We start from the raw sequence: 115343 nt of genomic DNA, 5'->3' as shown, positions 1-115343 counted from the left end.
GTGATTTTTGTCGATAACGTCGCTGAACATGTTGCGGCCATCAACCAGCTCGGCTTACGTATTACCGGCCCCCTCGGCGACAAGGTTGTGCAGGCGCAGGCATTTCTTCCTGAGCAGCTCGCAGGCCACTTCCGCTGTGTACTGCTGGCGGTTAAATCACATCACACTGCGGCTGCCATCCGGCAGATTGCGCCGCATTTAGCACCCGACGGCTTTGTAGTCTCGATGCAAAATGGTCTCAACGAACGCGTTATCGCCGACGAGATTGGCATTGAACGCACCGTGGGGGCTTTCCTTAACTTTGGTGCAGACTTCCTTGAACCCGGTGTTATTCATCACGGTGGACGCGGCGCGGTCGTCATTGGTGAGTTAGACGGCGTGACGCGACCGCGTACCGCAACGCTTTATCAACTGTTACAGCACTTTGATGCCGCAGCGATCCTGACCCCCAATATCTGGGGATTCCTGTGGGCGAAAATGATTTACGGTGCGTTGCTGTTTGCCACGGCGCTGTCCAACGACAGCATCGCCGATGTGCTGGCAATGTCGCGCTTTCGTCCGGTGCTGACGGCGCTGGCGCGGGAAATTGGCAGCGTGGCGCACGCGCAGAATATCGTACTGGAAGGGTTTGATGGTTTTGATCCTTCGGCGTTTTTACCCGATGCCAGCCCTGAACACACCCGTCAATCCTTTGAGGATATGGTGGCGCATAACCGGCGCTCGGCCAAATCCCACTCTGGTATCTGGCGCGATTTAGCGGTACGCAAACGTCAGACCGAAATTGACGCGCAGATTGCCCCGGCTATCGACATTGGTCGCGAATATGGTCTGGCGATGCCGCTGACTACGCAGCTGGTGCAGCTGATCCATCGGATTGAGCGTGGCGAGTTGCCGCAGAGTATTGCTACGCTGGCATTGCTGGAAATCAACGCAACGGGAGCCTGCTGATGCAAAACCCTTTTGATTTTTCTCACCGCCAGGTGTTGGTGACCGGTGCAGCGCATGGATTTGGCCGGGCCATTTGTCTGGCCTTTGCCGCACGCGGCGCACGGGTGATTGCCTGTGATATCCAAAAAGAGCAGGTCGAAGAGACGGCGGTGTTGTGTGGTAACGACGCACTGGCCTGCGTGGTGGATCTGAGTTCGCCCGAGGCAATTGGCGCGCTGTTCAGCTCGCTCGCATCGCAGCAGATAAGTGTGGATACGCTGGTCAACAACGCAGGCGGCGTCGGCGGCCAGGTGGGGCAGCCGCTGGAAACGGTGACCTTTGCCCAGTGGCAGGCGATTGTGGCCGTCAATCTGAATGCGGCCTTTTTGATGTCACAGGCGGCGGTTACCGCTATGAAAGCCCGCCGTTTTGGCCGCATCATTAATATTTCCAGCCGCGCCGGACTGGATGTCAGCCTGACCGGTATTCAGGCTTATGCCAGCGCCAAAGCGGGGCAAATTGGCCTGACTCGACAGCTGGCCCACGAATTGGGCGCGTGGAACATCACCGTCAACAACGTTGCGCCGGGTTTCATTCGCAGCAACCCGACGACGGAAAAGCAATGGGATGCACTGGGCAGTGAAGGTCAGCAGCAGCTGATCGACAATATCGCCCTCAAAAGGCTGGGTGCGGCAGAGGATATTGCTCACGCGGTGCTTTATTTCGCCTCGGACTGGGCGAACTGGGTCACCGGTCAAATCCTCAGCGTTGATGGCGGCAGATAATCCTCCTTTCTATTCCTTTTTCTGACTGGCTCTGACAAAGTACCGCACAAAATTATTAGATCGGTATCGATTACCCTGCGGAGCCAATATGACCATCGGATCGGCAAAGTGGCTGGGACTCAGCTACTTCACCTATTTTTTCTGTTACGGCATCTACCTGCCATTCTGGAGCGTGTGGCTCAAAGGCATCGGACTGGATGCAGAGAAAATCGGTCTGATGATCGGTTGCGGCATGGTGGCGCGTTTTGTCGGCAGCCTGCTCATTGCCTCGCAGGTGAAAACACCGTCCCATTTGATTCGTGCACTGCGCCTGCTGGCGCTGATGACCTGCCTGTTTGCGCTGGGTTTCTGGCTCGGCGGCCAGTGGCTGTGGTTGCTGCTGGTGATGATCGGTTTTAACCTGTTCTTTTCTCCGCTGGTGCCGTTAAGTGATGCGCTGGCCGCCACCTGGACGCAACAAATTGGCCTGGCCTACGGCCCGGTACGCCTATGGGGGTCACTGGCGTTTGTCATCAGCTCCGCGCTGACGGGCATGCTGGTCAGTGCTTTCTCGTCACAGGCAATTTTGCTGCTGCTGTCTGTCGGTGTGCTGTCGATGCTGGCTGGCATGATGCTGCCGCCACAGACCCGTCCGCAGGGGGATGCCCGCCACGGTGCAGGCGGTGGCTGGTCTGCCTGGCGTGATTTACTGCGGGAAAATGCCGTCTGGCGTTTTATGTTATGTGTCACGCTGATGCAGGGAGCGCACGCGGCGTATTACAGCTTCAGCGCCATCTGGTGGCAGGAGGCAGGTTATTCCGCCGCCATCGTGGGCTATCTGTGGTCACTGGGGGTGGTGGCAGAAATTGTGGTGTTCGCGCTCAGCAATCGCCTGTTCCGCCGCTGGACCGCGCGCGACCTGCTGCTGCTCTCCTGCGTTTGCGCGCTGGTGCGCTGGACGCTACTCGGTTCCAGTACCGCACTGCCGCTGTTGATCGTGGCGCAGATTCTGCATTGCGGCAGTTTTACTGTCTGTCATCTGGCGGCGATGCGTTTTATCGCCGCACGTAAAGGGGCGGAAGTCATCCGTCTGCAATCGCTGTATTCGGCGCTGGCGATGGGCGGCGGTATCGCGGTGATGACCATGATTTGTGGTGTGCTGTTTACTCACCTGCAGGGCCATCTGTTCTGGGTGATGGCGCTGGTGGCTCTGCCGGCTTTGTTTTTGCGCCCGCGCGCGGTTCAAGACTCCAGCAATTGACGAATGCGGCGCTGCTGATACTCGCTGAGCGGCAGCTCCGCATGGATCAATGTCGGTGAAAACAACGGTAACGAGGTCGCATACGGCGAAATCACCAGCGCGATATCTCGCGGTGCGCCTTGTTGCTGAAACTGCTGCATGTCCTGATAAGTAATGTTGATCGGCAGCAGCGTCAGTTCCCGTATCTGTTGCTCCAGTAATTGCTCCAGGCTGGCATCTTCACCAGTCAGCATCAGCACCTGCTTCTCCTGCAATGCATTCTCCTGCATCAGCCAGGCGCCAAACAGCACTGCCACCAGGCTCACTTCTTCTGCGCTGAAGCGGGTGGCAAATTGTGCCGCAAAATCATCCAGCGCCGCTCGCGTGGTACGCAGCAGGCGTGGATAGAGCCGCGCCACATCCAGCGCCACGCTGTTATCAATACCAATAGCGAAATGGCTGCGATCAAGCGCCTGCGCCAGATGGGTATAGAGTTGTTGCTTCAGTTCTTCCTGATTACTGATACGCGTCAGCGCCAGCTTCTCAAAGCGGATGATTAAATCTTCCACCGCCTGCATCAGGATTTGCGCCTGCGGATGCTGCAACTGGCTGCCGTCCGGTGCGTGGATCAGGCTAAACAACAATGTCCAGAAATCAGTCTCACTGACATCCGGCACCAGGTGACAACGTTTTTGCCAGTGATGAACCACATCATCGGCGGCTTCCCGCTCTGCCTTCTCCGCCAGCCAGCTGCGCTGCGCATGGCTAAACAACGCGTTCTGGCGCTGGCACAGGGCATATTTCATAAAGATTTGCAGAAACAGCCGATCGCGCTGGCTGAAGTTACGGTTCAGCCGCAGGCTGCAATGCTGGATCAGCGCCTGTAAATTGGTCTCATCCCACAAGGCTTTTTCAATCTTCAGCACTTTCAGGCGCTGACGCAGCACCGGTGCAAAGTGCTCGCAAACAAAATCCTGCGACAGGCGCAAGGCGCGTCGCAGCCAATGAAGCAGGCATAAGCGCCTGTCCAGTTCCGTTCCATGTACGCGAAAGCTGCCATCAACCATCTGGTGTAGCTCCAGTTGATGATAACGCTGTATCTCGTCACTGACATCCGCGATATCCTGTCGGGCGACAACAGGGTCCACGCCATTTAACTGGCAGAGCTTTTCAAGCGTCAGCGCGGGAGCGGGCAGAAATAGCAGCAGTAGCAGATGGCAACGACGTTGGGAACGGCTGAAGAGTGGTGCCGAGGAGGACGCAGAACTCATCAATGGTCATTCCAGCAGGTCATTTTTGAGCTAAGAATAGCCAACTCCTTGCGGTAACCCTGCACTTTGTCGTGACTTTTATTCAGAGCTTTAAAGCGGGTCACAGTTTTTCTGGACCACTGGAATCTGCACCTTTTAATTGTTACTTTATAACGTTATGAAAATTGCGCTTTTTACCCTGATGCTGCTGTTTAGTGGCGTAGCCTGGTCACATCCACATAGTTTTATCGATATGAAAACTGAACTGGTCACCGACAACGACCATCTGACCGGATTAAAAATGGTCTGGACGATGGACGAAATCACCTCCGCCGATCTGCTTTACGATGCCGGAAAGGCCGAACCGGGTAGCGTGGTATGGAAAAAACTTGCGGCGCAGGTGATGGCTAACGTGCTGGGTCAGCACTATTTCACTGAAGTATGGCAGGGGAAAAACCGGGTGAAATTCCACAATTTGCCGAAGGAATATCAGCTATCGCGCAACGGTAACAAAGCGGTGCTGGAATTCATCCTCCCGCTGGGTGAACCGCAATCCCTGAACGCGAGCCAGTATCGCATCCTCACCTTCGACCCGAGTTATTTTGTTGATATGTACTACGACAACGCGCAGGCGCTGACCATGCCGGATGCGCTTAAATCGCGCTGCCAGCTGGATCTGCATACGCCAAAACCTGACGACTCGCTGAAACAGTATGCGCTGTCGCTCGATAAAGCCGATGCACCGCCTGAGGATATGGATCTCGGGCAGCAGTTCGCACAGACGGTGACGCTGACATGTCATTGATTTCACTACCTTCCCGCTCCCGTCATTTATGGCCATTGTGGCTGCTGGCGCTGGTTTTGCTGCTGGCAGGGGGATTGCTGTGGCAATTCTGGCCGCAGATTTTGCTGCAAAGTGTTATCTGGCAAAAAGTGCTGAACCGCGAAATGACGCAACTGTTGCAGCAGGTGGCTGAACAGCCACATCAGGCCGGCTTTACCCTGATGTTATTCAGCCTGGCCTACGGTGTGCTGCACGCGCTGGGTCCGGGGCACGGTAAAGTGGTCATCAGCACCTTTCTCGCCACCCATCCGGCGCGTTTAAAAACCAGCATGAAACTGACGTTACTGGCGGCGCTGTTGCAGGGGGGCGTGGCGATCGGGCTGGTGACGGTCATGCTGGTGGTGCTCCAGACATCCTCGCGTGAGCTGCATCTCGGCAGCTACTGGCTGGAGAAGGGCAGTTACCTGCTGGTAATGGCACTGGGCATATGGGTTGGCTGGCGGGCGCTACGGGCGTTGTGGTCGGTGTTAAAACCAGCGCGCGGCATGCAGATTCATGCTATCCGGCCACATCATCAGCATGATGAACATTGCGGTTGCGGCCATGCGCATCTGCCTTCTCCCGCGCAGATGGAGAAGGCGGTGAGTGGTAAAACTCAGGCGCTGGTGGTGTTCTCAATGGGGTTACGGCCCTGTTCCGGCGCCATCATGATGCTGTTGTTTGCCAAAGTGATTAACGTGTATGCCTGGGGTGTGGCATCGGCGATCGCCATGGCGATGGGTACCGCAGTGACGGTTTCGGCGATGGGGTTACTGGTGCAGCGTTCGCGTAAACTGGCGGAAAAACTGGGCAGTGTCAGCCCGGCAGCGCAGCGGGCGAAGGTATTGATGCCGATGCTGGCGTTGTTTGGCAGTGTGATTTTGCTGATGGCGGGTGTGGTGCTGTGGCAAAGCGCACAGCCGATGATGAGCAGCGGCCTGCGGCCATTTTAGGATGAACTTTGTCGCGGCGCGATACATCGCGCCGCGACAACAGTATTTAGCGCTTCAGCGCTTCGCTCAGTTCTTCACGCATATTGGAAAGCAGTGCTTTCACTACGCGCGGGTTACCGGCCACGATATTACCGGACATCAGGTAGCCATGGCCGCCGGTGAAGTCAGTCACCAGACCGCCTGCTTCACGTACCAGCAATTCACCGGCAGCGAAATCCCACGGCTTCAGGCCAATTTCGAAGTAGCCATCAACACGGCCCGCAGCGACATAAGCCAGATCCAGTGCCGCAGAACCGGTACGACGGAAGTCAGCGCATTGGGTGAACAGTTTACCGATGACATTGATGTAAGTCTGGGCATGCTGCTTCAGTTTGAACGGGAAGCCGGTCGCCAGAATGGTGCCATCCAGATCGCGAGCGGTGCTGCCGCGCAGGCGGTAACCGTTCAGCTGCGCGCCCTGACCACGGACGGCGGTGAACAGCTCGTTACGCATTGGATCGTAAACCACAGCGACTTCGGTGCGGCCTTTAATGCGCACAGCGATAGAAACTGAGAAGTGGGGGAGGCGTTTGATAAAGTTGGTGGTGCCATCCAGCGGATCGATTACCCATTGAATGTCCTGATCGTCACCCGCCAGTTCACCGCTTTCTTCGGTGATGATGGTGTGTTGCGGGTATGACTTGCGAATCACTTCGACAATCAGACGTTCTGCGTCGCGGTCAACATTGGTGACGAAATCGTTGCTGCCTTTCTGGCTGGCTTCGACAGCGTCCGGGGTTTCATAATTTTTTGCAATTAAATTTCCGGCCTTGCGCGCAGCGCGCACGGCGATGTTGAGCATCGGATGCATCGGTATCTCTCGCTGGATGTTAAAGAACAGGGAAAACGGCGCGGAGTATAGCAGCGCATTCGGTAAATGTCCTGTTTTATGTTAGGATCGCGCCATCATTTTCTTACCTGCTCCTATTATGCTGCAAAATATCCGAATTGTACTGGTTGAAACCTCCCACACCGGCAACATGGGCTCGGTCGCCCGCGCCATGAAAACCATGGGCCTGAGTAACCTTTACCTGGTCAACCCGCTGGTGAAGCCTGATTCTCAGGCGATCTCACTGGCTGCGGGTGCCAGCGACGTGATTGGTAATGCGCAAATTGTCGATACGCTGGATGAAGCCATCGCAGGTTGTAGCCTGGTGGTCGGCACCAGCGCACGTTCACGTTCGCTGCCGTGGCCGATGCTGGATTCACGTGAATGCGGGATCAAAAGCGTCGAAGAAGGCCAGCAGGCACCGGTTGCGCTGGTATTTGGGCGTGAGCGCGTTGGGCTGACCAATGAAGAACTGCAAAAGTGTCATTATCATGTGGCGATTCAGGCTAACCCGGAATACAGCTCGCTGAATCTGGCGATGGCGGTGCAGATCATTGCCTATGAAGTGCGCATGGCCTGGCTGGAAGCACAGGAGAAGGCGACACCGAAGCCGCAGTTTGAAGAATCCCCTTATCCGCTGGTGGATGATCTGGAACGTTTCTACCAGCACATGGAACAGATGATGCTGAACAGCGGTTTTATCCGCGAAGGCAATCCTGGTCAGGTGATGAGCAAGTTGCGTCGTCTCTATACCCGTGCGCGTCCGGAGCGCGATGAACTGAACATTCTGCGCGGCATGCTGGCGTCGTTCGAAAAGCGTAAAGGTAGTGAGGGTAATAGTTGAGTAAAACGCTTGGTTAAATAGTTGAGCAAATTACTCGGTTAAATAGTTGACCAATTTACTCAGGAATGTCAGACTAGCGGCCATTCATCAGATACCCGCCGATAACCGACGGACGCTTACGAGGTTGTATGCTATGAGACTGACATCCAAAGGACGTTATGCCGTTACCGCTATGCTGGACGTTGCCCTGCACTCGCACGAGGGGCCGGTGCCGCTGGCTGACATTTCTGAGCGTCAGGGCATTTCGCTCTCCTATCTGGAGCAGTTATTCTCGCGTCTGCGTAAGCATGGTCTGGTTGCCAGCGTACGTGGTCCGGGCGGCGGTTATCTGTTAGGCAAAGATGCTGGCGCGATTGCCGTTGGCGCGGTGATCACCGCTGTTGACGAATCCGTTGATGCCACCAAATGCCAGGGCAAAGAAGGCTGTCAGGCGGGTGAACGTTGTCTGACTCATGTCCTGTGGCGTGACCTGAGCGAGCGCATCAGTGAATTCCTCAATAACATCACCCTGGCGGAACTGGTCAATAATCAGGAAATTCTGGATGTTGCAGACCGTCAAAACGCCAACGACAATCGTCGCTTCCAGAATCACCGCATGCAGGAAACCATCAACGTTAATCTGCGTGCCTGATCCTGCCCCCTTCGGCCTTTCCTGCTAACACAGGGAAGGCTGAATCGTGCTATAAAGTCGTATGATTTTTTATACGGAGCTTTAGCGCAATGAAATTACCGATCTACCTGGATTACGCGGCCACCACGCCAGCGGATCCGCGTGTTGCCACCAGAATGATGCAGTTCCTCACCCTGGATGGCACGTTCGGTAACCCCGCTTCCCGTTCTCACCGTTTTGGCTGGCAGGCTGAAGAAGCTGTCGATGTGGCTCGCAACCAGGTTGCCGAGCTGGTCAATGCCGATCCGCGTGAAATCGTTTTTACCTCCGGTGCTACCGAAGCTGACAACCTTGCCATTAAAGGCGCAGCCCAGTTTCATCAGGCGCGCGGCAAACATATCATCACCAGCCAGACCGAACACAAAGCGGTGCTTGATAGCTGTCATCAGCTGGAGCGCGAAGGCTTTGAGGTTACGTATCTGCAACCCGGCCACGATGGCATCGTCACGCCTGAGATGCTGGCTGCTGCATTACGTGCTGACACCGTGCTGGTTTCGCTGATGCACGTTAACAACGAAACCGGTGTCATTCAGGATATTGCCGCGCTCGGTGCATTGTGCCATGAGCACGACATTCTGTTTCACGTCGATGCGACGCAAAGTGTCGGCAAATTGCCGATTGATGTCAGCACGCTGCCGGTGGATTTGATGTCCTTCTCCGCGCACAAAATTTACGGTCCGAAAGGCATCGGCGCACTCTGGGTTCGCCGTAAGCCGCGTCTGCAAATTGATGCGCAAATGCATGGTGGTGGTCATGAGCGCGGCATGCGCTCTGGCACCTTGCCGGTACATCAGATTGTCGGCATGGGCGAGGCTTACCGTATCGCGCGTGAAGAGATGAGTACGGAAGTTGCGCGCCTTGCGGCGTTACGCCAGCGTTTGTGGCAGGGCATCAGTGCACTGAGCGATGTGACGCTGAACGGTTCCCTGAGCCAGGGCGCACCCAATATCCTCAATATCAGTTTTGCCCACGTTGAAGGTGAATCGCTGATTATGGCGCTGAAAGATCTGGCGCTATCATCCGGTTCAGCCTGTACCTCGGCCAGTCTCGAACCCTCTTATGTGCTGCGTGCCATGGGCGTTGAGCAGGAGCTGGCACACAGCTCACTGCGTTTTTCGCTCGGACGCTTTACCACTGAAGAGGAAATTGATTACGCCATAGAGCTGGTCAGCAAAGCGGTAACTCGTCTGCGGGCGCTGATGCCTGCGGCTAATACTCGCTAACTTTCTGTTAAACAGCATCATTCCGCTGGACTGGCGGAAGGTGATAACTCACGCATACGGAGCCACGCGATGACAACACAACCGATGACAATTACGCTCAGCTCCCAGGCCGCCGATGCGCGCTGGGGTGAAAAAGCGTTGCTGAGCAGCAATGACAGTGGCATGACTCTTCACCTCACCGGCGCAGATGCGTTGCTGAGTATCCAGCGCGCGGCGCGCAAACTTGATGGCCAGGGCATTCGCCACGTCGCCTTAAGCGGCGAAGACTGGGATCTGGAAAAATGCTGGGCATTCTGGCAGGGCTACCGTGGTCCGAAAGGCTCCCGTCAGGTGGAATGGCCCACGCTGAGTGAGCATGATCAGAGCGAATTTGATCGTCGCCTGAAGATTGTTGACTGGGTGCGCAACATCATCAACTTACCGGCGGAAGACCTCAGCCCGGAACAGCTGGCACACGGCGCGATTGACCTGATCTCTGACGTGGGTGGTAATGCCGTGAGCTACCGCATCACGAAAGGCGAAGATCTGCGCGAGCAGGGCTACCTGGGGATCCATACGGTAGGCCGTGGTTCGACCCGCCCGCCGGTTCTGCTGGCACTGGATTACAATCCAGGCGGCGATGAAAATACCCCGGTATATGCCTGTCTGGTGGGCAAAGGGATCACCTTTGATACCGGCGGTTACAGCCTGAAGCAGAGCAGCTTTATGGATTCCATGAAATCGGACATGGGCGGTGCGGCCACCGTGACTGGTGCACTGGCGCTGGCCATTTCCCGTGGGCTGAACAAACGTGTGAAGTTGTATCTGTGCTGCGCCGACAACATGGTCAGCGGCAATGCGTTCCGTCTGGGCGATATTATTCGTTATCGCAATGGCAAAACGGTTGAAGTGATGAACACCGATGCGGAAGGTCGTCTGGTGCTGGCTGATGGCCTGATCGACGCCAGCGCACAAAATCCTGAGTTGCTGATCGATGCAGCGACACTGACCGGAGCAGCGAAAACCGCCCTCGGCAATGATTACCATGCGCTGTTCACCTTTGATGACGTGCTGGCTCAGTCGCTGCTGGGCAGTGCTGCCGGTGAAAACGAAGCGTTCTGGCGTCTGCCGCTGGCGGAGTTCCACCGCAGCCATCTGCCGTCAAACTTTGCTGATCTGAATAACATCGCCAGCCCGGCTCATTCTGCCGGTGCCAGCAGTGCAGCGGCGTTCCTGTCGCATTTCGTCAGCAAATATCAGCAGGGCTGGCTGCATATCGACTGCTCAGCGACTTATCGCAAAAGCGCTGTGGAACAGTGGTCAGCAGGCGCAACCGGCCTCGGTGTGCGTACCATCGCCAACTTGTTACTGAAATAACGTTCGCGTAGCGGCGCGATAAATTGCGCCGCTACGGATCATTGCAGATACGCTTTTTGGAAAAAAACATGAGTAACCGTCTTGAAGAGGTGCTGAAGCTGGCGGCCACTGAGCCTGCGCACCGTCCGGAGTTTTTTCAGCTGTTGCTGGAGGCGGATATCTGGGTGCCGGGTGAAAGCAGCGCGCAACAGTTCGATGCCACCACGCCGATTGATCTGCAGCACTGGGAAAAAGAAGAGGGCGGTAGCGTCATTCCGTTTTTCACGTCTGAACAGGCGATGAGTGCAGCGATCAAGGATGAACAGGCTTACCTGCGCTTGCCGGCGCGGACCTTGTTCGAAATGACGCTGGGTGAAACCCTGTTCCTCAACCCGAAGCTACCGGTAGGGAAAGAGTTTTCACCCGGTGAGATTGCGCATCTGCTGGGAGAGGAGGGCAGTGCGCTCAGCCAGCAAACGGTGCTGGAAGGTGGGCATGCTTTGCTGCTTTCTGAAGTCGCCGAGCCGCCTGCTCAGATGATCGACTCACTGACGCAGTTGTTTGCCAAATATAAACAGGTGCGCCGCGCGTATATTGCCAGCATCCGTGAACAGGCGGGCGACGCACCGAACCTGCTGATTGGCATCGAGGCGGATAGCGATATTGAACAGATTATTCAGGCGGCAGGCAGTGTGGCGACCGATACGCTCACTGATGATGCGCCGATTGATCTTTGTGAAGTGGTGAGCGGCGAGCATGGCGTGAGCCATTTCTTTACCGCCCATATCACGCCATTTTATGAACGTCGCTGGGGCAGTTTCCTGCGCGATTTCAAAGGCAGTCAGCGGATTATCTGAAAAAACGCGGTCGTCTGACCGCGTTTTATATTATTTTTCGATCGGCAAATCGTCGCGGCTGCCCCATTCGCCCCAGGAGCCGTCGTACAGGGTGACATCACGCACGCCGAGCGACGTCAGCGCCAGAATCACCACCACTGCCGTCACACCTGAACCGCAGCTGGCAATCACCGGTTGATCCAGTTTCACACCCGCTTTATCAAACTCGCTGCGCAATTCAGCCGCAGGCTTGAGCGCGCCATTGACCACCAGATTATTCCACGGCACGTTAAGGCTGTTAGGGATATGCCCACGTAACAGGCCGGGGCGGGGTTCATCAACTTCAGCGTTAAAGCGGTTCGCAGCACGGGCATCGACAATCTGCGATCCCCCTTCATGGCTTACCAGAAGTACATCGGTCAGACGTTTCACCTGGCTGGCGTCGTATTTCGCCTCAAACTCGCCTTCTGCCAGAGAAACCGGACCGCTGGCAACGGCGTAACCCGCTGCTTTCCAGCCCGCCAGGCCTCCCGCCAGAATCGACACGTTAAGGCAGCCAAAGGCGCGCAGCATCCACCACGCCCGGGGCGCGGAAAACAGGTTACCTTCATCATATACCACCAGATGTTTATCCTGGCTGACGCCCAGCTCGCGCATCGCCACCGCAAAGGCTTCGGCTCGCGGCATCATATGCGGATAGGGACTGGTGTGATCGGACAGGGCTTCGATATCAAAGAAGGGGGCGTTGGGCAGATGGCCTGCCAGATACTCGGCCTGGATATTACGCACGGCTTCCTGGCCGGGTGGCAGCATACGGGCATCCAGCACCTGCAGGGTTTCCTCGGTGCAATGTTCATTTAACCAATCAGCGGACACAAACAGGGGAGCTGTCATAGCAACCTCTTCTCATCAATCGGGAAAGCCCCCAGTGTCCGGGAATGTCGAGGCTATCTCAAGGGCTGGTAAGGATAAAGTTGAAGATGGTCATTCGGGTATGGCACATTTTTAATCTGTCTGCCCCGACTAAAATCAATTATTTTCAATAATTCCTGCGATTGGCAATAGGCAACGCGCGATGATGTCCCTATAATCGCCCCGTTTTCTTACCGGGCAGGTTCCCGGTTTCTTCAGAATGGCTATGCCGTAAAAAACAGGGGTCAACATGGCAATCGAACGTACTTTCTCAATCGTTAAACCGAACGCCGTCGCTAAGAACGTGATTGGTGCTATCTACAACCGTTTTGAAAGCGCGGGCTTCAAAATCGTTGGCGCAAAAATGCTGCACCTGACCAAAGAGCAGGCTGAAGGCTTCTACGCTGAGCACAAAGGCCGTCCGTTCTTTGATGGTCTGGTTGAATTCATGACCTCTGGTCCGGTTGTGGTTTCTGTTCTGGAAGGCGAAAACGCCGTTCAGCGTCACCGTGATCTGATGGGTGCAACCAACCCGGACAACGCGCTGGCCGGTACTCTGCGTGCTGACTATGCTGACAGCTTCACCGAGAACGCGACCCACGGTTCAGATTCTGCAGAATCAGCTGCCCGTGAAATCGCTTACTTCTTCGCTGAGAACGAAGTCTGCCCGCGCACTCGCTAAGGTGACGAAAGGTTTACACCTTTTAACCTGGCGTAAACCGTTCCCCCTGGCATCATGCCGCAGATGTAGTACAATTATGCGCCCTTGTTGAGCCTGCTCAGCAAGGGCGCAGTTTTTTTCCTATTCTTAACCAGAGCCATAACGTGTAACAACGAGGCCAGAGAACATTATGTCCGAACAGATTGTGACGCCGTCGTCCGCTTCCCCCGTGGTTGTCTCCCCGAAAAACGAAAAAATTAACCTGCTGGATCTTAACCGTCAGCAGATGCGCGAATTCTTTGTTTCGCTGGGTGAAAAGCCCTTCCGCGCCGATCAGGTGATGAAGTGGATGTATCATTACTGCTGCGATGATTTCGAGCAGATGACCGACATCAATAAAGTGCTGCGCGCCAAGCTGATGCAGCTCACCGAGATTCGCGCGCCGGAAGTGGCGGAAGAGAAACGTTCCAGCGATGGCACCATCAAATGGGCAATTCGCGTCGGCGACCAATTAGTCGAAACCGTGTATATCCCGGAAGATGACCGCGCCACGCTGTGCGTCTCTTCGCAGGTGGGATGTGCGCTGGAGTGCAAATTCTGTTCGACGGCGCAGCAGGGCTTTAACCGTAACCTGCGCGTTTCAGAAATTATCGGCCAGGTCTGGCGCGCGGCGAAAATTATCGGTGCGGCTAAGGTCACCGGTCAGCGTCCGATCACCAACGTGGTGATGATGGGCATGGGTGAGCCGCTGCTCAACCTCAACAACGTGGTTCCGGCCATGGAAATTATGCTGGATGACTTCGGTTTTGGCCTGTCTAAACGTCGCGTCACGCTGTCAACGTCGGGCGTGGTACCGGCACTCGACAAACTGGGCGACATGATTGACGTCGCACTGGCTATCTCGCTGCATGCGCCAAACGACACACTGCGCGATGATATCGTGCCAATCAACAAGAAATACAACATCGAAACCTTCCTCGGTGCGGTGAAACGTTACCTGGCGAAATCCAATGCGAACCAGGGACGCGTCACCATTGAGTACGTGCTGCTGGATCACGTCAATGACAGCACGGATGATGCCCATCAGCTGGCTGAGTTGCTGAAAGATACGCCGTGCAAAATCAACCTGATTCCGTGGAACCCCTTCCCGGGCGCACCTTATGGCCGTAGCTCCAATAGCCGTGTCGACCGCTTCTCTAAGGTGTTGATGGAATATGGTTTCACCACCATCGTGCGTAAAACGCGTGGTGATGATATCGACGCCGCCTGTGGTCAGCTGGCCGGTGATGTGATCGACCGCACCAAGCGCACGATGCGTAAAAAGATGGCGGGTGAAGCCATCTCTGTGAAGGCGGTCTGAAAGTCAGCGCCTGGTGATGTTCACCGGGCACAACTCGTGTCAGTCTCTCCCGCCTGAATGATTCAGGGAGAACGGACGATGAGTAAGGGATTACCCGCAGTTGTGTTGGCTGGCTTTGTTGTAACCGGGTGTGTCAGTGAACCCACGCGTCAGGGTGCAGCAGATATTCGCCTGCAGCTTGGATTGCACTATCTGGCAGTGAAAGATTTTTCGGCAGCGCAGCGTAATTTGCTGCGAGCACAACAGGCTGCGCCGCAGGATTATCGCGTACCACTGGCGCTTGCACGCGTGGCTCAGGCGCAGCAGAATATCGCGCAAACACGTTGGTACTACCAGCGTGCGCAACAACTGGCCCCGGCCAATGGTTATGTGGCTAACAATTACGGTGCGTTTCTCTGCGGTTTGAGGCAGTATGACGAATCGCATCAACAGTTTAAGCTGGCGGCTGATGCGCAGGAACCCGATGCCCATCAGGATGCATTGCTGTTTTCGGGCTATTGTTACCTGCAAGCTGGCGATTATGCCGCAGCACGGAAGCAATTAACCGACGCACTGGATGCAGCACCGCAGCTGGGCAATCAACTGCTGACGGAAGCGGAAAGGCAATCTGAACAGCAGGCGTGGGACAAGGTTTCACTGCTCTTAGAGATTTACCACCTTAAGCTGCCTGCCAGTGCCGACAGCTTGGGTTTACAGATACGTTTCGCCGCGCAACAGGGAAACGCTGCTGACGTTACACGTTATGGCGACCGGTTGGCGCGAAGTTTTCCACAATCGATACAGTACCAGCGTTATTTAGCTAATGAATACTGAAGCCACTCAAGAGAAATCTGCAGTACATTCCACAGGTGAACGCCTGCGTCTGGCCCGTGAGCAGATGGGGCTGACCCAGCAAAACGTCGCTGAACGCCTGTGCCTGAAACTTTCAACCGTGCGCGACATTGAAGAGGATAAATCGCCTGCTGATTTAGCGTCGACGTTCCTGCGCGGTTATATTCGCTCCTATGCCCGTCTGGTTCATGTACCGGAAGATGACCTGCTGCCGATGATGGCAAAACAGGCACCGGTTCGTGCGGCCAAAATCGAGCCTATGCAGAGCTTCTCGTTGGGTAAACGACGCAAGAAACGTGATGGCTGGCTGATGATTTTCACCTGGCTGGTGATCTTCGTCGTGATCGGCCTGACCGGTGCCTGGTGGTGGCAGAATCATAAAGCTTCACAGGAAGATTTGGTGTCGATGGCCGATCAAAACGGCAGCAGCAGCGACAACAGCCAGTCGATTGCGCTGGGTGATAACAGCGGCAGCGACACGCCAGCTGACGCCGACACCAACGCCGCAGGCACGCCGGTTGATAACGGTGCCGGTGCGGTTACTACCCCGAACAACAATACCAGCGCGCCTGCTGCGACCAGCAACGCGTCTGCTCCCGCGGCGACCAGCAGTGCCCCAGCTGCCGCGGGCAGCGACAACGCCGTGGTCGCACCCAGCCAGGCTCCGGTCGATACCACACCGCCTCCGGCCACTTCTCCGGCCCCGGCTAATAGCGTTGCGGGTCAGTTGCCGACCGGCAGCGCGGGTGTCAGCCAGACGTCAGCCGATCCCAATGCGCTGGTGATGAACTTCAATGCGGATTGCTGGCTGGAAGTCACCGACGCCACCGGTAAAAAGCTGTTCAGCGGATTGCAACGTAGCGGCGGTAAACTGAGCCTGTCTGGTCAGGCTCCGTATCGTCTGAAAATTGGTGCGCCAGCCGCTGTCCAGGTGCAATATCAGAATCAGCCCGTTGATTTAAGCCGTTTTATCCGTAATAACCAGGTTGCCCGTCTGACAGTCGGTGCGCAATAACGCGCATCGCGCTTGCCGGGCAATTGTGGAGAGAGAATATGCATAACGAAGCACCCATTATCCGTCGCAAATCAACGCGGATTTACGTCGGCAAGGTGCCAGTCGGCGACGGTGCGCCTATTGCCGTTCAGTCGATGACCAACACCCGCACCACGGATGTTGCTGCCACAGTCAATCAGATCAAAGCGCTGGAGCGCGTGGGCGTTGATATCGTCCGTGTTTCAGTGCCGACTATGGACGCGGCTGAAGCTTTCAAACTGATTAAGCAACAGGTTAATGTGCCGCTGGTAGCGGATATTCACTTTGACTATCGCATCGCACTGAAAGTCGCTGAATATGGCGTGGATTGTCTGCGTATTAATCCAGGCAATATCGGCAATAACGAGCGTATCCGCCAGGTGGTGGATTGCGCGCGTCACTACAATATTCCGATCCGTATCGGTGTGAATGCCGGTTCGCTGGAAAAAGATTTGCAGGAAAAGTACGGTGAGCCCACGCCGCAGGCGCTGCTCGAATCTGCAATGCGCCATGTGGATCACCTCGATCGTCTCAACTTTGATCAATTCAAAGTCAGCGTCAAAGCCTCCGATGTCTTCCTTGCGGTTGAATCCTATCGTCTGCTGGCGAAAGCTATCGATCAACCTCTGCATCTCGGCATCACCGAGGCGGGTGGCGCGCGTGCGGGTGCAGTGAAATCCGCCATTGGTTTAGGCTTGCTGCTGTCGGAAGGTATCGGTGATACGCTGCGTATCTCGCTGGCTGCCGATCCGGTGGAGGAGGTCAAAGTCGGTTATGACATCCTCAAGTCTCTGCGTATCCGTTCCCGCGGCATCAACTTTATCGCCTGTCCGACCTGTTCACGTCAGGAGTTCGACGTGATTGGCACGGTAAACGCACTGGAAGAGCGCCTCGAAGATATCATCACGCCGATGGATGTCTCGATCATTGGTTGCGTAGTGAATGGACCCGGCGAAGCCACGGTCTCCACGCTGGGCGTCACCGGTGGCAACAAAAAGAGTGGTTTCTACGAAGATGGTGTACGTCAGCGTGACCGTCTGGATAACCAGGACATGATCGACCAGCTGGAAGCGCGTATCCGCGCTAAGGCGTCAATGCTGGACGAAAGCCGTCGCATCAACGTGCAGCAGCTGGAAAAATAAGGGAAGGTGCGCGCCTGTCGCGTGCCAGTTTGTGATTGAACCTGTGCGGTTTCATCCTCATAAGGTATGATGCCGGACAGGTTTTTTTGTCTTAAGAGATTTTAACGTGGCGAAGAATATTCAAGCGATTCGCGGGATGAACGATTACCTGCCTGCGGATACCGCGATCTGGCAACGTATCGAAGGCACGCTCAAGCAGGTGCTGGCCAGCTATGGTTACAGTGAAATCCGCCTGCCGATCGTTGAGCAGACCCCGTTGTTCAGCCGCGCGATTGGTGAAGTCACCGACGTGGTTGAAAAAGAGATGTACACCTTTGAGGATCGCAATGGCGAAAGCCTGACACTGCGTCCGGAAGGGACAGCAGGTTGCGTGCGCGCCGGTATTGAACACGGTTTACTGTATAACCAGGAGCAGCGCCTGTGGTACATGGGGCCGATGTTCCGCTACGAACGTCCGCAGAAAGGCCGTTATCGTCAGTTCCACCAGATGGGCGCAGAAGTTTTTGGCCTGCAGGGACCGGATGTTGACGCCGAGCTGATCATGATGACCGCACGCTGGTGGAAAGCGCTGGGTATTGCCGGGCACGTCCAGCTGGAGCTGAACTCCATCGGTTCGCTCGACGCGCGTGCCAACTACCGCGATGCGCTGGTTGCCTTCCTCGAACAGCATAAAGACGTGCTGGACGAAGACTGCAAACGCCGCATGTATACCAATCCGCTTCGCGTACTCGATAGCAAAAACCCGGATATTCAAAAGTTGCTGAATGATGCGCCGACGCTGGGTGACTTCCTTGATGAAGACTCCCGCGCGCACTTCAGCGGCTTGTGTGCGTTGCTGGATGATGCTGGCATCAGCTACACCATTAACCAACGCCTGGTGCGTGGTCTCGACTATTACAACCGTACCGTGTTTGAGTGGGTGACCAGTGCGCTGGGTTCCCAGGGCACCGTGTGCGGCGGCGGCCGTTACGATGGTCTGGTTGAACAGCTGGGAGGACGTGCGACACCGGCTGTCGGTTTTGCCATGGGTATGGAACGTCTGGTGCTGCTGGTGCAGGCAGTTAATCCGGAATTTGAACCGACGCGCATTGTTGATGTCTATGTTATCGCTTCGGGGCAGGGCGTACAGTCCGCTGCGATGCAACTGGCGGAAAAATTGCGTGATGCAGACCCACAGCTGAAGCTGATGACTAACTTCGGTGGTGGTAACTTCAAGAAGCAGTTTGCCCGTGCAGACAAGTGGGGCGCGCGCATTGCGCTGGTGCTGGGCGAAGATGAAGTGAAAACCGGCCAGGTGGTGATTAAAGACCTGCGTACCGGCGATCAGCAGACGCTGGCCCAGAGTGAAGCCAGTGCTACGTTGCGCACGTTGTTGCCGTAAGCGTAGCATCGCAACAGCCATTTTTAAGAGAGGGATTGCGTGGAAGTTTACAGCAACGAAAACGAACAGGTTGATGTACTGCGCCGCTTTTTTGCCAACAATGGCAAAGCACTGGCGGTAGGCGTTGTCATCGGTATCGCAGCACTTGGCGGCTGGCGTTTTTGGGCCAGCCATCAGGCCGGTAACGACAGAGCAGCCTCAGCGCAGTATCAGCAACTGACCAGCGCCATGCAGGCTGACAAGCCGCAAACGCTGGAAGCCGTTGCCAGTTTTGCCAGTGAAAACAACAACACCTATGGTGCGCTGGCCTCGCTGGATCTGGCTAAGCAGTATGTTGAAACCGATCAGCTGGACAAAGCTATCGCTCTGCTGCAGAGCGGGCTGAAAGATACCAAAGATGCCAACCTGCAGGCGGTGATTAACCTGCGTCTGGCACGCATTCAACTGCAACAAAATCAGGCCGATGCCGCACTTTCTACCCTCAACAATGTTAAGGGTGATGGCTGGACAGCTATCGTAGCGGACATTCGTGGTGAAGCACTGCTGAGCAAAGGCGATAAGCAGGGCGCGCGTGATGCCTGGAGCAAAGGTGCGGAGTCACAAGCTTCTCCGGCACTGAAGCAAATGCTGCAGATGAAGATGAATAACTTAAGTTAAGCCAGTCAAGAGAGCGCACATGGAATTACGTAAATACCTGCTGCCAGGGCTGATTTCAGTCACTCTGCTCAGCGGTTGCTCGCTGTTCAGCGGCGAAGAAGATGTAGTGAAAATGGCCCCGCTGCCGAAAGTAGAAAATCAGTTTACGCCGCAGACTGCGTGGAGCACATCCGTAGGTGATGGTGTGGGTGATTTCTACTCCAACCTGCATCCGGCCTGGCAGGATGGCACTGTCTACGCTGCTGACCGTTTTGGCGTGGTGAAAGCCCTCGATGCCAGCAACGGCAAAGAAAAATGGAAAGTGAACCTCTCTGAGAAGACCGGCTTCTTCTCGAAAAATATCTCAGCACTGCTGTCAGGTGGCGTCACCGTAAACGGCGATCGTGTCTACATCGGCAGTGAGCGTGGTCAGGTTTTTGCACTGAACACCAGCGATGGCAGCATCGCCTGGCAGACTAAAGTTGCCGGTGAAGCGTTATCTCGCCCGGTCGTCAGTGATGGTCTGGTACTGATTCATACCAGCAACGGTCAGTTGCAGGGGCTGGATCAGGCAAGTGGTGCCATCAAGTGGAGCGTTAACCTCGATATGCCAGCGCTGTCACTGCGTGGTGAATCGGCTCCGGCGGTTGCCTTTGGTGGTGCCATTGTTGGCGGCGACAACGGTCGCGTCAGCGCGGTGATCATGAACCAGGGGCAGCTGATTTGGCAGCAGCGTATTTCGCAGCCGAGCGGTGCCACTGAAATCGACCGTTTGAATGACGTCGATACGACGCCAGTCATCGTTAATGGCGTGGTTTACGCGCTGGCTTACAACGGCGATCTGACGGCGCTGGATCTGCGCTCTGGCCAGATCCTGTGGAAACGCGAAATTGGTGGTGTGAAAGATCTGATCGTTGATGCCGGTCGTATCTACCTGGTCGATCAGAATGACCGTGTTGATGCGCTGAACGCCGACGGTGGCGTGGCTATCTGGCGTCAGAGCGAGCTGCTGCACCGCAACCTGACTTCACCGGTGCTGTTCAATGGCTACCTGGTGGTCGGTGACAGCGAAGGTTATGTGCACTGGATCAACACGCTGGACGGCCGCTTTGTGGCGCAGCAGAAACTCGACAGTTCCGGCTTCCAGACCGAACCGGTCGTCGCGGGCGATAAGTTGCTGATCCAGTCGAAAGACGGTGAGGTTTACGCGATTACCCGTTAACGCAGCTGCAGCTTGAAGTATGAAGGGTAAACGGCTCCTGATTATTCAGGAGCCGTTTCGTTTTATGCTATTCTTAGCGCCTTCAGCCTGAAGCTGACGGAAAAACCGTTATAATCACGCCATTCGGGCGATTCTTTTTTAAACTGAGGCAAGTGTTATGGTACCTGTGGTCGCGCTGGTTGGGCGTCCCAATGTGGGGAAATCCACGCTGTTTAACCGCTTAACGCGCACTCGTGATGCGCTGGTGGCGGATTTTCCTGGACTGACTCGCGATCGCAAATATGGTCGCGCCGAAGTGGAAGGGCGCGAATTTATTGTTATCGATACCGGTGGTATTGATGGCACCGAAGAAGGTGTAGAAAACCGCATGGCGGAGCAGTCGCTGCTGGCGATTGAAGAGGCCGATGTGGTGCTGTTCCTGGTGGATGCTCGTGCGGGTGTGATGCCAGCTGACCAGCAGATCGCCAATCACCTGCGTTCACGTCAAAAAGCAACCTTCCTGGTGGCGAACAAGACCGACGGTCTCGATCCGGAAGCGGCGGTGCTGGATTTCTACGCTCTGGGTCTGGGTGAAATCCACGCGATTGCCGCGTCCCATGGCCGTGGCGTGACCTCGCTGCTGGAAACCGCGCTGTTGCCGTGGATGGATGTCGTTGCGCCGCAGGAAGTCAGCGAAGAAGACGAAAACGAAGCCTACTGGGCGGCGTTAGCGGCAGAAGAGAACGGCGAGGAGCTGCCAGAAGAGGAAGAGGAGGATTTCGATCCGACCACTCTACCGATCAAACTGGCGATTGTCGGACGTCCGAACGTAGGTAAGTCAACGCTTACTAACCGTATTCTCGGTGAAGACCGTGTCGTGGTTTACGACATGCCAGGCACCACGCGTGACAGTATCTACATCCCGATGGAGCGTGACGATCGTGAATATATTCTGATCGACACCGCCGGTGTGCGTAAGCGCGGCAAAATCACCGATACCGTTGAGAAGTTCTCGGTGATCAAAACGTTGCAGGCGATTGAAGATGCCAACGTGGTGATGCTGGTGATCGATGCACGTGAAGGCATTTCCGATCAGGATCTGTCGCTGCTGGGCTTTATCCTGAATAGTGGGCGCTCACTGGTGATTGTGGTGAACAAGTGGGATGGCCTGTCGCAGGAAGTGAGAGATGAAGTGAAGGAGACGCTGGATTTCCGTCTCGGCTTTATCGACTTCGCACGCGTACACTTTATTTCGGCACTGCATGGCAGTGGCGTAGGTAACCTGTTTGAATCGGTTACCGAAGCCTACGATTGTTCCACCAAACGTGTGAACACCTCGATGCTGACGCGCATCATGAATATGGCTGCCGATGACCATCAGCCACCGCTGGTGCGTGGCCGTCGCGTGAAGCTGAAGTATGCGCATGCCGGTGGTTACAACCCGCCGATTGTGGTGATTCACGGTAACCAGGTGAAAGACCTGCCGGATTCCTACAAGCGTTATCTGATGAACTACTTCCGTCGTTCGCTGAACGTGATGGGTACGCCGATTCGTATTCAGTTCAAAGAAGGCGATAACCCGTTTGCGGGTAAACGTAACCTGCTGACGCCAACTCAGCAGCGCAAACGTAAGCGTCTGATGTCGCACCTGAAAAAGAACAAGAAATAAGATGATGAGGGCCACAATGGCCCTCATTTTTTTTGTGTGCCTGGAGAAGAAGATGAACGCTCATTGTCCTGACTGCCAGCAAGCGCTGACTCATGTGGCCGAAGGTTTTGATTGCCCCCATTGCGGCAGACATTTTGATCAGATCGCCATCTGCCCGGATTGCCATCAACCTTTGCAGGTGCTGAAAGCCTGTGGTGCGGTGGATTATTTTTGCCAGCACGGCGATGGGTTGATCTCAAAAAAACGAGTGGAATTTATACCGGATATTACCAACGGTTCCGTATCGTAGCGGCGCGATTTATCGCGCGGGGTTGATGTTTTCGTGCCATCAATGCGCGAAACATCGGGCTGCTACAAAAATCTCACCCTCCCTGCGTCATAAGTTTTAATAACTTACGACTGGATTTGTAGCAAAAATGCTATTGCGCAGTAACTCCTGCGTTATGGATGTTCACTTCTTAATGTACCAGGTGGTACAATCCTGCCGCCTTGTGGTGATCTCAATAGCGTTTCGCTGTGTCCTTCCTCACAAGCACTGCATCACGGGCATCGCACCCGTACCAATGGTTCTAAAATAAAGACGTTAACGAAACGATTCCTGCCACAGGCGCGGCAGGGGATCTGCGACCGGGCAATATGCTATGTCCGGCGCCAGCGCTTTATTTTTTCAGGAGAGTTTGTGTTATGGCAGAAAATTCCGCTCGCCCCTGTAAAGGGTTGAGCATCTGGTCTGTGTTATTAGGGCTGGTCCTGTTGGCCGTCGGCCTGTTCTTCGCCATCGGTGGTGGCAAGCTGGTCTCCCTTGGCGGCAGCTGGTACTTCCTGATTGCCGGTATCGTTATGTTACTGTCGGCGATTCAATTCTTCCGTCGTAAGTCTTCAGCTGTCACGCTGTTCATTCTGGTCTTCGCCGGTACGCTGATTTGGGCGCTGGTGGATGCGGGCTGGGTGTTCTGGCCGCTGGTTTCACGTCTGATGGTGCCTGCGGGCTTGATGCTGCTGGCGTTCCTGACCTGGCCTGCACTGCGTAAGGCTGAGGGCAAAAGCTCCCTGGCGAAAGTCTCGTATACGCTGTCTGCGGTGATTGTCGTCGGTATGGTGGCAACCTTTGTTCAGATGTTCCAGCCGCACCCGACTGTTGCCTTTGAAGGCACGCAGCTGCCGCTGATTCCGGTGGATAAAGCGAAACAGCAGAAAAACTGGGAAAACTACGGCAACACCCCTGGCGGTGACCGCTTCGTGGCGCTGGATCAGATCACCCGTGACAACGTGAAAGACCTGCAAGTGGCCTGGACGTTCCACACCGGTGATACCCCAATCAGCCCTGGCGGAAACGGTGCTGAAGATCAGGAAACGCCGTTGCAGGTTGGCAACACCCTGTTCCTGTGTACCCCGCACAACAACGTGATCGCTGTTGCGGCCGACACCGGTAAGCAGATCTGGAAACGTGAAATTAACGCCCAGTCTCAGGTGTGGAACCGTTGCCGTGGCCTGGCGTACTTTGATGCGACCAAGCCGCTGACTCAGCCGACTCAGCCTGGCTCCACGCCGGTGACTCCTGTCACTCTGGCGGCCGGTGATACCTGTCAGCGTCGTATTCTGATGAACACCATCGATGCGCGTCTGATCGCTATCAACGCCGACAACGGTGAGTTCTGTGAAGATTTCGGTGACCACGGTGTGGTGGATCTGAAAGAAGGCCTTGGCAAAGCGCCAGACCCGCAATACCAGCTGACTTCGGCACCTGCAATGGCAGGCACCACGGTGGTAGTGGGCGGTCGTGTAGCGGATAACGTACAGACCGACATGCCTGGCGGCGTGCTGCGTGGCTTCGACGTCATCACCGGTAAAATGCGTTGGGCGTTTGACCCAGGCAACGTGGACCCGAATGCGGTGCTGATGCCGGGCAAAGACTACACCCGTAGTACCCCGAACTCCTGGGCACCGATGTCCTACGATCCGGCGATGAACACCGTGTTCCTGCCGATGGGTAGCCCGTCTGTTGACCTGTGGGGTGCGAACCGTACCCGTCTGGATCACAAATACGGCGCGGCTGTCCTGGCGCTGGATGCCACCACCGGTAAAGAGAAGTGGGTTTACCAGACCGTGCATAACGATCTGTGGGACTTCGACTTGCCAATGCAGCCGAGCCTGGTTGACTTCCCGATGAAGGATGGCACCACCAAACCTGCGGTCGTTATCGGTGCGAAAACCGGCATGATTTGGGTGCTGGATCGCCTGACTGGCAAGCCTTTGACCAAGGTTGAAGAGCTGCCGATGCCACAGGGTCATATCCCGAACGAGCAGTACACCAAAACCCAGCCGCATTCGGTAGAAATGCCGAACATTGGCAACCAGACCCTGAAAGAGTCTGACATGTGGGGGGCAACGCCGTTCGACCAGTTGATCTGCCGTATCAGCTTCAAATCCATGCGTTACAACGGTCTGTTCACCGTGCCGGATACCGACGTCTCACTCAGCTTCCCGGGTTCTCTGGGTGGTATGAACTGGGGCAGCATCTCGTTTGACCCGAACAACCAGTACATGTTCGTCAACGATATGCGTCTGGGCCTGTGGGTGCAGATGATTCCGCAGGATACCACCAAAGCGGCAGCCAGCAACGGCGGTGAATCAGTCAACACCGGTATGGGTGCGGTACCGCTGAAAGGCACGCCTTACGCTGTTAACAAAAACCGCTTCATGTCTCCGCTGGGTATTCCGTGCCAGGCTCCGCCGTTCGGTACCATGTCCGCGATTGATATGAAGACCCGTAAAATTGTCTGGCAGGTACCGGTAGGTACGGTGCAGGATACCGGTCCGTTCGGTATTAAAATGCACGCACAGATGCCAATTGGTATGCCGACACTGGGTGGTTCGCTGGCAACGCAGGGTGGCCTGGTATTCTTCGCCGGTACTCAGGATTACTACCTGCGTGCGTTCGACAGCTCAACCGGTAAAGAAGTGTGGAAAGCCCGTCTGCCAGTGGGTAGCCAGGGTGGCCCAATCAGCTACGTGTCGCCGAAGACGGGCAAACAGTACATCCTGATCTCTGCAGGTGGTGCTCGTCAGTCTCCGGACCGTGGTGATTACGTTATCGCCTACGCCTTGCCGTAACGATGATGTTCCCGGCCAGTCTCTGCTGGCCGGATGCGAAGAAAAAGGACCGGCATCGCCGGTCCTTTTTTTATGTCTGCTCGCCTTCACGCCACAGCGCTTCCAGCTCGGGTGGGGCAACCTGTTCCGGAATCAAAATCACCACTGTCCCGCTTTGCTGGTGGGTGGCGTAGCTGACCTGGATGCGAAAATAGCGTTGATCGCCACGGCCCATGTTGGCAGCCTGATCTTCCGGCTCGCCCAGCGGCATGGCCTGTTCCAGCACCGCACATATCCGTTGTTTTTGCGGTGTGGGCAATTGCGCCAGCGCAAAACGTCGTTCGGTGTGCAAACGCGGGATAAAGGCCAGTCCACCTTCACGCGCCAGCTCGATAATCGCATCATCGGTGAGTTCGGGGATATTCACGTCACACCTACCTGTTGCCACGCGCTCTGGATCGCATCCGCTACCGAACGGTTAAAACGTTTGGCGCCGTGCTGCACGGTAAAGCGGGCAAAGGTGCTGAAATCCGCATTCTGAGGCAGGGTTTTATCGCATAAGCTGTCATACCATGCCTGACCCGCCAGCTCCCAGGCGAAGCCGCCCAGCGACGTTGCCGCGAGATAAAATGCGCGGTTAGGAATGCCGGAATTGAGGTGCACGCCACCGTTGTCGTCACGGGTGTCGATGTAGTGCGCCATATCGGCGGGTTGCGGATCTTTGCCCAACATCGGATCGTCGTATGCGGTGCCAGGGGCCGACATAGAACGCAAGCCACGCCCGTTGATGCCTTTAGCCAGCAACCCTTCACCAATGATCCAGTCCGCCTGATCGGCGGTTTGCTGCTGATGAAATTGCTTCACCAGCGAACCAAACACATCCGACATCGACTCATTAAGTGCGCCAGACTGGGCAAAATAAACCAGCCCGGCTTCGCTTTCTGTCACCCCGTGGGTCAGTTCATGCGCGACCACATCAATGGCGATGGTGAAACGATTGAAAATCTCCCCATCACCGTCGCCGAACACCATTTGCTGGCCGTTCCAGAAGGCATTCTGATACTCCTTGCCGTAATGAACGGAGCCCTCCAGCTTCAATCCTTTGTTATCCAGCGAGTTGCGTTTATAGGCCTGCCAGTAGAAATCGTAGGTGACGCCGAGATAGTCCCAGGCTTCCTCTGCGGCGACATCGCCATTGCCGGGTTGGCCTTCCTGGCGAATCAGCGTACCGGGTAGATTCTGAGTATGTTCGGCATCGTAAATGGCGCGTACCACCTGGCCAGGGGGCGCGCTGCTGGAGGGGGCGGCGCTGCGTGCATGCTCAGTCATCAGATGCTGAACATGGGTGAGGGTGCGGCGTGCGTAATCCTGCTGTGGGCCGGAGCCGTGAGCAATAATATTGCGCAGGATATAGGGTGGAATCACACTATAGGGCATATCAGGCTTCCTGGCAGATGTATGTGCCAGAAAGTATAGATCGAATGTCGCGGCGCGATTCAGGTACGGGATTTACGTCCGGTGGATTTTTGCGGGGTCAGTGCGGTCACTTCACTCTCCACCCAGCCATCATCCAGCCGGGTACGTAATAAGTCGCCTTTGCTCAGCTGCTGCATTTTCTTCACCACATGACCCTGGGTATCGGTGGTCACGCTAAAACCGCGTGCCAGCGTTGCCAGTGGGCTTACGGCTTCCAGTTGTGCTGCCAGGGTGCCAAAGCGCTGGCGATTGTGGTTGAGCTGTCGCTCCATCCCCTGCTGCAAACGGTAATGCCACTGCTGAAGCTGTTGCTGGGCGCGCAGGATGCGGGGCTGCGGTTGCTGCGTGTTCAGTCGCTGCACCAGGCGATCCTGCTGGCGGCTGGCACTACGCAGGTGCAGGTCCATTGCCTCAGTCAATCGCTGTTTCAGTTGCAGCAGAGCGGTGCTCTGGCGCGCCAGGCGTAGCTGGGGATGTTGTTGCTGCAAACGGTGCTGCATACGGGTAAAGCGACGCTGCTGCTGCGCCAGATAGTAATCCATCGCCATTTCCAGCCGCTGCTGCTGCGATTGCAGACGGCGAACTAACTCCAGCTGATTACGGCTGACCAGTTCGGCGGCAGCGGACGGGGTCGGTGCGCGCAGGTCGGCGACAAAATCGGCGATGGTGACATCGGTTTCATGCCCGACAGCGCTGACAATCGGCAGGCGGCTGGCGAAAATCGCCCGTGCTACGCGTTCGTCGTTAAAACTCCACAAATCTTCCAGTGAACCGCCGCCACGGCCCACAATCAGCACATCACACTCATCACGCAGGTTCGCCAGCTCGATAGCACGCACAATCGCCGCTGGGGCATCCACACCCTGTACCGCAGTGGGATAAATCACCACCGGCAGCGAAGGATCGCGACGATGCAGAACGCGCAGCACATCATGCAGCGCTGCGCCGGTGGCGGAGGTGATCACCCCGACCTGGCGCGCCGGATCCGGCAGCGGTTGCTTGAATTGCTGATCAAATAAACCTTCCGCCGCCAGCCGGGTTTTCAGCTGCTCAAACTGCTGCTGCAGCAAGCCTTCACCCGCTGGGTGCATGCTTTCGATAATCAGCTGATAGTCGCCGCGTGGTTCATACAACGTGATGCTGGCACGTACCAGCACCTGTTGGCCATGCTGCGGGCGAAACGCCACCCGGCGATTGCTGTTACGGAACATGGCGCAGCGTACCTGAGCACCATCATCCTTCAGGGTGAAGTACCAGTGGCCGGAAGCGGGTTGGGTAAAATTGGAGATTTCCGCGCTGAGCCACACCAGACCCATTTCATTTTCCAGCAGTTGACGCACCGTGGTATTCAGGCGGCTAACGGTAAAAATATTGGCGGTTGGCGGTAGCGACATGTGATGGAGATCAAATAGTAAATCAGAGGGTTAATTAACCGATACTACATGGCTGGTACAGAGGATCAAGACTTTTTCTGAAAAAACACTGGAGGCAACCGATTTCGGCCTGTATAATGCCGCGGCAATATTTTATCTGTTCTCATTCACCCCCAGGTTGAGATATTGCCATGCTACGAATCGCTAAAGAAGCACTCACATTTGACGACGTTCTGCTCGTTCCTGCTCATTCTACCGTTCTGCCTAACACGGCCGATCTCAGCACCCAACTGACGAAAAACATTCGTCTGAACATCCCCATGCTCTCCGCTGCCATGGACACCGTGACCGAAGCGGGTCTGGCCATCGCGCTGGCACAGGAAGGTGGTCTGGGCTTTATTCACAAAAACATGTCAATTGAGCGCCAGGCGGATGAAGTTCGCAAGGTGAAAAAACATGAAAGCGGCGTGGTCACCGAACCGCAGACCGTGCTGCCAACCACTGCCCTGGCGGAAGTGAAAGAGCTGACCGAGCGTAACGGCTTTGCCGGTTACCCGGTGGTGAATGCCGACAACGAACTGGTCGGTATCATTACCGGCCGTGACGTGCGTTTCGTTACCGACCTGACCCTGCCGGTTTCTGCGGTGATGACCCCGAAAGAGCGTCTGGTGACGGTGAAAGAGGGTGAAGCCCGTGACGTCGTGCTGCAAAAAATGCACGAAAAACGCGTTGAGAAAGCGCTGGTGGTGGACGACAGCTTCCATCTGCTGGGCATGATCACCGTAAAAGATTTCCAGAAAGCCGAACGTAAACCGAATGCCTGTAAAGATGCGCAGGGTCGCCTGCGTGTAGGTGCTGCGGTGGGTGCGGGCGCAGGCAACGAAGAGCGCGTAGATGCGCTGGTTGCAGCGGGCGTTGACGTTCTGCTGATCGACTCCTCACACGGCCACTCTGAAGGCGTGTTGCAGCGTATTCGTGAAACCCGTGCGAAATACCCGGACCTCGAAATCATCGGCGGCAACGTAGCGACCGGTGCAGGTGCTCTGGCGCTGGCGCAAGCCGGTGTGAGCGCGGTGAAAGTGGGTATCGGCCCTGGCTCCATCTGTACCACCCGTATCGTGACTGGCGTCGGTGTTCCGCAGATCACTGCCGTTTCTGACGCGGTAGAAGCGCTGGAAGGCACGGGTATTCCGGTCATCGCCGATGGCGGTATCCGCTTCTCTGGCGACATCGCCAAAGCCATCGCCGCCGGTGCGGCAGCGGTCATGGTCGGTTCTATGCTGGCCGGTACCGAAGAATCTCCGGGTGAAATCGAGCTGTATCAGGGCCGTTCATTCAAATCATACCGTGGTATGGGTTCCCTGGGCGCGATGTCCAAAGGTTCTTCCGACCGTTACTTCCAGAGCGATAACGCGGCTGACAAACTGGTGCCGGAAGGTATCGAAGGTCGCGTTGCCTACAAAGGCCGCCTGAAAGAGATCGTGCACCAGCAGATGGGCGGCCTGCGCTCCTGTATGGGTCTGACCGGTTGCCCGACCATTGATGATCTGCGCACCAAAGCAGAGTTTGTTCGCATCAGCGGCGCGGGCATCTCGGAAAGCCACGTGCACGATGTGACCATCACTAAAGAGTCGCCGAACTACCGCATGGGTTCATAATCCCGTAAGATTTACCGCCCGGCTCCAGCCGGGCGAATTTATTATTAAGTCCATCCCATGGAAACGCCGCAATGACGACTGAAAATATTCATAAACATCGCATTTTGATCCTCGATTTTGGTTCTCAGTATACGCAACTGGTCGCGCGCCGCGTGCGTGAGCTGGGCGTTTACTGCGAACTCTGGGCGTGGGATGTCACCGAAGAGCAAATTCGTCAGTTCAACCCGAACGGCATCATTCTTTCTGGTGGCCCGGAAAGCACCACTGAGCTGAACAGCCCACGTGCGCCGGAATATGTCTTCAACGCGGGTGTACCGGTACTGGGCGTGTGCTATGGCATGCAGACCATGGCGATGCAGCTGGGTGGCAAAGTTGAAGGCTCCACTGAGCGCGAGTTTGGTTATGCACAGGTTGAAGTGACGACCTCAAGCGCGCTGGTTCGTGATATCGAAGATGCCATCAGCGACGCAGGTAAACCGCTGCTGGATGTCTGGATGAGCCACGGCGATAAAGTGACGGCGATCCCGGCAGATTTCGTTACCGTTGCCAGTACCGAGACCTGTCCGTTTGCCATCATGGCGAACGAAGAGAAGCGTTTCTACGGCGTGCAGTTCCACCCGGAAGTGACCCATACCCGTCAGGGGCTGCGCATGCTGGAGCGCTTTGTGCGCGATATCTGCGGCTGTGAAGCGCTGTGGACCGCAGCCAAAATCATCGAAGACGCGGTTGAGCGTATTCGTGAGCAGGTAGGTCAGGACAAAGTTATCCTGGGTCTGTCTGGTGGTGTCGATTCTTCCGTCACTGCGATGCTGCTGCATCGCGCGATTGGTGACCGTCTGACCTGCGTATTCGTCGATAACGGCCTGCTGCGCCTGAACGAAGCGGACCAGGTGCTGGAGATGTTTGGTGACCACTTCGGCCTGAACATTGTCCACGTTGCGGCGGAAGCGCGTTTCCTCGAAGCGCTGGCGGGTGAGAACGATCCGGAAGCCAAACGTAAGATCATCGGTCGCGTGTTTGTGGAAGTCTTCGACGAAGAAGCCAGCAAACTGACCGACGTGAAATGGCTGGCACAGGGCACCATCTATCCGGACGTGATCGAATCAGCCGCTTCTGCCACCGGTAAAGCGCATGTCATCAAATCGCACCACAACGTGGGCGGTCTGCCGAAAGAGATGAAGCTGGGCCTGGTTGAGCCGCTGAAAGAGTTGTTCAAAGACGAAGTGCGCAAAATCGGTCTGGAACTCGGCCTGCCGTACGCCATGCTGTACCGTCACCCGTTCCCGGGTCCGGGTCTCGGCGTGCGTGTGCTGGGCGAAGTGAAAAAAGAGTATTGCGACCTGCTGCGTCGTGCTGATGCCATCTTTATCGAAGAACTGCACAAAGCTGACCTCTACAACAAAGTCAGCCAGGCGTTCACCGTGTTCCTGCCGGTGCGTTCTGTTGGTGTGATGGGCGATGGTCGTAAATATGATTGGGTGGTGTCACTGCGCGCAGTGGAAACCATCGACTTTATGACCGCGCACTGGGCGCATCTGCCGTATGACTTCCTTGGCCGCGTCTCCAACCGCATCATCAATGAAGTGAACGGCATCTCCCGCGTGGTTTACGATATTTCTGGCAAGCCGCCAGCGACGATTGAGTGGGAATGATTTCCCCTCAGCAATAGCAAAAATGAAGCCCGCATCGATTGCGGGCTTTTTTTTAATATAACGTCTTCAGCGCTTCAGTATTAAACCCCGCCAGCTGATCCAACTGCCCCTGGCGAATCTTTTCCAGCCATTGTGGATCCTGTAGCAACGGGCGGCCCACCATCATCAAATCGAACTCGCCATTTTCCAGCCTTTCCAGCAGTGGATCGAGCGGTGCGGTGGCGAAGCATTTACCCGCCAGCGAGGAAAAAACATCACCACTCAGCCCGGCAGCCCCCACGGCTATGCTGGTGACGCCGGTGAGTTTTTTCACCCACCCAGCCATATTCAGCGTCTTATCAACTTCAGGGAACGCGGCATCCCAGTAGTGGCGCTGAGAACAGTCAAAGGCATCCACTCCGGCATTCACCAGCGCATTCAGCCAGTCCGCCAAAATAGCGGGTGTTTCGGCGATGCGGGAATCAAACGCCTGGGCTTTCCACTGGGAAAAACGAAACAGTACAGGAAAGTCAGTACTGACCCGCTGACGGATCGCTTTAAGAACCTCAATCGCGAAGCGTGACCGCGCCAGCAGCGACTCTCCGCCCCAGCGATCCTGGCGCAGGTTAAGGTGGCCGAAGAAAAACTGGTTGATGAGATAGCTATGGCCGCCATGCAGTTCTATGCCATCAAAACCTAATCGTTCTGCGTCCACAGCGGCGTCGGTGAAGGCATCAATGGTGTCAGCAATATCCGCATCACTCATCGGCGAACTGATGCGTTCCCCGGTGATCGACAAACCGGAAGGGCCTTCAAAGCGGGCACCCGCTTGCCAGTCTGCATGGAAGATTGAACGTTTGGTACCAACATGCCACAGCTGCGGCATGATTTTCCCGCCTGCCGCATGCACCTCATCAACCACGTTTTTCCAGCCTGCCAGAGCGGCATCACCGTGGAAAACCGGCACATCAGGTTCATTAACGGACGCCGGACGATTGATCCCCGTGGCTTCGGTAATGATTAATCCGACACCAGCGGCGGCACGGCGTCGGTAATAAGCCGCCATTTCCGCGGTGGGGATACCCCCTGGAGAAAAAGAACGGGTCATGGGTGCCATCACTACCCGGTTGGGCAGACGCAGGTTTTTCAGCTGATAAGGGGAAAACATAAGGCTGGTGGAATGCATGATCTTCTCCGTGAGATATAAAAGCAATTTTGTTGCTTTTATAGATCTCCTCTCGCATAAAAGCAACTTTTTTGCTTTTATAGTGGCAGCAGCAACAATGATGACAGGAAGCATGATGAGTGAGAAACAGGTCAATACACGTTCGGCACCGCGTCCGGGTGGGCGTGCAGCGCGTATTCAGGCGGCAGTTTATGCTGCGGTAGCGCGGCTGCGGGCAGAGAAGGGGGAGGAAAGTTTGAGTGTGCATGCCATTGCGCAGGAGGCTGACGTCAATCCCACCACCATTTATCGGCGCTGGGGATCGCTGAGCCAGTTGCTCTCCGATATTGCGCTGCAAAAGCTGTTACCGGATTCGGAACCCGAGGATACCGGCAATATGCACGAAGATTTCAGCCGCTGGCTGGAAGAGTATGTTGATGAGCTGGCGACAGAAACCGGGCGGAAATTGCTCAGTGAAATTGCCGCTGCGGAGAGTGATGAATACCGTGTGCGTTGCCAGCAACGTCACTATGAACAAATTGAGGCTATCCGCCAGCGTGCCATACAACGTGGCGAAAGGCCCCCTGAGACGATGCAGGTAATGGATGAGCTGATAGCGCCTATTGTTTACCGCATTCTTTTTTCGCAGACGCTACCTGATTTCGCCTGGGCTTCCGCGCTGCTGGTTAAGTTACTGAGGATTTAGGGGCGTATCCTTTTAGCGACGTCAGCAGCCACCTTTCCTGGCGTCACAATCATCCACACTGCCAGACACACAATCACTGCGCCGATAACAAACCCACCGGAAAGCGTCTCACCCAGCACCAGATAGCCCCATAGCACGCCAAAGGGCGGGATCAGGAAAGTGACGGTGAGGGAGCGCAACGGGCCGATATCGGCGATTAACCGGAAATAAAGGATGTAAGCGAAGGCAGTGCAAATCAGCCCGACCGCAATGACGCTGGCCCAGACGGCGGGCTGATGCCAGTTAACCTCTGGCCCGCTGGCAACGGAGAAAGCAAAGAACGGTAGCAGAAACAGGCTGGCCCCAATCTGGCTGCCAAATGCCACGATTTTCGGATCGAGGCCGCCGCGATCGGAGATCCAGCGACGCGTCAGGAATCCGGCGACGCCGTAGCAGCCGGTTGCCACCAGGCAGGCAACAACACCTGCCAGCATGCTGCTGGTTGAATGGGCTTCTCCCATGGTGGTGATGACGACAATGCCTGCCAGTCCCAGCACCACGCCGCCCCATTTACGTGGCGTCAGTTTTTCGCTGAAGAAGACAAAGCCGATGATGGCGCCCATCAGCGGGGTGGTGGCATTGAGGATGGCGGAATAGCCAGCCGGTAACCCTTTCGCCGCCAGACAATACATAAAAAACGGCAGGCCGGAGTTAATCACGCCGAGTGCCAGCGATGCGCGAAATTTCCCGGCGAATTGCCATGATGAACCTGTCACGAAAAGTATCGCCACCAGCCCGGCAAAGCCGAAGAAGACGCGCAGGAAAGCGGTGTTGATGGCACCGAACTGCGGGGCAGCGATGCGGATAAACAGGAAGCTGGCTCCCCAAATTGCCGCGAGCAGCATCAGCCTGACATAATCTGCGAGGCGCATATCAACATTCCCTCTGGTTAGCTAAACTTAATCGTCAGATTAACTGTGAGCCTGATTGACTCATCATTCAAACCAGGATTTCTTCCCGAATTAAGTTTTTCTAACTTATGGTCATAAGGTATCGATGAAACTTCCGCCGCTCCATGCGCTGATGTGTTTTGAGTCTGCCGCAAGGCATCTCAGCATGAAAAAAGCTGCCGGGGAGTTATGTGTCACACCCAGCGCTGTCAGCCAGCAGATTACCAAACTTGAGGAGACGGTTAATGTCCGGCTTTTTATCCGCAGCCCGCGTCATCTCGAATTGACCACCGAAGGGCGTATCTATCTGCGCGCCATACGGCCTGCTTTCAGTCAGATTGCGGAAGCGACTCAGCGGCTAATGGATGAAGGCAAACCCAATAAAATTACCGTCAGCTGCACCAGTGGCTTTGCTATCCAGTGGCTGCTGCCGCGATTACCGGCGTTTGAAAAGGATAATCCAGGTGTTGAAGTTCAGATCAGCACCACCAACCGCAAGGTCGATTTACTTGCCGAAGGGGTCGATTTTGCGGTGCGGCATGGTGCGGGTGACTATCCGGGGCTGGAATCGCACTGTTTGCTCAATGACCGGCTGCGTCCGGTATGCAGCCCGCGCCTGCTTTCTGCACAAGAAACCTTGCTGACGCCGCTGGATATCACCCGTTTTACCCTGTTGCATGATGAGCACCGCCTGGACTGGGGGCTGTGGTTTCGTGCTGTGGGCATCAACGATGCGGAAACCCATAAAGGGCCGGTATTTGTCGATTCGAATGGCGTGATTGAAGCGGCACTGGCAGGGAAAGGAATGGCACTTGTCCGACGTTCATTGGTCAGGGACGAACTTGAGCACGGCACGCTGGTTAATCCACTGCGGGTCGAAGTCGAATCTCCCATCGCTTATTACCTGGTCTACGATGAATCTGCGGTGTTGCAACGCCTGAGCCGACGCTTCCGTGATTGGCTGATCGCCGCGGCAGCGGCAGACAAGAACGAATATCCGGCCTGAACCTCTCGCCCCCAATCCGCAGAATTATCCGCAAAACAGCTGGCTATTTACCCCACGGTGCATCAGAGCGAAACGTTAAGATAACGAAAATGTGTTTCTGTTCCCGTGCCTGTCAGCTGTGGTTCAGAACAAAACGATGGGTAAGGTCTGAGGAGAAGGGTGTGAACAGTTCAGTGATTGATTTTTTGTCCGGCTATGGTAATGGAATCAATGAAGTAAAGTTAAAAGACCTTCTCACTCTGAAAAATATCTGCTCAGACGATGAGCAAATTTCCACGCTGTTCCCACCGGTGGAGATTGGCAGCATTACGCTGGTTGATCAGATTGTCCTGCTTAGCCTGCTGAAAATCACCCAGCCTGAAAAGGTACTGGAAGTCGGCACTTATCTGGGCTATTCCACCACGCTGTTGGCGCTGAATAGCGATGCCACAATCTTCTCTCTCGATTTGCCTACAGACGCCTGCCTGGAAACGCAGTTTGATAGCGATAAAATTCTCACCGATGGTGATGTGAATGATGATTTCCTACGCCACACCCAATCGATTGAAGGGGCGGTGTATCTGAAGAACTTAACCGCAGAACAGCGGGGGCGCGTCAATCTGATTAAAAAGGACTCGACTCAGGTTAATTTTCAGCAGGCATTTGGTGAGCTGGATTATGTCTTTGTCGATGGCGGACATGCCTACGACATTATTAAAAGCGATACCGAAAACGCTTTGCAGGCGGTGCGCAAAGGCGTGGTGATTTGGCATGATTATGCTTCAGGTATTCACAGTGATGTGACGCAATATCTGAATTCCCGTGATGACCTGAAAATATTTCACGTGAAAAACTCGTTGTGTGCCTTTGCCTTTACTGGCTGTTGAGCGGGGATCAGATGCGCATTACCGAGGTTATCGACAAACATGTGTTAAGAGAGTTATCCGCAATCAATAACCGGGTTGCCTCGCTGCATCTTGCCCTGCGTCTGGGGATCGAGTTATTGCTGATTTATATGTTGTACAAAACACAGCATCATATTTTGTTGCTGGTGTTAACCATTTTGCTGCTCGGTTTTGTGCACAGCTTCTGGGGCTATGCGGGTTACGCCCATGAACTGTTTCATAAGCGAGTATTTTCGGTGAAGTGGGCTAATCAGCTGCTGTTTCGCTTTTCAGCTGCCGTGACATTTAATAATCGGGCATTTTTTGAAGCGAGCCATATGCGTCATCACAGTAAAACCTTCAGCGATGACGATGATGAAGGGCACAGCTTCCAGAACTGGAGTGTCGCGAATATTATTCGTTACGCCCTGTTCGATTATACCTTTATGTGGCGCAAGGTGACTTACACCATTAAAAATGCCTGCGGTATTATCCCCGCCTCGTTTGCGACCATTAAAGTTAATATCCAGCGAGCCGCTATTGAAGTTCTGGTTATTAATGGGCTGGTCTATCTGGCGGTGTATTTCGCCACTCACAGTGGATGGGTGGTACTGGCTTATTTTGTTGCACAGTTTTCCTGCCAGTTGCCCAATCGTATGCTGGCTCAGGCACAGCATCTGGGGCTTGAGGAGCAGAAGGAGAGCGGGCCGTTAGGTCACTCCCGCACGATAACGTTGCCGGTATGGCTGGCATTTCTCTATGCCAATATGAATTACCATTGTGAACATCACATTATGCCGTCAATTCCTTATTATCATTTGCCTGAGCTGAATCAGCGCCTAAAAGCGGCCGGTGTGACGTTTGAAGAGGTTGGCGTAGGTTATTTCTTTACCACCTTCTGGCAGGAAGTTGGACGCAAACAGCAGAAGCTCGCGCTGTAGACAGCTTATCTGGAGAGTGACATGAATATTGAAGAACTCATCGATGCGGAAAAAGACTATTTTGCGCCGATGATTGCCAGGGCGGAAAAAGCCACCGCCGAACAACGTGCGCTATGGCAAAAAGAGACGGTGCGCGAAAGACAGGAAAGGATCTCCCTGGAGATTTTTGATGCTGTTGAGGGTAGGGTTAAATACGGGCCGTTTAAAGGTCTGCAATTAAATCGTGAGACCTGGTGGGGGAAGCTCGATTTAGGTTCTCAGTGTCTTGGTTTGTATGAAAAAGAGTTGCTTGATTTTATTGCGACCTTACCTGACGATCACTTCTCTCATTTTATTGATATTGGTGCTGCCGACGGTTATTACGCGATTGGGATGCTGGTCTCGAAAAAAATCAGCCATTGCATTTGTTTTGAACAGTCGGAAAAAGGCCAGCAAACGATTCTGGCGAACTGGCAGCGTAATAACTCACCGGGCCATCTGAAAATTATCGGTGAGGCCAATGAACAGAGTATGGCATCATTATTACCGCAAGAATTGCAGCGGTCACTGGTGTTGATTGATATCGAAGGTTTTGAGTTTGATCTGTTGACCCCGGCCTTTTTAGCGAAGCTGCAATCCTGCACCGTTATCATCGAAGTGCATAACTGGGTTGACGATTTCCTCGCCAAATATACTCAGCTGCTGCGTCATGCCCATCTCTTTTTTGATATTAAGATGGTTGAACGTATCGACCGTGTAACCAGCCATCTGCCGGAATTAAGGGATATGACTGATGACAATCGTCTGCTGTTCACCTCTGAACGCCGGCCCTGCATGATGCGCTTTTTACAACTGACGCCGAAAAAATAATCTGACACGCCGCGTTAAGCGGGTAAATATCAGACAGGCTATGCTGCCTTGCCGATTTCCCGCTGGATGCCGCTATGCTGACCTTCAAAGCGTTTTCACTTTGCGTTGTTATGATCATCCTGTTGTCGCTTTTTGCCAGCCTGGCGCGAGCTACGCACGGCGGTGGACACACCAGTGAGAATGAAGGCTGGTGGTCGGCACGGCGTGATTCAGCAGGTATCGCCCCCGATCCTCGCAGCCATGCATCTGAAGCGATTGTGCAGGTTTATGCCGCACCTACCTATGGCTGGAAGGGGGCGGTTGCGGTGCATCCGTGGATTATCTTTAAGCGTGCCGGTGAAACCCAGTACAACCGCTATGAGGTCATTAGCTGGGGCAGCGATGACAAAGTGCGACACAACGCCAATGTCCCGGATGGTTACTGGTATGGCGCACGGCCAAGGCTGCTGGTGGAGCATCGCGGTGCCGCAGCGCAGGCGATGATTCCGCAGATTGAAGCCGCCATCAAATCCTATCCATGGCCCCGGACTTATCACGCCTGGCCAGGCCCGAACAGCAATACCTTTCTTGCCCATATTGGCCGTGAAGTCCCGGCGCTGGCGCTGGATTTACCGGCAAACGCGGTAGGTAAGGATTACCGGCCACTGTGGAATCCGGTGGGATTGCCGCCATCGGGGCGTGGCATTCAGGTGTCCGTGCTGGGGCTTGCTGGCGTCACTGTCGGCGCTGAAGAGGGATTTGAGCTGAATGTGCTGGGCCTGAATATGGGGCTGGATTTCAGCCCGTTCCGTTTGCGCCTGCCGTTTATTGGTGGCATCGGCAGTGACAATGTTCAGCAGGATAACCCGCCGGGTTAATGGTGCAGCAGAAATAGCGTGGCGAGCCCGAGAAAAATAAAGAAGCCCCCGGTATCGGTGATGGCGGTGATCAGTACGCTGGAGCCGACTGCCGGGTCGCGTTTCAGTTTGGTCATAATAAGGGGGATCAGCACCCCCATCAGCGCCGCCAGCAGCAGGTTAAGCACCATTGCCAGCATCATCACCCCGCCCAGCGCCAGGTTGTCGTACATCAGCCAGGTGACCCCACCCATAATGCCGCCCCAGAACACGCCATTCAGCAATGCGACACCAAGCTCACGCAGGATCAGAAACGAAAAGTTGCCTGGCTCCACCTGATGCAACGCCAGCGCACGCACAATCATGGTGATGGTTTGATTGCCGGTATTGCCGCCAATCCCGGCAACAATCGGCATCAGGGTTGCCAGCGCCACCAGTTGTGAAATGGTCGCTTCAAACAGGCCGATCACCCGCGAAGCAACGAACGCGGTACAAAGGTTAATCGCCAGCCACGCCCAGCGTTTACTGACCGCCTTACGGACCGGCGCGAAGACATCCTCTTCCTGGCTGAGGCCGCCCATTTTACGGATGTTGCTTTCGTTCTCTTCGTTGACGAGGTCAATGACGTCTTCAACGATGACGCGGCCAATCAGCTTGCCCCTGGCATCGGTGACGGCGGCAGAAATCAGGTTATAACGCTCAAATGCCCCCGCAGCGTCTTCCGCTTTATCGTTCAGCTGAAAGGTGGTGGGTTTCGCGTTCATGACGCTTTGAACCTGCGTGCCGGGCGGATTAAGCAGGATGGTGGTGAGCGGCAGTTCGCCGAGTAATTGGTTGCTTTTATCGGTGATAAACAGCTTATCGGTGCCATCTGGCATGGTTTTACGGCGGCGCAAAAAACGCTGCACGGTGGCAAGCCGGACATCAGCACGCACCGTCAGGATGTTGAAATCCATGATACGCGCTACCCGGTCACGGTCGAACTCCTCCACGCTGAGCACATGCGCGCGCTGGCTGGGATCGAGCGTGGTCAGCAGACGTCCGGTCAGATCGCGCGGCAGATAGCGAGCCAGATAAGCCTGGTCATCAAGGTCCAGCGGCTCGATAGCGCGCAGGATCTCGCGATCGGTCATGCTTTCGGTCAGGCTGGCCCAGACGGTATCGGAGGCTTCAACCAATACCCGGCCGCGTTGTTCGCAGGGAATTAAGCGCCACAGTGCCTGACGTTCGACATGCGGCAGCGCTTCGAGAATATCGGCTAAATCCGCGGCGTGCATCATCTGCAAATCGCTTTCCAGCTGCTGACGCCAGCCGTTAATCTCTTTCAGTTCACTGGCCGACAAATCCACCGATTTATCCAGCAGGACATCGACTAAATCGTGTTGAGTGAGCAGCAGGTTGAGAATGCGATGGCGGGTTTCAGTCAGTTGTTGCGCGTGCGAAGCAGACATAACGCGTCCTTTGTGTCTGTAATTGTCAGGTCGAAGTGTAGTGCGTTACGGGTAAACAGGACATAACAAGTTGCATTGTCGCACAGGGACAATGTGATGGTGCCGTGACGCGCAAATTCCTTTAACGCGTGTCGGTGCTGCTTTGCGTCACCGGGTCGGGCGTGGCTTTCTTCTGCTGATGATGCTCAATGGCACCAGGAATGGTGAAAATCAGACGGCCAACCAAAATAAAAAAACTGATCAGCAAAACAATGCGTGTCATCGAACCGGTTTTGGGACGTCTTCGTGCGGGGAAAGCGTTGTTCACGCGGGGTGATTCCTGTAGATACCCATTTGGGCGATAGCAACATTTAGTCATACTCAGATCGGTAAAGCAATCGCTGTGTGAAAAATGAGCAGAAAAGGTTAAAAATGGCGGCGCATCTGCGCCGCGTCCAATCAGTAACTGGCTTTTTGCGCCAGCAGGGTGGCGAACCGACAGCGGATACGCTGGCCGTTTTCATCACGCCGATGCAACTCACCAACGTGCTCGTTATATTTCACGATATGCCAGTTGCGGTAGTAGTCACTGAGTTCACCGGACTTAAAGGTGAACGGGAAGTCGAGCGGATTGGGATAGTCGTCAGTGCTCATGGCGGCGACAATCAGGTTATAGCCATATTTCAGCGTGCTGGCCTGCATATCGGCAATCAACTGGGGAATGGTTTCCGGTTGCAGAAACATCATCACCACCGTGGAGAGCACCAGCTGGTAATCGCCGTTGAAGCGTACCTGGTTCAGATCACAGGCTTCAGCCCGGATATTTTGCAGCTGTTCATCGTGGATAATCTGTTGCAGCCGCGCCAGGCTCTGCGGGTTGCTGTCCCAGCCTGTGACATCAAACCCCTGTTGATTGAGAAACAGGCTGTTGCGGCCCTGGCCGCAGCCCAAATCCAGCACCTTACCGGGCGTCAATTTGGGCAGCGCTTCCAGCACTTCCGAATGCGGCGGCGTCAGGCCATATTTTTCCGCGAAATAGTTGTCAGGACGAATAGTCATAGTAACCCGCGTTTACTCCTCTTGCAGAATCAGGTTCCAGCCGGTCACTTCATTCCAGTAGCTTTGCTCTCGCTCCAGATCCAGCTGCACCAGCGTGTTCTGGCTGAAGTAGCCTGCCGGGAAGGTGAGCGTCCAGTGTCCGTCATCGGTACTCAGCTTCAACGTATCCGGGCGGGTGGTGGCCTGGCGCTGATTATTCAGCAGGGTGCCGAGACGCAGCAGGAAAACCAGCGGCAGAATCTGCTTCTTCTTAAACAAAGTGAGGCGTGGCATTTCATCCACCTTCACCGCTTTACGGTGGAAGCGTACCAGCATCGCCAGCAGCATCTGTTGATCCTGATTAAAACCTGGCATGTTGGTGTATTGCAGGATGTAAGCCGAATGACGCTGCATGCCACTGTGGTTAATGGTCAGCCCGACTTCATGCAAGGTCGCTGCCCATTTCAGCAGGGCCGCCAGTTGAGGATTCGCCAGCTTCGGGTTCTGGTCGCGCCATTGCAGATACAACTGCTCGGTGGTTTCCAGCACGCGACGCGCCTGGTCGTTATCGATGGCGTAATGATTTGCCAGACTTTGAGCGGTACGGCTACGGATATCCTGATGACGGAAGCGGCCTTCCATTTCGTACAGCACACCTTCGCGCAGCGCACCATCAGACAGGCGCAGCTCGCGAATTGCCAGTGCATCAAAGACGCCACACAGAATCGCCAGCCCAGGCACAAACACCGCCTTACGCTCCTCAGACAGACCCGGCAGGCTGAGGGCAGCAAAAGACTTGTGCTTGATCACCTCGTTATACAGCTGGTCCAGCCGCTCCGGGGTAATGAGCTTCTCTTTCTCGCCCATGGCCAGCAGCACTTCACAGGCGGCTTTGATGGTGCCAGACGCGCCCAGCGCATACTGCCAGCCATGCAGACGATATTGCCAGGCCAGTGTTTCCAGCTTTTGCGCCGCCGCCAGACGGGCGCGACGGAAGTTTTCCGGCGAGATTTCCCCTTTCGGGAAATAAAGCTGGGCAAAGCTGACGCAACCCATACGGCGGCTTTCCACCAGTTGCGGTTCGAAATCTTCGCCAATGACCAGTTCGGTCGAGCCACCGCCGATATCGATAACCAGCTTGCGGCCTTTCTCCGGCTGCGTATGTTCCACGCCCATAAAGATCAGACGCGCTTCTTCGTTGCCGGAAATCACTTCAATCGGGTAGGGGATGACGTCTGCTGCCCGTTGCAGGAACTCCTCAGCGTTAATCGCCTGACGCAGCGTATGCGTCCCCACGATGGTGACGTTAGCCGGGCTGAACCCCTGCAGGCGTTCGGCAAACAACGCGAGGCAGCTCAGCCCACGCTGGATCGCCTCTTCGCTCAGGCGATTCTGTGCATCCAGCCCATCGGCCAGGTGCACACGTTGCTTGAGTCGTCCCAGAACCTGCATGGCACCATCCACCACACGGGCAATCACCATATGAAAACTGTTGGAGCCGAGGTCAATGGCCGCAAACTCCTGTGGCTTCGGCGTACTCTTATGGGAAATTGGCATAGGAATTATTCAGGTTGTTCCAGTTTCTTGATGTAATCGTAAATCGCCGGCTGCGAGCGCACCTTCCGGCGGTTGCCGCGCGGCACATAACGGTTACTCAGTTCTTTGTCGACGATACGTGCTTTTACTGTATCGCTAAACAGGATGGCAATGATATCCAGTACGCGCTCTTTCAGACGAGGGTCCAGGATCGACACCGCCACTTCAATACGATAATCGATATTGCGTGTCATCCAGTCCGCAGAGGAGAGATACACTTTTTTATCGCCACCGTTTTCGAAAATATAGACGCGGTCGTGCTCCAGGTAGCGGTCAACGATGCTAATCACGCGAATATTTTCGCTAATGCCCGGTAAATCCGGGATCAGCGAGCACATACCGCGCACCAGCAGGTTAACTTTTACCCCCGCAGATGAAGCAGCATACAACCGATCCACCAGACCGTTATCCACCAGGTTATTAATTTTCAGCGTAATGCCCGCTGGAATTCCCTGCTGCACGTTGGCAATTTCGTTATCAATCAATTGATAAAGCATATTGCGTGAATTTTGCGGCGATACCATCAGGTGGTCGAAACTCACCGGACGATACGGGTTTTCGATAAAGTTAAACACCCGACGCACTTCATTGGTGATGCGTGCATCTGCCGTCAGCAACGAATAGTCAGTATATATGCGCGCGGTTTTTTCGTTGAAGTTGCCCGTGCCGATATGTGCATAGCGCACAATCTCGTTGCCTTCACGACGTGAGATCAGGAACAGTTTGGCGTGAATTTTCAGCCCCGGTGCTGAGAAAATTACATGGACGCCCGCTTCGGTCAGACGCTTCGCCCAGCGGATGTTGGCCTCCTCATCAAAGCGCGCCTGCAACTCCACCACCACCGTCACTTTTTTGCCGTTGTAGGCGGCGTGGATCATGGCATCCATGATGCGCGAGTTTTTCGCCACGCGGTAGATATTGATTTTAATCGCCAGCACGCTGGGATCGAAGGAGGCCTGGCGCAACAGTTCCAGCACATGCTCGAAAGTATGGTACGGGTAATAGAGCAGCACATCGCGGTTACGAATCGCGTCAAAGCCGTTACGGAAGCCATCAAAGCCAATATGGCGAATCTGCGGTAACGGGCGATTCTCCAGATTACTTTTACCTTCATTCGGGAAGCTGATGAAGTCTTTGAAGTTATGGTAACGGCCGCCTGGCACCACCGAGTCATAGTTGGAGATGGAGAGTTTATGGCGCAGCATCTCCACCATTTCATCCGGCATATCACGCTGATAAACGAAGCGCACCGGTTCGGCGTTGAGGCGCTGTTTCAGGCTGGAGGACATCAATTCCAGCAGGCTGGATTCCATCTCGGTGACCAGATCGTACTCGGCATCGCGCGTCATCTTCATGGAATAGGCATTCAGCGTATCGTAATCGAAGAAGCCTTTAAAAATTTCATCAAGGCAGTAGCGCAGAATGTTATCCAGCAGGATCATCGGCTTACGACGACGTGGCGACTCAGCTGGCAGGTTAACGAAACGCGGCACTTTATCGGACGGAATCTCCAGCAGGGCATAGCGTTTGTCTTCACCACGAATGATTTCCACCGCCAGATAGGTGTAATCGTCCTTGAGGAATTCGATTAAATCGGTGTCGTGATTGAGCAGAATTGGCGTGATGTGCTGACGCAGCTGGTGCTTGAAGTAATACCGCAGCCAGACCTGTTGATTGGGCGACAACTGACGTTCATTAATCAGGAAGATTTGATTACGCGCCATCTCCAGCAGCAATTCGTTATACAGCGCATCAAATTCCTGGTCGGATTTCAGCACCCGTTGCTGGATCTTCTTCAGCAGATGACGTGGGGTGCTGGGCGACCCTTGTTCCTCACCGATAAGAATGCGACGTTTCAAATCAGCGAAGCGGACTTTATAAAACTCATCAAGGTTATTCGAATAGATCCCGAGGAAACGCATACGTTCAATCAGCGGGTTACTTTTGTCCGCCGCTTCCTGTAACACGCGTTCATTAAATGATAACCAGCTTAATTCTTTTTCTATATACAGCTTTTCCTGACCCATTCTGACTCCGTGATGCTGTTGCTGGACGGGGTGTCCGGCGAAAAGGGGCTTTCGCTCAGTGTCCGTCACCATTATGGCGAGAGTATGGCAGGCTTGTCCAACGCCAACAGTTGTCTTATCAATCAGCTACGGGCAACATAGCGGCTTGTCTACGAGCGTAACCCTGGTCTGCATGAGCATAACAAGAATTCCCGTCCACTTTAGTGATAGCCGCCGTCGAGCCATTGATCGGTGGGTAAAGCGTGTTGTCACCGCCTGCGGCGTGGGGATTCTGGCATTGATGTTACTGCTATTTTTCTGGTTAGTCTGGGTGGTGATGCCGCTTTTTAATCCGCCAGGGATGCAGATCGTCGCCAGTCAGCAGCTGTGGGATAAGGCCCCGGTGCTGGCATTAGGCAACGATGGGAAACTGGGATGGCGCATCAGCCGCGATGAAGCACGCTTTATTCCGCTGGATGGTCAACCTGCCGGGCCTGCGCTGGCACTGAATGGTAAACCGGACGCGGTGGTCGCCAGCGCTGACCACAACAGCCTGCTGTTGAATATGCAGGGTGACCTGATGTTGATGCAACCGGTTAACGGCGAATGGCGTTTTCCGCTGGGCGATCGTCCGATGCATGTGTCGCAGGGGGCGGTAACGCAGATGGCACTGGCCATCCCAGGCGAAGACCAATGGCGCATTGCGGCGCAAACGGCAGCCGGAATCGTCATACTGACGCTGGATAAATCAACCCATGTCAGCCAGATTGTCCTGCCACAACAGCAGGCCGATCATCTGCTGTTCTCCCCGGAGGGTAACCTGCTGTATACCAGCGAGGGCCGTCTGCTGCGCGTCTGGCAAATCAATGCCGATGGTGCGCAACTGCGTGAAACACAGACGCTGGAGCAGCGTCCGCGTAGCCTGCATCTGCTGGCTGGCGGACGCACCCTGTTGATTCAGGATCAACGCGGCATCAGCCAGTGGTTTGCGATTACCGGGCCACAGGGACCACGTTTACAGGAAATCCACACCTTTGATGGCAGCTCGGGTACGGCAATGATCGTGACCGAACCGAACCGCCGTGTCTTCGCCACGCTCACCCCTGAAGGCGATGTCAGCCTGTTCGCCAGCAAGCAACAGGGGGCGACAGTCACCCGTAAGCTGGAGCCGGGTATCCTGGCCGCCGCCTTCTCACCACGCGGCGATACGCTGATGGTGGAGCGGGCAGGGCAATGGCAGCGTCTGCGCCTTGACGATCCCTGGCCTGACTTTAGCTGGCGTAACCTGTGGCAGAAAATCTGGTATGAAAACTATCCGCAGCCGGATTGGGTTTGGCAATCCACGGCGGCGGGAGACAGCTATCAGGCTAAATTCAGCCTGATACCAATGATCATCGGCACCCTGAAGGCCGCCAGTCTGGCGCTATTGTTTGCCACCCCACTGGCGCTGGCCGCCGCGATGTACACCGCCTGGTTTATGACTCCGGGCCTGCGTCGTTGGGTGAAGCCGGGGATCGAGATGATGGGTGCGCTGCCGAGCGTGGTCATCGGGTTGATTGCCGGGGTGTGGCTGGCCCCGCATATCAGCAACGCGTTGATTGGCGTGTTGCTGCTGCCGCTGATGCTGGCGGCAACGTTGCTGTTATGCGGGGTGCTCAGTCCACGTCTGCCCGCGCGCTGGCGTCAGCCTGGTTATGAGGTGCTGTTGTTGCTGCCGATCCTGTTGCTGGTGACGCTGTTGACGCTCTGGCTGCCAACCCATTTCTGGCCAGCGATGGGGGAACGGCTGGCCCATTATGAGCAACGTAACCTGCTGGTGGCCGCGCTGGCGATGGGATTTGCGCTGGTGCCGCTGATTTTTACCTTATCGGAGGACGCGCTGTTCAGCGTGCCGGTCTCGCTGGGGCAAGGCTCGCTGGCGCTGGGGGCGACGCCGTGGCAGACCCTGACGCGCGTGGTCTTGCCCGGTGCTTCGGCAGGTATTTTTGCCGCGCTGATGATTGGTTTTGGCCGGGCACTGGGTGAGACCATGATTGTGCTGATGGCGACCGGCAACACCCCGGTGAGTGAAGGCGGGTTATTTGCCGGATTACGCGCGCTTTCCGCCAATATCGCCATTGAAATGCCGGAAGCGGCAGCGGGCAGTGCCCACTATCGCATTCTGTTTCTCAGTGCGCTGATCCTGCTGATATTTACTTTAATCATTAACACGGTAGCGGAAGTGATCCGTCAGCGCCTGCGACAGCGCTATAGCCAGCATGAGGGACAGGGATGAAAACCATGCGCCAAAATGATCGCTGGCGCTGGCTAACCGCCGGTGCTGTGGCCGTCTGTTTACTGGCTTTTACCCTGCTGATTGGCTTGCTGGCGTGGCAGGGGATGCGTGCTTTCTGGCCGCAGCCGGTCGATCAATATTTGTTCCAGCCACCTGAGGGCGATCCGGTCAGGGTGCTGGGGGAAACCCTGCAACGTCAGCGGCATGACCACGGCTGGCGCTATTGGGTGAAAACCGGTAACCGCGATTTTGCACCACCTGATTTTCGCGTGATTGACAGCCAGAGCCGGGCGAAAACCCGTCAGCCCAAAGATGTCATGGTGCTGCAACGCCGTAGCGGCGGGAATGCTTATGGCTGGTTTATTGAGCTGCGTGAAGATAATGAAGTGCTGACGGCGCGCGACCGCGATGCGTTGCTGCACCAGCGTCTGCAACAGGTCCACGGGCAGCTGCGCCAGGCCAGCCATATTCGCCGTATCGAAATGGCGCGCCTCAATGCCCAGCTGGAAAATCTGCAACGACAGGCTGAGCGGCAACAGCGTAAAGGGGAGTTTAGCGCGCAACGTCAGTCTGAATACGACGCCAACAGTGCCGCGTTGCAACGGAACTTCGCTGCGCTGGGTAGCCGACTGGCGCAGTTGCAAAGCGCCAGCCACCGGGATGTGCTGGTGTTGCGCGATGTGCAGGGACAGGACCATCTGATCCCGCTGGCGCAGATTGTCGCGGCCTGGTATCCGAATAACATGAGCCTCGGCCAGAAAATGCAGCACTTTCTCAGTCAGCTATGGCAATTTGTCAGTGATAATCCGGCGGCAGGCGAGAGCGAAAGCGGCGCATTCCCGGCGATTTTTGGTACCGTGCTGATGGTGTTGCTGATGTCGGTTATCGTTATGCCCCTCGGTGTGGTGGCGGCGGTCTGGCTGCATGAATACGCCGGACGCAACGCGCTGACCCGGCTGGTGCGGATTGCGGTGGTTAACCTGGCGGGTGTTCCCTCGATTGTTTATGGCGTGTTTGGTCTGGGCTTTTTTGTCTGGCTGATTGGCGGCACCATTGACCAGATATTTTACGCGCGCGCACTGCCTAACCCGACCTTCGGTACGCCCGGCCTGTTGTGGGCAGCGTTAACGCTGGCGCTGCTGACGCTGCCGGTGGTTATCGTCGCCACGGAAGAAGGCTTATCACGTATCCCGGACAGCCTGCGACAAGGCTCGCTGGCGCTGGGAGCGACTCAGGCCGAAACCCTGTGGCGCGTGGTGTTGCCGCTGGCCGTCCCGGCGATGCTGACGGGATTAATTCTGGCGGTGGCCCGTGCTGCCGGGGAAACCGCCCCGCTGATGCTGGTCGGTGTGGTGAAGATGGTGCCGGAACTGCCGGTAGACGCCGTGTTTCCTTACCTGCACCTTGACCGTAAGTTTATGCATCTCGGTTTTCAGATTTACGATCTGGCCTTCCAGAGTCCGAATATCGACGCTGACCGACCCCTGGTTTACGCCACCGCCCTGTTGCTGGTGGTGATCATCCTGTCGCTCAATTTGCTGGCGATGGCCTTGCGCCACCGTCTGCGTGAGCGTTACCGGCTTATGACGCATTAAAAGGTTTTACACATGACGCTCGATCACGACATCGCTCTTGCGGTTAATCAGCTTTCGCTATGGTATGGCGAACGCCAGGCGCTGAACAACATTGCCCTGCAACTGCCGAAGAACCACATCACGGCGCTGATTGGCCCCTCCGGCTGCGGCAAATCGACACTGCTGCGCTGTTTTAATCGCATGAATGATGTGATCGATCGTTGCCGGGTGGAAGGTGAGATCTGGCTTGGTCAGCATGCCATTATGCAGCCAGAGCAGGATCTGGCCGCGCTGCGGCGACGTGTCGGCATGGTGTTTCAGCGCCCGAATCCATTCCCCAAATCAATTTATGAAAATGTGGTTTATGGTCTGCGTTTGCAGGGTGTGCGCGATCGTCGGGTGCTGAATGAAGCCTGCGAAAGTGCGCTGCGTGCGGCGGCACTGTGGGGGGAGGTGAAGGATCAACTGGGGCAAAATGCCTTGACCCTCTCCACCGGACAACAGCAGCGGTTGGTGATTGCGCGTGCCATTGCTATCGAACCGGAAGTTCTGTTGCTGGACGAGCCGACGTCGGCGCTGGACCCGATCTCCACGCTGGTGATTGAAGAGTTAATGACTACGCTGAAGCAGCATTTCACGCTGGTGTTGGTGACGCACAATATGCAGCAGGCGGCGCGCGTGTCGGATTACACCGCGTTTATGCACAACGGCCAGCTGGTGGAGTTTGATGACACCGACCGCATCTTCACCTCGCCGAAAACACGGCGCACCGAAGATTATATTACGGGACGGTTTGGTTAGGGGGCGGTTAGCGGCCAGGTCGCCATAAATGGCGACCCTACACTGTAGGGTGCGCATTCATGCGCACCGAGCCACCCGATCAATCGTGGGCATAGCCCTGTGGCGGCAACGGTTGACCATCCAGCCAGGCCGCGCCTTCGCGCATCTGCAAACGTCCATCGACAAACCAGCTAATCACCAGCGGATAAATCGCATGCTCCTGATGTTGCACGCGGGCGGTGATTTCATCTTCCGTATCGTCGGCAAACACCGGTACGCGTGCCTGCAAAATAACCGGACCGCCATCCAGCTCATCAGTGACAAAATGCACTGAGGTGCCGTGCTCCTCGTCGCCATTCTCCAGCGCCTGACGATGGGTATGCAGGCCGGGATACTTCGGCAGCAGGGAGGGATGGATGTTGACCAGACGATCGTGATAATGCGCAACAAAAGCCTGGCTGAGAATACGCATATAACCTGCCAGCACCACCAGATCCGGGGCGTAAGCATCAATCTCCTGCATCAGCTGGCGATCGAAAGCGTCACGGTCGGCAAATTCACTGGCAGCCAGCGTATGGGTTGCGACACCGGCTTCCTGCGCGCGTGTTAAACCCATTGCCGAGGCTTTATTACTGAAAACGGCAGCCACGCTGCCGTTAATCCGCCCGCTTGCGCAGGCGTCGAGGATGGACTGAAGATTGCTGCCGTTACCGGAGATCAGTACAACCAGTTTCTTCATGGGTTAATGACCACACGCTCTTCGGAGTCAGAAGCTTTGATCACACCGATTTTCCACGCCTGCTCACCTGCGGCGGTCATCAGCTGGATTGCCTTGTCGGCTTCAGCCGCGCTCAGCGCAATCACCATGCCCACGCCGCAGTTAAAGGTGCGGTACATTTCATGACGGCTAACGTTACCTGCCTGCTGCAACCAGCCAAACACCGCCGGCCACTGCCAGCTGCTCTCTTCCAGCACCGCCTGGGTGTTGTCCGGCAGTACGCGCGGAATGTTTTCCCAGAAGCCGCCACCGGTGAGGTGCGCAATGGCGTGCACGTCAACCTGTTCGATCAGGCTGAGGATGTTTTTCACGTAGATGCGGGTCGGGGCCAGCAGATGATCGGCCAGCGATTTACCTTCCAGCTGTTTGCTTTCCGGATCGGTCTGGCTCACCTGGAGGATTTTACGCACCAGCGAATAACCATTGGAGTGTGGACCGCTGGAACCCAGCGCAATCAGCACATCGCCATCCTGCACTTTCGAGCCGTCGATGATTTCTGATTTTTCCACCACGCCAACGCAGAAACCGGCCACGTCGTAATCTTCACCGTGGTACATGCCCGGCATTTCAGCGGTTTCACCACCGACCAGCGCACAACCCGATTGCAGACAACCTTCCGCGATACCGGTGATGACCGATGCTGCGGTATCCACGTCCAGCTTGCCGGTGGCATAGTAGTCGAGGAAGAACAGCGGCTCAGCGCCTTGTACCACCAGGTCATTCACGCACATCGCCACCAGGTCGATACCGATGCTGTCATGGCGTTTAAGATCCATCGCCAGACGCAGCTTGGTGCCAACGCCGTCGGTGCCGGAAACCAGCACTGGCTCGCGGTATTTCTGCGGCAGCGCACAAAGCGCGCCAAAGCCACCCAGTCCACCCATCACTTCCGGGCGGCGGGTCTTTTTCACTACGCCTTTGATACGGTCAACCAGAGCGTTACCAGCGTCAATATCTACACCGGCGTCTTTGTAGCTGAGAGAGGTCTTGTCGGTCACTGCGGAATCCCCACGCGAGTTGCGGTTGGTGGTTAAAATAAAGCGGCGTAATTCTACCAGCGCAGGCAAACGTTTGCGAGTCCCATCTCACGCCGCCTTTGCACAGTACCGCTTTTTCGCTAATCCTTAATCCCGGAGGGAGCAGGGCGTTGTATTGACCAATGACATATGGCGTCGCGGAAAAAAGGCGGTATAATCCGGCGATTTTTTTTTCGCTCAACACAATTCCGGGAGAACACTCATGAAGATCGTGGAAGTCAAACACCCGCTGGTCAAACATAAACTGGGCCTGATGCGTGAGCATGATGTCAGCACCAAGCGATTCCGCGAACTGGCCTCGGAAGTAGGCAGCCTGTTGACTTATGAAGCCACTGCCGACCTGGCAACCGAACGTGTCACCATTGAAGGCTGGAACGGTCCGGTAGAAATCGAACAAATCAAAGGCAAAAAAATTACCGTGGTGCCGATTCTGCGTGCCGGTCTTGGCATGATGGAAGGGGTGCTGGAGCACGTACCGAGCGCGCGTATCAGCGTGGTGGGGGTCTATCGTGATGAAGAGACCCTGGAGCCGGTGCCGTACTTCCAGAAACTGGTTTCCAACATTGAAGAACGCATGGCGCTGGTGGTTGACCCGATGCTGGCGACCGGTGGGTCAATGATCGCCACCATCGACCTGCTGAAAAAAGCCGGTTGTAACAGCATCAAGGTGCTGGTGCTGGTGGCGGCACCGGAAGGGATTGCCGCGCTGGAAAAAGCGCACCCGGATGTTGAGCTGTACACCGCGTCTATTGATAAAGGCCTGAACGAGAAGGGCTACATTATTCCTGGTCTCGGCGATGCCGGTGATAAGATTTTCGGAACCAAATAAATAAAGCAGCCGGCCAGAGAGTCGGCTTTTTTTTGGCAAAAAAGTACAACACAACTCAAGGGGATGACTGAATGACCCGTCGCGCCATCGGCGTTAACGAACGACCGCCGCTACTCAAAACTATTCCACTCAGCTTACAGCACCTGTTCGCCATGTTTGGCGCCACCGTGCTGGTGCCGATTCTGTTTCACATCAACCCGGCCACGGTGTTGCTGTTTAACGGTGTCGGTACGCTGCTGTATCTGTTTATCTGTAAAGGCAAAATTCCGGCCTATCTTGGCTCCAGTTTTGCCTTTATTTCGCCCGTGTTGCTGCTGCTGCCGCTGGGTTATGAAGTGGCGCTGGGGGGCTTTATCCTCTGTGGCTTCCTGTTCTGTGTCGTGGCATTGATTGTGAAAAAAGCCGGTACCGGCTGGCTGGACGTGATGTTCCCACCGGCAGCGATGGGCGCGATTGTCGCGGTTATCGGTCTGGAGCTGGCGGGTGTGGCGGCCAATATGGCCGGGTTATTACCCGCTGAAGGCACCTCACCTGATGGCACCACCGTCTTTATCTCAATGGTCACCCTCGGTGTTACCGTGTTCGGTTCGGTGCTGTTCCGTGGTTTCTTCGCCATTATCCCGATTCTGATTGGCGTGCTGGTAGGCTATGCGCTCTCTTCCTTTGTGGGGATCGTCAACTGGGCTTCGGTGGCCAATGCCCCCTGGTTCGCGCTGCCAACTTTTTACACCCCGCGCTTCGAGTGGGCAGCGATGCTGACCATTCTGCCTGCGGCGCTGGTGGTGATTGCCGAGCACGTTGGTCACCTGGTGGTGACGGCGAATATCGTCAAAAAAGATCTGATCCGCGATCCCGGCCTGCATCGCTCGATGTTTGCCAACGGTCTTTCCACCATGATCTCCGGGTTCTTCGGTTCGACGCCGAACACCACCTACGGTGAAAACATTGGCGTGATGGCGATTACCCGCGTCTACAGCACCTGGGTGATCGGTGGTGCGGCGATTCTGGCGATTCTGCTGTCCTGCGTCGGCAAACTGGCGGCGGCGATTCAGGCGATCCCGGTACCGGTCATGGGGGGCGTCTCTTTGCTGCTGTACGGGGTGATCGGTGCCTCCGGTATCCGTGTGCTGATTGAATCCAAAGTGGATTACAACAAAGCACAGAACCTGATCCTCACCTCGGTGATCCTGATCATCGGCGTCAGTGGCGCGAAAGTCCATATCGGTGCTGCCGAGCTGAAAGGCATGGCGCTGGCGACCATCGTCGGTGTGGCACTCAGCCTGATCTTCCGCGTAATCAGCCTGTTACGCCCGGAAGAAGTGGTGCTGGACGCTGAAGAACAACGCGAATCCTAAGCGTCTTTGCCGGGCAGGGAAGCCCGGTTCATCTCTGGCAAGGATCATGTTAAACTTGCCCGGTTTTCTGCCCGTTCATACCCTGAGGTGCTTCTGAACACGCCGGCACAGCTTTCACTGCCACTTTATTTACCCGATGACGAAACCTTTGCCAGCTTCTGGCCGGGGGAAAATCCGTCCCTCCTTGCCGCGCTACAGGGCGCGCTGGTGCAGCAACACGGCAGCTATCTCTATTTCTGGTCCCGCGAAGGCGGTGGTCGCAGCCATCTGCTGCATGCGGCCTGCGCGGAAATGTCGGCGCGTGGTGAGGCGGTGGGTTACGTCCCGCTGGATAAACGCACCTGGTTTGTCCCCGACGTGCTGGAAGGGATGGAGCATCTGGCGCTGGTGTGCATCGACAATATCGAATGCATTGCCGGAGATGCCGAGTGGGAAATGGCGATCTTTGATCTTTACAACCGCATTCTGGAAATTGGCAAAACCCGTTTGTTGATCACCGGCGATCGTCCACCGCGCCAGCTTAATCTGGGGCTGCCAGACCTGGCATCACGCCTCGACTGGGGCCAGATCTACCGCCTGCAACCGCTGTCGGATGACGACAAATTGCAGGCGATGCAGCTGCGGGCCGGGATACGTGGATTTGAATTGCCGGAGGATGTCGGGCGTTTCCTGCTGAAACGCCTTGACCGTGAAATGCGCACCCTGTTTGACACACTCGACAGACTGGATCGCGCCTCAATCAGCGCACAACGCAAACTCACCATTCCCTTTGTTAAAGAAGCGCTGGGGCTTTAAATAATCTCCAGCACCGCTTCCGGCGGGCGACCGAGACGCGCCTGCTCACCCTTAATTACAATCGGCCTTTCGATCAGTTTCGGATTATCCGCCAGCGCCTGAAGCAGCTGATCTTCACTCAGATCCGGGTTGGCTAATTCCAGCGATTTATACAGATCTTCTTTACGGCGCATCAGTTCACGCGCGCTGGTCATCCCAAGTTTTTTCAGCAACGTTTTCAGCGTAGTGACGTCTGGTGGGGTCTCCAGATACAGCACCACTTCCGGCTGCACGCCCTGCTGTTGCAGGAGCGCGAGGGTTTCCCGGCTCTTGCTGCAACGCGGATTATGATAAATGGTCACCATGATTACGATCCTTTTTGATACTGACGGAAGCGTTTTTGCAGCTCACGAAATTGGTCGATGCGCGCATCATAACGCGCCTGTTTCAGACTGCCGAGCGGCACCTGGGCGCTGGCGCTGCTGAGTGCCCGGATGGCCTGATCCATCTGACCATTCAACGCCAGGCCTTCCGCGCGCGCGGAAAGTTCCTCATCCTGCAAACCCTGGGCGGCGGAAGCCTGCGCCAGCAGATCCCAGCCATTAGGATCATCCGGGTGCGACCAGGTATAACGATTGAGGATGCGGCTGGCATTGGCGGGTTGTTTGGCTTCAACATAGGCGTTCGCCAGGTTGAGCTGAATCACCGCATTGCTGTTGCTGCCTTTGGCGCTGCTCAGCATGTTGATGGCCTGCTGGGGTTGATTCAGACCGATATCAATGTCGGACATAATATCGAGAAACCAGACGTTATCCGGCTGTTTTGCCAGCATCGGCGTAATAATTTTCTTCGCGTTATCAAAGCTTTTGGCCTGCAAAAACTGCACCGCTTTGCCGTACTGCGATGCCTGCTGCTCACGGCTGTTGCCTTTGGCGTATTGATTAAGCAGCTCATCAGTCAGCTGATTCTGGCCGGTGGAGTACATGCCGAGTGCGCGCACTTTCGCCATATAAAAATCCTGTGAAGACTGCACCACGACCGGACGCATCTGGTTAGCGCGGTTACGCGCATCTGCCAGACGGCTGTCAGGCAGGGGGTGCGTCAGCAGAATTTCCGGGGGTTTGGACGAGAAGCGGCTTTGATCCGCCAGCTTTTGCAGGAAAGTGGGCATTGCCTGGGGATCAAACCCGGCACGCTGCAGCACCTGAATACCGATGCGGTCCGCTTCCTGTTCATTGCTTTGGGTAAAGCTGATCATCCCCTGTTGCGTCCCGGCAAGGGTGCCCATCAGCCCGGCCATACCCGCCTGTGGGTTAGCAATCGCCAGCAAAATCGAACCCAGCGCACCGACCCAGGTCAGCGGCGCATTGCGTTTCTGTTCTTCCATGGCGCGTGCCAGATGGCGTTGGGTGACGTGCGAGATTTCGTGCGCCATTACCGATGCCAGCTGGCTTTCGTTATCGGTGAAGCGAAACAACGCCGAGTGCAGCACCACATTGCCACCAAAGAAGGCGAAGGCGTTCAGCTCATCATTCTGGATCAGATAAAAATGAAACGGGGTGCGAACCGAGTCGGCATGTGCAACCAGTCGCTGCCCGAGTTGGTTGATATATTGATTCAGCAAGGGATCGTTGATCAGCGGGGCGCTGGCACGCAGCTGGCGTACATAGAAATCGCCGATCTGCAATTCCTGATTAATGGATAGCGTTGCGCCCGCCGTGGTACCCATATCGGGCAGAGAATCGCTCACATCGGCGCGGGCACTCAGCGCGGGTGTGAGCAGCAGCGCAGGAATAAGGGCTGCCAGCACTGATTTCTTCAACCGGTTAAACATGCCTTGATCCTGTTACGAGTGACCTGAAATTGGACTGGTAAGTGGTGCAAATGTTCTGTTTTGGTCGCTACCGTCCCGAACATCAATCTCCCGGTGCGAATGAATTCGCACCCTACGCCCGTAGGGGCAGCATTTATGCTGACCAGGCCGATATTGGAACGGATAGGTTTTTTATCTTAACCAGACTTATCGTACAAGCAAGCGCACGCACGAAATGAGATAAATGCAAAATGTTGCTGACGCATGGCGAAAAAAGTAGCAAAAATTTGAATAAGACAAATGCGCCATTTGCCGGTTTATTACGCCAGGGTGAACGTAAATTCGGGTAAAGTTACTCAAAATTATTGAATCTGGCATGAATCTTTCCAGGTTTACTCTGAAAAATAGCGCAGAGCATGCGCGGATGGCCTGATTTATCCATCGACATTATTAATCATGACGCAAAAGGTTAAGCACGGAACTGCATAAAAGGATGGTCATATTTCCCATCATTGATAGTCATGACAATCGGTTTCCCCGGCAAAACTTCCATCCAGCCATTCATCAACTCGCCAGCGTTCCTTCATCAGCGTTGCTATTCAATGAGCCGCGCTAATTATTTTTCCTGCAATGAAACCGCGCACAGCCGCTAAAACCGGCGGCTTTAGGCGTTGTCCTGGTGTGGTATAGATAAAGCACATTGTTCAAACGGACTGCGACTACCTGCCGGAGAGTGCCTATGCGTTCTGTTGTCTCCTATGCCCTGATTGCGATCGTCGGCGGCTTTGTTGGTGCTGTTGCCAGTAAAAGTGATGACCTCTATCAGCGAGTCGTTAACCACTTTTCTTCGCCACCGAGCGACCCGGCAGGATTCTGGAGCACGCCGGGGATCAATGGCTACGGCAAAATCCATTACGAACCCGACGCCGCCTTTAAACCAGTGGCTGGACTGAGCAATAAAATCGTATTCCAACTCACTAAAAATGAAGGAGATATCGCCCGGCCCAACCTCGGACTGGAGCGTGTGGCCAGGGTGGTGAATCTGTATATCGCCTCGGGGGTCCCGGCGGAACAACTGCACTTTGTGGTGTCAGTGACCGGTGATGCGACCCCGGCGATGCTGGATAACGCGCATTTCAAACAATTTTACGGCACTGAAAACCCCAACCTGCCGCTGATTGCGGAGCTGAATAAGCAGGGGGTGAAGGTGTCAGTATGCGACCAGTCGGTGGCGTTTCATCACTACCCCAATGACTGGATCGACAAATCGGTGATCCATGCGCTCTCCAGCCCGACGACGGTGTCGACGCTGCAAAATCAGGGCTATGCATGGCTGCAAATGTAACAGGCTTTTTGATGATGGTTGAGGAGAAGTGAAATGCGTCCAGCGACATACATTGTAGTGGCAGCACTGGCCGGTTTTATCGGCGGTAATGTGCTTCAGCTTCCCGACCTTGTTGATAAAGTCAGCGACAAGTTTGCGGATAAAAAAACCGAACCAGCCGATTTCTGGAGCACACCCGCCATCGCTGGTTACGGCAAGATTCATTTTGTGAACACGCCCGCGTTTAACCCAGGCAGTACACCGGGTCTGAGCAACAAAATTGTCTTCCAGATTAACCGTAACGAAGGGGATATCCGCCAGCCGAACCTCGGGCTGGAACGCGTGGCGCGCGTCACTAACCTTTATTACGCCGCAGGTGTGCCGTTGAATCAGCTGAATTTTGTGGTATCGATTAACAGCGATGCGGTGCCCGCTGCGCTGAACAACGATCAGTTCCGTAAAGCGTATGGCGTGGATAACCCCAACCTGAAGTTGATCAGTGAACTGGAAAAAGCCGGGGTGAAGGTGTCAATTTGCGATCAGTCGGTGGCTTTCCATCAGCTGGAACGCGAATGGATTGACCCGATGGTCACGCACACACTCTCCAGTGGCACTACCGTCGCTACGCTGCAAAACGAAGGGTATGCTTTCCTGATGTTGTAATCCCTCCTGACAGCAGTAAAGGCTGCTGTCATCTTTCTGTCACCTCCGCGCGATGTTGCTGTCACAGTTCGCCATTAAGTTAAGCACCAATGAGATCGATCTCATTGGTGACTAACGAGGCGAACATGTCCGATTTACTGAGTGTGGCAAAGCTGGCTGGCGTCTCGCGCGCGACAGCGGCGCGTGCCTTCTCTGATCCCCATCTGCTGCGGCCGGATACCTTAAACAAGGTGCTGGCGGCATCGGAACAATTGGGTTTTCGCCCCAACCACATCGCGCGCCAGCTACGTACCCAACACTCGACCACCCTCGGGGTGTTGCTGCCTTCTTTGCTCAACCCGATTTTCTCGCAACAGTTGCAGGCGATGGAGCGTGAAGCGCGTCAGGCCGGATTTGGTCTGCTGGTGGCGACCAGCGATTATCAGCCCGAACGCGAAGCAGCGATTGTTGAACATATGCTGCGCCAGCGGGTGGCGGGACTGGTGTTAACCGTGGCCGATGCTGACAACAGCGCGGTACTGCACACCCTGCATGAGGCGCAGATGCCGTTTGTGCTGGCGCATAACGTGCCGCAGCACAGCGACTGGCCTGCGATTTGTGTCGATAACCGTCAGGCGATGCGTGAAGCCACCGATCATCTGCGGCAACTCGGGCACCGGCATATCGGCATGATTGCCGGTCCGATGCTGCAATCCGATCGCGCCCGCCTGCGGTATCAGGGCTACTGCGACGCCATGCAACAGGCGGCCCTGCCGGTGATTGAAATGCCCAGCCACACCCATTCAGATTTCGCGCTGCTGCAACCCTGGTTGCAGGGCGAGTCGGCGCTGACGGCGGTCATTTGCACCAATGATTTGCTGGCGATCAGCCTGATTGGTGACGCCCAGCGCGCCGGCGTACGCATTCCACAACAACTTTCAGTGATGGGGTTTGATGGCATCGATATCGGTGAACAGATTGCCCCCTCACTGGCAAGCGTGGCGCAGCCTGGCGAACGGCTGGGTACCTGCGCCATTGAGATGCTTTTACAACAGGCCAGCCGTGGCACACGCGTGCTGGCACATCGACTGCGGCCAGGTGAAAGCGTGGCTGCACCGATTTCTTCGTTTATTGCCAACACCAGGGAACCATCATGAAATTGCGTAAAAAAGTCAAAATCATTGCCGGGGCGCTGGCCCTGACACTCGGTTCGCTACTCAGCGCACAGACTCAGGCGGCAGAAACCGCCATTTGTTACAACTGCCCACCGGAATGGGCTGACTGGGGCACGCAGCTCAAGGCCATCGCCAAAGACACCGGCATTCAGGTGCCGCAGGACAACAAAAACTCCGGCCAGGCACTGGCGCAGATGGTGGCTGAGCAGGCTAACCCGGTGGCGGATGTGGTGTATTACGGCGTCAGCTTTGGTATCCAGGCAGACAGCGCCGGAGTCATCGCCAGCTATAAACCCAAACACTGGGATGAAATCCCGGCAGGCATGAAAGATCCCAATGGTAAATGGGTTGCGCTGCATTCGGGCACCATGGGCTTTATGGTCAACGTCGATGCACTGGGTGGCGCGCCTGTCCCGCAATCCTGGAATGACCTGTTGAAGCCGGAATATAAAGGCATGATTGGCTATCTCGATCCGGCCAGCGCCTTTGTCGGTTATGTGGCTGCGGTGGCGGTTAACCAGGCGCTGGGCGGCAATATGCACGATTTTACACCTGGCCTGGAGTGGTTCAAAAAATTGCAGGCGAATCAGCCGATTGTGCCAAAACAAACCGCCTATGCGCGTCTGCTCTCCGGCGAGATCCCGATTCTGCTCGATTACGACTTCAACGCCTATCGCGCCAAATATAAAGATCATGCCAACGTGGCCTTTGTGATCCCGAAAGAGGGCACGGTGACGGTGCCGTATGTCATCAGCCTGGTGAAGAATGCGCCGCACGAAGCTAACGGCAAGAAAGTGATCGATTACGTACTGTCGGACAAAGGGCAAGCCATCTGGGCCAATGCGTTCCTGCGCCCGGTGCGTACTTCCGCGATGTCGCCTGAAGCGAAGAAATACTTCCTGCCGGACAGCGATTACGCGCGCGCCAAAACCGTTGATTACCAGCAGATGGCTGATGCGCAGAAAGCCTTCTCTGCCCGTTATCTGAGTGAGATCCATTAATGTCGCAGTCCGACACCCTGGCGGCTTCATGCCGCCAGACACGTAAGTTAGCGGGCAGTCGCTGGTTATGGCTGACGCTGCCCGCGCTGCTGTTTTTCTGTGCTTTCTGGCTGCTGCCGTTTGCCCGTTTGCTGCAAATCGGTATGCAGGCAGACCGCACCACCCAGCACAGTGGTTACTGGACGGTAATCAGCCAGCCACAATATTTGCTGAGCCTGCTGAATACCGTGTTGTTGTCGCTGGCGGTCACGCTGGTGACGTTGTTGATTGCCGCCAGTGTTGGCTGTTTTCTGGCGCGTCAGCGCTTTGCCGGTCGCGGCATCCTGCTGGCACTGCTGACCTTCCCGCTGGCATTTCCCGGCGTGGTGGTAGGGTTCCTGGTGGTGATGCTGGCGGGCCGTCAGGGTTTGCTGGCACAGATAAGCATGAGCCTGGTGCATGAACGCTGGACGCTGGCTTATTCACTGGTCGGGTTGTTTATCGGTTATCTCTACTTTTCACTGCCACGCGCCATTGTCACGCTGGTGGCGGCCAGTGAAAAACTCGATCATTCGCTGGAAGAAGCGGCACGTTCGCTCGGTGCCAGTCAATGGCGTATTACCTGGGATGTGATCGTGCCTGGACTACAACCGGCGCTGCTCTCCACCGGTGCGCTGTGCTTTGCCACCAGCATGGGGGCGTTTGGTACCGCCTTTACTCTCGGCACCGATTTAGCGGTGTTGCCGCTGACCATTTATGGCGAGTTCACTAACTACGCCAACTTTGCCACTGCGGCGGCGTTATCCGTGGTGATGGGAGGCGTCGCCTGGCTGGCGCTGATGTTGGCGCGTCGTCTGGCGCATCGTTCGGCGCAGGAGGTGGTATGAATCGTCGTGGACTCTTTACCCTGCAGCTGCTGATCACCACGCTCACCGCGCTGTTTATGCTTGTGCCGGTGGTGCTGTCGATGCTGGCCGGGGTGACCAACAACTATTTTATTGGCCTGCGCAGCGGTCTGACGCTGAAGTGGGTGGAGCAGGTGTGGCAGATGTACGCCGACACCTTCTGGCTGTCGTTACTGATTGCGCTGTGCTGCCTGCTGGTCACACTGGTGATCGGTGTGCCTGCCGCCTGGGGATTGCTGAAAGCACCGGGCCGCTGGGCCGCGCGCATTGAAGAATGCCTGATGTTGCCGGTGGCGCTGCCGGGCCTGGCCACTGCGCTCGGTATCATCCTGTTATATGGTCAGTTTTCCGCATTGCGCGATAGCTGGCTGTTTATCCTGATCGGTCACGTACTCTTTACCCTGCCGTTTATGATGCGCCCGGTGCTGGCAGTGATGCAGGCGGTGGATATGCCACGCCTGGAAGAAGCCTCCGCCAGCCTCGGTGCCGGGTTCTGGCAGCGCTTCTTCACCGTGGTGGTGCCCAACTGCCGCAACGGCATCCTCGCCGGGGCTTTTATGGTCATCACGTTATCGGTGGGGGAGTTCAACATCACCTGGATGCTGCACACACCGCTGACCAAAACCCTGCCGGTGGGCCTGGCCGATAGCTATGCCTCGATGCGGCTGGAAGTCGGCTCGGCCTATACCCTGATTTTTATCCTGATGATTCTGCCGTTGTTGCTGCTGCTGAATGCGCTTAATCAATGGCTTAACCGCGCAGTTGCGCGCCAACACAAGGAGCCGGCATGAACAACGCTGCCGTAACCGTTCAGCTTCACAACTGCTCGCGTCGCTTTCATCATCACCTGGCGCTGCATCCGCTGGATCTGACAGTCAATGCGGGTGAAACCCTGGTGCTGCTGGGGCCTTCGGGCTGCGGTAAAACCACCACGCTGCGCATTATCAGCGGGCTGGAAAGCTGCGATGCCGGTGGTGAAGTGTGGTTTGACGGGCGCAACGTCACTGCTTTACCGATTGAAAAACGCAATGTCGGCATGGTGTTCCAGAACTACGCGCTGTTTCCCAATCTGAACGTGGCCGACAACGTGGCTTACGGCCTGAAAGTGCAGGGCGTACCGCGTGCGGAGCGCGAGGCACGGGTGAAGGAAATGCTGGCGCTGGTGGACCTCAGCGCGCTGGCGCAGCGCAGTATCGATAAACTTTCCGGCGGGCAGAAGCAACGCGTGGCGCTGGCCCGTGCGCTGGCGGCTCGCCCGAAAGTGCTGCTGTTTGACGAACCGCTGGCGGCGCTGGATGCACGCCTGCGTGACCGTCTGCGCCTGGAGATTGGCGCGCTGCTGAAGCAGCTGGCGATCACCGCCGTGTACGTCACCCACGATCAACAGGAGGCCATGGCGCTGGGCGATCGGATTGCGGTGATGGAACACGGACGTCTGGTGCAAATCGATACGCCGCAGCGCATTTATCAGCATCCGGCGTCGAAGTTCGTGGCTGATTTTGTTGGGGCGATTAACTGCGTCGATGTCGATACGCGCGGCAATCCCCAGCGTTTTTGCCGCCCGGAAGATGTGCTGCTGGCCAGCGATAACCGTTATACGCGCCAGGGTTTTGTCGTCGCCAGTACCTTCCTGGGGGCGTCACAGCGGCTGATGATTGATATCGGTCTGGCCGCGCCGATTCAGGTTGATCGTCATGCCCGTGAAGCCTGGCATGCCGGGCAGCCGGTGAGCTGGTCGCTGGCGCAGGACGCCGCCTTTCAATTTTCTGCTTCGTGAGGAATAAAGATTGTCTGAAGCAATGACGCTGATTGCGCAAATCAGCGATTTACATATCAAGGCGCAGGGTCGCCTGTCTTATAAAAAAGTGGATACCCAGGCTGCGTTGCTGCGGGTGATTGCGACGCTGAATCAATTGCGACCGCGCCCGGATGTGGTGGTGATTACCGGCGATTTGGTTGATTTTGGCTTGCCGGAAGAGTATCAAACTCTGCGCCAGGCACTGAAGCAGCTGCAACTGCCTTATCTGTTGATGCCGGGTAACCATGACGACCGCCAGGCGCTACGCGCGGCTTTCCCGGAACATACTTATCTGCAACGCGGGGAAACCCTCAACTGGCAAACCCGCGTTAACGGTTTGCAGTTGCTGGCACTGGATTCCAGCGTGCCACAGCAGCCGTGGGGGTATGTCGATGAAGCGCAGCTTGAGTGGCTGGACGCGCAACTGCAAAGCGCACCCAACATCCCAACCCTGGTGATGCTGCATCATCCGCCTTTTATCACCGGCATCGGTCATATGGATAAACAACCGCTGCGCAACCCTGATGCACTGGCAGCAGTGATTCGCCAGCACCCGCAGGTAGAACGCGTGCTCAGTGGCCATTTGCACCGATCGATTCAGGCGCGTTTCGCTGGCACCCTGGCCTGTACGGCTCCGGGGGTATCGCATCAGGTGGCGTTTGATTTGTCAGCAGAGGGACCAGCCAACTTTGTGCTGGAACCGCCGGGTTTTCTGCTGCATCGCTGGCATCCGCAGCAGGGAATGACGACGCATCTGTGTGCCATTGGTGATTATCCAGGGCCGTTTCCGTTTTACGATATTAACGGCTTAATTGACTAATCAGCGCCAGATATAAGTAAAAGAAATCGTGTGCCGACAGGATGCTTCGTGCTCAAATTGAGTTGCGGGTGTACAATCCTCTGTTACCTCACCAGGGTATGTACCACCAACAATAACAATACTGTCAGGCACTCGAATTATGAACAGACTCATCATGGTGGAGACACCATGTTAATGCGCATCCGGCCAAAAACCGATCTGCGCACGCTGATCACGCTGCTGGCGATCACCAGTATTGTTATCACGCTTGCTAACGCCCTGTATGCGACATGGCGCGTGCAACGCATGGTCCTGATCGAGAGTACCCTCGAAGCCAATCGCGCTTACGCCACCAAGCTGGCCGCCACCACCGAAGTTTTCTTTCAGCTGGCACAATCCCAGCTGCACTACAGCGCGACCCAGCTGGGCAAAGATTTCGACAATAACGAACTGGCGCAGCAGGAAGTGAATCGCCTGCGCGAGCAGACCAGCAGCTTCAACTCCGTGGCGGTGGTGAACACCGATGGCGTAGTGAAAGCCATTTCGCCGGAATCGCTGATGCTGAAAGGCATGAAGCTCACCAGTCAGGCTTCACGCGAGGCGCTGGCTAAGCGTCAGCCGATGGTCAGCAAACCGACGCTTTCCGCAGCCAATAACCTGCTGGTGTTTGTCTCCTGGCCGATCTGGAGCAAAGAAGGTCGCTACCTGGGTTATGTCGGTGGCACCATCTATCTGAAGAAGAAAAGCATTCTGAACGAGCTGCTGGGCGAGCAATATTATCGTGATGGCACCCATGTTTACGTGCTGGATCGCAATAACTAGGTGCTGTATCACCAGAATAATCAGCTGATTGGTAAAAGCGTGCCGGGCATCATCAGCGAGGAGCAGCGTCAGGCGCAAACCAATGGTTCGCTGCAACTGACGGAGGAGGGAACTGCGAAACTGGCCGGTTACGCGATTGTGCCGACCACCGGCTGGATGGTGGTGGCGCTGAAACCCACCGACGTCACCCTGGCTCCGCTCTCCGGATTGCTGTTGAAAGTGTTGAAAAACTCGGTGCCGTTTGCCTTGTTAACGCTGCTGGTGGCGATGATTCTGGCGCGGCTGATCGCATTACCGTTATGGCAGCTGGCGCGTAAAGCCAGCCAGATGGATGTGCAAAGTGTGTCGGGCGAGATTGGCGGCATTCGTGCCTGGTACTTTGAAGCCGCGCAGGTTAAACGCGCGATGCTGACCGGCATCAGCCTGGTGCAGGACAAAATTGGCCGGCTGAAGTCTGAAGTGCAGACCGATCCCCTGACCAGCCTGCTCAACCGGCGTGGCCTTAGCGCGGTGCTGGATTATTTCAACGCCATGCGCCAGCCGTTTGCCGTGCTGGCACTGGACATCGACCATTTTAAACGCGTGAATGATAACTTCGGTCATGATGTGGGTGACGAAGTGATCAAAAAAATTGCCCAGGCCCTCAGCCACAGCGCGCGCGCCACCGACGTGGTGTGCCGCAACGGCGGTGAAGAGTTTCTGATGCTGCTGCCCGGCACCACGGCGGAGGAAGCGCGGATAATTGCCGAGCGCTTGCGCAACAATATTGCTGACAATCGTATCGATACGGTAGGCAATATCACCATTTCTGTCGGCATTGCCCTGTGGCAACCGGAGAACGGCACCCAGGAGCAGAGCCTGAAGCAGGCCGATGCAGCGTTGTATCAGGCGAAAAATGCCGGACGTAACTGCGTGATGATTGCCGGGCAGGACGCCCTCGTCAGCAGTATCACGCGTTAGCAGGGATTAAGGATTTGTAGCGGCGCGATTTATCGCGCAGGCTTTTCCGGCATAATGCACGGAACAGCGCGATAAATCGCGCCATTACAGGGAATGAAAGAATGCTGGCTCTGCTTATTCAATGGTACAGACGTCGTTTCAGCGATCCCCAGGCGATTGGCCTGGTGGTGATTTTGCTGGCGGCGTTCTGCATCCTCTTCTTCTTCAGTGGTCTGCTGGCCCCGCTGCTGGTGGCGGTGGTACTGGCTTATCTGCTGGAGTGGCCCACGGTGCGCCTGCAACGTGTCGGTTGTAGCCGCACCTGGGCTACCAGCATCGTGCTGGTGCTGTTCGGTAGCATCGTGCTGGTGATGGGGTTGATTGTCGTGCCGGTGGCGTGGCAACAAAGCATCAACCTGACCCATGACCTTCCTAATATGCTCAACAAACTCTACCTGTTTGCTGCCGGGCTGCCGAAGCGTTATCCGGCGCTGGTAGATGCGGGCATCATTGATATCGTGGTGGAGAATTTGCGTAGCCGCCTTACCGGACTGGGTGATTCGCTGGTGAAATATTCACTGGCGTCGCTGGTCGGGCTGATGACGCTGATGATCTACCTGGTGCTGGTGCCGCTGATGGTGTTTTTCCTGCTGAAAGACAAAGAGCAGATGCTCAATGCCGTGCGCCGCGTCCTGCCACGCAATCGTGGTCTGGCGGGCGTGGTATGGCAGGAGATGAACCAGCAAATCACCAACTACATTCGTGGCAAAGTGCTGGAAATGCTGGCGGTGGGCGTGGTGAGCTGGCTGGCGTTTCTGTTGCTCGGCCTTAATTACGCCCTGCTGCTGGCGGTGCTGGTGGGGATTTCCGTGCTGATCCCTTACATCGGGGCGATGCTGGTGACCATTCCGGTGATCGGTGTCGGCCTGTTTCAGTGGGGGCTGGGCAGCGATTTCTGGACCATGTTTGTGGTGTATCTGGTGGTTCAGGGGCTGGATGGCAACATACTGGTGCCGATTCTGTTCTCCGAGGCGGTCAACCTGCATCCGCTGGTGATCATTTTATCGGTGGTGATTTTCGGTGGATTGTGGGGCTTTTGGGGCGTGTTCTTTGCCATCCCGCTGGCCACATTAATCAAAGCCGTGGTGCGCGCCTGGCCGGAAGAGACCATCGTAAGCTAGGAAAACGGGTGCGCATGGCGCACCCGTGGGTATCAGGCTGACTGCAGGTAATCCAGCACGATGTCGTGGTGGTTAGACGTTTTGAAATCGTCAAACACCTTCTCCACCTTGCCATCACCATCAATCAGGAAGCTGATGCGGTGAATGCCGTCATAGGTTTTCCCCATAAAGGATTTCTCCCCCCAGACGCCAAACTGCTCGCAGACCTGATGATCTTCATCAGACAGCAGCGTGAAGTTCAGCATCTCTTTTTCGGCAAAACGTGACAGCTTTTCTGGTTTGTCAGTGCTGATACCCAGCACTTCTACGCCGACTTTTTTCAGTTCATCCATGTTGTCGCGTAGGCCACAGGCCTGTACGGTGCAACCTGGAGTCATGGCTTTCGGATAGAAATAGACCAGAACGCGCTGTCCCTGGAAGTCGGCCAAATTTACTTGTTCGCCATCCTGATCGGGCAAGCTAAATTTCGGTGCGGTATTACCGGCTTTCAGTGGATTCATCACAACTCTCCATTTTTTTCTTCATGCTGTGGGTAATACACCATCAGGACCAAAAGTGCCAGGTGGAGTTTACCGTCAGGGTTATTTCCGCACACTGTTTACCCATTTTGGGTAGAGTGTGTGACGAAATAACCCGGAGGTCAGATCAGTGCCCGGCAGGGGTGCTGGCCGGCGCACTGTACAGGCGAATCGTACCCTGGGCGTGCAGTTCCTGACAGAGTTGATTAAACGCGGGTTCGATACTGGCACCTTCAACACTGTGCGCGGTCATCTGAATATACAGTGTGGGCGGTACGCCATCCTGCGCGGGTTGAATACGCGAAACCAGCTCGGCGATATTCATCTGATGTTTATCAAACAAATCGGTGAAGCGCTCAATGATATGCGGTGAATCCGGTACTTCAACCTGCACCCAGACGGTGGCGGGCATCGGCGGCGTGGCGCGCGCGTTGGTGCGCTTCATCACAATCAGCAACTCCAGCTCGGCACCTTTCATCGGCAGGGTCGATTCAATCAGGGTGATGGCATTCCAGCTTCCGGAGAGCAGCATAATAAAGGTGAATTCATCACCGAGCATCGCCAGACGACTATCTTCGATGTTGCAGCCGCAGCTGCTGACATGGCGGGTGATGGTATTCACGATACCCGGACGATCAACGCCCAACGCGGTGATCACCAGGTGGTGAGGCTGTGGCTGCGACAAAATGACATTTCCTGTGTGTTCGCTAATAACCATAAGGTAAACATAAAAAAAACTGCTGACAAGCGCTTGAATGGCGTGGCTCGCTTGCTTTTCCCTCGGCGTAAAACGTACCATGAAGCACTTGTATGTCGAGGGGATCGCCCATGTTCACCGGAAGTATTGTTGCGCTCGTTACGCCAATGAATGACAAAGGTAATGTCTGCCGCGCGAGTTTGAAAAAACTGATTGATTATCATGTCGCCAGCGGCACCGCGGCGATTGTTTCTGTTGGCACCACCGGCGAATCTGCCACTCTCAGCCATGAAGAACATGGCGAAGTGGTGATGATGACCCTCGAACTGGCCGATGGCCGTATTCCGGTGATTGCCGGAACCGGCGCGAATGCGACCGCCGAAGGGATTTCCCTCACCAAACGCTTTACCGGCACTGGTGTGGTGGGCTGCCTGACGGTAACGCCTTACTACAACCGTCCGACCCAGGAAGGCTTGTTCCAGCATTTCAGGGCGATTGCCGAAAGCACCGATCTGCCGCAGATGCTGTATAACGTCCCTTCACGTACCGGTTGCGACATGCTGCCGGAGACGGTTGCTCGTCTGGCCGAAATCAAAAATATTATCGGAATCAAAGAGGCAACCGGGAACTTATCGCGGGTTAGTCAGATCCAAGAGCTGGTTGATGATGAATTCATTCTGGTGAGTGGCGATGACGGCACCGCACTGGACTTCATGCAACTGGGCGGCAAAGGCGTTATTTCGGTCACGGCCAACGTTGCGGCACGTGAAATGGTTGAACTGTGCGCGCTGGCGCAGCAGGGCAACTTTGCCGAAGCGCGTCGCCTGAATCAGCGTCTGATGCACCTGCACCAGACGCTTTTCTGTGAACCCAATCCTATCCCGGTGAAATGGGCCGCGAAACAACTAGGATTAATCGCGGATGACACGCTGCGTTTGCCAATGACGCCGCTGACCGAAGCCGGTCAGGCCAAAACGGCACAGGCATTGATCAAAGCGGGTCTGCGATAATTTAGGGAGAATCAATGAGTTATTCAGTTAAGCGCTCGACGCTGGCAACGGTGGTGGGTCTTTCCACCCTGATGCTGCTGTCAGCTTGTTCCAGCGATCAGCGTTATAAGCGCCAGGTCAGCGGTGATGAATCTTACCTGCAGGCGCCTGAACTGCATGATTTAAAAGCCCCGGCGGGGATGATTCTGCCTCTGCAGAATGGTGATTACGACGTGCCGCACGCTGTTGCCAAAGGTGCAGTAGGTAAAGAGCTGGATATTCGTCCGCCTGCTCAGCCGCTGGCACTGATGAACGGTACACGCGCCCAGTTCACCGGGAATACCGGCGTGCTGGCAGTGGAAAGCAGCCGTGGTTCCATCTGGCCACAGGTGGTTAACGTGGTGCAGTCGTACAAATTCCCGATTGCCCAGCGTGATGATGCCGGACAACAGCTGACCACCGATTGGGTGCAGTGGAACCGTGCGGATGAAGACAATCAGTATCGTGGCCGTTACCAGGTCAGCGTACAGAATCAGAGCTACCAGCAGGTACTGACGGTTCGTCTGCTGGAACTGCAGCAGTCAGGTAAGCCAGTGACTGCGCCGGTACAAATCCAGCGCTACACCGCGCAGATGCTGAACGACATCAGCACCGGTATGGATAAGATCGATACCGCCAGCCAGGATGCCGCAGCAGGTCGTGGTATTGGACAGATTGCCGTCCAGAGTGGTGCCGATGATACCGGTCTGCCGCTGCTGATTCTGCGTTCACCGTTCAACCTGACCTGGCAGCGTCTGCCAGCTGCGCTGAAACGCGCGGGTATGGAAGTGACCGACAGCAACCGCTCGCAGGGTAGCCTGAACGTTACCTACAAACAGCCGGGTAGCGGCGCGTGGGATGATATCGGTGCGAAAGATCCGGGCTTACCGAACGGCGATTACAAATTGCAGGTCGGCGATCTCGACAACCGCAGCAGTCTGCAGTTCATTGATCCTAAAGGTCACGTGCTGACTCAGTCGCAGAATGATGCGCTGGTGGCGGTGATGCAGGGCGCACTGAACAAATAAATTGCCTCGGGCCGGAGAATATCCGGCCTTTTTTTTGAGATTTTGGCATAATAGCGCCCGGCGAGGTAAACGATTGCGTATTGCCGCCGTGCAGTGGGTAACCACTGTTGAACACGGGTTCTTTCATGTTTGGAGTTAACAAGATGCAAAAGCGAGCTGAGTTGTATCGCGGTAAAGCGAAAACCGTATACAGCACCGACAATCCGGATCTGCTGGTACTTGAATTCCGCAACGATACGTCAGCAGGAGACGGTGCACGAATCGAGCAGTTTGATCGTAAAGGAATGGTGAATAACAAGTTCAACCATTTCATCATGACCAAATTGCAGGAAGCGGGCATTCCGACCCAGATGGAAGCGCTGCTGTCGGATAACGAAGCGCTGGTGAAAAAGCTGGAGATGGTGCCGGTGGAGTGCGTCGTGCGCAACCGTGCGGCAGGATCGCTGGTAAAACGTCTGGGCGTGGAAGAGGGCATGTTGCTCAATCCACCGCTGTTTGATCTCTTCCTGAAAGATGACGCCAAACACGACCCGATGGTGAACGAATCTTACTGCGAAACCTTTGGCTGGGTGAGCAAAGAGAATCTGGCGCGTATGCGTGAGCTGACCTACAAAGCCAACGACGTGCTGAGCAAAATGTTTGATGACGCCGGTCTGATCCTGGTGGACTTCAAGCTGGAGTTTGGTCTGTTCAAAGGCGAAGTGGTGCTGGGCGATGAGTTCTCACCCGATGGCGCACGTCTGTGGGACAAAGAAACCATGGACAAAATGGACAAAGACCGTTTCCGTCAGAGCCTTGGTGGCCTGATCGAAGCCTACGAAGAAGTGGCGCACCGCCTGGGTGTGAAACTGGATTAATTGTTGGTCAGAGACCGGCAAATACCGTAACGGCGCGATTTATCGCGCTGTTTTTTTATGTGCCACGTTTTAAATCGCGCTGCTGCCAACTAAAATCATGCAAAGCTAATTTGATGAAAACAGGAGCACGCCATGCGCTGGCAGGGACGTCGCGAAAGCGACAATGTGGAAGACCGACGTGACCAATCACCCGGCGGTTACGAGGGGCGACAAATACGTTTGCCGCGTGGTAAAGGCGGTATCATCCTGTTAATCATCGTGGCGGTGGCCGGTTATTACGGCTATGACCTGACGGCGCTGATTGAAGGCGGCGGCAACCTCACCCCAACCACGCAGCAGCAGCAACGCGTCAACCCGGCGCAGGATGAAGCGGCGAAATTCACCTCAGTCATTCTTGCCACCACCGAAGACACCTGGAGCAAGCTGTTCCAGCAGATGGGCAAACAATACGTGCCGCCCAAACTGGTGATGTATCGGGGGGCTACCCGCACCGGTTGTGGCACGGGCCAGTCGGTGATGGGACCGTTCTACTGTCCAACGGATCAAACCGTATATATCGATCTGTCATTTTACGATGAGATGAAAACCAAACTCGGCGCGGGCGGTGATTTTGCCCAGGGCTACGTGATCGCCCATGAAGTTGGTCATCACGTACAGAAACTGCTGGGTATCGAACCGAAAGTGCGCCAGATGCAGCAGGGAGCCAGCCAGGCGCAGGTCAATCAGTTATCGGTGAAGATGGAGCTGCAGGCGGACTGCTTTGCCGGTGTCTGGGGCCATTATATGCAGCAGCAGAATATCCTCGAAGTGGGTGATTTGCAGGAAGCACTGAACGCCGCTGAAGCGATTGGTGATGACCGCCTGCAACAAAAAAGTCAGGGGCGGGTGGTGCCAGATAGCTTTACCCACGGCACCTCGCAGCAGCGTTATACCTGGTTTAAACGCGGTTTCGACAGCGGCAACCCTGGGCAATGCAACACCTTCGCCACTAACGGATGAATGTGCCTGACATCAGCGCGGCGATGCAGCGGGCAGGCATCCGCCGTTTATGCGTGATAAGCGGCAGCTGCGACTGGACGCAGCAACAGGCCAGCACATGGCGAACGGCATTACCCGGTGACTGGCTGACCATCAGCGAATTAAACGCACCCGACGTGGCCTCTCACCCGCCAGCGGCGCTGCGTACCCTGCTGGGCCGCGAGTTTCGCCATGCCATTTTCGATGCTCGCCACGGTTTTCATGCCGAAGCCTTTGCCGCACTGGCGGGTACCCTTACCGCCGGAAGCTGGTTGCTGCTGCTGACGCCACCCTGGCAGGAATGGGCTACCCGGCCTGATGCTGACAGCCTGCGTTGGGCAGATGTCAGCCAGCCGATAGCCACGCCGCATTTCACCCGTCAGCTGCAACAGCAGATACTGGCGGATGAGCAAATCCTGTTGCTGCGCGAAGGCTTTCCGGCACGGGAACCGGCTGCGACAGTTTTCCCTGACTGGCATTGCCAGGCCCCTCAGCAACAGCAACGTATCCTGCAACAATTGCTCACCATGCCTGCGGGTGTGGCGGTGATCACCGCTGCACGCGGGCGTGGTAAGTCAGCGCTGGCCGGGATGCTGGCACAGCAACAGGGGCGCTGTCTTGTCACCGCTCCGGCTAAAGTCTCCACCGACGTTCTGGCGCAGTTCGCCGGAGAACATTTCCACTTTATCGCCCCGGATGCATTGCTGGCGCAGGAACCGCCGCCAGACGCCGCCTGGCTGATTATCGACGAAGCCGCCGCCATCCCTGCGCCGCTGCTGTCACAGCTGGTGTCGCGTTTCCCGCGCGTGTTACTGACGACCACCGTGCAGGGCTATGAAGGCACCGGGCGGGGTTTCATGCTGCGTTTCTGCGCCTCGTTGCCGAATGTGCGCTACTTCGCGCTGGATGAGCCGCTACGCTGGTCGCCACAGGACCCGCTGGAAGCCTGGCTGAGCCATGTGTTGTTATTTGAAGATGCGCAGGAACGTGTCGCGCCACCTGAGATGACGCTGTTTCCGGCTGCGCCAGAGCAACATCCCGAGGCGCTGGCTGCGGGGTATCGCCTGCTGTCCAGCGCGCATTACCGGACCACGCCACTGGATTTACGGCGCATGCTGGATGCTCCGGGGATGCGTTTCTGGCTGGCCGGTAACCCCGACAACGTGCAGGGGGCGCTATGGCTGGTGGAGGAGGGCGGACTGGATCCCGCACTGTCCTCGGCGGTGTGGGCGGGGTTGCGCCGTCCGCGCGGCAACCTGGTGGCGCAGTCGCTGGCGGCCCATGCGGGGTTTCCTGAGGCTGCCACGCTGCGTTCACAACGTATCAGCCGTATCGCGGTGATGGCCGCAGTGCGCCAGCGTGGCATCGGTACCGCGCTGGTGGCGGCTGCGCGCCAGCAGGCTCAGGGCAGCGATTATCTCTCGGTCAGTTTTGGCTATACGGAAACCTTGTGGCGCTTCTGGCAACGTTGTGGTTTCACTCTGGTGCGTATCGGTTCCCAGCGCGAAGCCAGCAGCGGCTGCTATGCCGCGATGGCGATGCTGGCGCTGACGCCCGCGGCGCAGGCATTGCAGCAGCAGGCGGCACGGCGTCTGTTGCGCGACTGGTGCTGGCTGCAACAGCTCATCGAGCTGGATTTACCGCTGGCCGCCGATGACGCGCAGCAGCTTGATGAGGATGACCTGGCGCTATTGGCGGGCTTTGCCTGGGCGCAACGCCCCTGGGAGGCAAGTTATGCCGCGTTACAACGCCTGGTTCGCCAGACTCCCCTGCATCTGCCATTGTTACATGCGATGCTTATGCAAAAACAAGCGCTGAGCCAGGTGGCGCGTGAAGCGGGGATCAGCGGACGCAAAGCATTGATGATAAAGCTGCGTGCCGAGGTGGCTCAGGCGCTGAAACAGCGGGATGCCAACATGGCCGGGGGCTGGCAACAGCGGCTCGCTTCGTTGCAATAAATCCATTATCTCATTCAAATTTTCCCAATATCACTCGCCAGGCAGTGGCGTATAGTGATGTCAGGAGGATGTTATGGCACTACATTATGTAATTGTTCAGCAACCGAGCACCGATCCCGCCCAGCTGTTTCTGCTGTATCACGGCGTGAACGATAACCCGGATTCGATGGCGCAAATCGGCAGCTGGTTTGCCCGTGCTTTCCCGGAAGCGCTGGTGGTGGCGGTGGGCGCGCCTTTACCTGGCAATGTCCCTCAGGGGCGTAAATGGTTTGCCGAAATTCCGGCGCATGATCGTTCTGAACAACAGGGCGTGAATGCGGCGATGCCAGAGTTTGTCGAGTCGGTGCGTCACTGGCAACAGCAGAGTGGGGTGCGGCCCGAGGCAACGGCGCTGATTGGCTTCTCGCAGGGCAGCATTATGGTGCTGGAAGGCGTGAAAGCGCAGGCCGATCTGGCCGGGCGCGTGGTGGCATTCAGCGGGCGTTACGCCACGCTGCCGGAGCGCGCCAGTACCCGCACCACCATCCATCTGATTCACGGCGAGTATGATGATCAGATCCCGATGCAGCATGCAGAAGAAGCGGCGCAGCGTTTAACCGCGCTGGGTGGTGATGTGACGCTGGATATTGTTGAGGATTTGCCGCATGCCATTGACCATCGCAGCATGGAGCTGGCGCTGAATCATCTGCGTTATACCGTACCGCGTCGTTATTTTGATGAGGCGCTGAGCGGTGCCAAACCTGGCGATGACGATGTGGTGATGATGGTGTAGCCTGATATTTGCACGTACCCGTAGCGGCGCGATTTATCGCGCGATCCGTTCACGATAAATCGCGCGATCCCGTGCGCGATGCGGGAAAAAGCCGCGCGATAAATCGCGCCGCTACGAAGGAGCCAGATGTTATTTTTTCTTTGGCCAGTTGTCGTCATCGTCCCATTTGTCATTGAAGTCGCGATGCGGTGGCAGATCCGGTTTGTTATCCATGAATTTTTTATGATCGATACGTTTCAGGTCTTTATAAACGTTCATCAAAATACCGACCATCAGCAGGATCACCAGGATCCACCAATACTCTTTTAACCATTCCATTTGCCTGCTCCTTATGCGTGTTCTCAGGCGATCAGCTGTTCCATGATGCGCTGATACATGCGGCTCAGCATTTGCAAATCTGACGCCTTCACGCATTCATTGATTTTATGAATGGTGGCATTCACCGGACCGAGTTCTACCACCTGTGCTCCCATACGGGCGATGAAACGTCCGTCAGAGGTACCGCCGGTCGTTAACAGCTGCGGCTTGATTTCATTATAGTGCGCCACAGCGTTCACCACGGCATCCACCAGCTTACCGCGCGAAGTCAGGAATGGCTGACCGGAAAGTTTCCACTCCAGCGTGTAGTGCAACTGGTAACGATCGAGCAGGGCAGCAACGCGTTCGCGGATCATTTGATCGGTCAGTTCGGTGCTGAAACGGAAATTGAATTGTACGAAAAACTCGCCGGGGATCACGTTGTTGCTGCCAGTCCCTGCCTGCACGTTAGCGATTTGCATACTGGTTGGCGGGAAGAATTCGTTACCCTGATCCCACTCCGTGGCGACCAGTTCATTTAACGCAGGCATGGCGCGGTGCACCGGGTTATCCGCCAGATGTGGATAAGCCACGTGGCCCTGCACGCCGTGAATGGTCAGGTTGGCGGTGATCGAGCCACGACGGCCATTTTTCACCACATCGCCCACCACTTCGGTGCTGGACGGCTCGCCCACCAGGCAATAATCCATCCGTTCGTGACGCGCCATCAGACGCTCAACGACTTTTACCGTGCCGTTAGCGGCGCTGGCTTCTTCGTCTGAGGTAATCAGGAAGGCGAGGCGGCCCTTGTGATGCGGGTGCGCGGCGACGAAACGTTCTGCGGCGACCACCATCGCGGCCAGTGAGCCTTTCATATCGGCCGCGCCACGACCAAACAGCATGCCATCACGAATGGTGGGTTCGAACGGGGGGTTGATCCAGCGGTTGGCGTCGCCCGGTGGCACCACGTCGGTGTGGCCGGCAAACGCCAGGGTTTCGCCCTGACCACGCGTTGCCCAGAAGTTCAGGGTATCGTCAATGTGCATCGGTTCCACGGTGAAGCCAATCGCTTCCAGTCGGGCAATCAGCAGCGCCTGACAACCCGCATCATCCGGGCTGAGGGAAGGACGGCGAATCAGCTGCTGAGCCAGCTCAATAACCGGACAGAACATGTTATGACTTCTCCTGGATAAACGCGTGATAAAGGGATTCATTAAAGCCGACCAGCAGCTCACCATTGGCAGCGGCTAACACCGGGCGTTTGATAACAGCAGGCTGCGCCAGCATGATGGCTTTGGCGCTGTCGGCGTCCTGCACGGCGGCACGTTCCGTTTCCGGCAGTTTACGCCAGGTGGTACCACGGGTGTTGAGCAACGGTTCATAGCCGAGCTGGTCAATAAACGACTGCAACAGGGCATCGTCCACGCCATCGACGCGGTAATCATGGAAACGATAATCGATGCCAGAAGCCTCTAAATATCGGCGAGCTTTTTTAATGGTGTCACAATTTTTAATGCCGTAGAGCTGGAACATAGTATTTGACTACTCTTTTAGCGTGAAGATTAATTGCGTGGTCGGCCAGGGATTGTAACAAGGTTGCCAGAGGGGATAACAGCGTTCTGTCATCGCCCCGGGCAATTAAGCTCTGGCACGAGAACATAAAAAGATAATAACTATCAAATCGTTTGATATAAACAAGTGTTACCTATCAGTTAAGGTGTTTAATCTGGTCGCAAATTAAAAAAGCGGAGAGCAACATGAGCAATTCCAACGAAACAACCCCGTCAGCAGCCAAATGCCCTTTCCACCAGGGCGCCGATTTGCCTGCTGCGGGTGGCGGAACCAACAACCGTGACTGGTGGCCTAAGCAGTTGCGTGTCGATTTACTGAATCAGCATTCCAATCGTTCGAATCCCCTCGGTGAAAACTTCAACTATCGCGAAGCCTTTAGCCAGCTTGATTACTTTGCCCTGAAAGCCGATCTGAAAGCACTGCTCACCGACTCTCAACCCTGGTGGCCTGCCGACTGGGGTAACTACGCCGGTCTGTTTATTCGCATGGCGTGGCATAGCGCAGGAACCTACCGTATGACCGATGGTCGCGGTGGCTCCGGTCGCGGTCAGCAGCGCTTTTCGCCTCTGAACTCCTGGCCGGATAACGTCAGCCTGGATAAAGCGCGCCGCCTGCTGTGGCCGGTGAAACAAAAATATGGCCAGAAAATTTCCTGGGCCGACCTTTATATCCTGGCGGGCAACGTGGCGCTGGAAAACGCCGGTTTCCGCACCTTTGGTTTCGGTGCCGGACGTGAGGATGTCTGGGAACCGGATCAGGATGTGAACTGGGGTGATGAGAAAACCTGGCTGAGCCATCGTCATCCGGAAGCGCTGGCGAAAAACCCGCTTTCCGCCACGGAGATGGGCCTGATTTACGTTAACCCGGAAGGTCCGAACGCCAGCGGCGATCCGGCCTCTGCGGCCCCGGCTATCCGTGCCACCTTCGGTAATATGGGGATGGACGATGAAGAAACCGTGGCGCTGATTGCCGGTGGGCATACGCTGGGTAAAACCCACGGAGCCGGTGCAGCCAGCCATGTGGGCGCAGAACCGGAAGCCGCCGGACTGGAAGCGCAGGGCTTCGGCTGGCAAAGCAGCTACAACAGCGGCGTCGGTGCGGATGCCATCACTTCCGGTCTGGAAGTAGTATGGACGCAAACCCCGACCCAGTGGAGCAACTACTTCTTCGAGAACCTGTTCAAATACGAGTGGGTCAAAACCCATAGCCCGGCAGGCGCTATCCAGTATGAAGCGGTTGATGCACCGGAGATTATCCCGGATCCGTTTGACCCGGCGAAAAAGCGTAAGCCGACCATGCTGGTGACCGACCTGACGCTGCGTTTTGATCCTGAATTCGAGAAAATTTCGCGTCGTTTCCTGAATAATCCACAGGCGTTTAATGAAGCTTTCGCCCGCGCCTGGTTCAAACTGACTCACCGCGATATGGGGCCGATTGCACGTTATTTAGGCCCGGAAGTGCCAAAAGAAGCCTTGATCTGGCAGGACCCGCTGCCGACGCCGTCGCATAACCCGACGCCCGCTGACATCGATAACCTGAAAGCGGCGATTGCCGATACGGGTCTGTCGGTGGGTGAGCTGGTCGCGGTTGCCTGGGCTTCGGCTTCAACCTTCCGTGGTGGTGATAAACGCGGTGGTGCCAATGGGGCTCGCGTAGCGTTAGCGCCACAGAACAGCTGGGAAGTGAATGCCAGCATTCAGCCAGCATTGACGAAGTTGATCGCTGTACAACAGGCATCCGGTAAAGCTTCACTGGCGGATGTGATTGTGCTGGCGGGCGTTGTCGGTGTGGAACAGGCAGCACAGGCGGCCAATGTGGCAGTTAAAGTGCCGTTTACCTCAGGTCGCGTGGATGCCACGCAGGAACAAACTGATGTTGAAGCCTTCGCGCTGCTGGAACCGGGCTATGATGGTTTCCGCAACTACCAGCGTGCAGGCACCACTCAGGAAGCTGAAACTCAGCTGATTGATAAAGCACAGCAACTGACGTTAACCCCGCCAGAGCTGACGGCGCTGGTTGGTGGTATGCGCGTACTGGGTGCCAACTTCGATGGCAGCGAGCACGGTGTGTTTACCAGCCGCAAGGGTGTGCTGAGCAACGATTTCTTCGTCAATCTGCTCGATATGGGCAATGAATGGAAATCGGTTGATCAGGCGAAAGGTCTGTATGAAGGACGCGATCGCAGCAGCGGTGCGGTTAAATTCAGCGCCACCCGTGCGGATCTGGTGTTCGGTTCGAACGCCATTCTGCGCGCGCTGGCGGAAGTCTACGCCAGCAGCGATGGTCGTGAGAAGTTAGTCCATGACTTCGTGGCGGCCTGGACCAAAGTGATGAATCTTGACCGTTTCTAAGCAATAAACAGGACTTCCGGGAGAATTCTCCCGGAAGTTTATTATTGTAGCGGCGCGATTTATCGCGCTTTTTTTGTTTCAACATCATGCGCAATAAATGCGTGCAGTTTAGTACCAGTAACCGCTTTCATTAGCCGCGTGAATAATTGCCCGCCGCACCATAAGCCTGATCAGAATTATCCTATCCAGGAAAATGTGCTACGCGTTGTCACCAGGAATTTTCTCCCGCTACGTTAGGGGGTTGCTGAAATGTGCGTCAGTACGCAATTTGAGCAAATTACAGCTTTTGACTGCTTTTGCCGATACAGATAACAGGTGGAAGCGTATTCACCTGTAGAAAAAAACGGCGTAAAATCGGCGGCACAATAAGAGAGGGTATTATGGTTGACACTGAACTGGGGAACTGGAAAGAATTTATTGACGCAATGTTACGTAAGTAATCCGCGAAAAGAAAAGCAGGGCAAATCCCCAACTTGCTGTAATTCTTACCATACAACACAAAGCAGCTAGCGGCTGATGCCGATCCTGCAAGAGTCTCTGCAGGAAGCTGGCTGTCACAGACAATCCGGAATCAGGTTTCTGATTCCGGATTTTTAGTATCATGAACATAACAGGGAAATGTTGCCATGATCACAAACAAGGGCATTTATTTTGCGATAAGTACCGGTGTTGTAACTGCGCAGACGCAAACGGATAAGGCGAGTCACTTGCAGTTTATATTCAACTCTTCTGATGAGATGAGAAGTTTTAATAAAAAAATAGAAGACACGGCTCTGGCAGATCAAAACAAGGAGATAAAAATACGGCAAGTTGTGAATAATATGTCAGTTGGTGAGTTGCGTGCAGCTGCAATTTTACGAGATTTAAATAATTTCAAAGAGATAACAAAATCTGACACCTATGCGAAAGTCATAACGTCAGAATTTTTACCCATCCTTAATCATACGATATTAATTGCTTCCGGAGCGACCTGGGTAACGTCAGCCGTCGCCAAAGAGAATGAACTCTCCTCGCTGACTAATATTGTTGCAGGCAGCCTCGCTATCTCGAGTGCACTATTAACGCCTTGTCTTGATTACTTATCTCGCGATATACACATTAAGCAGAATGCCATTGAAAACAGATGTCAGGCGCTTGCGTTATTACGATATGATTATATTGATAAAAATCATGATATTAAGCTGCCCCTTCCACCCCAGGTGAACGATAGTGAGGTGGGTGAAGGCACCTCTTTATTACCGTCAGGGATGCACTATTAATTCTTGTCGGGTGATGAGTTCAATCAGCACCTCTGGCGTTTCTGGCGATAGCTCCCATTCGGGAAACATGGAGCTACCGCCGTGCACTTCTCAAAACGGGTTAGTCATGCGGCTTTTCTTTCAGGGGGAAGCGGCGACGCACCAGCACAAAGAACAACGGCACAAAGAAGATCGCCAGCACGGTTGCGGAGATCATGCCGCCCATTACGCCAGTGCCTACCGCGTGCTGGCTGCCGGAACCGGCACCCTGGCTTATCGCCATCGGCAACACACCAAAGATAAACGCCAGTGAGGTCATCAGGATCGGGCGCAGGCGCTGGCGTGAGGCCTCCAGCGTGGCTTCGATCAATTCACGTCCTTTACTGTTGATCTCGTTAGCGAATTCCACAATCAGAATGGCGTTTTTCGCCGACAAACCAATCACTGTCAGCAGCCCGACCTGGAAATAAACATCGTTTTCCAGCCCGCGCAGCCAGGTGGCGATCAACGCACCCACCACGCCCAGTGGCACCACCAGCATCACCGAGAACGGAATCGACCAGCTTTCATACAGCGCCGCCAGACACAGGAACACCACCAGCAGCGAAATGGCATACAACGCGGGAGCCTGAGAACCGGAGAGACGTTCCTGATAAGACGCACCGGTCCACTGGAAGCCCACGCCCAGTGGCAGCTGACTGACCAGTTTCTCCATCACGTCCATTGCTGTGCCGCTACTGACGCCGTTTGCGGCTTCACCCACAATCTCCAGTGACGAATAGCCGTTATAACGCTCCAGGCGTGGTGAACCCACTTCCCAGCGGCTGGTGGCGAAGGCAGAGAAGGGCACCATGGTGCCGCTGCTGTTGCGGACATACCATTTATTGATGTCATCCGGCAGCATGCGGAATTCCGGGGCCGCCTGGACGTAAACCTTTTTGACGCGACCGCGGTCAATAAAATCATTGACATAGGTCGAACCCCAGGCGGTGGTCAGGGTATCGTTGATGGTATCTACCGACACGCCCAGTGCCTGAGCTTTACGCTGGTCGACATCAATCTGCAACTGCGGGCTGTCATCAAGGCCGTTGTGACGTACCCGCGACAATGCCGGGTTGCTGGCTGCCAGCTCCAGCAACTTATCGCGCATCGCCATCAGCGCTGTGTGCCCGATACCGCCGTGATCCTGCAATTCTAAATCGAAGCCCGAGGAGCTACCGAGGCCGGTAATCGCCGGTGGGCTGCTGGCGATTACCCTGGCTTCTCTGATCTTGTGGAAGGCTTTGGTGGCACGATCGATGATGGCAAAAGAGGTGCGATCGGCACCCGGACGTTCCTCCCAATCCTTGAGACGAATAAACAGACGCGCCACGTTCTGGCCGTTACCGCCGGGGCCGGCACCGATGGTGGAGAACACGGACAGCACGTTATCTTTCTCGGCGGTCATATAATAATTTTCCACCTTCGCCACCACGTTGGAGGTTTGCTCCAGGGTGGCGCCCGGCGGTAATTGTACCTGGGTCAGGAACACGCCACGGTCTTCCTGTGGCAGAAACGAGGTGGGCAGGCGGATAAACAGAAAGGCCATCAGGCCAATGATCACCAGATAGATCAACATCCAGCGGCCGCTTTTCACCAGAATGCGCGCCACGCCGCGTTCATAGCGTTCGGCATTGCTGTTGAAGTGGCGGTTAAACCAGCCAAAAAAGCCGCGGCGACCATGATGCTGGCCCTGCGCCAGTGGCTTAAGCAGGGTCGAGCACAGCGCCGGGGTGAGGATCAGCGCCACCAGCACCGACAGCACCATCGCCGAGACGATAGTAATGGAGAACTGGCGGTAAATCGCGCCGACGGTGCCGCCGAAAAAGGCCATCGGCACAAACACCGCCGAGAGCACCAGCGCAATGCCGACCAGCGCCCCCTGAATCTGCCCCATCGATTTACGCGTCGCCGCCCGTGGCGATAACCCTTCCTCGCTCATGATGCGTTCGACGTTTTCCACCACCACGATGGCATCATCCACCAGCAACCCGATGGCCAGCACCGTCGCGAACATGGTGAGGGTATTGATGCTGTAGCCACAGGCGTAGAGCACCGCGAAGGTACCCAGCAAGACTACCGGCACCGCAATGGTCGGGATCAGCGTGGCGCGGAAGTTTTGCAGGAACAGATACATCACCAGGAACACCAGAAGGATGGCTTCCAGCAGGGTTTTCACCACGTCGGTGATCGAGGCTTTGACGAACGGCGTGGTTTCGTAGGCGACTTTCGCCTCCAGACCGTGCGGGAAATACTGCGACAGCTCGGCAACGCGGGCGCGTACCAGCTTATCGGTGTTCATCTCATTCGCACCCGATGCCAGTTTGATACCGAGGCCGGAAGCGGGCTGGCCGTTGTAACGGCTGAGATAATCATATTTTTCCGCCCCCAGGGCGACATCGGCCACATCGCCCAGCGTGACCACCGAACCATCGGGATTGGTTTTCAGAGTAATGGCTTTGAATTGTTCCGGGGTTTGCAGCATCGACTGAGCATTGACCGTGGCGTTAAGCGCCTGCTTCGCCACGGATGGCAATCCCCCGACCTGGCCGACCGCCACCTGGTTGTTCTGCGATTCAATGGCACTCACCACATCATCGGTGGTCAGCGCATAGGCAATCAGCTTGTTCGGATCGAGCCAGATACGCATCGAATATTGCGAACCATAGGCATCTACCTCGCCAACACCATCAATACGACTGAGCGGATCCTGAATGTTACTGGCGACATAATCTGAAATATCCTGTTTGTCCATACTTCCGTCGGTAGAAACAAAGGCAATCATCAGGATGTTGCTGTCGCCGGTTTTATTGACGGTTACCCCCTGCGATTGTACCGCCGCAGGCAGTTTACGCAGGGCAGATTGCAGCTGGTTTTGCACCTGCTGACGCGCTTCGTCGGGGTCAGTACCGGCGGTAAAGGTGAGGGTGATTTGCGCCTGACCGATGTTGCTGCTGTTCGAGGACATGTACATCAGGTGATCGATGCCGGTCATGTTCTGCTCGATAACCTGGGTGACGGTGTTTTCCAGCGTTTCTGCGGAGGCACCGGGATAGTTGGCGGTGATGCGCACGTTAGGCGGCGCGAGATCGGGATATTGCTCAACCGGCAGCGAGATGATCGCCAGTGTGCCGCATAAGCAAAGTAAAATCGCCAGAACCCAGGCAAAAATGGGGCGGTCGATAAAAAAATTCGACATGGAACCGACACTCCTCAGCTGCGTATTTTTTACTTTTATTATCAGAAGCGTGAACCCGGCTCGGGTTCACGCTGGCGGAGTGGAAGCGCTATCCTGGGACATCTCCTGCCGCAGCTTACTCTACGCGGCGCAAATTAGAGAATCGTGGAGAAATTATGGAGAAAGTGTAAATCTCCCGACGGATTTTTGTGATGTGCTAGACATTGCGGCTTTCCAGCCAGAGTACCGTGGCAGCGACGCGTGAGCGCACGTCCAGCTTGCGCAGCATATTACGGATATGCACCTTCACTGTCTCTTCCGAGATATGCAGGGTGGAGGCGATCTCTTTATTTGACAATCCGCGCGCCACTTCCTGCAACACATCAAGTTCGCGTTCGGTTAACAGGCGGAATGGGTTAGAGCTGTGGGGCCGGTTAGCCAGATATTCAACCACTACTTCGCTGAATACATTCTCACCTTGTGCGCCACGCAAAATTTGCTGTAGCAGCTGCTCGGGTTCGCTGTCTTTCAGTAAGTAACCGTCGGCACCGGCATCAACCATGGCGTAGATATCATTGCGGGCGTCTGAAACGGTGAGCACCAGGATGCGTGCCGAGATCTCCTCATTACGCAGTGCTTTCAGCGTATCCAGCCCCGACATCCCTTTCATATTGAGATCGAGCAGAATGACGTCAGGTGCGAGGCGGCGGGCTTCTGCCAGCGCCTCGGTGCCGTTATTGGCCTCGGCAACCACCTGTAACTTTGGTTCCAGAGCCAGCAGCTGGCGAATGCCACGACGCATCAGCGGGTGGTCATCAACGATCATAATTGTCAGAGTTTGCAGGTCCATATTTTCTCCAGTAAACGGTCCATGTAGCCTGTTATTCCAGCAGGTGCATCGGGCGTGGCGGGAAACGTAATGTCACCCTTGTGCCGTGATCCTGCGGGGTAATCAGCAGCGTGCCTGACAGGCGCGCGGCTCGTTCTGCCATAATCGTCAGGCCATAGTGACCCGGCGGTTCTTCCGTACTGCGTATACCTTTGCCATTATCTTCAATGGTTAACAGATGGTCCTCATCGGCAACACGCTGGTAGCGAATCGTAATCTGTTGCGCTCCCGCATGACGGATTGCATTGAGCAAGGCTTCGCGCGCAATCTGCAACACGTGCACCTGCTGCTGCGCATCCAGGCTCTGCAATCCGGGTTGATAATCAAACTGAATTTCCGCCTGTGATTGCTCCTGTAAGGGGACAATCATCGCCTGCATCGCGGCCACCAGATCGGCCTGCTCAATGGTCAGACGGAAGGTGGTTAGCAGTTCGCGCAGTTGCTGATAAGCATCCGCCAGCGCGCGATCAAATTCGCTGATGATACTTTGCGCCTCTGGCTGGCTGCCATCAACCGTGCGTCGCAGCAGAGTAAGCTGGATTCGCAGAAAGGAGAGTGACTGCGCCAGCGAATCGTGAAGTTCGCGCGCGATAGTGGCACGTTCCTCAATCAGCAGCATTTGCTGATATTGCTTCTGCGTCTGCCAGATCCACAGGGCGCGCGCCAGCATATTGGCGAGGCTTTGCATTAATTCATCAGAAGCGGGCTTCGTCGATTGCCAGCGCAATTCGCCGAGCAGCTGCTCATCCTGCTGCAAGGCCAGGTGCTGCCACATCAGTGCATCATCACTCTTCCCGGCCTGAAATGTCAGGTTTTCGCTCTCCAGCACCACCACGCGAAAACCTTCGCGTAATTTAAGTTGCTGGAGCAGCCCCTGAAAAACGTCAGGGTTGAGCGCGCTGCTGGTGAGTATCTGGGAACTTTCATACAGCAACGTCAGCATACGATTAGCCTGTGTCAGGCCTTCGGTTTTCTCCTGCACCGCATCTTCCAGCAGACGATAATGTGACTGCAAACGCGAGGCCATCGCGGTAAAAGCATGCGCCAGTACGCCGAGTTCGTTGGGTTGATCCACCGGTAAGGGCGGAAAACGAAACCGGGTTTTCTCAACATACTGGCTGGCGGTGACCAGCGAATCCAGCGGACCGACCACATTGCGGCGAATAAAACGGATGGTCCACAGCGCCAGCCCGACAATCGCCAGAAAACCAGACAAACTGCTGGCGACCACCAGATGCATTTTCAGCTCGGCATAATGTTGCACAGCCAGCACAAAACGATTGATTTCATCCACATAGGCCGCTACCTGCTGCTGATAAACCTGCAGGTGTTGCGGCTGTAAGCGCTGCTGTAACTCTGGCCAGCTGTCCCGCAGGTAGTGATAACGACTGGTGACTTCAGCCGGTACCCAGGGGCGATCCAGACCGCTTAACGCCGGTGATTCCAGTGTCTGCTGATAGAGCTGGATATGATGTTCCAGCTGTTGGGGATCGCGTGCACTGTCCCAGGCGAGGCGATAAACCTGCATGCGCAGTGAGCCAGCCGCATTGACCGTCTCAGCATCACGCAGGCTGCTGGAAAGGGTCATCAGCGCCAGCCCGGAGGTGAGAAGCGAAAGCAGTACAATGGCGCTGAGTGCGCGAGCAATGGTACGTGTTACGGGACGTTTAACGATCACAATTAAAAACCCTGTTCAGAACGCGGAATTATAAAACAGCGCGGTCACATCGGCGACGATATCTCGCCACACCAGGTTACCATTCGTACAAAAAGTAACCATTCTTTACCTTTCCCTGGATGAATCTGAGAGGGCGGGCGAAATATTGAACAAATTTACCGCTGGCCTAATCTGGTTTGCATTCGCGGGTTAATACTTTAGGGGTAGTCATTTTCCCGGAAAAATACAGGAGCATCCCCATGAAGACACGATATGCCGTTCTGGCTGGTGCACTGCTAGCCACCGCAAGTTTCAGTAGCCTGGCCGCCACCGCGTTGAGCGCGGAACAGGCGCAAAATATGCAAAGTATCGGCAGCGTTTCCGTCAGTGGCGTGAGTGGTTCGCTGGATGACGCCACCCGCCAGCTATCGCAGAAAGCCACAGAAATGGGTGCCAGCCATTACCGCGTCATCGGTGTTCAAAATCCTGGTGACTCCAGCATGTGGAGCGGCACTGCCGAGATTTACCGTTAATTTCCCTCAGTTTTTCTCCCTGTAGCAACCCTGACCGGCCAGATCCTTTGGCCGTTTTTTTTGTGCATGACAACGAATAATTGCAAATCATCCCGTGCAGACTAGCGGTATATTTTGCTTCATTCATGCAGAACGGGTAGGATTCATCGCCGTAATTTCCCTGCTGGTTGTGCGACATCGTTCTGCCGCCTGCCTGCGGGGTGTTACCCCATTTCGCACCGCACTACGCAAACGTTTGGTAAGCGGTGATTGATGGTCAGGACAAACAGGAAAGCTATGAAACCTACTAAAAAAACCGCAGCCGAACAGCGCGCTGCGAAACGACGCTGGCTTAATTCCCACGACACCGGTTACCACAAAGCGATGGGTAATCGTCAGGTTCAAATGATCGCCATTGGTGGCGCTATTGGTACCGGTCTGTTTTTGGGCGCAGGTGCACGCCTGCAAATGGCAGGTCCGGCACTGGCGCTGGTGTACCTGGTGTGCGGTATCTTCTCTTTCTTCATTCTCCGTGCGTTGGGCGAGCTGGTTTTACATCGTCCTTCCAGCGGTAGCTTCGTCTCCTATGCGCGTGAATTCCTTGGTGAAAAAGCGTCGTATGTGGCGGGCTGGATGTACTTTGTTAACTGGGCGATGACCGGGATCGTAGATATCACCGCTGTCGCACTGTATATGCATTACTGGGGGGCGTTTGGCGACGTACCACAGTGGGTGTTTGCCCTCGGTGCGCTGGCCATTGTCGGCACCATGAACATGATCGGTGTGAAGTGGTTCGCCGAGATGGAGTTCTGGTTTGCACTGATCAAGGTACTGGCGATTGCCGTCTTCCTGATTGTTGGCGTGGTGTTTCTCGGCAGCGGTAAGCCGCTGGATGGCAACGCGACGGGCTTCCATCTGATAACCGATAATGGCGGCCTGTTCCCGCATGGTTTGCTGCCCGCGCTGGTGCTGGTGCAGGGGGTGGTATTTGCCTTTGCATCGATCGAGCTGGTCGGTACTGCTGCCGGTGAATGTAAAGACCCGAAAACCATGCTGCCGAAAGCGATTAATAGCGTGATCTGGCGTATCGGTCTGTTCTACGTCGGTTCAGTGGTGCTGCTGGTGTTGCTGCTGCCGTGGAATGCTTATCAGGCGGGGCAGAGCCCGTTTGTGACCTTCTTCTCCAAACTGGGCGTGCCGTATATCGGTAGCGTGATGAACATCGTGGTATTGAGTGCGGCGCTCTCCAGCCTGAACTCAGGTCTCTACTCCACTGGCCGTATCCTGCGCTCAATGTCGATGGGTGGCTCGGCACCGAAGTTTATGTCGAAGATGAGCAGCCAGCAGGTCCCTTACGCGGGTATCCTGGTAACCATCGCCGTTTACGTCGTCGGTGTGGTACTGAACTATTATGTTCCGTCCCAGGTGTTTGAGATCGTACTGAATGTGGCATCACTGGGCATCATTTCTTCGTGGGGCTTCATTGTGATTTGCCAGATGCGTCTGCGCAAAGCCATCAAAGAAGGTAAAGCGGAAGATGTCAGCTTCAAACTGCCGTGGGCACCGGTGACCTCCTGGCTGACGCTGCTGTTCCTGGTTAGCGTGCTGGTGCTGATGGCGTTTGACTATCCGAACGGTACCTACACCATCGCTTCTATTCCGTTGATTGCGGTGATACTGGTTCTGGGCTGGTTCGGCGTGCGTAAGCGCGTCAATGAAGAAGCGCTGAAAGAGCATGACCACCATCATGATGGTGAGGAAGACGTTTCGCGCACGCTGGCAGAAGAGTCTCCACGCTAAGTTTTTTGCTGTGATAGTACGCAGGGCCGTCCAGTGGGACGGCCTTTTTTTTATCCATTCCGCAGCGGCGCAATTTATTGCAGCGCGACTTGATCCCGCATCGGGAATTACACCTTTCGAGTGATATAGCCCTCCTTAGTGTCAGGTTATTTTACGCATCTTACTTTTTATCCCGAAACAGGTGCTCCGATGGTGCTGTCACGACGCGAATTCTTTACCGGACAGCGCAAAGCTGTCACGGGGGCGATCGCGCTGCCGTGGTGGCGTCATCAGGCGGGCTGTGATGGATGTGGTCGCTGTGTTGCCGCCTGCACCACGCAAATTGTGCAGCTGACCAGCGGTGCGCTGCCACAAATCAACTTTCAGCATGGCGAATGCACCTTCTGTGGTGCCTGTGCTGATGCCTGCCCGCAACCGTTGTTTCATCCACGCGACCATCAGCCGTGGCAGCAGCGCATCCATATCAGCCGCCATTGCATCACTTTTCAGGGCGTTAACTGCCGCAGTTGCCAGGAAAGTTGTGAACAGCAGGCGATTCGCTTTCGTCTCACCGCCAATGGCATCGCCCAACCGGAAACCGTGCCGCAGCACTGCACCGGTTGCGGCGCGTGCATCGCACCTTGCCCGGTGTCAGCCACAGGATTAGATCATGAACACAAATAACAGCTGGCACGTCTGTGGCCTGGTGATTCAGGCACGCCCAGGCGCCGTCGCTGCCGTCACCCGGACGCTGCTGACGTATGCCGACAGTGAGGTAGCCGCACAAGATGCCGCGCGCGGTACGCTGGCCGTCACCCTCGGAGCCGCCGACAGCGCGACGCTGCTCAGCAATATTGAAGCCACCCGCAACATCCCTGGCGTGCTGGCGGTCTCTCTGGTGTATCACCAGCAGGACGAATTTGAACAACCCGCAAAGGAAGCATTATGCAACTAAGTCGTCGTGATTTTATGAAAGCCAACGCGGCGGCGGCTGCCGCGACTGCTGCTGGACTTGTTATTCCCTCGGTCACTAAAGCGGCCACTGCGCTCGCTGCCCCGATTCGCTGGGAAAAAGCGCCTTGTCGTTTTTGCGGCACGGGCTGTGGTGTGCTGGTCGGTACCCAGGATGGCCGGGTGGTCGCCTCTCAGGGCGATCCGCAGGCGGAAGTCAACCGCGGACTTAACTGCATCAAAGGTTACTTCCTGCCAAAAATTATGTACGGCAAAGATCGTCTGACCCAGCCGCTGCTGCGCATGACCGATGGCCGTTTCGATAAAAAGGGTGAATTCACGCCGGTAAGCTGGGACCAGGCGTTCGACATCATGGAAGAGAAGTTTAAGGCCGCGCTGAAAGCCAACGGGCCGGAATCGGTCGGTATGTTTGGATCCGGCCAATGGACGCTGTGGGAAGGCTATGCCGCCTCGAAGTTAATGAAAGCGGGCTTCCGCAGCAATAACCTCGATCCGAATGCGCGCCATTGTATGGCGTCGGCGGTGGTGGGCTTTATGCGTACTTTCGGTATGGATGAGCCGATGGGCTGCTATGACGATATCGAGCAGGCCGATGCCTTCGTGCTGTGGGGATCGAACATGGCCGAGATGCACCCGATCCTCTGGTCGCGCGTGACGGCGCGTCGCCTGAGCAATGAAAACGTTAAAGTTGCTGTGCTTTCTACCTATCGTCACCGCAGCTTTGAGCTGGCCGACAACGGCATGGTGTTCACGCCGCAAACCGATCTGGTGATCCTCAACTTTATTGCCAACTACATCATCCAGCACGGCAAGGTGGATAAAACCTTCCTGCAAAATCATGTGAATTTGCACCGGGGGGCGACCGACATCGGTTATGGCCTGCGTCCGACCGATCCCCGCCAGGCGAAGGCGAAAAACCCGGACAGCGGTGACTCAACCCCGATCAGTTTCGATGAATACGCGAAATTCGTCGCTGAATACACGCTGGAAAAAGCCAGTGAAATGAGCGGGGTGGAGAAAGATCAGCTGGTGATGCTGGCTGAGCTGTATGCCGATCCTAAGGTCAAGGTGGTGTCGTACTGGACCATGGGTTTCAACCAGCATACGCGCGGCGTGTGGGCGAATAACCTGGTCTATAACCTGCATCTGCTGACGGGCAAAATCTCGCGTCCGGGCACCGGGCCGTTCTCACTCACCGGGCAACCTTCGGCCTGTGGTACGGCACGTGAGGTGGGCACCTTTTCTCACCGCCTACCTGCCGACATGGTGGTGACCAACGACAAGCATCGCGCACTGGCAGAAAAACTGTGGAAGCTGCCAGCAGGCACTATCCCGGCTAAAGTGGGTTATCACGCCGTGGCGCAGGATCGTGCCCTGAAAGATGGCAAGATCAATGCCTACTGGTCCATGTGCAACAACAACATGCAGGCCGGGCCGAACCTGACTCAGGAACGTATGCCGGGCTGGCGCGATGAACGCAATTTCATTGTGGTATCCGATCCTTATCCGACTGTCAGTGCACTCTGCGCCGATCTGATTCTGCCGACCGCCATGTGGGTAGAGAAGGAAGGTGCCTATGGCAACGCTGAGCGCCGTACTCAGTTCTGGCATCAACAGGTCAAAGCACCGGGTGAAGCGAAATCCGACCTCTGGCAACTCGTCAACTTTGCCAAACGCTTCCGCGTGGCCGAAGTGTGGCCGAAAGAACTGATCGCCCGACAACCGGAACTGCGCGACAAAACCCTGTATGACGTGTTGTACGCCAACGGCCAGGTTAATCAGTTCCCGCTGAGTGAAGTGGCTGACGATCAGCTGAACGACGACGCACGCGCCTTCGGTTTCTATCTGCAAAAAGGATTGTTTGAAGAGTATGCCAGTTTTGGTCGTGGTCACGGCCACGATTTGGCTCCGTTCGATACCTATCACCAGGCGCGTGGTCTGCGCTGGCCGGTGGTCGATGGCAAAGAGACGCGCTGGCGTTATCGCGAAGGGCATGACAGCTATGTCAAAGCGGGGGAGGGGGTGCGTTTCTACGGTAAACCGGACGGTAAAGCGACGATTTTCGCCCTGCCGTATGAGCCGCCTGCCGAATCGCCGGATGCAGAATACGATCTGTGGTTCTGTACCGGGCGTGTGCTGGAGCACTGGCACACCGGCACCATGACGCGTCGTGTCCCCGAGCTGCACCGCGCGGTGCCGCAGGCGCTGCTGTATATCCATCCGCTGGACGCCAAAGCCCGTGGGCTGCGTCGTGGCGAGAAAGTGCGCGTGGTATCGCGTCGTGGTGAAGCCCTGGCCACCGTCGAAACCCGCGGCCGCAACCAGCCACCGCAGGGGCTGGTGTTCACGCCGTTCTTCGATGCCGGGGTACTGGTGAATAACATCACCCTGGACGCCACTGACCCCCTATCGAAGCAAACCGATTATAAAAAATGCGCCGTTAAGCTGGTGAAAATTTAAGGCAGGATGCAATGAAACCTCTTATTACATTTCTCTCATTCGTCGCCCTGATGCTGGGCGGCTCGGTCTGGGCCGCGAATGGCGTAGACCTGAATCAGTCACCCGAGGTGACGGCGACGCAGCAGGGCACTATCCATCAGCCTAAAGAGCAGAGCCGCAAGCCACTGAATTACGTCAATCAGCCGCCGGTCATTCCACATAGCGTGGATGGCTATCAGGTGACAAAAAACATCAACCGTTGCCTGCAATGCCACGGTACCCAGAGTTATCTCACCACCGGCGCGCCACGCGTGAGCCCGACACACTTTACCGACCGTGATGGGCTGGTCAGCAGCTCGGTATCCCCGCGTCGCTACTTTTGTCTGCAATGCCATGTACCGCAAACCGATGCCAAACCGGTGGTGGAAAACACCTTCCGCCCGGCTGAGGGCTTTGGTCAATGAAATCGATGATTCTCCGCATCTGGCGCTGGTGGCGGCGACCCAGCCGCCTGGCAATCGGCACCTTGCTGCTGATCGGTTTTGCCGGTGGCATCATTTTCTGGGGAGGTTTTAATACCGGGCTGGAGATGACTAACCGCGAACAGTTCTGTATTGGCTGCCATGAAATGCGTAATAACGTCTACCAGGAATATATGCAGACGGTGCACTACAACAACCGAAGCGGCGTGCGTGCCACCTGCCCGGATTGCCATGTGCCGCACGAGTGGGGACCGAAGATGTGGCGTAAGCTCCAGGCCAGTAAAGAGGTTTACGCCAAGGTATTCGGCATTGTTGATACGCCCGAGAAGTTTGAAGAGAAACGTCTCGAACTGGCGCAAAACGAATGGCGCAGGATGAGGAACAATAATTCGCAGGCTTGCCGTAACTGCCACAACTTTGAATATATGGATTTCACGGCGCAGAAGACCGTAGCGGCGAAGATGCATACTAAAGCGGTGGAGGAAGGGAAAACCTGTATCGATTGTCACAAAGGTATCGCCCACCATTTGCCGGATATGAAAGAGGAAAAGAACGGGTTTTAATGCGTGATTCCTGCTGACCACGCGATAGAACGCGCCGCTACCCGGTTCAACGGACTGTAGCGGCGCAATTTATTGCGCGTGTTGACTGTTCAGACAATTAAGATAGTTTTCCTCAGGGCTTCGGCCTATCATTCCAGGCTCCCTCAAAATTTGCAGTGGAGTGGTCATGCCGTTAAAGATCAACATCATCAAAGAGAAGTTGCTGTCAGAAAATTGGTTTGTCTTGCGCAACTTTACCTACGAAATTACCCGCAACAATGGCGAAGTGCTGCGCCACAAACGTGAAGTCTACGATCGCGGCAACGGTGCCACTATCCTGCTTTATAACCGTGAAAAAAACAGCGTGGTGCTGATTCGCCAGTTCCGCATCGCCACTTACCTTAATGGTAATGAAAGCGGTGAGCTGATCGAGGCCTGCGCCGGGTTGCTGGATGATGACACCCCAGAAGATTGCATCCGCAAAGAGGCGATTGAGGAGACTGGTTATCAGGTTGGTGAAGTCGAAAAACTTTGGCAGGCTTACATGTCACCAGGCGGCGTCACGGAAATTGTGCACTTTTTCGCGGCGGAATATAGCGAAGCGCAGCGCACCAATAATGGCGGCGGCGTAGAGGACGAAGAGATCGCGGTACTGGAGCTGCCTTTTCCGGAGGCGATGGCCATGGTGAAGAATGGTCGTATTTGTGACGGAAAAACGATTATGTTGCTGCAACATGCGCAGATAGCGGGCTGGCTCAAAGCCTGATGGGGGAATAAGCAGGGAGGATTCCCTGCTTTTATGCTGCTCACTATCCAGGGTAGTGTTCATCTAAAAATTTAAAGAACGCTAAATTTTGTTGCAGGACGATATTATACCATTCCCGGTGTTCATTCCCGGAACCCTCGTCCGCTAAATCATATAAGTAATCCAGTGGATAGTTAGTAATAAATAAGTCACGTGGATTAATCGGATAGTCTGTATGGATTTTGCTGAATAATTGCCGTGGCAGGTAATTCCCCTGCCACATAATTATCTTCTGTGCTTCATGGACCATGGCATACCAGTTATCTGCATGTTTTTTAAAATAGATAAGTTCACCGGGACCTTCAAGCCCTTCGTTATCAATAAAGGAAACTCGCTCATCAAATTTAGCTAAAAGTTCTAATTCCATCCCGACAGTTGAACCATCTTTGGTGTTGCAAGGAATACCATTTAGTGAACCGTAATCATTGCAGGTTTGATCCTGGTTTTTGGCGATAAAACGCTCTGTAATGCTGTTCAGACCGCGGGAAGATAAACCCAGGCTTTGTAAGTCCGCGCCATCGAGATTTTTTAAAATTTTCTCTGGTTCAGCAATGCCATGGGATAAAATGCGGATTAAATTATTTTCACTATTATGCAGCCTGCTCCAGTCGAGATGCTTTTTTTCAACGATGGACTTTATTGATTCCCAAAGTGCCATAAATCTTTTGTTCTGTGCGTAATATGCGGTTCCCTGGTTTATTGCCATGATATCTGCGTCTTCAATGATAGCCGTTTCTTTATACTTATCCCAGTTTTCGCCAATATAAAGAGCGGCTCTCTCTCTGTATTCAGCATAGTTGCTTTCATCATTGTTTCTGGCAAGCGCAATCGCGCGAAATAAGCAATTTCCATCATTGATAACGTTGTGGACTTGATTGCTGTTATCAATGAACTGGTAATGTTCAAGGCCATCCTGCCAGACTCTGCGCAGGCGTATCATAGTTTGTGGATCGGGTGTTTGACTAATTGAGCAATATTGATTCTCGCCACCCTGGCAAGTATGGTCTTCAATATATAACCGGGTATCCAGCGAACCCGCGACACCGTAAACGGCTAAATCCATGGCGTTGTTGTTCCAGTAACCATCTGTGCGTATATTTTGTAATGTTATTTGTTTTATTTGTTCAGGTGTCAAACCTGGAGCAGCAGAATCTGTTTTTTTGCACTGTGATACGATTGATTTTTTTATGATCGATTTTCTTGCGGTGTTTTTTAGTACGCTGCTAACCGTTGTTTCTCCGGTATGTTCAGAGAGGTTTTTAACTTTTTGGCTTGGTTCCCCGAACGTATCTAAAAAAAGCTTAGGCATGGGGCGTTTACTGGCTGTGCCTTGCTCATAACGAAGAGCATGTAACAGTGACCTGTTGCTCGTTTGTGTATTCGGTTTTAAGCCTAAGTGGGTCGAACGATTCGACATCAGTGTAGTGGTGCGTGGATGTTCAGATTGTAAACCACGGTTGGATACATGGGTGATGCCAGGGAGTTTTTTGGTTATTTCTTTATTATGTTGGTGCAGTGTTGATATCGCACTTTGGCGGTAAGATTCTATACTGGTATTTAACATCTCAATCTCCTTATTGAATAATAATTCTCTTAACTTTTTACAGGATCTAAAATATTAACCTTCATGATCAGTGAGCTTTAGATCCAACAGGATTTTCGTGCGGATTGGCAGGTTAGAATGTTGAGTCGATGGTCCAGGCTGGCCCGCAGGATGCATATAATATGATGTGGTCACTGCGTTCAACACATTATCCGCTTCACTTAATATTGCAGGAGGCAATCGTTTGATGGCAGGGTGGTCTATTCCGGCGCGAATGTTGGTTTCCACAGGTATGACGGTAGATTTATACGTGGAGGCACCCAGTGGTTGAATCTGTACTGATTTAAATCGTCCTGCTTTATCCTGATGTAATACTAAGGTTTTCCCTGCAACGGCATCTTTCAGCATCGCTGAAGGGATTATTTGTGCAATATTGCCCTGGTTGTCCATATTGCCTGGCTGAGACACCAGTGGCTGACCAGAACGTTCTGCCCCTTTGCCGGGTTGATATAAATGACCACGATGTCTGTCATCTATAACAATTATTTTTTTTCCTGTTGATGCGGACGCTGCGCTAATGATCGCACTTTGTAAGGGTTGTACCGCAGGTCTGGTACGATACAAATTTTCCGGGCGATGTTGGGTAAGCAGTCGCAGTGAATCCTCAACCCGCGTACACCAGTTATTATTTTCACGTTGGCGTATTAGTGTACCCTGTTTGGTTGCTAAACCCCGCGCTTGTGCAGCAGAATTGAAAATCTCACGCGGGTGGTGAATTTTTTTTATGGCCTGAATGGCGGATGCTACATTAGCACTCACTTCGTGAGATCTGGCTGGTTGCCGAATTTTTTCGGCGTAATTTTGCAGGACAACAGGACCTGGTGGTGCATTACAGAATGGAAATTCAGGTGGTCTGCTCGGAAGATTATACATATAACTCCCTTTCTGTATATCCATAGCCGAAATCACCTCAACATCATAGCGTTCGGTGAGGGTGCCAACCGTTGAAATTTCACCTCCCTTATTGGATATTTTCAGTGGTTGTATGTCAAGAAATGGTGTGAACTGAATATGTTGTATCTGAAATGTGGGGCAGTATTTCTCCTGAATGGTTTCATTAATTTTTTTATTGTCAATATATCCATTCTTATCGAGGATATCGCAGAGTTTAAACCTGATCATCGTGAGGCCGGGATTCGATGACTGAATATTTTGTGTTTCCACCTCTTCGCCATTGGCATAAGAGAGCGTGGTGGTACGTGTTTCAGTGACGTTGGTGTTGATATAAACAAAAACTGGCCGGTGCATTTCAATCCAGTAATTGGAAAACTGTGTCCCGAGATAGAAAAACCATTTCCATTCTTCAGTAACTTTCTCATAGTGTTCATATTTACAGGCGGAGTCGATGGCTTTTTCATAATCATTTTCATCATCGCGAGCTGCACGGTCGGCCCGATATTCGGTCATGTCATACTCCGCCTGGGTGGAAAATATCCCCTGATTGGCGGCGGCATGAGCCAGAAGCGCCAGCTCCAGTTCTTCTTCGGCAATGATTTTTTTATTCTCCGCATCAATTTCATCCTGCCGCCAGGCTAATGCATCAGCCAGGAAAGGTTCAAGTAAGGTAATGGAATAGAGCAGGGAGTCAGATATACGGTGTTTTTGATTGATGGACTGGATAAATTTTTTAGCGCTTTCAGTATTGATATCTGTGACATCTTCCTGAATAAAATATTCCAGTAAATCCGCTTCAGTGAGTTTTTGTCCTGTTTTAGCAATGCGTGCAGGGACCCCTCTTTCATAAATGTTATCAATAATCTTCTGATAAATTTTATCAGGCGCTAAGTTGATATCTTTACTTTGTAATTCTCTAAATACGTTGAGGCATTTTAGTAAATAATTGATATGGTTGTTTTCATCACTCAATATGGTTTTCCGTAACTCCCCGAAGATTTTGCCAATATCTTTAGGGTAATCGTCCCCGCCTTTAGCCAGCAACGTTAATAGTTCTTTTCTGATATGAGCGAATTGATCTTCGGTAAATGTCTGGCCGATGGCATTGTCATCTTTGTCATTGCCGGTTTTACAGAGATCCTTTAAAACACGGTGCGGAGATGCACCTTCTATAAGTTTACAGGCTGTATTGGTATAACGGTCACCCTCTTTAGTGCCAGGGTCGAAAGCAGCGAGCGCCGTGTCAAGTTCTGCGGCGATTAAACCATTTATCTGGGTAATCAATCCGCTGGTCAGCGTGTTAAGAAAATGATGGGGCTGGCCGGTACCGGTATCTGTGGATAATTCCAGAACATCGGCAGCTGCGAAGGATTTTCTCAGAATATAAGAAAGAATCTGGCAGCTTCGCTCCTCATTGGTGATATCAGTAGTAATGGAATCACCAAGCACTTTAATGATGTTTTTCTGGCTGTCAGAATCCACCCAGATACCCATTCCCGCAGCTTTAGCGAAGAAATCACTGGGCGCAATTTTCGGATAGGTTGACAGAGATTGCTGTATCTCTGCCAGCTCCTGTGCTAATGGTGTGGTTTCATCGCTGATCAGCGTGAGCATTTCATCACCGGAAAACAGGTCTGTGATGGCCCGCCGGATCTCCAGTTCAGATTCAGGGGCGAATGGATTATTTTCTACCAATGCCAGGGCGATATTTGCATATATTGCAATGTCGTAGCTAATATTTGTGTTGGCGACTATTTCATTCAATCGATTGATATGTGAGTGTGCCGCAAAAGTCTCATCCAGCATGTTATCGAGAAATTTATGCAGAATATATAAGTGGTCAATTTCTTTGACCAGTGTTTCTGTCAGCAGGGTATTACTTGTTATCGCATGATACTTAAAAAAATGGGACGGGCGCAGTGAATTAGTTTCCAGGTCAAAAGATAATTTTTCGGGTAACAACTTAAGAATTGTCGCGATATCGACTTTGAATTGAGGCAGTTTAGTCTCTGCATCGGCATACCTGTTACGTGACAGCAGGAAATCCATGACAATTTCCTTAATGTGTGTTTGCTGCTCCCCTGAGATATTCAGCTTATCGACCAGGTACGGGTCAAGATGCAAACCTTTCTGGTAACGCTGTTCTAATCTGGCAGGGTTCAGCGCACTGACGATGCTTTCTTCAATTTTCAACAGGAATTCATTGCCTGGAGGGATATCGTAGGCGCTGGTACCGGTCACCGCCAGCAATAGCCTTTCACGCATTTTCCAGTTCATCGCGGGGGGGAGAAGCCGACTGATTGCCAGCATGATGCCCCGGTCATAACCGCTACCCATGGTGCTCATCTGTGCCGAGAAAAAGGCATCAACTTCCTGTGGGGCAGGATAATAGTTTTTCATCAATTGATACAATTGCGTTGTATCCCCGATGTTTTCTGCAATTACCTGACTGACATCCAGCATCGAAGCCATACAAATAAAATCATAGCATTCTGTTGGGTTATACAATAAATGGGGTGATACCTGTTCCGCTATTTCCTGAAGATCAATGTCATCAATCACCATATCCTGAAAATCATCATTCCGGGTCATCAATGATTTCAGTGTCGCGTCCACACCGGCATTTTGCAGTCGATCAAGAGCATTGAAAAAAAGATCCTGATACAGGATATGTACTTCAGCAAATTCAACTTTGTTTTCAATGCGCTTTTTTAAGTTACCGAGAATTCGGGGTATCCGGTACAATATATTGAAACTCTCACTGATACGCTTAAGAAACGTGCCATGTTTCAGTCTCTTCAGATCGGTACTGTTCTCTTTATATTCAGTCAGCAGATCATCGATTTCATTTTTTAAGACATCGAGCTTAAACACCGTAGGCAGATTATTTAATTCCCGCCATAAATCGCTGCCACTGGCGGTTTCACTCAATACTTCCTGCAATCCTGTGTTATTGATAAGTGATTCGATGACCTCACTGGTGGTTTTACCGTTATAGTCAATTTCGCATAATTGATGGTAGTATTGTGTCTCAATGGGGGCGCAAAGCAGCTGTAATTCATCCAGTAAGTCTTTTTGTGTCTCATTGATGACCATGAAGAATTTATTATTGTTATTGGATAGCATCTCCCTGATTTTATCTTCAATGCCTGTCCACAAGTCAAACTGAGTTAAGAAAGTTTCCAGGTGAGGGTTGCTCACGATAAATTCCCATAATCTGCGATAGTTTTTCCTTTGCTGACATGTTGTGGATAGTGATAAGACACCATTCCAAAAAACATCCAGGTGATGGGTTTGCCGATCGGCGCACACTGCGGAGATAGTGTTGAAGAGTATTTTTAATTTTGCATTATCAGTTTTTACTAACTTGTTATTGATGACTGTTTTATTTCTTTCCCAGGCATTTTTCGCCTTCTGACGTATCTTTTTTTTCAACCCTTCTTTCTTATTGAAAATATCGTCACACTGGCTGGAAAATCTTCTGATGTGATAGGATTTTGATTCGCTCAGCAGCTCGGTGACTGTTGGTAGCTGCTCGATCAGTTCCTCATTATCACGAAACTGTTGAACAATCTGCCTGGCAGGAACATCTGCGCATTTGCTAGATTGCGGATGATATATCGCTTTCTTTGGCCGGGTTGATCGTTCTAAACGAGCAGGCCGTAGGTTATTGGCTTTTACTGAAGACACACCTAAGGATGACATAGGCCGGTCAATCAGATTCCGTGGGGCAGAGATATTATTAATTGATTGTATATGGGTGGTGATTTCCTTTCTGCATATTGGTTGAGTGACGGAGGGTTTATTTACGATGGCATTAATTGCGCTGCTGCTTAGCATATTTCATCCTGGTCCCTGATGATCGATTGTTACTCTGGCGAGATTTCCCTGCCAAATAATTAAAAGAGGGAATTCTGCCATCCCTTTATCACAATATTCGCTTGTACCCGTGCCAGCGGGAAATGGAGTGAAGTTTATACGGCAACTGAGCTAAACCTATTTATCGTAACATATCAATTTATGACGATTTTGTGACGACGGCAGATATTCTCGATAATCAGCATGGCGAAAACGGAGACTTTCTGCATCAACCCGATAATTGTGCGACAAATCCGATTGAGCAGAATTCATTCGGCACGGATGATGACAGTTCAGTTTTACCCGCAGAGATCGCTCAAAGCGACGTCTTTTTCGGCAGTTAGCACCGCTTTTCGGGCCAGTTCACAGATTAGGTCCGGTGTCAGTGATGCCATTGCGCTATCATCTTCTTTCTAAGAATTTGGGGATCGGTTTTTTAGATGTCGTATTGGATGAAGTCGCTGCTTTTATTGCTCTTTCTTTTTGCTGCGGGAGTGCAGGCGGATCCACTGCAAAAGTCATTTTCTGACTGGCAGCTGACCTGCAACAATGCGGCTTTTTGTGTAGCTCGCAGTTTTCCTGGTGATAATGGACTGGTCATGACGATATCGCGGCACGCCGGTGTGGACGATCGCCCGCTGCTGCGCATCGACTATGGCAGCGCGTACAGCGGCGAATTACCGGGTGCTGCCTTGCAGGACAATCTGTTGCTGGACCAGCGGCGAATGAAACCCGATCTTAAGCACTGGAGTGTAGAACCCCACCACCTTGCCACCAGTAACGCCATCGCCATTGACGAGTTTCTGGCGCAAACGCTGGATGCAGATACCCTTCAACTCACCTGGCAGGCCAAAGCATCGATATCACTGCATGGTATGAAAGCCGCGTTGCTGCTGATGGATGACGTGCAGGGCAGGGTGAATGGTTTAAGTGCCTGGGTAAAACGCGGCGATCGCGTGGTATGGGATGTCCCGCCGCAGCCGCCATTGCCCCGTTTACCCGCCCCCTTACCCCAGCCGGTCGCGCTGACCCGCGAGGAAACCAGCGGATTAATTGATTACGGTACCTGGCGTATCAACACCGACAGTTGCTCACTCGATCCGATGCGACGAGAAGTGAGCGTCGCCCCGCTGACAGACAGCAAAGCGCTGCTGCTTATCAGCTGCGAAACCGGGGCGTACAACGTTATTGACCTGGCATTTGAAGTGACGCGCAACCAGCCGTATGTGGCGCGCGGTCTGACGTTAACCCTGCCGTTTACCCCACCGTCGCGCACCGATAATCAGCTGGATTTAGTGAATGCGGAGTACGATGCCAGCAGTGGTTTCCTGTACACCTTCAGTAAAGGTCGTGGTCTGGGGGATTGCGGCACGGCGACACGCTGGCAGTTCGATGGCAGCGAATTTGTGCTGGCGGAGTATGCGGAAGAGAAAACCTGCGATGCCTGGCACAGCAGTGACGACTGGCCAACCCTGTGGGTCAGCCAGCCGCAGACCGGGCCGCAATCGCGTTAACGAATCGCCTGCACCATCATCGGTGAACCGCTCTGGTTACCCACCAGCTCAGCCAGCATATCGTTGACGCCATCGCTCATCGGTGTGAAGCGCGTCAGCGGTGAACGCGTCACCACCACGAACACCCCAACATTATGTTGTGGCACCATCGCCATATAGGTGATGAAACCGCCACCGCCACCGGTCTTCTGGATAATGCCGGGATGGCCATTTTTCGGTCCCATATACACCCAACCCATGCCCAGCGCATCGGCCCGGCCTGGCACATCCATCCCTTCCACTTTATTCAGCTGGTCACGGCGATAGATCAGCGTCTGCAACCGGTCGATCTGTGGGGTGCGCTGATTAACGGCCGAGTTAAGGAACTGCTGCATCCAGCGTCCCATATCCTCCGGCGTTGAATACACGCCACCGCTGCCAATCGCCGCCAGCGTGTTGTTACACGGGCTGGCACCTTTTTCGGCAATCATCAGCCGCTGACACTGGTCCGGCGATGGGGTAAAGGTGGTGTCCTTCATGCCTAACGGGCGAGTGATAAGTTGCTGGAACAACGCCGGATAGGGTTTACCCGCCGCCTGCGACAGGGCATCACTCAGCAGGTCATAGCCGAGGTTCGAGTAAGAGGCGTCCAAACCAGGAGCGACTTTAAGAGAGGCGCGTGACAGCCACTGCCAGCGATCGCTGCGCGTCGGCCAGTTGAACACCGGACGATGCGGTTTGCCGCCCGGTTGCTCACGCGGCAGGCCGCTGGTATGGGTCGACAGGTTAATCAGGCGAATCGGTTGGCCGTTGTAGCTCGGTACCCGCATTCCCTGAGGGGCGTATTTGCTTAACGGATCGTCGAGGCGAATCTGGCCGCGTTCGGCCATTTTGACCATCACTTCACTGGTCATCAGCTTACTCAGCGAAGCAATGCGGATCAGCGAATCCTGCTGTGGCCGCACGTTGCTGCCCGGACGGGTTTCGCCAAAGCTGGCGAAAACGCGTTGATTGCCATCAATGGCCACCAGTGCCATCCCCACGGCACCACTGCCGTAAAAGATGTGTTCGGCATAACGATCAACGATTTGCGAAGCCAGCAGCGGATCCGTGGCGACCTGCGCCATGCTTTTTAAAGGAAGCAGTGAAACCATTAATGTCAAAAACCAGGGTGTATGTTTTTTCAACGGTAAGACGTCCGGCAGAAGAAGCGGAGAAAAGTCTTATAGTAATCAGTTTGGACGAGGCGGGAAGGGGGCAGAGCAGGTTTTTTTCTGTATCAGGCTGTGATCAAAAATGGCCCTGACGCCGGGAGACGCAGGGCCAGAATGATTAGTGAGGCTTGAGTAATGCTTCGGTATGGCTGACGATATTCTCCACCGTAAAGCCAAATTCCGGGAACAATTTTCCGGCAGGCGCGGATTCACCAAAGGTGGTCATACCGACTATCGCCCCGTCCAGACCGACATATTTGAACCAGTAATCGGCAATGCCGGCCTCGACGGCGACGCGCGCTTTCACGCCAGAGGGGAGTACCGATTCACGGTACGCCGCATCCTGTTTATCAAACACGTCGGTGGAGGGCAGGGAAACCACGCGGATTTTATGCCCGTTGGCGGTCAGTTTGTCCGCTGCACCCAGGGCAATCTCGATTTCCGAGCCGGTGGCGATGATGATCGCTTCCGGTGTGCCATCGCTATCCTGCAACACATAACCACCACGGGCGATATCCGCGACCTGTTGTTGGCTGCGTTCTGGTTGCAGCAGATTCTGACGCGACAGAATCAGCGCAGTCGGGCCGTGATGACGTTCCACCGCGGCTTTCCACGCCACCGTGGTTTCCACCTGGTCACACGGACGCCACACGCTCATATTGGGCGTCAGGCGCAGGCTGGCAAGCTGTTCCACCGGTTGATGCGTTGGACCATCTTCCCCCAGACCAATCGAATCATGGGTATACACCAGCACCTGGCGTGCCTTCATCAGCGCAGCCATACGCGCGGCGTTACGGGCGTATTCGACGAACATCAGGAAGGTGGCGGTGTAGGGCAGAAAGCCACCGTGATGGGCGATACCGTTACCAATCGCCGTCATCCCGAACTCACGTACCCCGTAGTGGATGTAGTTCCCGGCAATATCTTCCTTGATCGATTTAGAACCGGACCAGATCGTCAGATTGCTCGGAGCCAGGTCGGCAGAGCCACCGAGGAACTCCGGCAACAGCTTGCCAAACACTTCGAGGGTATTTTGTGACGCCTTACGGCTGGCGATTTTCTGCGGATTGGCCTGCAACTGCGCAACAAATGCCTGCACATCGTTTTCCCAGTTGGCGGGCATAGCACCGCTCATGCGGCGTTTAAATTCTTTGGCCAGCTCAGGATGGGCAGCCTGATAAGCCGCCATTTTGTCATCCCAGGCTTTTTCCCGCGCGGCACCGGCCTCTTTGGCATCCCACTGCTGATAGATTTCTTTCGGGATTTCAAACGGCGGGTAATTCCAGCCGAGTTGCTTACGCGCCAGTGCCACTTCTGCTTCACCGAGCGCAGCACCGTGTGATTCTTCCTTACCGGCTTTATTCGGCGAGCCAAAACCGATAATGGTGCGACAGATGATCAGCGACGGTTTGTCAGTGACGCTTTGCGCCTCTTTAATTGCGCTGGCGACGGCGGCCGGATCGTGCCCGTCAATATCGCCAATCACATGCCAGTTATAGGCTTCGAAACGTTTATGGGTATCGTCGGTGAACCAGCCTTCGGTTTCACCATCAATCGAGATGCCGTTGTGATCGTAGAAACCGATCAGTTTGCCCAGTCCAAGGGTGCCCGCCAGCGAGCTGACTTCGTGCGAAATCCCTTCCATCAGGCAGCCGTCACCCATGAAGACGTAGGTGTAATGGTCAACGATGTCATGTCCCGGCTGATTAAACTGCGCAGCCAGCGTGCGTTCGGAAATCGCCATCCCTACCGCATTGGCCAGCCCCTGGCCCAGCGGCCCGGTGGTGGTTTCAACGCCTGGGGTGTAACCCAGTTCCGGGTGTCCCGGCGTTTTCGAATGCAGCTGGCGGAAGTTTTTTAACTCTTCCATCGGCAGATCATAGCCGGTGAGGTGCAGCAGGCTGTAAAGCAGCATCGAGGCGTGGCCGTTGGAGAGGATAAAGCGGTCACGATCCGCCCAGGCGGGATTGGTCGGGTTATGTTTCAGGAAATCGCGCCACAGGACTTCGGCGATATCCGCCATACCCATGGGGGCACCGGGGTGGCCTGAATTTGCTTTTTGTACTGCATCCATGCTCAGAGCACGAATCGCGTTAGCCAACTCTCTGCGTGAAGACATAGGGTTCTCCCTTGTGATTTGGCAAAAATAAGGACGGGCAGACGCCCGTCCGGCATGATGTGAGGATGATGTTTAGAGGCGAGCAGCCAGCACGTCCTCCAGTTTTTGCTGGTCGACAGCAAACTGACGGATACCATCAGACAGTTTTTCTACCGCCATCGGATCCTGATTATGTTCCCAGCGGAATTCCGCTTCAGACAGCGGAGCAGGTTGGTGGAAGCCTTCCGTGGAGGGTTCCAGTTTACGTTCTACCGGCGCATCGCTGTTTGCCAGCTCCTCCAGCAGGTTCGGGGAGATGGTCAGACGGTCACAGCCCGCCAGTGCCAGGATCTGCTCCACTTTACGGAAGCTGGCACCCATGATGACGGTGGTGTAGCGGTGCTTTTTGTAATAATCGTAGATACGGCGCACTGATTTCACCCCTGGGTCCTCATCAACCACATACGGGTCGAGCGGTTTACGGCTGTTGTACCAGTCATAAATACGGCCGACGAACGGTGAAATCAGGAACACCCCGGCTTCGGCACAGGCACGGGCCTGGGCGAAGGAGAACAGCAGCGTCAGGTTACAGTTGATACCGTTCTTTTGCAGTTCTTCGGCGGCGCGGATCCCTTCCCAGGTCGACGCCAGTTTGATCAGAATGCGTGAACGGTCGATGCCGTTCTCTTCATACAGGCGAATCAGTTTTTCCGCTTTGGTGACACACATGCCACGATCGAAGGAGAGGCGAGCATCCACTTCGGTCGAGACACGGCCTGGTACGCTTTTCAGAATTTCCATACCGAGGTTGATCGCCACTTTATCGCTGGCATTGATGATCTGCGTTTCTTTGCTGCCGCCCTGTTTTTTCGCGTAGTCGATGGCATCATCAATCAGGTGCTTGTAGGCGTCGAGTCCGGCGGCTTTGAGGATTAACGAGGGATTGGTGGTTGCATCTTCCGGGTGGTAGTGGCGAATGGATTCAATATCGCCGCTGTCCGCCACCACGGTGGTGAACTGTTTCAATGCATCTAGCTGGTTCATCGCTTAACTCCTTGATTAGCAATCATTAGGGCAAATAAAAACCTCAGGCAGCCATGGCTTTGTTGCGCCATTTCCTGGTGGGTACCGGTCCAACACATTGCTACAGGCGTCAGGTGAAGAAAATGCGTTTTCTCTGATTGTGACGCCGTGGTGCCCACCGCGCGCGGTTGTGATTGAGGGGCCTGCCTGAAAGGTGTCAGCTGCGCGTTTTACCACTTTTAAGCATAGCAGCCTGTGACGGACCCGTTGATCCTGCTGTGGCAATCTGTGCCCTTGCCAGCCGTGCATTCTTTGAGCGCCTTCACCCTCTTTTGTGCCGTTGATTTCTATACTGAGCGCTTATCTCTCCGCGCAACAGGATGCCCAATGGACGAACAACTGAAGCAAAGTGCTCTCGATTTTCACCAGTATCCCACTCCCGGAAAAATTCAGGTGTCACCCACCAAGCCGCTGGCGACGCAACGCGATCTGGCGCTGGCCTATTCCCCAGGCGTGGCGGCCCCCTGCCTGGAGATTGCCGCTGACCCGCTGGCGGCACACAAATACACCGCGCGCGGCAACCTGGTGGCGGTGATTTCCAACGGTACCGCAGTGCTGGGGCTGGGCAATATCGGTGCGCTGGCCGGTAAGCCGGTGATGGAAGGCAAAGGGGTGCTGTTTAAGAAATTCGCCGGTATTGATGTATTTGATATCGAAATCGACGAACGGGATCCGGACAAGCTGATTGAGGTGATCGCGGCACTGGAGCCGACCTTTGGCGGCATCAACCTGGAAGATATCAAAGCGCCGGAATGTTTCTATATCGAGCAGAAGCTGCGTGAACGGATGAAGATCCCGGTGTTCCATGACGATCAGCACGGCACCGCCATCATCTGTACCGCAGCGGTGCTCAATGGTTTGCAGATCGTCAAAAAAGCCATCTCCGATGTGCGGCTGGTGGTATCGGGGGCGGGTGCCTCGGCCATTGCCTGCCTGAATCTGCTGGTGGCGCTGGGGATGCAGCGTCATAACATCGTCGCCTGTGATTCGAAGGGGGTGATCTGGCGCGGACGTGACCCCGAGATGGCGGAAACCAAAGCGGCTTATGCGGTTGAAGATAACGGCAAGCGCACGCTGGAAGAGGTGATTGCCGGGGCGGATATCTTCCTTGGCTGCTCCGGGCCGCAAGTGCTGACGCCGCAGATGGTGCAGCAAATGGCGCAAGACCCGCTGATTCTGGCGCTGGCCAACCCGGAACCGGAAATCATGCCACCGCTGGCGAAGGCGGTACGGCCAGACGCGATAATCTGTACCGGGCGTTCTGATTTCCCCAATCAGGTGAATAACGTGCTGTGCTTTCCTTTTATCTTCCGTGGTGCGCTGGATGTCGGGGCCACTGCTATCAATGAGGAGATGAAGCTGGCGGCGGTGCACGCCATCGCGGCGCTGGCGCAGGCTGAGCAGAGCGATGTGGTGGCCTCGGCCTATGACGATCAGGATCTGAGTTTTGGCCCGGAATATTTAATCCCTAAACCCTTTGATCCGCGCCTGATTGTGCAGATCGCGCCTGCGGTCGCCAAAGCGGCGATGGATTCCGGCGTGGCGACGCGGCCGATTGCAGATTTTGATGCCTATCGCGAGAAACTCACTGAGTTTGTTTATAAAACCAACCTGTTTATGAAACCGATCTTCTCTCAGGCGCGTAAAGAACCCAAACGCGTGGTGATGGCGGAAGGGGAGGAGGTGCGGGTGCTGCATGCTACCCAGGAGCTGGTGTCGCTCGGGCTGGCGAAACCGATCCTGATTGGACGCCCGAATGTCATCGCCATGCGTTTACAAAAGCAGGGTCTGAAGATCGAGGCGGGCAAAGATTTTGAGGTGGTGAATAACGAATCCGATCCCCGTTTTAAAGCCTACTGGAGTGAATATTATCAGATCATGAAACGGCGTGGTGTGACGCCGGAAATGGCGCAGCGCGCGGTGATCGGCAACCCGACGCTGATCGGTGCCATCATGGTGCATCGTGGTGAAGCAGATGCGATGATTTGCGGCACGGTGGGCGATTATCATGAACATTATGAGGTGATCGAGAAGGTGTTTGGCTTCCGGCCTGATGTGCGAGTGGCCGGGGCGATGAATGCGCTGCTGCTGCCGAGCGGCAACACTTTTATTGCCGATACCTATGTCAATGAGGATCCGACGCCGGAACAGCTGGCGGATATTACCCTGATGGCGGCGGAGACGGTGCGACGTTTTGGTATCGAACCCCGTGTGGCGTTGCTGTCGCACTCCAGCTTTGGTACTTCCAATGCGCCGGGGGCGCGCAAGATGCGTGATGCGCTGGCACTGATTCAGCAGCGAGCGCCGGATCTGGAGATTGATGGTGAGATGCACGGTGACGCGGCGCTGGTGGAAAATATCCGGCGCGAGTTGATGCCGGACAGCCCCCTTAAAGGCACGGCTAACCTGCTGATCATGCCGAATGTGGAAGCGGCGCGTATCAGCTACAACCTGCTGCGCGTTTCCTGCTCGGAAGGGGTGACGGTCGGGCCGGTGCTGATGGGCATCAGCAAACCGGTGCATGTGCTGACGCGCATCGCGTCAGTGCGACGCATCGTCAATATGGTCGCGCTGGCGGTGGTGGAGGCACAGACCGAGCCGTTGTGAATAAACCGGTCGCCATAAATGGCGACCCTACGACTGACACCCATTCATCGGGATTGCAGGCCCAGCCAATCTTTCACCGGCAGGAAATCGCGATACAACGCCGCTTCCGGTGAATCTGCTTCCGGCTGGTAATCATATTCCCAGCGCACCAGCGGTGGCATCGACATCAGGATCGATTCGGTGCGTCCGCCGGTTTGCAGGCCAAACAGCGTGCCGCGATCCCATACCAGATTGAACTCCACATAGCGGCCACGGCGATACAGCTGGAACTGACGCTCGCGCTCGCCCCACGGCAGCGCTTTGCGTTTTGCCACAATCGGGCGATAGGCTTGCAGGAAGCCATGGCCTACAGCCTGGGTAAAGGCAAAGCAATGGTCAAAATCCGGGGTGTTGAGGTCGTCAAAGAACAGGCCGCCAATGCCGCGCTGCTCGTCACGATGTTTCAGCCAGAAATAGTCGTCACACCACTTTTTATAACGCGGGTAGACATCCGCACCGAACGGCTGGCACAGGTCAAACGCGGTCTGATGCCAGTGCAACGCATCTTCTTCAAAGCCGTAGAAAGGGGTGAGATCGAAACCGCCACCGAACCACCACACCGGATCGGCACCCGGTTTTTCGGCGATAAAGAAACGCACGTTGGCGTGGCTGCTCGGGACATAAGGGTTTTCCGGATGGATCACCAGCGAGACGCCCATCGCCTCAAAACTGCGGCCTGCCAGCTCCGGGCGGTGCGCGGTGGCCGAGGCAGGCATTTGATCGCCATGGACATGGGAGAAGTTAACACCAGCCTGCTCAAACACCGCGCCGTTACGTAATACGCGGCTGCGTCCGCCGCCGCCGCCCGGGCGTTGCCAGCTGTCTTCGGCAAAATCGGCAGCACCATCTTCCGCTGCCAGCTGGGCGCAGATGTCATCCTGGAGCGCCAGCAGAAAGGCTTTGACGCGGGAAATATCGGGATTGCTCATGAGTTACTCGTTCCGGAAATTTGACGCGATTATACCTGACTATGCCTGACGGCGATCGTGCTCATCAAAGTAATTGACGATACCATCGGCAATGGCGCTGGCAATTTTACGGCGAAACGCCGGCGTGCCGAGTAGCTGCTCCTCGTGCGGGTTAGTAATAAACGAGGTTTCCACCAGCACTGACGGAATCGAGGGCGATTTCAGCACCGCAAACGCCGCCTGCTCAGTATGCTGGCTATGCAAATGATGTACCGGACGGATCTGATCCAGCACATGTTTGCCGAGCGTCAGGCTGTTGCGGATGGTGTCGGTTTGCACCAGATCGAACAGGATTTGGTTCAGATACTGATCTTTCTGCGCCACTTCGACCCCGGCCACTTTGTCAGCATCGTTCTCTTTCTGCGACATATAGCGCGCCATCGCACTGCTGGCACCCCGATTCGACAAGGCAAACACCGAAGCGCCATTGGCGTCCGGGCTGGTGTAACCATCGGCGTGAATTGACATGAACAGGTTGGCACCGTGCTGATGGGCAATTTCCACCCGCTGATACAGGGGGATAAAGTAGTCAGTGTCACGCGTCAGGCGCACTTCTACTTTGGGATGATCCTGCAACAACTGGCGCACATTGTTGGCGATATCCAGCACGATGTGTTTTTCTTCGGAACCTTGTTCCCCAACCGCACCGGAATCGATACCACCGTGGCCCGGATCGATCATCACGATACGTTTGCCGTTGTTAGCTGGCGGCGCGGGTTTGCTGTGGCGCGGCAGCAGGTGTAAATCGGCACTCTCTTCTTTGGCCTGTACCAGGCGCGGCGATAGCACCGCCAGCGCCAGCCCGGACAGCAGCAGCTGACGGCGATTAGTTAAGCGTTTGAGCAGTGAAATCTTTTTCATCAATGAATCCCTGACAGGTAAACCTGAAAAGTGTTATATCGTAACATCCTGACGGGTGCGACCTCGCAACTATTTCAGGGCTTTACTTTGTATTTCAGGTCGCGAACAGGAATTTCGTCGCTTTTTTCCGCCGCTGAACGGTGCGAGGGTTGCGCCCGCTAAAGAATACGTGATAATCAGCGAATTGTGCCTAACTGCAGGGTAACGCCGATGGAAATCCGCTCATTCCGCCAGGAAGATTTTGAAGAAGTGATCACGCTCTGGGAGCGTTGCGATCTGTTACGCCCGTGGAATGACCCTGAGCTGGACATTGAACGCAAAATGAACCATGACCCGGAGCTGTTTCTGGTGGCCGAAGTCGGTGGTGAGGTGGTGGGTACGCTGATGGGCGGCTACGATGGTCATCGCGGTGCGGCCTATTATCTGGCGGTGCATCCCGATTATCAGGGGCGTGGCTTTGCCAATGCGCTGATGAATCGTCTGGAAAAGAAACTGATTGCGCGCGGCTGCCCGAAAATCCATCTGATGGTGCGTGAAGAGAACGACCAGGTGGTGGCCTTCTATGAAAAGCTTGATTACGAGCCAGTGGATTCGCTGCTGTTGGGCAAGCGCCTGATTGAAGACCGTGAGTATTAAATGGTTGTGCTGAAATACTCGCCAGAAGAATACGATGCGAAAGGGCAGCTGCGGCTGCCATTTCTTTTCTGGCTGATTTTGCTGTTACAGGCGCGCACCTGGCTGATCCTGGTGATGGCCGGAGCGTCTCGTCAGCAGGGGAATGACCTGCTGGCGCTGTTCTATCCCGATCGGCAAAGTTTCTGGCTGGGCCTGGCGCTCGGCATTCCGGCGGCCATCGGCCTGCTGCTCACCGGCTATCGTCAGCGCTGGCCGCGCCTGTGGCAAAGCTGGCGCGTGGTGCTCAGCCTGTCATTGCTGATTAACCTGCTGTGGCAGGGCGTTAACCTGTTTCAGGGTGCGATGCCCGATTCACCATTCCCGCTGCTGTTAACGCTGTTCGACTTGCTGGCGCTGTACTGGCTGCAAACCCATCGACGCCTGTGTGACTGCTTTTTGCCCGAACATCAGCATCACGAATAAACTTTTTGTCGCTTTGCGACTCCAACAGGCACGCCAAACCGGCAAACAAGATCAAGGAGTTTTCATGAAAGTTGTTCGTCCCGCGCTGCTGGCGACGGCTCTGGTGCTGGCAGGTTGTGCCAGCTCTGCGTCTTCGGGTTCGGCTGATGAAAGCCACTGGTATAACCCGCTGAGTTACCACTGGTCGGCACTGAATCCGCTGAGCTGGTTCGGCGGTTCGCTGACGGTAAGCGAGCAGGGTGTCGCCGGGCTTTCCAGCAGCACTGCCATGACGCAAACGGCGATCGATAAAGCGCTGAATGGCGATTACAAGCTGCGTCAGGGGATGCGTACCCAGAACGGCCAGGTGGTGGAGTTCTGGCAGGCACTGGATGATGGCAAGGTCAAACTGGTGATCAACGGCCAAAGCAGCGTTGAACGTATTGAAGTGCTGGACCCGAGCGCGAAAAGTGCGGACGGCAGCAAAATCGGTGACCTGTTCAGCGCTAAATTCAGCAAAGCGTTTGATAACTGCAAAATGGTACCGGGTCTCGACAGCCGTGATGTGGAGTGCCGTGCACCGAATAGCCAGCACATCGCCTATATCTATAGCGGCGAGTGGCACGGTCCTGAAGGGTTGATGCCGTCGGATGATACGCTGAAAAACTGGAAAATCAGCAAGATCGTCTGGCAACGTTAATCCCTCAAAAAAGTGCGGTGATACGGGCTATCGCCGCCACTTTCCGGTATGATACGGACGAAAAAAACGCCGTTTAACCCCCATTGCCGGAGAGCATGTCGATGTCTCAATTTCAGAGCGGGATTCTGCTGGAACACCGCCGTTTCGCCATTTGGCTGGAAGCCCGCGTCACGGGCAATCTCGATGCGCTGCGCCTGGGCAGCAAAACCTTTCTGCAACACCTCGATGCACTGCAACACAAATTCGCCGATGCCGGACTGGGCGCGGTAATCGCCTTTGGTGATACGTTGTGGCGTGATTTGCAGGGCGCTGATGCGGCGCCAGAACTGAAAGCCTTTAGTGCGTTGGGCAAAGGCATTGCGCCTGCCACGCAGCGTGATTTGCTGATCCATATCCAGTCGCTCCGTCACGATGTGAACTTCTCCCTGGCGCAGGCCGCGCTGGTGGCGTTTGCGGATGCTGTCGATATCGAAGAAGAAACCCACGGTTTTCGCTGGGTGGAAGAGCGTGATCTCTCCGGTTTCGTTGATGGCACCGAGAACCCGCAAGGCGAACAGCGCGAGCAGGTGGCGATTATTGCCGCGGGTCCGGATGCGGGTGGTAGCTATGTCTTTACCCAGCGCTGGGAGCATAACCTCAAGCTGTGGAACCGCATGGCGGTTGACAAGCAGGAAGCGGTGATGGGGCGCACTAAGGTAGAGAATGAAGAGATTCCCGGCGATGATCGTCCGGCTACCTCGCATCTCAGCCGTGTCGATTTGAAAGAAGAGGGTAAAGGGCTGAAGATTTTGCGTCAGAGCTTGCCTTATGGCACCGCCAGCGGCACCCACGGCCTGTTTTTTATTGCCTACTGCAATCGCCTGCATAATATCGAACAGCAGCTGTTAAGCATGTTTGGCGAGCGTGACGGTAAGATGGACGCCATGCTGCGCTTTACTAAGCCGGTTACCGGCAGCTACTTTTTTGCGCCGTCGCTTGACGCGTTGCAGGCGCTGTAATTCCCGCCCGGACGGCCCCGGTGCCGTCCGTTGGTTATCCCGCCAGATGCATAAACTTCCCCGTGGTCTTATGCCTTTTTAGACTTTGAAATCAGCAAACGATATATAAAACCGTTACTGGTTTGCGCTGAGTTATAAATACACTGACAACATCTAATGGCATCAGCCGTAACTCCACATTTCCAGGTGCAGCATGACACTTCCCGTTTTTAACAAGTTGGTTGGCGGTATCGCGCTTTCGCTGGCGATGGCGGGGGCTGTGCAGGCGACAGAGTTGCTCAACAGCTCGTATGACGTCTCGCGTGAACTGTTTGTCGCCCTGAATGCGCCTTTTGAACAGCAGTGGGATGCCAGCCATCCGGGTGACAAGCTGACGATTAAACAATCGCATGCCGGGTCATCAAAACAGGCGCTGGCGATCCTCCAGGGGTTACGTGCCGATGTGGTGACCTATAACCAGGTAACGGATGTGCAGGTGCTGCACGACAAAGGCCAGCTGATCCCGGCCGACTGGCAGACTCGCCTGCCGAATAACAGCTCTCCGTTTTACTCCACCATGGCGTTTCTGGTACGTAAGGGTAACCCGAAGAATATTCACGACTGGGCCGATCTGGCACGGAATGACGTAAAACTGATTTTCCCGAATCCAAAAACCTCCGGCAATGGCCGCTACACCTATCTGGCTGCGTGGGGCGCGGCGGATCAGGCCGATGGTAAAGACCAGGCCAAAACCGAAGCCTTTATGACGCAATTCCTGAAAAACGTCGAAGTATTTGATACCGGTGGCCGTGGTGCCACCACCACCTTCGCTGAGCGCGGCCTGGGTGATGTGCTGATTAGCTTTGAGTCAGAAGTGAATAACATCCGTAACCAGTACGCCAAAGATGGCTACGAAGTGATTGTGCCGAAGACCAACATCCTCGCCGAATTCCCGGTGGCCTGGGTGGATAAAAACGTTGAGCACAATGGCACCACGGACGCGGCGAAAGCCTACCTGAATTATCTCTACACACCGGAAGCACAGAAAATCATCACCAGTTTTTACTATCGCGTGAACAACCCGCAGCTGATGGCAGCACAGCAGGACCGCTTCCCGCAGACCCACCTGTTCAATGTCGGTGAGGCATTTGGTGGCTGGGATAACGTGATGAAAACCCATTTTGCCAGTGGCGCTGAGCTGGACAAATTGCTGGCAGCGGGGCGCGGTTAATGTTTGCCTCAACGCAAAAGCGGGTGCTGCCCGGATTTGGTATCAGCCTCGGCACCAGCCTGCTGTTTACCTGCCTGATTCTGCTGCTGCCGATTAGCGCGTTACTGATGCAGCTGTCAAAAATGACGCTGGCGCAGTACTGGGAAGTGATCACCAATCCGCAGCTGGTGGCGGCGTATAAAGTGACGCTGTTGTCTGCCGGGGTGGCATCCCTGTTCAATGCGGTGTTTGGCATGCTGATGGCGTGGATCCTGACCCGTTATCGCTTTCCGGGGCGTACCCTGCTTGATGGCCTGATGGATTTACCCTTTGCACTGCCAACGGCAGTAGCCGGTCTGACGCTGGCGGGGTTGTTCTCGGTTAATGGCTGGTACGGTCAATGGCTGGCGCAGTTCGATATCAAGGTTTCTTACACCTGGCTCGGCATTGCGGTGGCGATGGCCTTTACCAGCATTCCGTTTGTGGTGCGTACTGTGCAACCGGTGCTGGAAGAGTTAGGGCCGGAATACGAAGAAGCCGCCGAAACCCTCGGGGCGACACCGTGGCAGAGCTTCCGCCGCGTGGTGTTGCCGGAAGTGGCTCCGGCTTTGCTGGCGGGTACGGCGCTGTCGTTTACCCGCAGTCTCGGTGAGTTTGGCGCGGTGATCTTTATCGCCGGTAATATTGCGTGGAAAACTGAAGTGACCTCGCTGATGATTTTTGTGCGTTTGCAGGAGTTTGATTATCCGGCAGCCAGCGCCATCGCCTCGGTGATCCTTGCCGCCTCGTTGCTGCTGCTGTTCGCCATCAACACCCTGCAAAGCCGCTTTGGCCGTCGTTTAGGAGGCCAATGATGGCAGAGATTTCGCAAATCAATCGGGTTGATCGCTCGCCGATTAACTGGGGCAAATGGCTGCTGATCGGCATTGGCGCGCTGGTTTCCATCATGTTGCTGGTGGTGCCGATGATCTCCATCTTCTGGGAAGCGCTTAATCAGGGCCTGGGCACCGCCCTCGGCAACCTGAAAGATGGCGATATGCTGCATGCCATCTGGCTGACGGTGATGGTGGCGTTGATCACCGTACCGGTTAACCTGGTG

The 115343-nt window shown here is 55.0% G+C and carries 103 protein-coding genes and 1 pseudogene (2 of these 104 cut by a window edge); 72 read left to right on the top strand and 32 right to left on the bottom strand.

Annotation, left to right across the window (positions count from 1 at the left end; genetic code table 11):
• The 3 genes from CUN67_RS15045 to CUN67_RS15035 all read left to right on the top strand — a co-directional run.
• Positions 1-948: the 3' portion of a ketopantoate reductase family protein gene (locus CUN67_RS15045; protein WP_208716092.1), read on the top strand. 105 nt of this gene lie to the left of the window's left edge; the window shows 948 of its 1053 coding nt (coding positions 106-1053); its start codon lies off the left edge, out of view; it ends in the stop codon at positions 946-948.
• Positions 948-1712, top strand: coding sequence for an SDR family NAD(P)-dependent oxidoreductase (locus CUN67_RS15040; RefSeq protein WP_208716091.1), 765 nt, complete (start codon positions 948-950; stop codon positions 1710-1712). The genes CUN67_RS15045 and CUN67_RS15040 overlap by 1 nt, the downstream gene beginning before the upstream one ends.
• Before the next feature lie 88 nt (positions 1713-1800).
• A complete protein-coding gene (locus CUN67_RS15035) occupies positions 1801-2952 on the top strand; it encodes a 3-phenylpropionate MFS transporter (RefSeq protein ID WP_208716090.1) in 1152 nt (383 codons plus the stop codon).
• Here CUN67_RS15035 and csiE read toward each other — a convergent pair.
• Positions 2934-4202 carry a stationary phase inducible protein CsiE gene (csiE, locus tag CUN67_RS15030; RefSeq protein ID WP_208716089.1) on the bottom strand — a complete coding sequence of 423 codons (1269 nt, stop codon included), beginning with the start codon at positions 4200-4202 and terminating at the stop codon, positions 2934-2936. The two genes, CUN67_RS15035 and csiE, sit on opposite strands and share 19 nt — an antisense overlap.
• Positions 4203-4359: 157 nt before the next feature.
• Here csiE and CUN67_RS15025 point away from each other — a divergent pair, with 157 nt between their 5' ends.
• Both CUN67_RS15025 and CUN67_RS15020 read left to right on the top strand, forming a co-directional pair.
• Positions 4360-4986, top strand: a complete 627-nt coding sequence (locus tag CUN67_RS15025) for a DUF1007 family protein (RefSeq protein WP_208716088.1) — start codon at positions 4360-4362, stop codon at positions 4984-4986.
• Positions 4977-5957 carry a nickel/cobalt transporter gene (locus CUN67_RS15020; protein ID WP_208716087.1) on the top strand — a complete coding sequence of 327 codons (981 nt, stop codon included), beginning with the start codon at positions 4977-4979 and terminating at the stop codon, positions 5955-5957. The genes CUN67_RS15025 and CUN67_RS15020 overlap by 10 nt, the downstream gene beginning before the upstream one ends.
• Positions 5958-6003: 46 nt before the next feature.
• On the opposite strand, the gene suhB is transcribed toward CUN67_RS15020, so the two are convergent.
• Positions 6004-6807, bottom strand: a complete 804-nt coding sequence (gene suhB, locus CUN67_RS15015; protein ID WP_208716086.1) for an inositol-1-monophosphatase — start codon at positions 6805-6807, stop codon at positions 6004-6006.
• A 118-nt stretch (positions 6808-6925) separates the two neighbouring features.
• Here suhB and trmJ point away from each other — a divergent pair, with 118 nt between their 5' ends.
• The 5 genes from trmJ (at position 6926) to sseB (ending at position 11754) form a co-directional block, all read left to right on the top strand.
• A complete protein-coding gene (trmJ, locus tag CUN67_RS15010) occupies positions 6926-7669 on the top strand; it encodes a tRNA (cytosine(32)/uridine(32)-2'-O)-methyltransferase TrmJ (protein ID WP_208716085.1) in 744 nt (247 codons plus the stop codon).
• Positions 7670-7802: 133 nt separating this feature from the next.
• Positions 7803-8300 (top strand): Fe-S cluster assembly transcriptional regulator IscR, encoded by a 498-nt coding sequence (gene iscR, locus CUN67_RS15005; protein ID WP_208716084.1) that lies wholly within the window; start codon positions 7803-7805, stop codon positions 8298-8300.
• 89 nt (positions 8301-8389) lie between these two features.
• A complete protein-coding gene (locus CUN67_RS15000) occupies positions 8390-9562 on the top strand; it encodes an IscS subfamily cysteine desulfurase (protein WP_208716083.1) in 1173 nt (390 codons plus the stop codon).
• Positions 9563-9631: 69 nt separating this feature from the next.
• The gene (gene pepB, locus CUN67_RS14995; RefSeq protein WP_208716082.1) at positions 9632-10918 is read left to right on the top strand and encodes an aminopeptidase PepB; all 1287 of its coding nucleotides are present in this window, start codon (positions 9632-9634) and stop codon (positions 10916-10918) included.
• A 68-nt stretch (positions 10919-10986) separates the two neighbouring features.
• Positions 10987-11754 (top strand): enhanced serine sensitivity protein SseB, encoded by a 768-nt coding sequence (gene sseB / locus CUN67_RS14990; protein ID WP_208716081.1) that lies wholly within the window; start codon positions 10987-10989, stop codon positions 11752-11754.
• A gap of 30 nt (positions 11755-11784) precedes the next feature.
• On the opposite strand, the gene sseA is transcribed toward sseB, so the two are convergent.
• A complete protein-coding gene (sseA, locus tag CUN67_RS14985; RefSeq protein ID WP_208716080.1) occupies positions 11785-12627 on the bottom strand; it encodes a 3-mercaptopyruvate sulfurtransferase in 843 nt (280 codons plus the stop codon).
• A gap of 268 nt (positions 12628-12895) precedes the next feature.
• On the opposite strand from sseA, the gene ndk reads away from it, so the two are divergent.
• The 11 genes from ndk (at position 12896) to CUN67_RS14930 (ending at position 25673) form a co-directional block, all read left to right on the top strand.
• Complete coding sequence (ndk, locus tag CUN67_RS14980) at positions 12896-13327, top strand: nucleoside-diphosphate kinase (protein ID WP_007884899.1); 432 nt, start codon at positions 12896-12898, stop codon at positions 13325-13327.
• 169 nt (positions 13328-13496) lie between these two features.
• On the top strand, positions 13497-14666 hold the full coding sequence (locus CUN67_RS14975) for a bifunctional tRNA (adenosine(37)-C2)-methyltransferase TrmG/ribosomal RNA large subunit methyltransferase RlmN (RefSeq protein ID WP_208716079.1): 1170 nt from the start codon (positions 13497-13499) through the stop codon (positions 14664-14666).
• A 78-nt stretch (positions 14667-14744) separates the two neighbouring features.
• On the top strand, positions 14745-15479 hold the full coding sequence (gene pilW / locus CUN67_RS14970; RefSeq protein ID WP_208716078.1) for a type IV pilus biogenesis/stability protein PilW: 735 nt from the start codon (positions 14745-14747) through the stop codon (positions 15477-15479).
• Complete coding sequence (gene rodZ, locus CUN67_RS14965) at positions 15469-16512, top strand: cytoskeleton protein RodZ (RefSeq protein WP_208716077.1); 1044 nt, start codon at positions 15469-15471, stop codon at positions 16510-16512. Before pilW ends, rodZ begins: the two co-directional genes overlap by 11 nt.
• A 38-nt stretch (positions 16513-16550) precedes the next feature.
• Positions 16551-17672, top strand: a complete 1122-nt coding sequence (gene ispG / locus CUN67_RS14960) for a flavodoxin-dependent (E)-4-hydroxy-3-methylbut-2-enyl-diphosphate synthase (RefSeq protein WP_084876307.1) — start codon at positions 16551-16553, stop codon at positions 17670-17672.
• Between the two features lie 106 nt (positions 17673-17778).
• On the top strand, positions 17779-19053 hold the full coding sequence (gene hisS, locus CUN67_RS14955; protein WP_208716076.1) for a histidine--tRNA ligase: 1275 nt from the start codon (positions 17779-17781) through the stop codon (positions 19051-19053).
• A 39-nt stretch (positions 19054-19092) separates the two neighbouring features.
• Positions 19093-19710: a YfgM family protein gene (locus CUN67_RS14950; protein ID WP_208716075.1), complete on the top strand. Its 618-nt coding sequence runs from the start codon at positions 19093-19095 to the stop codon at positions 19708-19710.
• Positions 19711-19729: 19 nt separating this feature from the next.
• Positions 19730-20911 carry an outer membrane protein assembly factor BamB gene (gene bamB, locus CUN67_RS14945; RefSeq protein ID WP_208716074.1) on the top strand — a complete coding sequence of 394 codons (1182 nt, stop codon included), beginning with the start codon at positions 19730-19732 and terminating at the stop codon, positions 20909-20911.
• A 157-nt stretch (positions 20912-21068) separates the two neighbouring features.
• The gene (gene der, locus CUN67_RS14940; protein WP_208716073.1) at positions 21069-22559 is read left to right on the top strand and encodes a ribosome biogenesis GTPase Der; all 1491 of its coding nucleotides are present in this window, start codon (positions 21069-21071) and stop codon (positions 22557-22559) included.
• A 52-nt stretch (positions 22560-22611) separates the two neighbouring features.
• Complete coding sequence (locus CUN67_RS14935; RefSeq protein ID WP_208716072.1) at positions 22612-22848, top strand: zinc ribbon domain-containing protein; 237 nt, start codon at positions 22612-22614, stop codon at positions 22846-22848.
• Positions 22849-23243: 395 nt separating this feature from the next.
• Entirely contained in the window at positions 23244-25673 is a 2430-nt protein-coding gene (locus CUN67_RS14930; protein WP_208716071.1) for a glucose/quinate/shikimate family membrane-bound PQQ-dependent dehydrogenase, read from the top strand.
• A 70-nt stretch (positions 25674-25743) separates the two neighbouring features.
• Here CUN67_RS14930 and CUN67_RS14925 read toward each other — a convergent pair whose 3' ends face one another.
• Genes CUN67_RS14925 through xseA form a run of 3 tightly spaced genes read right to left on the bottom strand, consistent with a single transcriptional unit; the run spans position 25744 to position 28522 of the window.
• The gene (locus CUN67_RS14925) at positions 25744-26079 is read right to left on the bottom strand and encodes a protealysin inhibitor emfourin (RefSeq protein ID WP_208716070.1); all 336 of its coding nucleotides are present in this window, start codon (positions 26077-26079) and stop codon (positions 25744-25746) included.
• Positions 26076-27089 (bottom strand): M4 family metallopeptidase, encoded by a 1014-nt coding sequence (locus tag CUN67_RS14920; protein ID WP_208716069.1) that lies wholly within the window; start codon positions 27087-27089, stop codon positions 26076-26078. Before CUN67_RS14920 ends, CUN67_RS14925 begins: the two co-directional genes overlap by 4 nt.
• A 59-nt stretch (positions 27090-27148) precedes the next feature.
• Complete coding sequence (gene xseA / locus CUN67_RS14915) at positions 27149-28522, bottom strand: exodeoxyribonuclease VII large subunit (protein WP_208716068.1); 1374 nt, start codon at positions 28520-28522, stop codon at positions 27149-27151.
• Between the two features lie 170 nt (positions 28523-28692).
• Here xseA and guaB point away from each other — a divergent pair, with 170 nt between their 5' ends.
• On the top strand, positions 28693-30159 hold the full coding sequence (guaB, locus tag CUN67_RS14910) for an IMP dehydrogenase (RefSeq protein WP_208716067.1): 1467 nt from the start codon (positions 28693-28695) through the stop codon (positions 30157-30159).
• 71 nt (positions 30160-30230) lie between these two features.
• Entirely contained in the window at positions 30231-31811 is a 1581-nt protein-coding gene (gene guaA, locus CUN67_RS14905) for a glutamine-hydrolyzing GMP synthase (RefSeq protein WP_208716066.1), read from the top strand.
• A 52-nt stretch (positions 31812-31863) separates the two neighbouring features.
• Here guaA and CUN67_RS14900 read toward each other — a convergent pair whose 3' ends face one another.
• Positions 31864-32976, bottom strand: a complete 1113-nt coding sequence (locus CUN67_RS14900) for an NADH:flavin oxidoreductase (protein ID WP_208716065.1) — start codon at positions 32974-32976, stop codon at positions 31864-31866.
• Positions 32977-33088: 112 nt separating this feature from the next.
• On the opposite strand from CUN67_RS14900, the gene CUN67_RS14895 reads away from it, so the two are divergent.
• A complete protein-coding gene (locus CUN67_RS14895) occupies positions 33089-33661 on the top strand; it encodes a TetR/AcrR family transcriptional regulator (RefSeq protein ID WP_217621296.1) in 573 nt (190 codons plus the stop codon).
• Here CUN67_RS14895 and CUN67_RS14890 read toward each other — a convergent pair.
• On the bottom strand, positions 33658-34572 hold the full coding sequence (locus CUN67_RS14890; RefSeq protein ID WP_208716064.1) for a DMT family transporter: 915 nt from the start codon (positions 34570-34572) through the stop codon (positions 33658-33660). The genes CUN67_RS14895 and CUN67_RS14890 overlap by 4 nt on opposite strands.
• A gap of 124 nt (positions 34573-34696) precedes the next feature.
• On the opposite strand from CUN67_RS14890, the gene gcvA reads away from it, so the two are divergent.
• The 5 genes from gcvA to CUN67_RS14865 all read left to right on the top strand — a co-directional run bounded on the left by gcvA (position 34697) and on the right by CUN67_RS14865 (position 39106).
• Positions 34697-35596, top strand: coding sequence for a transcriptional regulator GcvA (gcvA, locus tag CUN67_RS14885; RefSeq protein ID WP_208716063.1), 900 nt, complete (start codon positions 34697-34699; stop codon positions 35594-35596).
• 161 nt (positions 35597-35757) lie between these two features.
• Entirely contained in the window at positions 35758-36462 is a 705-nt protein-coding gene (locus CUN67_RS14880; protein ID WP_208716062.1) for a class I SAM-dependent methyltransferase, read from the top strand.
• A gap of 11 nt (positions 36463-36473) precedes the next feature.
• Entirely contained in the window at positions 36474-37400 is a 927-nt protein-coding gene (locus CUN67_RS14875; RefSeq protein ID WP_208716061.1) for a fatty acid desaturase family protein, read from the top strand.
• Positions 37401-37421: 21 nt separating this feature from the next.
• Entirely contained in the window at positions 37422-38249 is an 828-nt protein-coding gene (locus CUN67_RS14870) for a hypothetical protein (RefSeq protein WP_208716060.1), read from the top strand.
• A 74-nt stretch (positions 38250-38323) separates the two neighbouring features.
• Positions 38324-39106: a DUF3750 domain-containing protein gene (locus tag CUN67_RS14865; RefSeq protein ID WP_208716059.1), complete on the top strand. Its 783-nt coding sequence runs from the start codon at positions 38324-38326 to the stop codon at positions 39104-39106.
• Here CUN67_RS14865 and mgtE read toward each other — a convergent pair.
• The 5 genes from mgtE to ppk1 form a co-directional block, all read right to left on the bottom strand.
• The gene (mgtE, locus tag CUN67_RS14860; protein WP_208716058.1) at positions 39103-40536 is read right to left on the bottom strand and encodes a magnesium transporter; all 1434 of its coding nucleotides are present in this window, start codon (positions 40534-40536) and stop codon (positions 39103-39105) included. The genes CUN67_RS14865 and mgtE overlap by 4 nt on opposite strands.
• Positions 40537-40657: 121 nt before the next feature.
• Positions 40658-40843: a YfgG family protein gene (locus CUN67_RS14855; RefSeq protein WP_084876286.1), complete on the bottom strand. Its 186-nt coding sequence runs from the start codon at positions 40841-40843 to the stop codon at positions 40658-40660.
• Between the two features lie 131 nt (positions 40844-40974).
• Positions 40975-41574, bottom strand: coding sequence for a tellurite resistance methyltransferase TehB (gene tehB, locus CUN67_RS14850; protein WP_208716057.1), 600 nt, complete (start codon positions 41572-41574; stop codon positions 40975-40977).
• Between the two features lie 12 nt (positions 41575-41586).
• Complete coding sequence (gene ppx / locus CUN67_RS14845; RefSeq protein ID WP_208716056.1) at positions 41587-43110, bottom strand: exopolyphosphatase; 1524 nt, start codon at positions 43108-43110, stop codon at positions 41587-41589.
• 5 nt (positions 43111-43115) lie between these two features.
• Positions 43116-45176 carry a polyphosphate kinase 1 gene (gene ppk1 / locus CUN67_RS14840; protein WP_208716055.1) on the bottom strand — a complete coding sequence of 687 codons (2061 nt, stop codon included), beginning with the start codon at positions 45174-45176 and terminating at the stop codon, positions 43116-43118.
• A gap of 172 nt (positions 45177-45348) precedes the next feature.
• Between ppk1 and CUN67_RS14835 the strand changes: the two genes are divergently transcribed.
• The 3 genes from CUN67_RS14835 to pstB are packed head-to-tail and all read left to right on the top strand — an operon-like array spanning position 45349 to position 49805.
• The gene (locus CUN67_RS14835; protein WP_208716054.1) at positions 45349-47430 is read left to right on the top strand and encodes an ABC transporter permease subunit; all 2082 of its coding nucleotides are present in this window, start codon (positions 45349-45351) and stop codon (positions 47428-47430) included.
• Positions 47427-49025: a phosphate ABC transporter permease PstA gene (pstA, locus tag CUN67_RS14830; protein ID WP_208716053.1), complete on the top strand. Its 1599-nt coding sequence runs from the start codon at positions 47427-47429 to the stop codon at positions 49023-49025. Before CUN67_RS14835 ends, pstA begins: the two co-directional genes overlap by 4 nt.
• Positions 49026-49037: 12 nt before the next feature.
• A complete protein-coding gene (gene pstB / locus CUN67_RS14825) occupies positions 49038-49805 on the top strand; it encodes a phosphate ABC transporter ATP-binding protein PstB (RefSeq protein WP_208716052.1) in 768 nt (255 codons plus the stop codon).
• Between the two features lie 79 nt (positions 49806-49884).
• Here pstB and purN read toward each other — a convergent pair whose 3' ends face one another.
• Together purN and purM are read right to left on the bottom strand one after the other, a co-directional pair.
• The gene (gene purN, locus CUN67_RS14820) at positions 49885-50523 is read right to left on the bottom strand and encodes a phosphoribosylglycinamide formyltransferase (RefSeq protein ID WP_084876279.1); all 639 of its coding nucleotides are present in this window, start codon (positions 50521-50523) and stop codon (positions 49885-49887) included.
• Positions 50520-51560, bottom strand: a complete 1041-nt coding sequence (gene purM, locus CUN67_RS14815; protein WP_208716051.1) for a phosphoribosylformylglycinamidine cyclo-ligase — start codon at positions 51558-51560, stop codon at positions 50520-50522. The genes purN and purM overlap by 4 nt, the downstream gene beginning before the upstream one ends.
• A 241-nt stretch (positions 51561-51801) precedes the next feature.
• Here purM and upp point away from each other — a divergent pair, with 241 nt between their 5' ends.
• The 3 genes from upp to hda all read left to right on the top strand — a co-directional run bounded on the left by upp (position 51802) and on the right by hda (position 54578).
• Complete coding sequence (upp, locus tag CUN67_RS14810) at positions 51802-52428, top strand: uracil phosphoribosyltransferase (RefSeq protein WP_021184323.1); 627 nt, start codon at positions 51802-51804, stop codon at positions 52426-52428.
• A 71-nt stretch (positions 52429-52499) separates the two neighbouring features.
• The gene (gene uraA / locus CUN67_RS14805; protein ID WP_208716050.1) at positions 52500-53783 is read left to right on the top strand and encodes a uracil permease; all 1284 of its coding nucleotides are present in this window, start codon (positions 52500-52502) and stop codon (positions 53781-53783) included.
• Between the two features lie 87 nt (positions 53784-53870).
• On the top strand, positions 53871-54578 hold the full coding sequence (gene hda / locus CUN67_RS14800; RefSeq protein WP_208716049.1) for a DnaA inactivator Hda: 708 nt from the start codon (positions 53871-53873) through the stop codon (positions 54576-54578).
• Here hda and arsC read toward each other — a convergent pair.
• On the bottom strand, positions 54575-54922 hold the full coding sequence (gene arsC, locus CUN67_RS14795) for an arsenate reductase (glutaredoxin) (protein ID WP_208716048.1): 348 nt from the start codon (positions 54920-54922) through the stop codon (positions 54575-54577). The genes hda and arsC overlap by 4 nt on opposite strands.
• 2 nt (positions 54923-54924) lie before the next feature.
• Positions 54925-56391 carry a beta-barrel assembly-enhancing protease gene (locus CUN67_RS14790; RefSeq protein ID WP_208716047.1) on the bottom strand — a complete coding sequence of 489 codons (1467 nt, stop codon included), beginning with the start codon at positions 56389-56391 and terminating at the stop codon, positions 54925-54927.
• Between the two features lie 718 nt (positions 56392-57109).
• On the opposite strand from CUN67_RS14790, the gene CUN67_RS14785 reads away from it, so the two are divergent.
• The 10 genes and pseudogenes from CUN67_RS14785 (at position 57110) to CUN67_RS14740 (ending at position 66935) form a co-directional block, all read left to right on the top strand.
• The gene (locus CUN67_RS14785) at positions 57110-57715 is read left to right on the top strand and encodes a DsrE family protein (RefSeq protein WP_208716046.1); all 606 of its coding nucleotides are present in this window, start codon (positions 57110-57112) and stop codon (positions 57713-57715) included.
• Positions 57716-57748: 33 nt separating this feature from the next.
• A complete protein-coding gene (locus tag CUN67_RS14780; protein ID WP_208716045.1) occupies positions 57749-58357 on the top strand; it encodes a DsrE family protein in 609 nt (202 codons plus the stop codon).
• A 125-nt stretch (positions 58358-58482) separates the two neighbouring features.
• Positions 58483-59493, top strand: a complete 1011-nt coding sequence (locus tag CUN67_RS14775) for a LacI family DNA-binding transcriptional regulator (RefSeq protein ID WP_208716044.1) — start codon at positions 58483-58485, stop codon at positions 59491-59493.
• On the top strand, positions 59490-60512 hold the full coding sequence (locus CUN67_RS14770) for an ABC transporter substrate-binding protein (RefSeq protein WP_208716043.1): 1023 nt from the start codon (positions 59490-59492) through the stop codon (positions 60510-60512). The genes CUN67_RS14775 and CUN67_RS14770 overlap by 4 nt, the downstream gene beginning before the upstream one ends.
• A complete protein-coding gene (locus CUN67_RS14765) occupies positions 60512-61378 on the top strand; it encodes an ABC transporter permease (protein WP_208716042.1) in 867 nt (288 codons plus the stop codon). Before CUN67_RS14770 ends, CUN67_RS14765 begins: the two co-directional genes overlap by 1 nt.
• Positions 61375-62187, top strand: a complete 813-nt coding sequence (locus tag CUN67_RS14760; protein WP_208716041.1) for an ABC transporter permease — start codon at positions 61375-61377, stop codon at positions 62185-62187. Before CUN67_RS14765 ends, CUN67_RS14760 begins: the two co-directional genes overlap by 4 nt.
• Positions 62184-63173 (top strand): ABC transporter ATP-binding protein, encoded by a 990-nt coding sequence (locus tag CUN67_RS14755; RefSeq protein WP_208716040.1) that lies wholly within the window; start codon positions 62184-62186, stop codon positions 63171-63173. Before CUN67_RS14760 ends, CUN67_RS14755 begins: the two co-directional genes overlap by 4 nt.
• 22 nt (positions 63174-63195) lie before the next feature.
• The gene (locus CUN67_RS14750; RefSeq protein WP_439332281.1) at positions 63196-64014 is read left to right on the top strand and encodes a phosphodiesterase; all 819 of its coding nucleotides are present in this window, start codon (positions 63196-63198) and stop codon (positions 64012-64014) included.
• Positions 64015-64182: 168 nt separating this feature from the next.
• Positions 64183-65775: pseudogene (locus CUN67_RS14745) on the top strand (sensor domain-containing diguanylate cyclase).
• Between the two features lie 101 nt (positions 65776-65876).
• Positions 65877-66935, top strand: a complete 1059-nt coding sequence (locus tag CUN67_RS14740) for an AI-2E family transporter (RefSeq protein WP_208716038.1) — start codon at positions 65877-65879, stop codon at positions 66933-66935.
• Between the two features lie 32 nt (positions 66936-66967).
• Here the strand turns inward: CUN67_RS14740 and bcp are convergent, their stop codons facing one another.
• Together bcp and CUN67_RS14730 are read right to left on the bottom strand one after the other, a co-directional pair.
• The gene (gene bcp / locus CUN67_RS14735) at positions 66968-67435 is read right to left on the bottom strand and encodes a thioredoxin-dependent thiol peroxidase (protein ID WP_208716037.1); all 468 of its coding nucleotides are present in this window, start codon (positions 67433-67435) and stop codon (positions 66968-66970) included.
• Positions 67436-67580: 145 nt separating this feature from the next.
• A complete protein-coding gene (locus tag CUN67_RS14730) occupies positions 67581-68138 on the bottom strand; it encodes a glycine cleavage system transcriptional repressor (protein WP_217621295.1) in 558 nt (185 codons plus the stop codon).
• Positions 68139-68281: 143 nt separating this feature from the next.
• Here CUN67_RS14730 and dapA point away from each other — a divergent pair, with 143 nt between their 5' ends.
• The 6 genes from dapA (at position 68282) to ypfH (ending at position 74810) form a co-directional block, all read left to right on the top strand.
• Positions 68282-69160 (top strand): 4-hydroxy-tetrahydrodipicolinate synthase, encoded by an 879-nt coding sequence (gene dapA, locus CUN67_RS14725; protein ID WP_208716035.1) that lies wholly within the window; start codon positions 68282-68284, stop codon positions 69158-69160.
• Positions 69161-69174: 14 nt separating this feature from the next.
• A complete protein-coding gene (bamC, locus tag CUN67_RS14720; protein ID WP_208716034.1) occupies positions 69175-70206 on the top strand; it encodes an outer membrane protein assembly factor BamC in 1032 nt (343 codons plus the stop codon).
• 143 nt (positions 70207-70349) lie between these two features.
• Entirely contained in the window at positions 70350-71063 is a 714-nt protein-coding gene (gene purC / locus CUN67_RS14715) for a phosphoribosylaminoimidazolesuccinocarboxamide synthase (RefSeq protein WP_013510031.1), read from the top strand.
• Between the two features lie 132 nt (positions 71064-71195).
• A complete protein-coding gene (ypfJ, locus tag CUN67_RS14710) occupies positions 71196-72062 on the top strand; it encodes a KPN_02809 family neutral zinc metallopeptidase (protein WP_208716033.1) in 867 nt (288 codons plus the stop codon).
• Positions 72059-74038, top strand: a complete 1980-nt coding sequence (locus CUN67_RS14705; protein ID WP_208716032.1) for a tRNA(Met) cytidine acetyltransferase TmcA — start codon at positions 72059-72061, stop codon at positions 74036-74038. Before ypfJ ends, CUN67_RS14705 begins: the two co-directional genes overlap by 4 nt.
• A 73-nt stretch (positions 74039-74111) precedes the next feature.
• Positions 74112-74810 (top strand): esterase, encoded by a 699-nt coding sequence (gene ypfH / locus CUN67_RS14700; protein WP_208716031.1) that lies wholly within the window; start codon positions 74112-74114, stop codon positions 74808-74810.
• A gap of 129 nt (positions 74811-74939) precedes the next feature.
• Here ypfH and CUN67_RS14695 read toward each other — a convergent pair whose 3' ends face one another.
• Genes CUN67_RS14695 through CUN67_RS14685 form a run of 3 tightly spaced genes read right to left on the bottom strand, consistent with a single transcriptional unit; the run spans position 74940 to position 76640 of the window.
• Positions 74940-75128 (bottom strand): YpfN family protein, encoded by a 189-nt coding sequence (locus tag CUN67_RS14695; protein WP_208716030.1) that lies wholly within the window; start codon positions 75126-75128, stop codon positions 74940-74942.
• Positions 75129-75151: 23 nt separating this feature from the next.
• A complete protein-coding gene (dapE, locus tag CUN67_RS14690) occupies positions 75152-76279 on the bottom strand; it encodes a succinyl-diaminopimelate desuccinylase (RefSeq protein ID WP_208716029.1) in 1128 nt (375 codons plus the stop codon).
• Position 76280: 1 nt separating this feature from the next.
• Positions 76281-76640: an ArsC family reductase gene (locus CUN67_RS14685; protein ID WP_208716028.1), complete on the bottom strand. Its 360-nt coding sequence runs from the start codon at positions 76638-76640 to the stop codon at positions 76281-76283.
• Positions 76641-76864: 224 nt separating this feature from the next.
• Between CUN67_RS14685 and katG the strand changes: the two genes are divergently transcribed.
• The 3 genes from katG (at position 76865) to CUN67_RS14670 (ending at position 80289) form a co-directional block, all read left to right on the top strand.
• Positions 76865-79030, top strand: a complete 2166-nt coding sequence (gene katG, locus CUN67_RS14680; RefSeq protein WP_208716027.1) for a catalase/peroxidase HPI — start codon at positions 76865-76867, stop codon at positions 79028-79030.
• 380 nt (positions 79031-79410) lie between these two features.
• Entirely contained in the window at positions 79411-79470 is a 60-nt protein-coding gene (ypfM, locus tag CUN67_RS30685) for a protein YpfM (RefSeq protein WP_139810981.1), read from the top strand.
• Between the two features lie 186 nt (positions 79471-79656).
• Positions 79657-80289, top strand: a complete 633-nt coding sequence (locus CUN67_RS14670) for a hypothetical protein (protein ID WP_208716026.1) — start codon at positions 79657-79659, stop codon at positions 80287-80289.
• 100 nt (positions 80290-80389) lie between these two features.
• Here CUN67_RS14670 and acrD read toward each other — a convergent pair whose 3' ends face one another.
• The 3 genes from acrD to narQ all read right to left on the bottom strand — a co-directional run bounded on the left by acrD (position 80390) and on the right by narQ (position 86052).
• On the bottom strand, positions 80390-83506 hold the full coding sequence (gene acrD / locus CUN67_RS14665; RefSeq protein ID WP_208716025.1) for a multidrug efflux RND transporter permease AcrD: 3117 nt from the start codon (positions 83504-83506) through the stop codon (positions 80390-80392).
• Between the two features lie 196 nt (positions 83507-83702).
• The gene (locus CUN67_RS14660) at positions 83703-84335 is read right to left on the bottom strand and encodes a response regulator (protein WP_208716024.1); all 633 of its coding nucleotides are present in this window, start codon (positions 84333-84335) and stop codon (positions 83703-83705) included.
• A gap of 31 nt (positions 84336-84366) precedes the next feature.
• A complete protein-coding gene (gene narQ, locus CUN67_RS14655; RefSeq protein ID WP_208716023.1) occupies positions 84367-86052 on the bottom strand; it encodes a nitrate/nitrite two-component system sensor histidine kinase NarQ in 1686 nt (561 codons plus the stop codon).
• 239 nt (positions 86053-86291) lie between these two features.
• Here narQ and CUN67_RS14650 point away from each other — a divergent pair, with 239 nt between their 5' ends.
• The 8 genes from CUN67_RS14650 to nudK all read left to right on the top strand — a co-directional run bounded on the left by CUN67_RS14650 (position 86292) and on the right by nudK (position 93523).
• A complete protein-coding gene (locus CUN67_RS14650; protein ID WP_208716022.1) occupies positions 86292-86564 on the top strand; it encodes a YdgH/BhsA/McbA-like domain containing protein in 273 nt (90 codons plus the stop codon).
• A 276-nt stretch (positions 86565-86840) separates the two neighbouring features.
• Entirely contained in the window at positions 86841-88343 is a 1503-nt protein-coding gene (gene ansP, locus CUN67_RS14645) for an L-asparagine permease (protein ID WP_208716021.1), read from the top strand.
• A gap of 189 nt (positions 88344-88532) precedes the next feature.
• Positions 88533-89006, top strand: coding sequence for a ferredoxin-type protein NapF (napF, locus tag CUN67_RS14640; RefSeq protein WP_208716020.1), 474 nt, complete (start codon positions 88533-88535; stop codon positions 89004-89006).
• Complete coding sequence (locus tag CUN67_RS14635; RefSeq protein ID WP_208716019.1) at positions 88993-89277, top strand: chaperone NapD; 285 nt, start codon at positions 88993-88995, stop codon at positions 89275-89277. The genes napF and CUN67_RS14635 overlap by 14 nt, the downstream gene beginning before the upstream one ends.
• On the top strand, positions 89268-91754 hold the full coding sequence (gene napA, locus CUN67_RS14630) for a nitrate reductase catalytic subunit NapA (protein ID WP_208716018.1): 2487 nt from the start codon (positions 89268-89270) through the stop codon (positions 91752-91754). Before CUN67_RS14635 ends, napA begins: the two co-directional genes overlap by 10 nt.
• 11 nt (positions 91755-91765) lie before the next feature.
• On the top strand, positions 91766-92197 hold the full coding sequence (napB, locus tag CUN67_RS14625) for a nitrate reductase cytochrome c-type subunit (RefSeq protein WP_208716017.1): 432 nt from the start codon (positions 91766-91768) through the stop codon (positions 92195-92197).
• Positions 92194-92778 carry a cytochrome c-type protein NapC gene (gene napC, locus CUN67_RS14620; protein ID WP_208716016.1) on the top strand — a complete coding sequence of 195 codons (585 nt, stop codon included), beginning with the start codon at positions 92194-92196 and terminating at the stop codon, positions 92776-92778. The genes napB and napC overlap by 4 nt, the downstream gene beginning before the upstream one ends.
• Before the next feature lie 166 nt (positions 92779-92944).
• A complete protein-coding gene (gene nudK / locus CUN67_RS14615; RefSeq protein WP_208716015.1) occupies positions 92945-93523 on the top strand; it encodes a GDP-mannose pyrophosphatase NudK in 579 nt (192 codons plus the stop codon).
• A 43-nt stretch (positions 93524-93566) separates the two neighbouring features.
• Here nudK and CUN67_RS14610 read toward each other — a convergent pair whose 3' ends face one another.
• Positions 93567-95126 carry a hypothetical protein gene (locus tag CUN67_RS14610; protein WP_208716014.1) on the bottom strand — a complete coding sequence of 520 codons (1560 nt, stop codon included), beginning with the start codon at positions 95124-95126 and terminating at the stop codon, positions 93567-93569.
• A gap of 54 nt (positions 95127-95180) precedes the next feature.
• Positions 95181-99899 carry a hypothetical protein gene (locus CUN67_RS14605; protein WP_208716013.1) on the bottom strand — a complete coding sequence of 1573 codons (4719 nt, stop codon included), beginning with the start codon at positions 99897-99899 and terminating at the stop codon, positions 95181-95183.
• A 406-nt stretch (positions 99900-100305) separates the two neighbouring features.
• Between CUN67_RS14605 and CUN67_RS30405 the strand changes: the two genes are divergently transcribed.
• Entirely contained in the window at positions 100306-100446 is a 141-nt protein-coding gene (locus CUN67_RS30405; protein WP_254711415.1) for a hypothetical protein, read from the top strand.
• Complete coding sequence (locus CUN67_RS14600) at positions 100427-101431, top strand: DUF1176 domain-containing protein (RefSeq protein ID WP_254711407.1); 1005 nt, start codon at positions 100427-100429, stop codon at positions 101429-101431. Before CUN67_RS30405 ends, CUN67_RS14600 begins: the two co-directional genes overlap by 20 nt.
• On the opposite strand, the gene ampH is transcribed toward CUN67_RS14600, so the two are convergent.
• From ampH to tal, 3 genes are all read right to left on the bottom strand, one after another.
• The gene (ampH, locus tag CUN67_RS14595; RefSeq protein WP_208716011.1) at positions 101428-102597 is read right to left on the bottom strand and encodes a D-alanyl-D-alanine-carboxypeptidase/endopeptidase AmpH; all 1170 of its coding nucleotides are present in this window, start codon (positions 102595-102597) and stop codon (positions 101428-101430) included. The two genes, CUN67_RS14600 and ampH, sit on opposite strands and share 4 nt — an antisense overlap.
• Positions 102598-102742: 145 nt before the next feature.
• Entirely contained in the window at positions 102743-104743 is a 2001-nt protein-coding gene (gene tkt, locus CUN67_RS14590; RefSeq protein WP_208716010.1) for a transketolase, read from the bottom strand.
• Between the two features lie 72 nt (positions 104744-104815).
• Entirely contained in the window at positions 104816-105766 is a 951-nt protein-coding gene (gene tal / locus CUN67_RS14585) for a transaldolase (protein ID WP_208716009.1), read from the bottom strand.
• Between the two features lie 366 nt (positions 105767-106132).
• Between tal and maeB the strand changes: the two genes are divergently transcribed.
• On the top strand, positions 106133-108412 hold the full coding sequence (gene maeB, locus CUN67_RS14580) for an NADP-dependent malic enzyme (RefSeq protein ID WP_208716008.1): 2280 nt from the start codon (positions 106133-106135) through the stop codon (positions 108410-108412).
• A gap of 44 nt (positions 108413-108456) precedes the next feature.
• On the opposite strand, the gene hemF is transcribed toward maeB, so the two are convergent.
• Both hemF and amiA read right to left on the bottom strand, forming a co-directional pair.
• A complete protein-coding gene (gene hemF / locus CUN67_RS14575; RefSeq protein WP_208716007.1) occupies positions 108457-109380 on the bottom strand; it encodes an oxygen-dependent coproporphyrinogen oxidase in 924 nt (307 codons plus the stop codon).
• Between the two features lie 39 nt (positions 109381-109419).
• A complete protein-coding gene (gene amiA, locus CUN67_RS14570; protein WP_208716006.1) occupies positions 109420-110280 on the bottom strand; it encodes an N-acetylmuramoyl-L-alanine amidase AmiA in 861 nt (286 codons plus the stop codon).
• Between the two features lie 210 nt (positions 110281-110490).
• Here amiA and CUN67_RS14565 point away from each other — a divergent pair, with 210 nt between their 5' ends.
• The 7 genes from CUN67_RS14565 to cysW form a co-directional block, all read left to right on the top strand.
• Complete coding sequence (locus CUN67_RS14565) at positions 110491-110916, top strand: GNAT family acetyltransferase (protein WP_084876235.1); 426 nt, start codon at positions 110491-110493, stop codon at positions 110914-110916.
• Positions 110917-111378: a DUF2919 domain-containing protein gene (locus tag CUN67_RS14560; RefSeq protein WP_208716005.1), complete on the top strand. Its 462-nt coding sequence runs from the start codon at positions 110917-110919 to the stop codon at positions 111376-111378.
• Between the two features lie 64 nt (positions 111379-111442).
• The gene (locus CUN67_RS14555; protein WP_208716004.1) at positions 111443-112057 is read left to right on the top strand and encodes an RpoE-regulated lipoprotein; all 615 of its coding nucleotides are present in this window, start codon (positions 111443-111445) and stop codon (positions 112055-112057) included.
• A 101-nt stretch (positions 112058-112158) separates the two neighbouring features.
• Positions 112159-113055: a Dyp-type peroxidase gene (locus CUN67_RS14550; RefSeq protein ID WP_208716003.1), complete on the top strand. Its 897-nt coding sequence runs from the start codon at positions 112159-112161 to the stop codon at positions 113053-113055.
• Between the two features lie 193 nt (positions 113056-113248).
• On the top strand, positions 113249-114265 hold the full coding sequence (locus tag CUN67_RS14545) for a sulfate ABC transporter substrate-binding protein (RefSeq protein ID WP_208716002.1): 1017 nt from the start codon (positions 113249-113251) through the stop codon (positions 114263-114265).
• On the top strand, positions 114265-115098 hold the full coding sequence (gene cysT, locus CUN67_RS14540; RefSeq protein ID WP_208716001.1) for a sulfate/thiosulfate ABC transporter permease CysT: 834 nt from the start codon (positions 114265-114267) through the stop codon (positions 115096-115098). The genes CUN67_RS14545 and cysT overlap by 1 nt, the downstream gene beginning before the upstream one ends.
• Positions 115098-115343, top strand: partial view of a sulfate/thiosulfate ABC transporter permease CysW gene (cysW, locus tag CUN67_RS14535; protein WP_208717230.1) — the start only. 627 nt of this gene lie beyond the right edge of the window; the window shows 246 of its 873 coding nt (coding positions 1-246); it begins with the start codon at positions 115098-115100; its stop codon lies off the right edge, out of view. The genes cysT and cysW overlap by 1 nt, the downstream gene beginning before the upstream one ends.

This window comes from Pantoea cypripedii, assembly GCF_011395035.1.
Taxonomy (GTDB): domain Bacteria; phylum Pseudomonadota; class Gammaproteobacteria; order Enterobacterales; family Enterobacteriaceae; genus Pantoea; species Pantoea cypripedii_A.
This window is presented reverse-complemented; position numbering and strand designations above follow the sequence as displayed.

Coding starts and splice junctions, on each gene's coding strand:
- CUN67_RS15040 (WP_208716091.1), top strand. CDS start 948: ATGCAAAACCCTTTTGATTTTTCTCACCGCCAGGTGTTGGTGACCGGT.
- CUN67_RS15035 (WP_208716090.1), top strand. CDS start 1,801: ATGACCATCGGATCGGCAAAGTGGCTGGGACTCAGCTACTTCACCTAT.
- csiE (WP_208716089.1), bottom strand. CDS start 4,202: ATGAGTTCTGCGTCCTCCTCGGCACCACTCTTCAGCCGTTCCCAACGT.
- CUN67_RS15025 (WP_208716088.1), top strand. CDS start 4,360: ATGAAAATTGCGCTTTTTACCCTGATGCTGCTGTTTAGTGGCGTAGCC.
- CUN67_RS15020 (WP_208716087.1), top strand. CDS start 4,977: ATGTCATTGATTTCACTACCTTCCCGCTCCCGTCATTTATGGCCATTG.
- suhB (WP_208716086.1), bottom strand. CDS start 6,807: ATGCATCCGATGCTCAACATCGCCGTGCGCGCTGCGCGCAAGGCCGGA.
- trmJ (WP_208716085.1), top strand. CDS start 6,926: ATGCTGCAAAATATCCGAATTGTACTGGTTGAAACCTCCCACACCGGC.
- iscR (WP_208716084.1), top strand. CDS start 7,803: ATGAGACTGACATCCAAAGGACGTTATGCCGTTACCGCTATGCTGGAC.
- CUN67_RS15000 (WP_208716083.1), top strand. CDS start 8,390: ATGAAATTACCGATCTACCTGGATTACGCGGCCACCACGCCAGCGGAT.
- pepB (WP_208716082.1), top strand. CDS start 9,632: ATGACAACACAACCGATGACAATTACGCTCAGCTCCCAGGCCGCCGAT.
- sseB (WP_208716081.1), top strand. CDS start 10,987: ATGAGTAACCGTCTTGAAGAGGTGCTGAAGCTGGCGGCCACTGAGCCT.
- sseA (WP_208716080.1), bottom strand. CDS start 12,627: ATGACAGCTCCCCTGTTTGTGTCCGCTGATTGGTTAAATGAACATTGC.
- ndk (WP_007884899.1), top strand. CDS start 12,896: ATGGCAATCGAACGTACTTTCTCAATCGTTAAACCGAACGCCGTCGCT.
- CUN67_RS14975 (WP_208716079.1), top strand. CDS start 13,497: ATGTCCGAACAGATTGTGACGCCGTCGTCCGCTTCCCCCGTGGTTGTC.
- pilW (WP_208716078.1), top strand. CDS start 14,745: ATGAGTAAGGGATTACCCGCAGTTGTGTTGGCTGGCTTTGTTGTAACC.
- rodZ (WP_208716077.1), top strand. CDS start 15,469: ATGAATACTGAAGCCACTCAAGAGAAATCTGCAGTACATTCCACAGGT.
- ispG (WP_084876307.1), top strand. CDS start 16,551: ATGCATAACGAAGCACCCATTATCCGTCGCAAATCAACGCGGATTTAC.
- bamB (WP_208716074.1), top strand. CDS start 19,730: ATGGAATTACGTAAATACCTGCTGCCAGGGCTGATTTCAGTCACTCTG.
- der (WP_208716073.1), top strand. CDS start 21,069: ATGGTACCTGTGGTCGCGCTGGTTGGGCGTCCCAATGTGGGGAAATCC.
- CUN67_RS14935 (WP_208716072.1), top strand. CDS start 22,612: ATGAACGCTCATTGTCCTGACTGCCAGCAAGCGCTGACTCATGTGGCC.
- CUN67_RS14930 (WP_208716071.1), top strand. CDS start 23,244: ATGGCAGAAAATTCCGCTCGCCCCTGTAAAGGGTTGAGCATCTGGTCT.
- CUN67_RS14920 (WP_208716069.1), bottom strand. CDS start 27,089: ATGCCCTATAGTGTGATTCCACCCTATATCCTGCGCAATATTATTGCT.
- xseA (WP_208716068.1), bottom strand. CDS start 28,522: ATGTCGCTACCGCCAACCGCCAATATTTTTACCGTTAGCCGCCTGAAT.
- guaB (WP_208716067.1), top strand. CDS start 28,693: ATGCTACGAATCGCTAAAGAAGCACTCACATTTGACGACGTTCTGCTC.
- guaA (WP_208716066.1), top strand. CDS start 30,231: ATGACGACTGAAAATATTCATAAACATCGCATTTTGATCCTCGATTTT.
- CUN67_RS14900 (WP_208716065.1), bottom strand. CDS start 32,976: ATGCATTCCACCAGCCTTATGTTTTCCCCTTATCAGCTGAAAAACCTG.
- CUN67_RS14895 (WP_217621296.1), top strand. CDS start 33,089: ATGATGAGTGAGAAACAGGTCAATACACGTTCGGCACCGCGTCCGGGT.
- CUN67_RS14890 (WP_208716064.1), bottom strand. CDS start 34,572: ATGCGCCTCGCAGATTATGTCAGGCTGATGCTGCTCGCGGCAATTTGG.
- gcvA (WP_208716063.1), top strand. CDS start 34,697: ATGAAACTTCCGCCGCTCCATGCGCTGATGTGTTTTGAGTCTGCCGCA.
- CUN67_RS14875 (WP_208716061.1), top strand. CDS start 36,474: ATGCGCATTACCGAGGTTATCGACAAACATGTGTTAAGAGAGTTATCC.
- CUN67_RS14870 (WP_208716060.1), top strand. CDS start 37,422: ATGAATATTGAAGAACTCATCGATGCGGAAAAAGACTATTTTGCGCCG.
- CUN67_RS14865 (WP_208716059.1), top strand. CDS start 38,324: ATGCTGACCTTCAAAGCGTTTTCACTTTGCGTTGTTATGATCATCCTG.
- mgtE (WP_208716058.1), bottom strand. CDS start 40,536: ATGTCTGCTTCGCACGCGCAACAACTGACTGAAACCCGCCATCGCATT.
- tehB (WP_208716057.1), bottom strand. CDS start 41,574: ATGACTATTCGTCCTGACAACTATTTCGCGGAAAAATATGGCCTGACG.
- ppx (WP_208716056.1), bottom strand. CDS start 43,110: ATGCCAATTTCCCATAAGAGTACGCCGAAGCCACAGGAGTTTGCGGCC.
- ppk1 (WP_208716055.1), bottom strand. CDS start 45,176: ATGGGTCAGGAAAAGCTGTATATAGAAAAAGAATTAAGCTGGTTATCA.
- CUN67_RS14835 (WP_208716054.1), top strand. CDS start 45,349: ATGAGCATAACAAGAATTCCCGTCCACTTTAGTGATAGCCGCCGTCGA.
- pstA (WP_208716053.1), top strand. CDS start 47,427: ATGAAAACCATGCGCCAAAATGATCGCTGGCGCTGGCTAACCGCCGGT.
- pstB (WP_208716052.1), top strand. CDS start 49,038: ATGACGCTCGATCACGACATCGCTCTTGCGGTTAATCAGCTTTCGCTA.
- purN (WP_084876279.1), bottom strand. CDS start 50,523: ATGAAGAAACTGGTTGTACTGATCTCCGGTAACGGCAGCAATCTTCAG.
- upp (WP_021184323.1), top strand. CDS start 51,802: ATGAAGATCGTGGAAGTCAAACACCCGCTGGTCAAACATAAACTGGGC.
- uraA (WP_208716050.1), top strand. CDS start 52,500: ATGACCCGTCGCGCCATCGGCGTTAACGAACGACCGCCGCTACTCAAA.
- arsC (WP_208716048.1), bottom strand. CDS start 54,922: ATGGTGACCATTTATCATAATCCGCGTTGCAGCAAGAGCCGGGAAACC.
- CUN67_RS14790 (WP_208716047.1), bottom strand. CDS start 56,391: ATGTTTAACCGGTTGAAGAAATCAGTGCTGGCAGCCCTTATTCCTGCG.
- CUN67_RS14785 (WP_208716046.1), top strand. CDS start 57,110: ATGCGTTCTGTTGTCTCCTATGCCCTGATTGCGATCGTCGGCGGCTTT.
- CUN67_RS14780 (WP_208716045.1), top strand. CDS start 57,749: ATGCGTCCAGCGACATACATTGTAGTGGCAGCACTGGCCGGTTTTATC.
- CUN67_RS14775 (WP_208716044.1), top strand. CDS start 58,483: ATGTCCGATTTACTGAGTGTGGCAAAGCTGGCTGGCGTCTCGCGCGCG.
- CUN67_RS14770 (WP_208716043.1), top strand. CDS start 59,490: ATGAAATTGCGTAAAAAAGTCAAAATCATTGCCGGGGCGCTGGCCCTG.
- CUN67_RS14765 (WP_208716042.1), top strand. CDS start 60,512: ATGTCGCAGTCCGACACCCTGGCGGCTTCATGCCGCCAGACACGTAAG.
- CUN67_RS14760 (WP_208716041.1), top strand. CDS start 61,375: ATGAATCGTCGTGGACTCTTTACCCTGCAGCTGCTGATCACCACGCTC.
- CUN67_RS14755 (WP_208716040.1), top strand. CDS start 62,184: ATGAACAACGCTGCCGTAACCGTTCAGCTTCACAACTGCTCGCGTCGC.
- CUN67_RS14750 (WP_439332281.1), top strand. CDS start 63,196: ATGACGCTGATTGCGCAAATCAGCGATTTACATATCAAGGCGCAGGGT.
- CUN67_RS14740 (WP_208716038.1), top strand. CDS start 65,877: ATGCTGGCTCTGCTTATTCAATGGTACAGACGTCGTTTCAGCGATCCC.
- bcp (WP_208716037.1), bottom strand. CDS start 67,435: ATGAATCCACTGAAAGCCGGTAATACCGCACCGAAATTTAGCTTGCCC.
- dapA (WP_208716035.1), top strand. CDS start 68,282: ATGTTCACCGGAAGTATTGTTGCGCTCGTTACGCCAATGAATGACAAA.
- bamC (WP_208716034.1), top strand. CDS start 69,175: ATGAGTTATTCAGTTAAGCGCTCGACGCTGGCAACGGTGGTGGGTCTT.
- purC (WP_013510031.1), top strand. CDS start 70,350: ATGCAAAAGCGAGCTGAGTTGTATCGCGGTAAAGCGAAAACCGTATAC.
- ypfJ (WP_208716033.1), top strand. CDS start 71,196: ATGCGCTGGCAGGGACGTCGCGAAAGCGACAATGTGGAAGACCGACGT.
- CUN67_RS14705 (WP_208716032.1), top strand. CDS start 72,059: ATGAATGTGCCTGACATCAGCGCGGCGATGCAGCGGGCAGGCATCCGC.
- ypfH (WP_208716031.1), top strand. CDS start 74,112: ATGGCACTACATTATGTAATTGTTCAGCAACCGAGCACCGATCCCGCC.
- CUN67_RS14695 (WP_208716030.1), bottom strand. CDS start 75,128: ATGGAATGGTTAAAAGAGTATTGGTGGATCCTGGTGATCCTGCTGATG.
- dapE (WP_208716029.1), bottom strand. CDS start 76,279: ATGTTCTGTCCGGTTATTGAGCTGGCTCAGCAGCTGATTCGCCGTCCT.
- CUN67_RS14685 (WP_208716028.1), bottom strand. CDS start 76,640: ATGTTCCAGCTCTACGGCATTAAAAATTGTGACACCATTAAAAAAGCT.
- katG (WP_208716027.1), top strand. CDS start 76,865: ATGAGCAATTCCAACGAAACAACCCCGTCAGCAGCCAAATGCCCTTTC.
- CUN67_RS14670 (WP_208716026.1), top strand. CDS start 79,657: ATGATCACAAACAAGGGCATTTATTTTGCGATAAGTACCGGTGTTGTA.
- acrD (WP_208716025.1), bottom strand. CDS start 83,506: ATGTCGAATTTTTTTATCGACCGCCCCATTTTTGCCTGGGTTCTGGCG.
- CUN67_RS14660 (WP_208716024.1), bottom strand. CDS start 84,335: ATGGACCTGCAAACTCTGACAATTATGATCGTTGATGACCACCCGCTG.
- CUN67_RS14650 (WP_208716022.1), top strand. CDS start 86,292: ATGAAGACACGATATGCCGTTCTGGCTGGTGCACTGCTAGCCACCGCA.
- ansP (WP_208716021.1), top strand. CDS start 86,841: ATGAAACCTACTAAAAAAACCGCAGCCGAACAGCGCGCTGCGAAACGA.
- napF (WP_208716020.1), top strand. CDS start 88,533: ATGGTGCTGTCACGACGCGAATTCTTTACCGGACAGCGCAAAGCTGTC.
- CUN67_RS14635 (WP_208716019.1), top strand. CDS start 88,993: ATGAACACAAATAACAGCTGGCACGTCTGTGGCCTGGTGATTCAGGCA.
- napA (WP_208716018.1), top strand. CDS start 89,268: ATGCAACTAAGTCGTCGTGATTTTATGAAAGCCAACGCGGCGGCGGCT.
- napB (WP_208716017.1), top strand. CDS start 91,766: ATGAAACCTCTTATTACATTTCTCTCATTCGTCGCCCTGATGCTGGGC.
- napC (WP_208716016.1), top strand. CDS start 92,194: ATGAAATCGATGATTCTCCGCATCTGGCGCTGGTGGCGGCGACCCAGC.
- nudK (WP_208716015.1), top strand. CDS start 92,945: ATGCCGTTAAAGATCAACATCATCAAAGAGAAGTTGCTGTCAGAAAAT.
- CUN67_RS14610 (WP_208716014.1), bottom strand. CDS start 95,126: ATGTTAAATACCAGTATAGAATCTTACCGCCAAAGTGCGATATCAACA.
- CUN67_RS14605 (WP_208716013.1), bottom strand. CDS start 99,899: ATGCTAAGCAGCAGCGCAATTAATGCCATCGTAAATAAACCCTCCGTC.
- CUN67_RS30405 (WP_254711415.1), top strand. CDS start 100,306: ATGCCATTGCGCTATCATCTTCTTTCTAAGAATTTGGGGATCGGTTTT.
- tkt (WP_208716010.1), bottom strand. CDS start 104,743: ATGTCTTCACGCAGAGAGTTGGCTAACGCGATTCGTGCTCTGAGCATG.
- tal (WP_208716009.1), bottom strand. CDS start 105,766: ATGAACCAGCTAGATGCATTGAAACAGTTCACCACCGTGGTGGCGGAC.
- maeB (WP_208716008.1), top strand. CDS start 106,133: ATGGACGAACAACTGAAGCAAAGTGCTCTCGATTTTCACCAGTATCCC.
- hemF (WP_208716007.1), bottom strand. CDS start 109,380: ATGAGCAATCCCGATATTTCCCGCGTCAAAGCCTTTCTGCTGGCGCTC.
- amiA (WP_208716006.1), bottom strand. CDS start 110,280: ATGAAAAAGATTTCACTGCTCAAACGCTTAACTAATCGCCGTCAGCTG.
- CUN67_RS14565 (WP_084876235.1), top strand. CDS start 110,491: ATGGAAATCCGCTCATTCCGCCAGGAAGATTTTGAAGAAGTGATCACG.
- CUN67_RS14560 (WP_208716005.1), top strand. CDS start 110,917: ATGGTTGTGCTGAAATACTCGCCAGAAGAATACGATGCGAAAGGGCAG.
- CUN67_RS14555 (WP_208716004.1), top strand. CDS start 111,443: ATGAAAGTTGTTCGTCCCGCGCTGCTGGCGACGGCTCTGGTGCTGGCA.
- CUN67_RS14550 (WP_208716003.1), top strand. CDS start 112,159: ATGTCTCAATTTCAGAGCGGGATTCTGCTGGAACACCGCCGTTTCGCC.
- CUN67_RS14545 (WP_208716002.1), top strand. CDS start 113,249: ATGACACTTCCCGTTTTTAACAAGTTGGTTGGCGGTATCGCGCTTTCG.
- cysT (WP_208716001.1), top strand. CDS start 114,265: ATGTTTGCCTCAACGCAAAAGCGGGTGCTGCCCGGATTTGGTATCAGC.